Genomic DNA, 84,983 nt, shown 5'->3' with positions numbered 1-84,983 from the left:
CCCCGGGACCGGGCCCGGCCCGTCCCGGGCGGACTCACCCGGCCGCCATGAACGCGGTGTGTCGGTCGTATGGCCCCCCCCGCCGCGCCGTTGTCCCCGCCCCGCCCCCGCCCTATCGTCGAGAACACAGCACGACATCGGCCGTGTGCCCGAGTGGTTGAGGGGCTCGACTGCAAATCGAGTTACGTGGGTTCGATTCCCGCCACGGCCTCCACACACCAGCGCGGGCGTCCTCACCGGACGTCCGCGCATTGGGTTGCCTCTCGGCGAACTCCCGGACATCCTCTGGACACACGCGCCCGCGGGGCGCATGCTCGTGCACGCCATCCGGCCGTCCCGGAATCGTGGTGTGCACCAGGTAAATCCCTAGGGGCGCGGCGATTTTCACAGTCTCGCCACCGAACGGTCTCCCGACCCCCGCACTGAGCGCAATTCCGTCTCATAGGGTCGCGCTGTAGTGCCTGCGACCGCGCGGAATAACGACTCCCGGTCATCGGCCATCTTTTTCGACCGCGTCCCTTTCTCAGTGGGGGAAATGTGCAGCCCGCCGTACCGGCCGCCCGACTGCCGCTCACGACCGGCCAGAGTGAGATCTGGTTCATCGAGCAGCTGGAGCCGCCGGAGAGCACCACCTTCCGGGTCGGTGAGTACCTGGAGATCCAAGGACCGATAGACACCGAGATATTCGAGCGGGCCCTGCGCCGGGCCGTGGCGGAGGCCGAGCCCTACAACGTGCGGGTCGGTGAGGACGACGGGGAGCCCTGGCAGATACTGGACCCAGTGACCGACTGGGAACTGCCGAGGCTGGACCTCACCGGTGAGCACGACCCCTGGGCCACGGCCGAGCGGTGGATGAAGAACGACCTGGCCACGGGGGCGCTCAAGCTGGGCGACTACCCGGCGTTCTCGTTCGCCCTGCTGAAGGTGGAGCCCGAGCGGTTCCTCTGGTACCAGGGCACGCACCACATCGTGTCGGACGCCGGATCGGCGGCCCTGCTGGGCCGGCGGACCGCCGAGGTGTACACCGCGCTCATGACGGGGACCGATCCGGCCGAGGGGGAAACGGCCTTCGGCTCGCTGCGGGCGATGGTCGACCAGGACGCGGAATACCGGGCCTCACCGGATTTCGCCAAAGATCGAGCGTACTGGCTGGAACATTTCGGTGATTCTCCGCGTCCGGCACGGCTTTCCACCCACCCCACCAGGGAACTTTCCACCGTTCTCCGGCAGACCGCCTACCTGACCGAGGCGGAAGCGGTCGAGCTGCGGGCCGCCGCGCGTAAATACGCCACCCACTGGTCGGCTATGATCATCGCGGCGACCGCGTTGTATCTGCATCGATTGACCGGTAAATCTGACATCATTCTGACGCTGCCGATATCGGGCCGTACCGATGCCATCGCCCGCGCCATTCCCGGAATGTTCGCCAATGTCGTGCCGCTGCGCATCCAGGTGCGCACGGATATGCGAATACGGGAGCTGATACGGCAGGTCTCACGGGAAGTCAGGCAGGCCCTTCGCCATCAGCGCTACCGCCGTATCGACCTGGCCCGGGATCTGCGACTCCCGGATGGCGGAAACGGTTTGCTCGGCCCGCACGTCAACATCATGACGTACGACTACGACTTCCACTTCGCCGGTCACCGGGTCAAGGGCCACAACCTCTCCAACGGAACCGTCGAGGACCTCTCGATCATGGGGTACGACCGGTCCGACGGCACCGGTATCCGGATCGACCTCAACGCCAACTCCAACCTCTACACCGAGGACGCCCTCATCGCCCACCGGGAGCGCTATCTCGGCCTGCTGCGCTCCCTCTCCGACACCTCCGACATGGGGCGCACCGTCGGCTCCCTGGAGCTGCTGTCCGCCGAGGAGCGCCGGCGGGTACTGGGCGCGCCGGGCGACACGGCGCGTCCGACCTCCGGCGCCACCCTCCCGGAGCTGCTGGCGGCCCAGGCCGCCCGGACCCCCGGTGCCCAGGCCCTGGTCTGCGACGGCACCGCGGTCACCTACGCCGAGCTGGACCGGGCGGCGAACCGGCTGGCCAAGGTGCTCATCGCGCGTGGCGCCGGGCCCGAGCGCACCGTCGGAGTGGCCCTGCCACGCTCCGCCGACCTGGTCATCGCGCTGATCGCGGTGCTGAAGACGGGGGCGGCGTATCTGCCCCTGGACCTGGACTACCCGGCCGAGCGGCTGGCGTACATGCTCGACGACGCGGCGCCCGCCCTCGTCGTCACCCGTGCCGACAGCGCCGCGGCGCTGCCCGCGCGAAGTGGTGTGCGGCGGCTGCTGATGGACGTCGTGGACACCTCGGGCCCCTGGGACGCCACGAGGGACTCCACACCCAAGGTGGCGATCGACCCCGAGCACCCCGCGTACATCATCTACACCTCGGGCTCCACCGGCCGCCCCAAGGGCGTCCTCGTGCCGCACCGGGCCGTGGCCAACTGCCTGGAGTGGATGCAGGACGCGTACGGCCTCACCACCGGGGACCGGATGCTCCAGAAGACCCCGGCCGGATTCGACGCCTCGGTCTGCGAGTTCTTCTGGCCGCTGCTGAGCGGCGCGACCCTGGTGGTGGCCAGGCCCGGCGGCCACAAGGACCCGGCGTACCTGGTCCGCACGGTGCGCGAGGAGGGCATCACCACGCTCCAGTTCGTGCCGTCGATGCTCCAGGCGTTCCTCGCCGAGCCGGACGCCGCCGACGCGTGCGCGGGCGTGCTGCGGCGGGCCTCCAGCGGCGGTGAGGCGCTGCCGCGGGAGACCGCCGAGCGGTTCCACGAGCGGTTCCCCGGTGTGCCGCTGAACAACCTCTACGGGCCCACCGAGACCACCATCCAGATCGCCCACCACCCCTCGGCGCCCGGCGGCGAGGGACCGGTGCCGATCGGCCGGCCGGTGTGGAACACCCGGATGTACGTCCTCGACACCGCCCTGAAGCCCTGCCCGGCGGGGGTCACCGGCGAGCTGTACGTATCCGGGGCACAGCTGGCCCGCGGCTATCTCAACCGGCCCGCCCTGACCGCCGAGCGGTTCGTCGCCGACCCCTACGGCCCGCCCGGCACCCGGATGTACCGCACCGGCGATCTGGCCCGCAGGCTGCCGGACGGCGACGTCGAGTACGTGGGCCGCACCGACGGCCAGGTCCAGCTGCGCGGCTTCCGCATCGAGCTGGGCGAGGTCGAGGCGGCGCTGCGGGCGCTCCCGCAGGTCGCCGGGGCCGCCGCGGCGGTCCGCGCCGACCGGCCCGGTGACCAGCGGCTGGTCGCCTATGTGACGGCCGCCGGGGACACCCCGCCGGACGCCGCCGCGGCCCGCGAGACGCTGGGCGAGGTGCTGCCCGAGCACATGGTGCCCAGCGCGCTGGTGGTCCTCGACGCCCTTCCGCTGGACGCCAACGGCAAGCTGGACCGCGCCGCGCTGCCCGCGCCCTCCTTCGAGGCCACCACGGGCGGGCGGGCGCCCCGCACCCCGCGCGAGGAGACGCTGTGCGCGCTCTTCGGCGAGGTCCTGGGCGTCGACGGCGTCACCATCGACGACGACTTCTTCCTGCTCGGCGGCCATTCGCTGCTCGCCTCCAAGCTGGCCAGCCAGGCCCGCGCCGCGCTGGCCACCGAACTGTCGATGCGCGACCTCTTCGAGGCGCCCACCGTCGCCCGGCTGGTGGCCCGCCTGGACGCCGCGGGCCCGGCCGGGGCGCACCAGGGCCAGCCGCTGGACATCCTGCTGCCGCTGCGCGGCGAGGGGCCGCGCCCACCGCTGTTCTGCGTCCACCCCGGCGGCGGCCTCGGCTGGTCGTACACCGGACTGCTCCGCCATCTCGCCCCGGACCGGCCGGTGTACGCCCTCCAGGCGCGCGGGCTGACCGAGCCGGACGTCCTCCCGGCGAGCGTCGAGGAGATGGCCGCCGACTATCTGGAGCAGATCCGCACCGTCCAGCCGTCCGGTCCGTACCACCTGCTCGGCTGGTCCTTCGGCGGGCTGATCGCACACGCCATGGCCACCCGGCTCCAGGACCGGGGCGAGGAGGTCGCCGTGCTGGCCGTGGTCGACGCCTACCCCGACAACGCCCAGGCGCTGCCCGGCGCACCGGAGCTCAGCAAGCGCCAGTGGCTGGGGGTGCTGCTCGACGACATCGGGGGCGGCGACATCTTCGCCCCGGGCTGGCTGGAGGCGCACCCGGACGGGGCCGAGGGCACCGCCGATCTGGTGGCCGACCTCTGCCGGGAGACCGGGCTGCCGCCCCGGCTGCTGGCGGGCGAGACCAGCTTCCCGCTGCTGGACATCCTGCTCAACGACCAGGAGCTGATGCGGAAGTTCGCGCCCGAGCGGTTTCACGGCGACATGCTGATGTTCCGGGCCATGGAGGAGATCCCCGGCTACCGGCGCGACGCGCTGCATGTGGCGGACGGCTGGCTGCCCTTCGTGGACGGCGCCCTGGTGGTGCACGGCATCCCCGATCACCACTACCGGATGATGCGGGAGGAATCCCTGGACCGGATCGGCCCGGTGATCGCGGCGGCGCTGGACCGCGCCGGAAGCTGAACGGCCGGGCTCGGTTCCGGGCCGGGGCCGCTCCCTCGGGGCGGCCCCGGCCCGGGGAACACCTCGCCGGGGCCGTAGGCGGGCGGTGGGAGGTGACGGGCCGTCCCGTCCACTGGGACGGCCGGCCGGCGGATTTCGCCGATCGGCCCTCGCCGATCACAATTCAGCCAGGCGACCCATCTCGTTCTCCTGCTCTCCTACGCAGGTGAGCAGGGTGGGCGCCTTCGAATGCGGAGAAGGAGATGAGCTCCCAGCGAGGAGGCAGGTAGTTGGAAGGAAGGCTGGCCATGACAGTGGACGCACGTGACGAGGTGGAGCGGTTCATTCTGGGGGACCGGTTCGCCTGCCTGGCGGGACGGTCCGCCTGGCGCAAGGGTGGCATCACCCATCGTCACTACGACCTGATGGGATCCGATGATTCGGCCCGGCTGATGGCACTCGATCTCGCGGATTTCGTGGACTCGGCCGACTGGAGCCACCGGTCGTTCACGAGCTTCATCGCGACCTTCGAGCGGCCTCGCGGGGTGGATGAGCTGCGGTTCGAGGAGCTGCTGTGGGAACAGCTCCAGCTGCTCCACGAACAGGACTCCCGGTCCTATCGCTGGGCCGAGGGCCGTTCGTCCGATCCGCAGGCCAGGGAGTTCGCCTACAGCGTCGCCGGTCACCCCTTCTTCGTCATCGGTCTGCACGAGACCCACCGCCGCTGGGGCCGCCGTCCTCCCTTCCCGATGCTGGCCTTCAACTCGCATGAGCAGTTCGACCGCATCAAGGCCGCCAAGATGTGGGACCGGCTCGCGGAGAAGATACGCAAACAGGACATCCAGCTCCAGGGCGATATCAACCCCAACCTGCTCGAGTACGAGGAGCTCTCCGAGGCCCGCCGCTACTCCGGCCGCCCGAAGCCGGCCGACTGGCAGTGCCCGTTCACCGCCCGCGAGGGCGAGCGCGAGCCCGCTCTGACGGGTCCGCCCCCGGCCTGAGCGGAGTGTCCGTCACCGGCGGGCGCCCTCCGCCCGCCGCTGACGGACACGGCGACCCGCGGGGCCGTGCCGATGTGCGGCTCCGGCGCGGCCGTGTCGATATGCGGCTCCGCCGCGTGGGACCCGGCCACGACGGCGCCGCGGACGGCCGACGACGCGTCACGGCGCTTCCGGCGGAGCGCTCAGCCCCGGTTGACGACCGCCGCCTGGGGGCGGATCGGGAGGCGGTTGACCGGACGGCCGGTGGCCGCGCGGACCGCCGCCGCCACCGCCGCCGGAGTGGTGACCACCGGCACCGCGCTGGCCGGTTTGGCGCCGAAGGGGGCCACCACGTCCCGTTCCTCGATCAGCTTGACGATGCGGACGTCGGGGACGTCCAGGGCCGTCGGCAGGGCGTAGCCGGTGAGGTCCGGGTGCCGGACCACACCGCGGGAGGTGCGCAGGTTCTCGGTGAGGGCCGCGCCGATGCCCTGCGCGACGCCCGCCTCGATACGGGCCCTGAGCTGACGCGGGTTGAGGATCCGGCCCACGTCCTGGGCCACCGTCACATCGACGACCCTTACGGCGCCGATCTCGATGTCGACGTCCACCACGGTGCGCACCGCGCAGTAGGCGAGCCCCACGAAGGCGTCACCCTGGCCGGTCTCGTCCAGCGGCTCGGTGGGGTGCGGACGGCACTGCGCGGTGGCCCACAGCTCCTTGCCCTCCAGGGCCTCCTCGACGGTGGTGCTGAGCACCCCGTCATACGAGGTGATCTTGCCGTCGGCGATGGCGAGCAGCTCGGTGGACATGCCGAAGGTGTGCGCCAGGGGCTGCAACAGCTGGGTGCGGACCATCTTCGCCGCCCGTTCGACCGCACCGCCCGAGACCCAGGTGTGGCGGCCGCGCGAGGCGGGCCCGGCCGGGGGCTGGTCGGTGTCGATGGGCGCGACATGGACCTCCTCGATGCCGAGGACGTCCTGGACGATCTGGCGGGCCAGGGTGGTGAAGCCCTGGCCGGTCTCCACGGCCGCGCAGATGACGGTGGCCACCGGGCCGGTGACCTTGACGGTGGCGGTGGAGACCTCGTCGGCCCCCTCGGCGCCGAGCATATGGACCATGCCCAGGGCGTAGCCGACCCCGCGCCGCACCGCGACCGGATCGCCCGCGCCCTCCAGACCGCCCGGAAGCAGCCACTCCTCCTCGGGGTCGTCCTTGGGCAGCACGGGCAGCGGTGCGTCCCTCACGGCCTGGAGGAGCTCGGCGACCGGTGCCGGGCAGGTGACGGTCTGCCCGGTGGGCAGCAGATCGCCGGTCGCCACCACATTGCGCATCCGGATCTCGACCGGGTCGAGGCCCAGCTTGGCCGCCAGCTTGTCCATCTGGCCCTCGTACGCGGCGCACACCTGCATCGCGCCCTCACCGCGCACATGGCCGGAGGGCGGGTTGTTGGTACGCACCGCCCAGCCCTCGATGAAGGCGTGCGGGACGACATAGGGGCCGCAGGCGAAGGAGACGGCGGCGGCCAGGGTGTCCGCCGAGGAGTCGGCGTAGGCGCCCGCGTCCAGCAGGATCTGCGCCTCGACCTTGACCAGCCTGCCCTGGGAGTCCGCGTGGTGGCGGTAGCGCAGCAGGGTGGGGTGGCGGTGGGCGTGGCCGAGGAAGGACTCCTCACGGGTCGCGGCCAGCTTCACCGGATGGCCGGTGCGCAGCGCCAGCAGCCCGAGCGGCAGCTGCATCCCGGGGTCCTCGCGCTCGCCCATGGCGCCGGGGACGCCGGTGACGACGACCTTCACCCGCTCCGGCTCCAGGCCGAAGCAGGCGGCGGCCAGGTCGCGGTCGGCGTGCGGATCGGTGGAGGCGGTGTAGATCTCCACGCCACCGTCGGGGCGCGGCACGGCCAGGCCCGCCTCGGCGCCGATGGGCGCCGGGTCCTGGCGGCCGATGCGGTACAGCCCCTCGACGATGACCTCGCCGACCACGTCCGGGTCGCCGAAGGACAGCGGGATATGGCGGACCAGATTGCCGTCGGGGTGCAGCGGCTCGGCGGAGAACGCCTGCTCGGGGTCGGTGACCGGCTCCAGCACCTCGTACTCGACGGCGATGGCGGCGGCCGCGAGACGGGCCGTGTCGGGGTGGTCGGCGGCGACCGCGGCGATGGGCTCGCCGTGGTGGCGGACCAGGTCCTTGGCGAAGACCGGGCGGTCGGCGACCCGGCGGCCGTGGGAGGCGTCGCCGGGCACGTCGTCGTGGGTCACCACGGCCCGTACGCCGGGCATCTCGGTGGCCTGTGTGGTGTCGATGGAGACGATGCGGGCGTGCGGGTGCGGGGAGCGCAGCACGGCGGCCCACAGCAGCCCCTCGGCCCACAGGTCGGCCGCGTACGGGAAGGTGCCCGAGGTCTTGGCCGCCGAGTCGGCGGGCGGCAGGGACACGCCGAGGCCCATGGTGGACGGCGGCTGGACGGGCGTTCCGGCGGCGGGGGTGGCGGTGACGGCCCCCACGCCGTCCGCGATTCCGGTCATGCCGATGCCCTTCCACTGCCGCTTCCGTTGACGCTCCCGTTGCCGGTGAAGCCGTGCGGTCCCGTCTGGTGCGGGATGCGGGCCGGGTCCTGGTGGGCGTCGTGTGCCTCCGCCTCGGCCTCCGCCGCCTCGTCGGCGGCCTCGCGGTCCGCGACGACCTGGTGAACGGCGTCGAGGACCCCGCGGTAGCCGGAGCAGCGGCAGAGGTTGCCGGAGATGGCCCGGCGGGTCTCCTGGTCGGTCGGGGCGTGGTTGCCCTCCAGGAGGTCGTGCACGGTCATCGCGAGGCCGGGCACGCAGAAGCCGCACTGCACCGCCCCGCACGCGGCGAGCGCCCGCTGGACGTCGGAGGGCTGTCCGCCGTTGGCGAGGCCCTCGACGGTGCGGACCTCGCTGCCCGCGGCGGTGGCGGCGGGCACCAGGCAGGAGGCGACGAGCCGTCCGTCGACCAGGACCGAGCAGGCACCGCACTCGCCCTGGGAGCAGCCGTCCTTGGCCCCGGCCAGGCCGAGGCGCTCGCGCAGGACGTAGAGCAGCGACTCGCCGATCCAGACGTCGGTGACGGGGCGGTCGGCGCCGTTGACGTGCAGCACGTACGAGGCGAGCGGATGCTCGCTGTGGGTCGGGTTCTCGTCGACGGCCGGAACGGCCGGGGCGGCCGGGGCGGTGTCGGGGTCCGCAAGGGGCTCGGCGGGGGCGTCAGCGGCCTCCGGGGCGTCCTCGGGGGTTCGGGCCGGGGCGGGCGCCGCGGCGGCGTCAGCGGCCGCCGTGAACTCGCCTTCGGCCGCGGCCTGTTCGGGCTCCACGGGCTCGGGCCCGGCGGCGTCCGGCATCGCCTCGGCGGGAGCTTCGGCGGGGTTCGGAGCGAGGGCGTTCAACGCGACGGCGTTCCGCGCGACGTCGATGTGGCCCGTGCCGTCCTCGGGGCCGGGGTGCGGCGCGTGCCCATGGGCGTCACCCGCGAACCGGTCGCCCGCGAACTCACCGTGCCAGCCCGCCTCCTGGGGCAGCCCGGGCGCCGGGCTGCCGTGCGGCGGGGTCGCCAGCCCGGCGTGCTGACCGTCGACCGCGAACTCGCCCGGGTCCCCAGCGGCCGGATCGCCCGGCCGCTGGTCGGGGCCGCCGGCGGCGGGCCGGCGCTCGGCGGGCGCCGCGCCGCCGTGGGGCGCGCTGCCATGGGGCGGGGTGTGCAGCCCCTGGTGTCCCTCGGTCGCGAACTCGCCCGAGTCCCCGGCGGAGGGGCCCGGCCACGCCGGATCCGCGGCCGGGGACGGTTCGGCACGGTCGGGCATGCGCAGCCGGCGGCGGGCGGGCGGCGGCATGGGCGCGGCCGGTGGCGCGGACGCGGCAGGCGGGGCGGCCGGGCCCGGGTGGCCCTCGACCGCGTACTCCCCCGACTCCTCCGTGCCCTCGTCGGCGGCCGGAACCGACCACTGGCCGCCGTGCCCCTGCTGCTGCCCGGTTTGGTGCGGCTGGGGCTGGTAGGGCTGCGGCTGGTGCTGCCGGGGCATCGCCCCGGCGAAGGGCATCCGCAACTGGGCCGTGGTCTGCGGGTCCTGAGGGCCCTCGGCATGGCCGCCGTACGGAGGCGCGGCCGGGCCGGGGTGGTCGTCGACCCGGTACTCCCCGGTCTCGTCCACAGCTTCGTCGCCCGCGACCGGGATGGTCCACTGGGCGGTGTGCACGGGACCGCCGGTGCCGTCGTCGGACGGGGCGGGCACCGGCCAGTCGTCCACCGGCTCCTCGGCCGCCGGAGCCGGCCAGTGGCCGGTGTGCGCCGGGTGGTGGCCCTGCTGGTCCTCGGCGGGCACCGGCCACTGGCCGGAGCCGTGCTGCGGATCGTGGTGGCCGCCGTAGAGATAGCCGCCGTCGGTGTCCGCGGTGGTCCAGTGCCCGGTCATGCCCTGGTCGTGCGGGACGCCCTGGCCATGCGCGGACGACGGCCACTGGCCGCCCTGGGCCGGCTCGCCGTGCCCCGGGTCCATCGGCGGGGGCGCGTAGCCGGTGCCGGGCGCCGCGAGCGGGTCCCAACGGCCGGACGGGTCGGTCGGGGCGGGGTGGGCGTAGTCGGGCGGCAGCTGGACGAAGGCCGTCGACTCGGCGTCGTACTCCGGGCCGTGCGGCATCGGCTGCCATCCGCTCCCCGGCTCCGGCCGGTGCGGCTGCTGTTCATCACTCACGCGAGTGCCCTCCCCAGTGCTCGGCGGGCCAGGGCTGCCACGGTACGCCTCAGGTGGATCGCGGCGGGCGGCAGGGGGATCGGCTCGCTTCCGTCCTGCGGGGGCAGCGGATCGGGGATGCACGCGGCGGCGACGTACTCGCCGAAAGCGGCGGTGACCTGCGGATCGAGACCGCCGCGGTCGCCGTCCCAGTCGATGAGCGAGGCGACCCAGCGCTCGGCCTCCAAGGGGCGCAGGGGCATCGGCGCGACCGCGCCGACCGCACAGCGCACCCCCCGCCGCGCGGGGTCGAGGACGAGGGCGACGGAGGCGGTGGCCCGGCCGGGCCCGGTGCGCCCGGTGGCCTTGAGGAAGGTCTGCGGGGCGTGCAGCAGCGGAACCCGGACGAATCCGACGAGTTCACCGGGGTTCAGCAGATCGACCCCGGCGAGCAGATGGCTGACCGGGATCTCGCGGCGGGACCCCTCGGGCCCGGCGATGATGACCGTGGCCTCCAGGGCGGCGAGCACCGGCAGCGCGTCGCCGGTGGGCGCCGCGGTGACGATGTTGCCGCCGAGGGTTCCGGCGTTGCGGATCTGCGGCGGTCCGGCGGCCCGCGCGGCCGCGGCCAGCGCTGGGATCAGCGCGGCGAAGTCGGGTCTGCCCATCCGGGCGTGGGTGAGTCCGGCGCCGAGGAGGGCGTGCCCGTCCAGATAGCGCCAGCCGCGGATTTCACTGATCCGGCCGAGGCCGACGAGCGCGGCGGGCCGCAGCAGGCCGGAGTTGACCGCGGCCATCAGATCGGTACCGCCCGCCACGGGCACGGCGGCGGGCATGGCGGCCAGTGCCGCCACGGCCTCGTCGAGCGTGCCCGGCAACGTCACCGTGTGCGCCGCCTGCGGTGCGTGCGTGGTCAACCCAGCTGCCCCTTCCCCGGTATCCCGGCTGTTGCGCCGTACGGTACGTGCTGACAGCCCGGACGTGGCAACTCTGGCACATCTTGCGAGCCCGCCGTCGCGGGGGTCCGTGATCCGTGGATCCGTCCCTGACCTGGGGGATGGTACGGATTTCTGGCGACGTCTCCGTCGGGAGTGGATTGCCACGTTTCAGGGACCCTTGTGCGATTTGGGCTTGCGCCGGTGGGACTACGCTCCCAGGGGCAGAGGGGCGCGGTGCGCACCTTACGGGCGGCTCACACGATCGGGGGCGCCCCCTCGCGCGGGCGTCCGAGAAGGCCGGGGCGGCGCTGCCAGGGGAGCGGCCCGGCGGGCGGGCGGTAGCTCACGCCGAGCGCGTCCAGACGCGCGTAATGTGCCTCCATGCGCCCCTGGAACGCCCCGAAGTCCCGTTCGGGGGACGGTGGCAGCGCCGACCAGACGACCTCGGCGAAGGCGGCGAGCCGGGGGAAGGTCTGGTAGTCCACCCGCCGGCGGTCCTCCATCACCTCGGTCCAGACATTGGCCTGGGCGCCCAGCACCCGGTCCGCGTCGGCGCCGGTGAGCTGCGGTGGAACCGGTTCGAACCGGTAGACGTCCTCCAGGGTGCGGACATAGCCGATCGGAACCGGCTCGTCCGCGCCCGCGGCCTGCCGGTGGTCGAGGTACACCTGCTGCTCGGGGCACATGACCACGTCATGGCCGGCCCGCGCGGCGGCGATCCCGCCCGCGTAGCCGCGCCAGGAGGAGACCGCGGCGCCCTCGGGCAGCGGGGCGCCGGGCGCGCCGCCCTCGAGGATCTCGTCCCAGCCGATCAGCCGGCGGCCGCGCTCGGCGAGCCAGTGGCCGAAGTGGCGGATGAACCAGCTCTGCAACTCGTCCTCGTCGGCGAGGCCCAGCGCGCGGATGCGCTCCTGGGCGGTCGCGGACGCCTTCCACTGGTCCTTGGGGCACTCGTCGCCGCCGATGTGGACGAAGGTGCCGGGGAACAGCTCCAGCACCTCCTCCAGCACCCGTTCGTAGAAGCGGAGCGTGTTGTCGGTGGGGGAGAGTACGTTCGGGTTGACGCCCCAGGTGGTCCAGACTCCGAGGGAGGCGGTGTCGATGACGTCGGTGTTGCCCAGCTCCGGGTACGCGGCGATGGCGGCCTGCGAGTGGCCCGGGATGTCGATCTCGGGGACGACGGTGATATGCCGCTCGGCGGCGTAGGCGACGATCTCGCGGATGTCGTCCTGGGTGTAGAAGCCGCCGTGCGGCCGCTCGTCCCACAGCGGGGACGCCCGGTGGCCCAGCTTGGTGCGCTCGCGCCAGCCGCCGGTCCCGGTCAGCTCCGGATAGCGGCGGATCTCGACGCGCCAGCCCTGGTCGTCGGTGAGATGGAAGTGGAACACATTGAGCTTGTGGGCGGCGAGCAGGTCGAGATAGGCGAGGACGCCGTCCTTGGGCATGAAGTGACGTGCCACGTCCAGCATCAGCCCGCGCCAGGCGAACCTCGGCGCGTCCTCGACCGTCCGCTCCGCCAGGTCCCGGGCGGCCTCCGCGCCCCTCAGCGGGGCGCGCCGGAAGGCGTCGGGGCCCAGCAGCTGACGCAGGGTCTGCGTGCCCCAGTGGACGCCCGCGGCCGTGCCGCCCACGATCTCCACCCGGCCCTCGGCGACCGTGAGCCGGTAGCCCTCGGGCTCCAGCTCGGCGTCGACCCGCAGTGTGACGGTGTCGTGGCCGCCGGGTTCGCCGTCCGGCAGGGCCAGGCCGAGCGCCTGGCCGAGGGTGGTGCGCAGCAGCCGCGCCACCCCCTCGGTGCCGGGGCACGCGGCCAGGGCGGTGTGCCGCGGGTGGATCCGCGCGCCCGCGCGGCCCGGACGGCTCTGGTCATGGCGGGGCGCGGGGATCAGCCCCGCGGCGTCGTATGTCATCTGCTCCCTTGTCCGCCCCGGACCGGCCCCTGGCCGGTCCGGGGTCAGTCCGTGGCCGGTGGCCGGCCGGTGGTCAGTCCTTCACCGCGCCGCCGAGTCCGGAGACCAGCCGGCGCTGTACGAACACGAAGAAGACCAGCACGGGGATGGTCATGACGGTGGACGCCGCCATGATGCCTCCCCAGTCGTTCCCCTCGTCCTTGAAGAAGACCAGCAGCGCCATCGGAAGGGTGGAGTTCTCGGTCGCGCTGATGATGAAGGACTTGGCGAAGAGGAAGTCGTTCCAGGCGGAGATGAAGGAGAAGACGCTCGTCGCGACCAGTCCGGGGAAGACGAGGGGGAAGAGGATCTGCCACAGGAAGCGGGAGCGGCTGGCCCCGTCGAGATAGGCCGCCTCCTCCAGCGCCTCGGGCACCGCCTTGACGAAGCCGCGCAGCATCCAGATGGCGAACGGCAGCGAGAAGGCGATATGCGGCAGGATCAGCGAGCCCAGCGTGTTGAGGCCCACCCCCGGCACCGACTCCCCCAGATCCCGCATCAGGAAGAACATGGGGATGGTCAGCGCCTCGATCGGCACCATCTGGGCGACGAGGAACATCACCAGCAGCGTGGTGCGGAAGCGGAACCGGAAGCGCGCGACCGCCGTCGCCGCCAGGAAGGCGATCAGCGCCGAGGCAATCACCACCACCCCGGCCACGAAGAGGCTGTTGAGGAAGTAGCGCCCGAAGTCCTCCTGCTGGAAGACGCGCCGGAAGGAGTCCAGCGAGGGGGACCCCGTCCACGGCCGGGGCTCGGTGGACTGGATCTCCCCCTCGGGCTTGAAGGCCGAGAGCACCATCCAGTACAGCGGGAAGGCGACCACGGCCGCGACGATCAGGGCGGTGACCTCGGCGGCCAGGCGCCAGGGGCGGCGGATGCGCGGCGAGACGCGCGAAGCGCTCCGCTGGAAGTACCCTGACCTGCCGTCGATCGTCCGCGGCGCTGTCGTGGCTGGTCGCGCAGTTCCCCGCGCCCCTTCGGGGCGCCACCGAACCGCGGCCGACTTCCGCCGATCTGCTGAGTGGCTCACAGTTCTTCTCCCTGGCGTCGCAGCAGCCGCAGATAGACCAGCGTGACGGCCAGCAGGATCAGCAGCATCACCACGCCGATCGCCGAGCCCAGGCTGTACTGCGAGGACGCGAACGCCTTCTGGTACGCGTACACGTTGAGCACCATGTTCTGGCGTGCGATCCCGCCGCCGTCCGTCATGACGTAGATCTGGGTGAAGACCTTGAAGTCCCAGATGATGGACTGGATGGTCACCACGACGAGGATGGGCCGCAGCATCGGCGCCATCACGGTGCGCCAGATCCGCCAGGTGGAGGCGCCGTCGAGGGCGGCGGCCTCCAGCACCTCGCCGGGGATCGCCTTGATGCCCGCGTAGACGGTGACCATCACGAACGGGAACGAGCACCACACGACCTCGAAGAGCACCAGGGCGAAGGCGCTGTAGCGGTCGTAGGTCCAGGAGTAGTTCTCGAACCCGGAGAGCCCGGACCACACCAGGACCTTGTTCACCGGACCGAAGTCGGGGTCGAAGAGGAAGACCCAGACCGTCGAACCGGTGATCGCCGGGGTGGCCCAGGCGCCCAGCGCGGCCAGCATCAGCGCAAGCCGCGGAATGGCCCGTACGCGCGTCAGCAGCACCGCGAGCGCACAGCCGACCGCGAGGGTGGACACCACGCAGACGGCGGCGAACAGCAGCGTGGCCACCACGACGTTCCAGAACTCGCCGTCGCCGAACAGTTCGGCGTAGTTGGCGAACCCCTGGAAGGTGGTCGGCTCACCGCCGCTGACCTGGGCCTGGGTGTACTCCAGGAACGAGATCAGACCGAGCTGGTAGATGGGGTAGACGAGCAGCCCGCCCAGGACGACGAGCGCCGGGGCGAGATAGAGCCAGGGCGTCCAGGCCCCCCGCCGGGTTCCCTTCCCGGCCCGGCCCCCGGCCGGGGAGGCGGGGCCCGGCCGGGACCGGCGGCTCTTGGCGGGGCCCTGCCGGGCGTGCTGCGCGGTGCCGGCACTCACTGCTGGAATGCCTCGTCCATCTTCTTCGCGGCGTCCTTGGTGGCGGTCTCCACGCTCTTACGGCCGCTGACGATCTCCTGGAACATGGTGGGCAGGACGAGCTGCGCGTCGATGGCCGCCCAGCCGGGCGAGGCGGGCACGAACTTGGCGCTGTCGTTGAGGGTCTTCACGAAGGGCTTCACGAAGGAGTCCTTCTGCGCCACGTCGCCCCGCACATCGGTGAAGGTGGGCAGGAAGCCCATGGCGTCGTAGAGTTTGCGCTGGGTCTGCTTCCCGGCGAGCGACTCCAGCAGGTCCACGGCGAGCGTGCGGTGCGAGGTGCTCTTGAGCACCCCGACGTTGTTCCCGCCCGCGAAGGCCGGTGCGATATCGCCCCGCTTCACGCCCGGCAGCGGCACGACCTTGAACTTGCCCTTGACCTTGCCCGCCTCGATGGCATGGCGGTTGAAGTCGCCGCCGATCGCCATGGCCGCCTTGCCCGAGGCGAACGCCTCGACGGTGTCGTTGCCGCCCCACTGGGCGCACTTGGCGGCCGGGCAGTTGTCGTCGCCGAAGAGCGAGGCGTACGCCTTGATGCCCTTCTGGGCGTCGGCGCTGTCGATGGCCGCCTCGTACTCGTTGGAGCCGAACTTGCCCTTCTCGTTGGCGAGATCGCCGCCGTTGGCCCAGATGAAGGGCATCGCGCCGTAGGTGTAGGCGCCGCCGACCGCGAGACCGTACAGATCCGACCGCTCCGAGTGGATCTTCTTCGCGGTCGCAATCAGCTCGTCCTGGGTGGTCGGGGGCTCCAGGTCGAGGTCTTTGAAGACGTCCGTCCGGTAGTACAGCGCCCGGACGCCGACGAAGAGCGGGGCGCCGTAGACCTTGCCGCCGATGGTCAGCGAGTACTTCGCGGTGGGGTCGATGTTGGTGGAGTCGCCCCAGGAGCCGAACGCCTTGCTGATGTCCAGCAGCCCGCCGTCCTTGACATAGCCGGCGGTGTCGGTGTTGCCGAACTCGATGGCGTCGGGGGCGCTCTTGGGGTCGTTGAAAGCCGCCTTGATCTTCTGCGCCCGGGTGTCGATGGGAATGTAGGTCACCTCGACCTCGGTCCCGTCGTGCTTCTTCTCGAAGTCCGCGACCGCGTCGTCGATCACTTTCTTCTTGGGCGCGTTGTTGACCTCCTGAAAGAGCCAGACGCGCAGCTTGCCGCTCTTCTCATCCTCCTTGGAGCTGTTGTCGGAGGTGGAGGGGGCGCATCCGGTCGCGGCCAGCCCCGCCAGGGTCAGGGCCACCACGGGCACCGTGACGCGGGAGGACCACCGGGAGAACACAGAGAGACGGGACGGCTTCATAGGGACCCTTAAACATTTGGCGTTGCAATATATGCAACGCATGTTTCGCTCAGCACAATATGCGTGAGGCTAGGGAACCTTGAGCGACCTCACAAGAGGTCTGAACCACTCCGTAATAAAAGGAACTTCGCGCTAGCGACGCGGCAACTCCTCACCCGGATAGGCGGGTTCAACATACGGCACGGCCTCGACCCGCGCACCCGCCTCCTCCAGGCACTCGACCGCCCGGCCCCAGTCGGGCCAGGTCTTCCGGATGCGCTCCAGGACGCGGTCGCTGGCCACCAGCACCACGTCACAGCCCGGGTCGGCGGCCCAGTCCAGAAGTCTGGGCCGGGTCGGCTGCGCGACCGACATCACGCAGCTGCCGGCGGGCCGGTAGCCCCGCTCGGCGGCCAGCCGCCCGCACTGCTCCAGCTGGGCGTCCCAGTCCTTCTCGAACTGGCAGTAGGCGCTGGCGCCTTCCACTTCGGGCTCGTCGACCTCACGCGCCCCGAACACCAGATAGGCGGCCCGCGCCGCCCCGTTCTCCGTACGCCCGCTCATGGGCCGACCCTACTGGGGTCGGCCGGCGCGCGGCAGGGCGCACAAGCACGGCACGCCCGGCCCGCGACCCCCGGGCGGGGTCGCGGGCCGGGCGTGCCGTCTGTCGCGCGGGGTCTTGCGGCAGAGCTGACGGCCGGCGGGCCGGCTACTTCTTGCCGTCGCCGTCCTTGCCCTTGTCCCCGCCGGCACCCATGCCCTCGAAGATCTCCTTGCACATGGGGCACACCGGGTACTTCTTCGGGTCACGACCCGGCACCCAGACCTTGCCGCAGAGTGCGACGACGGGAGATCCGGAGAGGGCGCTCTCCATGATCTTGTCTTTCTGTACATAGTGGGCATAGCGCTCGTGGTCGCCGTCCCCGTGCGACACCTGAGGTGTCGGCTCAACGAGGGTCCCCGTGCCTGCCCCGCGCTCGGGCTCAAGAGTGCTCATACAGCCCTAGGGTACTCATGCCTAGTTGAGAGAAGGGTCGTCCGGATACGTGGCGACCATCGCCAGCTCGCTGCGCTGGCGGCGCAGCACCGCACGCCACAGCCGCTCGGGGGCCGGCGAGGACACATCGCCCGGCTCGGACTCCACCACGTACCACGCGCCCTCGGCGAGCTCGTCCTCCAGCTGACCGGGCCCCCAGCCCGCGTAACCGGCGAAGATGCGCAAGGACCCGACCGCGGCCGCCAGCAGCTCCGGCGGCGCCTCCAGGTCGACCAGCCCGATGGCCCCGTGCACTCTGCGCCAACCGAGTGGCCCGTCCTCGCTGCGCGCCGAGGACCGGCCCGATTCGCCCGGTACGACGGCCACGCCCAGCGCGGAGTCCAGCGAAACCGGACCCCCTTGGAAGACCACCCCCGGCTCCCCGGCCAGCTCGGCCCACGACTCCAGGATGTCGCCCACCCCCACCGGGGTCGGACGGTTCAGGACCACGCCGAGCGAGCCCTCCTCGTCGTGGTCGAGGAGGAGCACCACCGCACGGTCGAAATTCGGGTCAGCAAGCGCCGGTGTCGCGACAAGCAACCGTCCTGTGAGCGAGGACACCTCGGTCATGGCCACATGATCCCCCATATCGGGTCCGGAGGGGGAGTGGAAGACGAGTCCCATATGAGAGCAGGTCGGGGCGCAAGACAGCAGATGCGGCGCACGTGACTGACGCTTTCCGAGCGAAACGGAACGTGTTGTTACGCATGCCCGCGGGGGCAAAGGGTGCAAGAGCCTTACGGAGGGGGTCTCCAGGGCCATTACTCTTGCCCTTTGGCCCCTGTGCCTTTGGCCCTGCCCGTCTCAGGAACGCGAGACCAGATGACCCGCTCGAACGATGTCCTGCTCGTCCATGGCGGCACCCCGCTCGAAGGCGAGATCCGTGTCCGCGGCGCGAAGAACCTCGTGCCGAAGGCCATGGTGGCCGCCCTCCTCGGCAGCGGGCCCAGCAGGCTGCGCAACGTCCCCGACATCCGCGATGTGCGGGTGGTGCGCGGGCTGCTCCAGCTGCACGGTGTGACGGTGCGCCCCGGTGACGAGCCCGGTGAGCTGGTGCTCGACCCCACGCATGTGGAGAGCGCCAATGTCGCCGACATCGACGCCCACGCCGGCTCCTCGCGGATCCCGATCCTCTTCTGCGGCCCGCTGCTGCACCGCCTCGGCCACGCCTTCATCCCGGGCCTGGGCGGCTGTGACATCGGCGGCCGGCCCATCGACTTCCACTTCGATGTGCTGCGCCAGTTCGGCGCGAAGATCGAGAAGCGGGCGGACGGCCAGTACCTGGAGGCCCCGCACCGGCTGCGCGGCACCAAGATCCGGCTGCCGTACCCGTCGGTGGGCTCCACCGAGCAGGTGCTGCTGACGGCGGTGCTCGCCGAGGGTGTGACGGAACTCTCCAACGCGGCGGTCGAGCCGGAGATCGAAGACCTCATCTGCGTCCTTCAGAAGATGGGCGCCATCATCTCCATGGACACCGACCGCACGATCCGGATCACCGGTGTGGACCGGCTCGACGGCTACAACCACCGCGCCCTCCCGGACCGCCTGGAGGCCGCCTCCTGGGCGAGCGCGGCGCTGGCCACCGAGGGCAGCATCTTCGTACGCGGCGCCCGGCAGCGCGAGATGATGACCTTCCTGAACACCTACCGCAAGGTCGGCGGCGCCTTCGACATCGGTGACGAGGGCATACGGTTCTGGCACCCGGGCGGCAAGCTCAACGCGATCGCCCTGGAGACCGACGTCCACCCCGGCTTCCAGACCGACTGGCAGCAGCCGCTGGTGGTGGCCCTGACCCAGGCGTCGGGCCTGTCCATCGTCCACGAGACGGTCTACGAGTCGCGGCTGGGCTTCACCTCCGCGCTCAACCAGATGGGCGCGCACATCCAGCTCTACCGCGAATGCCTGGGCGGCTCCGCGTGCCGCTTCGGCCAGCGCAACTTCCTGCACTCCGCGGTCGTCTCAGGACCCACCCGGCTCCAGGGCTCCGACCTGGTCATCCCCGACCTCCGTGGCGGCTTCTCCTACCTGATCGCGGCCCTGGCCGCGCAGGGCACCTCGCGGGTCCACGGCATCGACCTGATCAACCGCGGCTACGAGAACTTCATGGAGAAGCTGGTGGAGCTGGGCGCGAAGGTGGAGCTCCCGGCCGGCGGCGACACCGCGTAACCCTCGAGGTCAGGCGGCGCCGCGCAGCGCCCCCTGGACGGGTCCCAGGGCCCGTAGGAGCGGCAAAAGGGGCGGCCACCCTCCCGGGTGGCCGCCCCTCTCGTTCGCGGAGGCTTACTTGCCCTTGGCGGCTTCCTTGAGCTTGGAGCCCGCGGAGACCTTCACGCTGTAGCCGGCCGGGATCTCGATCGGCTCACCGGTCTGCGGGTTGCGCGCGGTGCGAGCGGCACGGTGGGTGCGCTCAAAGGTCAGGAAGCCGGGGATGGTGACCTTCTCGTCGCCCTTAGCGACGACCTCACCAGTCACCTCGGCGAGGGCGGCCAGCACGGCGTCGGCGTCCTTTCGGGTCACCTCGGCGCGCTCGGACAGAGCGGCCACCAGCTCACTGCGGTTCATGTTGTACTCCCGTGTTCATCTTGCCAATAGGCGTGAGATCGAAGCCGATGCTGCCAGGGCCCTCGGACAGTCCCCGGACCCGGGTCTGCTGTTCAGACCCTCGCGCCCGGAACGCATCCTGCCCGCACCTGTGGCGGGAAAGCCAATCCGGAGCCCTGGAGAGTCACACGAAAAGCGCCGTGGCGGTCGTTTTCCTGCCCGCCACCCTATGGCCGCCTTCGGGACCCCACAGCGCGCGACGCGCCGTGCCCGGCTCAGACCGCAGTGGTACTGGTCACAGCGCGGGCCGCGTCCCGCACGGCCCCGGCGACCGCCCCCGCGACCTTGTCGTTGAAGACGCTCGGAATGATGTAGTTGGCATTGAGCTCGTCGTCGTGGACGACGTCCGCGAGCGCACCGGCAGCCGCCAGCATCATCTCGGTGTTCACCGTACGCGACTGCGCGTCCAGCAAACCACGGAAAACGCCCGGGAACACCAGGACGTTGTTGATCTGGTTCGGGAAGTCAGAGCGCCCGGTGGCGACCACCGCGGCGGTCTGGCGGGCGATCGCCGGGTCCACCTCGGGGTCGGGGTTGGCCAGCGCGAAGACGATCGCACCGTCCGCCATGGCGGCCACATCGTCGCCGGAGAGCACGTTCGGGGCCGAGACGCCGATGAACACGTCCGCGCCCCGCACGGCCTCGCGCAGGGTGCCCGTGACGCCCTCCGGGTTGGTGTTGTCGGCGATCCAGCGCAGCGGGGACTCCGGGTCGGCGGAGACCAGGTCCTGGCGCCCGGCGTGCACCACGCCGTGGATGTCGGCGACGACCGCGTGCCGCACGCCCGCGGCGGTCAGCAGCCGCAGGATGGCCGTACCGGCGGCACCCGCGCCGGACATGACGACCCTCACATCCTCGACCTTCTTGTCGACCACCCGCAGCGCGTTGGTGAGGGCTGCGAGCACCACGATGGCGGTGCCGTGCTGGTCGTCGTGGAAGACCGGGATGTCCACGGCCTCGCGCAGCCGCGCCTCGATCTCGAAGCAGCGGGGGGCGGAGATGTCCTCCAGGTTGATCCCCGCGAAGCCGGGGGCGATCGCCTTGACGATCGCGACGATCTCGTCCGAGTCCTGGGTGTCCAGGCAGATCGGCCAGGCGTCGATGCCCGCGAACCGCTTGAAGAGGGCCGCCTTGCCCTCCATCACCGGCAGGGCGGCCTTGGGGCCGATGTTGCCGAGGCCGAGGACCGCGGAGCCGTCCGTGACGACCGCCACACTGTTGCGCTTGATGGTGAGACGGCGGGCGTCCTCGGGGTTTTCCGCGATGGCCTGGCAGACCCGGGCCACACCGGGCGTGTAGACCATGGAGAGGTCGTCACGGTTGCGGATGGGGTGTTTCGACGACATCTCGATCTTGCCACCGAGGTGCATCAGGAACGTACGGTCGGAGACCTTGCCGAGCGAGACACCCTCGATGCCCCGCAGCTTCTCCACGATCTCCTGGGCGTGCGCGGTCGAGGTCGCGGCGATGGTGACGTCGATACGGAGCTTCTCGTGGCCGGAAGCGGTTACGTCAAGGCCCGTTACCGAGCCACCGGAGGACTCCACGGCCGTGGTCAGCTGGCTGACCGCGGTACCGCTCGCGGGCACCTCCAGCCGGACCGTCATCGAGTACGAGACGCTGGGCGCCGTTGCCATGGCCTGCTTCCTCTGCTTTCCCTTGTTCATGCTGTCCGGGCCGCGGGATTGCCGGGCCACGTCCTCAGATGGTTACACCTACCTCTGGGTATGGGGTAACCCGGCCCGACTTTCGGACATATTGTTCTGACATAGCAGAGTGGGGTCAGCCGAGTGGAAAGCCCCACTCCTTCGCGGGAACGCCTGGCGAGGCGGGCCGTGCGCCGCATCCTCCGGCCTAGGCTCTGGCGCGCTACAGCGTCAGAAGACGTCAGAGGAAGAGACAACGAGGAGCGCGGGCATGGCTCAGGGCACCGTGAAATGGTTCAACGCCGAGAAGGGCTACGGCTTCATCGCCCAGGAGGACGGCGGACCGGACGTCTTCGTCCACTACAGCTCGATCGACGGCAGCGGCTACCGCAGCCTGGTCGATGAGCAGCGGGTCGAATTCCAGATCGTGCAGGGCCGCAAGGGCCCGCAAGCGGAAGAGGTCCGCGTCCTCGGCGGCTGACACCGCCCGGCGCGGACCTCTTACGGAAGAGATGAAAGGTGGCACCGACCCGCCATGCTCGCCTCGCGGCAAGTGGTCGCTCGAAGCGACGAAGGTTGGGCCCGGGGGCTTGGATCGAGCCGGTGCCACATCAAGGCTAACAAACAGGCCCGGGAAGGGATTCCCCTCCCGGGGGTGGATTTCGAAGCCCCCTCCGGTCCCCCGGCCGCCGGGGTCTTCCGGCCTCCGTGGCCTTCCGGCCGGGGGCACCTCCCAGCGGTGGCCGGGGGGAGAACCGCGCCTCAGAAGGGGGAGTCCCGCAGCAGGTCCGGGACGCCCTCGCCGTCCGGTTCATCGCGGTTGCCCGACACCACCGTCAGCCGCTGGGTCGCGCGGGTGAGCGCCACGTACAGCACCCGGAGCCCGGCCGGGGACTCGTCGGCGATCTCGGCGGGCGAGACCACGACCGTGGCGTCGTACTCCAGCCCCTTCGCCTCCAGGCTGCCCAGCGCCACCACCCGGTGGCCCAGGCCCGTCAGCCACTGACGGGCCTGTTCGCGCCGGTTCATCGCCACGACGACGCCGACGGTGCCGTCCACCTCGTCCAGCAGCCGGAGCGCCTCCCGGCGCGCGGCCGCGCCGAGGTCGCCGTCGGCGCCCGGGGCGAAGCGCGGCGCCACACCCGTGGAGCGGACCGCCTCGGGGGCCGGGGTGCCGGGCATCGCGAGCGTGAGGACCTTGGTGGCGAGTTCGGCGATCTCCGCCGGGTTGCGGTAGTTGACGGTGAGGGTGAAGCGGCGGCGCGGGCGGCTGCCGAGCGCCTCGTCCCGGGCCTGCCCCGCCTCGTCCGGGTCGGACCAGGAACTCTGGGCGGGGTCGCCGACGACCGTCCAGGTGGCGTGGCGGCCGCGCCGTCCGACCATCCGCCACTGCATGGGGGTGAGGTCCTGCGCCTCGTCGACGATGACATGGGCGTAGTCGGTGCGCTCCCGCTCGGCCCGCTCGGCGCGGGTGCGGCGGGGGGCGACCCGGTCGGCGTAGGTGGTCAGCTCATCCAGGCCGGTCAGCTGGTCCAGCGGATCCGTCTCACGGGGGGCCGCGGGGCGGGCGGGGGTGCCCAGGAGGGTGTTGAGCTCGTCCAGCAGCGCCACGTCGTGGACCGACAGCGGGCCCTGCCCGTCCGGGCCGAGCCGGCCGAGCGACCGGGCCACCTGACGGACCTCGCGGGGGTTGAGCACCCTTCGTGACCAGCGGCTCAGCCGCTTCTCATCGGCCATGGCGGCGAGGACGGAGCGGGGGGTGAGCTCGGGCCACCAGGCGTCGAGGAAGTCCTGGAAGGAATCCTCGGTGGAGATGTCCTCGTCGAAGCCCTCCCGCGCCTCGGCGGCCAGCTCGGGGTCGGTGTAACGCCTGGGCGCGCCGGAACGGGTCCACAGCGCGTCCAGCAGCAGCCGGCGGGCACGCGGGCGCAGCAGATTGACGGGCGCGGTGCCGCCCAGCACGTTCTGGCGGATGGTGCGCAGCTCATCGGCGCCCAGCTCGATCCGGGCGCCGAAGGCGACCACGCGCAAACGCTCGGGTGGGCCGCCGGGTCTCGATCCGGGGCCCGCGCCGGGTCTGGCGCCGTCGCCCGACGGGGTCGCGGCGGGGGCGCCGAGCGCCATATCGAGGGTCAGCTGGCCATGGTCCGACGACGAGGCCGGGGACTCCGACGACGAGGCCGGGGCCGACGAGGGGGCCGGGGTCGATGACGAGGCCGATACGGCGGTGGCTCCCCGGGGCAGCTCCAGCGCGCCACGGGCGGCCTTGCGGAGCACCCGCACCATCCGGGAGGAGCCCTTGACGCGGGCCACCGCCGGGGTGTCGTACGTGGTGGCCTCGGAACCCTCCACCAGCGAGCCCACCGCGCGGATGGCCACCTGGCCCTCCTCGCCGAGCGAGGGCAGCACGCCCTCGGTGTAGGCGACCAGCAGCGGGGTGGGGCTGACCACGAGGATGCCGCCCGCGTAGCGCCGCCGGTCCTGGTAGAGCAGATACGCCGCGCGGTGCAGCGCGACCGCCGTCTTGCCGGTGCCGGGGCCGCCCTCGACCTCGGTGATGGAGGCGGCGGGGGCGCGGATCACCTGGTCCTGTTCGGCCTGGATGGAGGCGACGATGTCGCGCATGGTGTGGCCGCGGGCCTGGCCGAGCGCGGCCATCAGCGCACCGTCGCCGACCACCGGCAGCGCGCCGCCGTCCAGGGTCGCGCTGAGTTCGGGGCGCAGCAGGTCGTCCTCGACGCCGAGCACCCGGCGGCCCTTGCTGCGGATCACCCGGCGGCGGACGACGCGGCCGGGGGCGACCGGGGTGGAGCGGTAGAAGGGGGCGGCGGCGGGCGCCCGCCAGTCGATCACCAGCGGGGCGTAGTCGGCGTCGAGGACGCCGATGCGGCCGATGTGCAACGTTTCGGCGATCTCCGCGCGGTCGCCGTCCGGACCGGTGCGGATGGCGTCGTCGGCGGGCTCGATGGAGGTGTAGGCGCCGTCGGGGCCTCGCTCACCGTCCTTGCCCGGCAGCAGATCGATGCGGCCGAAGAGGAAGTCCTCGAACTCGCTGTTGAGCCGGTTGAGATGGACCCCGGCCCGGAAGACCTGGGCGTCCCGTTCGGCGAGCGCGCCGGGCGTACCGACCTGACCGCGCTTGGCGGCGTCGTCCATGAGGAACTCCGCCTCGTGGATCTTCTCCTCGAGGCGGTGGTACACCCGGTCCAGATGCGCCTGTTCGATCCGGATCTCGCTGTCCCGGATCCCGTCCCCGCGGTCCCGCCGCGGTGCGGTCCGGCCGTCATGCGTGGCGTTCTGCGCGGCCACCCAGGCCCCCTTCTGTGTTCTTAAGGGCAGCCGTCAACCGTACACCTCCGGGGAGGGGGTTTCTCAGAGCCTGACCTCGGCCAGCCGCTGGCCGTCCAGGGTGCGGACCTCGAAACGCTCGATCTCGTCGGTGTTCATGGCGGCGCCGCCCTGGGCGTAGAGCGGCTCCTTGCTCCAGCGGGAGCCGTCCCCGTCCTTGACGCCGTAGCCCGAGGTGGGCACGGCCCAGGTGGTGATGGTCTCCTCATGGCCGTCCTTGCCGATGGCAACCAGGTCGCAGCTGCGCGGCCCCTTGAGGTTGCCCAGCTTGAGGGCGACGGAGGTGCCCCAGCCCTTCTGCTGAAGCGAGACGGACGCGTCCACCTTGGTGACGGGGTCCACCGCGCTGAACTTCCGTCCCTGGTCGAACACCTGCTTGGAGGTGGACGCCACCACCTGGGTCTTGCCGCCGCCGTCGTCGGAGCCCTTGGTGATCGCCGCACCAGCGAGCGGGCCGCCGACGATGAGGACGGCGGCCGCGGCGACGAGGAAGAGCCGCCGTCTGCCGGAGGCTTTACGGCTCGACGAGACATCGTCCAGGAGCCGGTCGAGCAGCTCCGGCCCTGGGCGGGCGGTGACCACCGCCGGATCCGGGAGCGCGGTGCCGTCGGCGGCGGTGGCGTACTCGGCCAGCAGCGGCGGGAGGCCCATCAGCTCGTCGAGCTCGGCGGCGCACCGCTCGCACCCGATGAGGTGATCCTCGAAGCGCGCCGCGTCGGCGGGGTCGAGCACCCCGAGCGCATAGGCGCCGACCGCGGTGTGCTGCTGGTCGTCCGCTGCCGGCATCATGCCGTGACCCCCCGTTCCTCGAGCGAGAGCTTCAGGGAGCGCAGCGCGTAGAAGACCCGGGACCGTACCGTCCCGGCGGGAACGCCCAGCACTTCGGCCGCCTCACTCACCGTCCGTCCCCTGAAGTATGTCTCGACGAGCGCCGCTCTATGTGCGTCGGTGAGGTCATTCAACGCGTCGGAAATGGTCATCTGGCGCAACGCGCGGTCGATGTCGTCCGCGGCGGGCATCGCGTGGAGCGGTGACGCGTCCACTTCGTGGGGGCGTGCGCGACGCTGGCGGTGGCCGTCGATGACGATGCGGCGGGCCACGGTCACCAGCCAGGGCCGCACCGAGCCTCCGGAGCGCCGCAGTTGGTCGGCGTTGCGCCAGGCCCGCAGGAGGGTCTCCTGGACCACGTCCTCGGCTCGGTGCCGGTCGCCCGCGACCAGGCGCAGGACGAAGGCGAGAAGCGGGCCTGCGTGCTCCGCGTAGAGCGCGCGCATGAGCGCGTCGTCCGGTGTCGTCCTCTCGGTCACGAGGGCATCTTTGCGTACGCAAGCCGTCGGGTCGAGGGGGGTACGGGCTGGAAACGCTCGGCGTTCATCGGCCCTCGTGTGATGTACATCCCATTTCCGGACTGAACATCTACCGCCGCGCGACGCGTACTTGAGTCCGAGTAGGCCGACGCCGGGCGGGCGCCGGCCGTCAGGAAGGGCTCCCTCCCCAAATCCGCCCCACAGGCCCCGGTCCCCCCATCCGGGGCCTGTGTCATGTCTGAATCCGATTCATGTTTTGCCGATGCTTGGGTTTAACGCGGCGAGGGCGTTTATCGGCGGCGTACCCGGCCGCGGGTTTACGGGGCGCCGGCGTTACCGGGCGACGTGCCCAGCCGCGGGTCCCACCCGACAGCAGCGCTCACCGGCAACAAACCCAGCCGCGGGCTCACTCAACGGCGGCGCTCACCTGGCGACGTACCCGGCCGCGGATTCCACCCGACAGCAGCGCTCACCCGGCGGCGTACCCGGCCGCGGGCTCACTCCACGGCGGCGTTCACGCGGCGCCGGTGGCGGGCGACGCGCTCGCGGTTTCCGCAGACTTCGCTGGAGCACCAGCGCCGCCGGCGGCCGCGCGAGGTGTCGAGGTAGACCAGCGAGCAGGTCTCCCCCTCGCAGCGCCGCAACTGCCCGCGCGCCACCGGGTCGGTGAGCAACTGCACCGCGTCCCGGGCGATCTGGGCCAGCAGCGCTCCGCAGTCGGGCTTCCCGACGAGGGCGCGTACCAGGGCGCCGTCGGGCGTCCGTACGGCGCGCAGGGCGGGCGGGGCGGTGGCGGCCAGCGCGTTCATCCGCTCCAGATCGGCGCCCGCGGCACGGCCCTCCACCTCGGTGTGGACGATCCGGTGCAGCAGATCCCGGGCCGCCCGGAAGCGGACGAGCCAGCGGTGGTCCACGACGTCGAGAGGGGTACCGCCGGGTACGAGTCCGGCGCCCAGCAGCCAGGCCCTGAGGGGCTCCACCCCGCCGAGCCGCTCGACGGGCGCCTCGCTGAGCCGGCCACCGACCGTGGCCACCAGGTCCAGGCAGATCCGCCCCGAGTCGAACCGCAGGTCGTAGGCCGACGCCGACGCCATGTTCCTGTCACCCCTTGGGGAAGGCCCGATCCGGTCACCTTTCAGAGTGCCCGCCCCGCCTGTCCCCCGGAACCCCTCCGGAACCGAGCCCGGGCAAACGCCCGGCGAACCCTTCACACAGCCGAGTGCCGGAACGAAGCCCCTCCAGCGTTTGAGGGGCAACTCCAGCCCCTCCGGCGTCGACTCCACCCCTCCGGCGCTTGAGCAACGGCGTCCAGGGGAGCCCCGCACCCGAGCCCCTCCAGCGCTTTCCAGCCCCTCCGGCGTTTGAGGAGCGGGGTCCGGGGCGGAGCCCCATGATCCAGCCCCTCCAGCGCCTGAGCAACGGGGTCCGGGGCGCACCCCCATGATCCAGCCCCTCCGGCGATTGAGGAGCGGGGCCGGGGGCGGAGCCCCAGCCGGGGCGGCGGGGCGGAGCCCCGTCTTTCGGGAAGGGGCGGGGTGGGGGCTACCGCCGGAGGCACCCCGCACCCACACACCCCCGCACCCACACACCCACACACCCCCGCACCCAAAGCCCCTACTCCCCCGCATACTTCGTATCGGCCGAAGGATCAAGCGCAAGCCGATACCCCCGCTTGACCACAGTCTGAATGAGCTTCGGCGCCCCAAGCGCCATCCGCAGCCGAGCCATCGCCGTCTCCACCGCATGCTCATCGCGCCCAGCCCCCGGCAACGACCGCAGCAACTCCGAGCGGGCCACGACCCAGCCGGGGCGGCGGGCCAGGGCACGCAGCAGCGCCATCCCGGCGGGCGGCACGGTGCGCAGTTCGCCGTCGACGACCACGGCGTGGCCGCGGATCTCCAGCCGCCGCCCGGCGACGGGCAACGGCCGTACCCGGCCCGGGAGTTCGGCGGTCAGCAACTGGACGAGCGGCCCGAGCCGGAACCGTTCCGGCTGGGAGGTGGGCACGTCGTGGGCCTCCAGCGGCAGCGCGGTGACGGGACCGACACACGCGGGCAGCACATCATGGCGGAGCGCGTCCAGCAGCTCCGCGCGCATCCCGCGCCGTTCGGCCCGGTCCAGCAGGCTCGCGGCGGCGGGCGCGCTGGTGAAGGTGACGGCGTCCAGGGCGCGGGCGACGGTGGCGTCCAGCAGCCGGTCCACGGGCCCGATGTCCTCCGGCGGCATCCAGCGGTAGACCGGCACCCCGACCACCTCAGCCCCCGCGGCGCGCAGCGACTCGACGAAGCCGGGCAGCGGCTCGCCGTGCAGCTGGACGGCGATGCGGTGCCCCTCGACGCCCTCCTCCAGCAGCCGGTCGAGCACCTCGGCCATCGACTCGGACGCGGGGAACCACTCCTCGGTGAGCCCGGCGGCCCGGATCGCCCCGCGCACCTTCGGCCCGCGGGCCAGCAGCCGCACCTCGCGCAGCCGGTCGAGCAGCGCGTCGCCCAGGCCCCAGCCGTCGGCGGCCTCGACCCAGCCGCGGAAGCCGATGGCCGTGGTGGCGACCACGACATCCGGTGCGTTGTCGATCAACTGCTTGGTGGCGGCCAGGAGTTCGGAGTCGTCGGCCAGCGGCACGATCCGCAGCGCGGGCGCGTGCATCACCTCCGCGCCGCGGCGCCGCAGCAGGGCGCCGAGCTCGTCCGCGCGCCGTGCCGCGGTGACCCCCACGGTGAATCCGGCGAGCGGGCCGACGGGCTCCTCGCCACCCGCGGCTCCGGTCTGTTGTCGCTGCATGGCTCTCGTCCCGATCTCCCGGTCTCCCGATTCGCTCGCGTATGGACACCTCCGGTTCCGCATCCTGTCGCCGTCCGGTGACGGTGGCGGTTCACGGAGGTTTCCCAGGTGTAACGCGGTGTACGGCCGAGGGCTTCCCCGCCGACCGTACGCCGACCGCGGGCCCCGGGGACCGTACGCCGACCGTACGCCCCACCGAGACCGTACGGCCGACCTACGCCCCGGGCCCCGCGGCCGCCCTGGGCGCCCTGGACGCCCGCTCGAACCGCTCAGGCGCCAGCTCGAACCGCTCAGACGCCAGCTCGAACCGCTCAGACGCCCGCTCGGACCGCTCAGACGTCCGCGTAGGCGGGTTGCCGCTCGGACCGCGGATCATGCGTGTCCGGACCGGCGGCGGGCGCCGTGGCCGGGCGGTCGCCGCGGAGGTATACGGCCCAGGTGACCGCGGAGCACAGGGCGTAGAAGGCGAGGAAGGAGACGAAGGCGGGGGTGCCGGACTGGGCACTCGCGAACGACTCCCGGAAGGCGAGGTTGATCCCGAGCCCGCCGAGCGCGCCCACCGCCCCGATCAGCCCCATCGCCGCGCCCGACAGCCGCCGCCCGTAGGACGCGGCCGCCGCGCCCGTCAGACCGCGGGCGACGGCCTTCGCCTGGAAGATGCCGGGGATCATCTTGAAGGTGGAGCCGTTGCCGAGCCCGCTGAGGACGAAGAGGGCGATGAAGCCGAGGAGGAAGACGGGCAGCGACTTCTGCGCGGAGGCGTAGACGACCACGAGGGTGGCCACGGCCATGGCGGCGAAGTTCCACAGGGTGATCCGCGCGCCGCCGTGGGTGTCGGCGAGCCGGCCGCCGACGGGGCGGATGAGCGAGCCGAGCAGCGGGCCGATGAAGGTGAGCGAGGCGGCCTGGAGCGGGGTGCGGTCGAACTGGTTCTGGAGCACCAGGCCGAAGGCGAAGCTGTAGCCGATGAACGAGCCGAAGGTGCCGATGTAGAGCAGCGACATGATCCAGGTGTGGGCGTCCCGGGCCGCCTCCCTGGCCGCCCCGGAGTCGTTGCGCACCGGCGCCAGGTTGTCCATGAACAGCGCCGAGAGCACCATCGCCACCACGATCAGCGGGATGTAGACGGCGAGCACCAGCCGCGGCTGGGCCGCCCCCGCGGTGCCGATCACCAGCAGCCCGATCAGCTGGATCACGGGCACACCGATGTTGCCGCCGCCCGCGTTGAGGCCGAGCGCCCAGCCCTTCTTGCGCAGTGGGTAGAAGGAGTTGATGTTGGTCATGGACGAGGCGAAGTTGCCGCCCCCGACCCCGGTGAGCGCCGCGACCACCATGAACGTGGTGTAGGAGGTCCCGGGCTCCATCACCACGGCGGCGACGACGGCGGGTACGAGCAGCAGCCCCGCGCTGATCACCGTCCAGTTGCGGCCGCCGAACCGGGCGACCGCGAAGGTGTACGGCACCCGCAGCACCCCGCCGACCAGAGTGCCCATCGCAACCAGGAAGAACTTCCCGGCCGCGTCGACGCCGTACTCCGGCCCCATGAACAGGACCATCACCGACCACAGACTCCAGATGGAGAACCCGATGTGCTCGGAGAGGATGGAGAAGACCAGATTCCGGGTCGCGATCCGCTCCCCCTTCTCCCTCCAGAAGCTCTCGTCCTCCGGGTCCCACTGCTCGATCCAGCGGCCCCCCTTGCGCACGGCGGTGGTGGTCGGGGCAGTCATCACGCCTCCACAGTTCTCGGTGTCGCTGCCCGACGGTAGGCACGACGCATTACCGCGCTGTGGCGGCAGGTGACACGGACGAAACCTTGCTCTCACCCGGGGGGAGGGGTGGCGGTGAGGGATGTACCGCATGCGGGGGGCGGGGGCTGACGCGCCCGCCTTGTCGCGCATTCCCGGTACGGTACCGGTGCACCGCCCGACCGCCCGCCGGAGGATCGCATGAGCAGCCAGCCGGACCACTCGGACGCGCCCGTCATCCCGCAGCCGCCGATGACGCGGGACGCCTTGCGGGAAGCGGTCAAACGGCTCGACCTCTCGCGCATCGCCGAGTTCGACCGCGACCTGGGCGAGGCGTTCGACCGCGCCGTTCAGACCGCTTCGACCACGCCGATGCGGCTGTTCCTGGAGAAGTGGGCGACCGTCGTCGCGATCGAACGCCACCCCGGGAGGTTCCACGCCATGCGCGAGGCGGAGCGCGTCACCGGCGATCCGCGGGCCACGGAGGAGGAGTTCCGGGCCGCGCAACAGACCATCGCCCGCATCCTCCGCGAAGCGTCCGCCGAGACCGGGGCCGCCGGGTGAACACACGGGGCGAAGCCGTCGAGGACACCGCCGGATGGGCCTGGGAGTACAACCCCGGCGCCGAGTGGGTCGTCGGCGGCATGAAGGACACGGACCGGTGCGCGGTCGAGGTGATCGGCAGCGCTCTGGCCGATCTCGCGGCCCAGGGGCTCGGCCCGGACGGTCTCCTCGATGACGACCCCAAACCCCATCGCCTGCGCACGTACAGCGTCGAGACGATGCTCGTCTGGTACCAGGTGATTCCGCATCGCAAGCGCGTCTGCATCAACCGCGTCAATCTCTGACCACCACGCCCGCCTCGGGGCGTGGCAGCCAGGAGCCCGGTGGGCGGGTGAGCCAGTCGGAGGCGGTGGCGAGTGTGCGGGCCGCCGCGTGGAGGGCGTCCAGGCCGGGGTGGCCGAGGCCCTTGCGCCACAGGATGGAGACCGGTGAGAGCGGAACGGGCTCGGTGAGCGGGCGCAGCACCGTACCGGGGAGGTGGATGAACACCTCGCTGGCCAGCACCGACCAGCGGCGCTTGGTCACCACCCGGATGAACTCCTCGTCCCCCTCGATCTCCGGGAACGGCTCCGCCATCGCGATCCCGCACCCCGCGAAGAGCTGGGCGGCGAGGTCCGTCCACTCGGTGGTGGTGTGGTTGCCCGCCGCCGCGTACAGGGTCTCGCCCGCGAGCGAGGACAGCGGGATCCGCTCGAGCCCGGCCAGCGGGTGGTCCTCGCGCAGGACCACGGCGAGGCGCTCATAGCGGATCAGCCGGTGCTCAAGCCGGGCGAGCACGGCGGGGTCGAGGCCGTGGGCCCGGCCGAAGGAGACGTCGAGACGGCCGGCGAGGAGTTCGGCGGCGGCCCCGGCCAGCCCGCTGTGGAAGCGGGCCACCAGCTCGGTCTCGGGGCCGAGACCGAGCCGCGCCTCCGCCAGCACCTGGCTTCCGGTGCTCACCGGGGCGCTCACATCCACCAGCAGCGGGCGGCGCTCGGCCCCGCTGAAGGCCGCCACCAGATCGTCCTGGGCCTGGAGCACCCGCCGGGCGTACGGGAGCAGCCGCTCGCCCGCGGCCGTGAGGGCGACCTGGCGGGTGGTGCGCACGAAGAGCTCCGCACCCAACTCCCGCTCCAGACGGCGGATATCGCGGCTGAGGGCCTGCTGGGCGACGTAGAGGCGGGCGGCGGCGCGGGTGAAGTGCAGTTCGTCGGCGACGGCGGTGAAGGCGCGCAGCAGCCGCGGTTCGATGTCCCGGTTCACCGCACCATGGTGGCCGACGCCTCCGACACCCGACCAAAATTGACAACAGATATGCGTGAATGGGCCCGGATCAGGTGTTGGACCGGGACCGGGTGCGCCCGGGACCGTGGAGAAATGGTCCTCTTCCTCGCCTCCCGCCCCATCGTCCCCCGCCCCTCCCACACCACCCCACCCCCACCACGCCGCGTCCAGGCCATCGCCAGAGCCCTCCTGACCGTGCCCGTCCTACGCATGAGGGCCCGCGCCCGCCGCGCCGCCCCGGCGCCCCGGCACGACTCCCGGTCGGCGCGGCACTGAGGGGGCCCGGTCCGCGCGGGCCCCCTGCCATCGGCCGCATTCGTCATACAAGCCGCCGCCCACCACGCGGGTCCCCGTATGGCCAGTACGGTGCATACGGACACCGAACAGCCCGGAGGACCGCATGAGCGCACACCCCATGGAGCCGCCTGCGGGGGGCCTCATCCCCCGGCCGGAGCGCACTCCCGAATCGCTGCGCCTCGCGCTCGCCCGCGTAGCGCCCCATCGGCTGGGCGAGATGGAAACCCAGAAGAACGAGGCGTTCGCCCTGGCCGCCGAACACAACAACCTCGGCCCCATCCGCCAATGGCTGACCATCTGGGCCGGCGAGGTGGAGATCGAGCGCCGCCCCGACCTGGCCGCACGACGGCGTAACGCCGAGCACGCGGTGCACGGCCTGGCCAAGGACGACCCGGCCTGGCGGGCCGCCATGGACGAACTCCTGGCCGTGGTGAACGAGGCCCGGGAGGCCACTGCGTGAGCTGGGCATGGGAGTACGACCCCAGCGAAGATGAGGTCGCGGGCGGCGCCCCGCCCGCTCTGCTCGCCGAAGTGGAGAAGAAGGCGGACGAGTTGGTCCGTGCAGCGGCCGCCCTGTACCTGGACGGCACGGCATACCAGGGGCCGTCGCCGCGCGGCGAGAACGTTCTGGTGCCCGGCGGCATGTTCTTCTGCCAGGTGGTTCCCCGGCACGAGCGCGTCTACCTCCTACAGATCACAGCTTGGTGATCAAGCAGCAGCGTGCAGGCGGCGGGAATCGCCCTACGCCGCGTCGGCCTCCGTCAGGAAGGGACTGAGCACGGACAGAAGAGGGCCCGGGCGTTCTTCGGGGAGGTAGTGGCCGCTGTCGTCGATCACGGCGCCGCGCGTTGCCGGGGCGACCTGGCCGAGGCTGTGGAGGGGGGCCGGGCCACCGGCCCGGCCGGAACCGATGGCCAGGGTGGGCATCGGCAGCGGGGTGCGGGCGAGTTCGGCGATGGCGGCGGTGTCGGCGGGGACGTTGCGGTAGTACGCGAAGCCGTTGGCCAGCCGGCCCGGCCTGGTGTAGCCGCGCAGATAGGTGTCGACGTCGGCGGGGCGAATGGCCCCGGTCTCCATGGCGTGGCCGTAGAAGTGCTCCAGCAGGATCCGTTCCCGGCCCTCGGCCAGCCCCTCCGCGAGGCCGGGCGCCGCGAAGAAGCCGAAGTGCCAGAGCCCGGCGCGGGCGATCAGCTCGTTCAGCCCGAAGCCGTGCAGGGGCACGGCGAGCAGGGTGAAGCTGCGGACGTGGGCGGGGTGGGCGGCGGCCCAGGCGTAGCCGATGGGGCCGCCCAGGTCGTGGCCGACGACATGGACCCGGTCCAGGCCCACCTCGGCGCGCCAGGCGTCGAGGAGGTCGGCGGCGATCCGGACGCCGTGGCCGCGCGGGGAAGAGCCCGAGTCGCCCAGGCCCGGCAGGTCCACCGCGAACACCTCGTGGTCGCGGGCGAGCCGGGGGATCACCTTGCGCCAGGCGTACCAGGTCTGCGGCCAGCCGTGGAGCAGTACGACGGGGGTCCCCGAACCCGCCCGCACCCAGTGCAGCCGTACGCCCTCGACGGTCGTCTCGCGGTGCTCGTGTACTTCGTCTGTGCCGTTCGTGTCGTTCATGTCCCGCAGTCGAGCATCGGAGCGGCGGTACTTTCTCCTTCGATATATGAGACGTGAAGGGATTATTCGCGATCAGATATAGGCTTGACCCTTATGGAGCTGCGCCATCTCCGCTATGCGCTCGCCCTCTCCGAGCACGCCCACTTCGGCCGGGCCGCCGCCGCGCTGGGCATCCGGCAGCCGCCGCTGTCCCAGCAGATCAAGGCGCTGGAGACCGAGCTGGGCGTACAGCTCTTCGACCGCACCGGGCACGGGGTGCGGCCCACCGCCGCGGGTGAGGCGTTCCTGGCCCGGGCCCGGCAGGTGCTGGACCACCTCGACCTCGCCGTACGGGACGCGGCCGACGCCGGCCGCGGCGAGACCGGCACGCTCGCCATCGGCTTCCTCGGCACCGCGCTGGCCGCCGTGCTGCCCGAGGTGCTCACCGCCTTCCGGACCCGCCGCTCGCAGGTCCGGCTGGAGCTGCGGGAGCTCCCCAGCGCCCGGCAGGTCGAGGCGCTGCTGGACGGCGGCCTGGACGCCGGGGTCATCTGCGGCCCGCCACCCGCGGCCGCCCGGCGGCGGCTGACCAGCCTTCCGCTGGGCCGGGAGAGCCTGGTGGCCGCGGTGCCGTCCGGCCATCCGCTCACCAGTGCCGCGGCCGTGCCCGTACGGGCGCTGGACAGCGAGCCGCTGATCCTCTCCTCGCGGCAGGCCGAGCCCGCCGCCGCCGATGTGGCGCTCGCCGTGTGCCGGGCCGCCGGGGTGGAGCCGAGGATCGCGCATGAGGCGCACAATCTGCACACCCTGCTGGGGCTGGTCGCCTGTGGGCTGGGGATCGGCATCGGACCGGCGGGGATGCGGCGCTTCCGGCATGTGGGGGTGACCCTGCTGCCGCTGGAACCGGCCGCCGCCGGGCTGGAGTTCCACCTCGCCCACCGCTTCGGGCCGGTGCCGAGCGTTCTGGGCGCCTTCCTCCGCACGGTGCGCCAGGTCCATCGGGGCTGACCGCCTCCCCGCCACGCCTCCGGGTACCCCCACCCGTTTCATCAACGGCATTGACTTACCTCCACCACCCCTCGTATACCTCTCCCCATCGAAGCGCTTCGACGAACGTTGCACGTGCGCCATTCCTTCCAACCCTCTCGGAGGCAGCGGATGTTGACGGCACGGAAACGGACGACACGAACGGTGGCCGTCATAGCGGCCGCGCTCGCAGGAGCCCTGGTCATGGCGGGTTGCGGAGGCGGCGGGGACGAGGCCGGGGACGGCAAGTCGCTCAGGCTGTGGCACTACGAGGCGCCCAACAGCGCCATGGGCATCGCCTGGAAGCAGGCGATCGAGGAGTTCAAGAAGAGCCATCCGGGCGTTACAGTGAAGGTCGAGGAGAAGGGCTTCGAACAGATCCAGAAGACCGCCTCCATGGTCCTCAACTCCGGTGACGCGCCCGATCTGATGGAGTACAACAAGGGCAACGCCACCACCGGGCTGCTCTCCAAACAGGGCCTGCTCACCGACCTCACCCCCGAGGTCACCAAGCGCGGCTGGGACAAGCCGCTCAGCCCCGGGGTGCGCACCACCAGCCGCTATGACGCCCAGGGCGTGATGGGCTCCGGCAACTGGTACGGAATCCCCAACTACGCCGAGTACACGATGGTCTTCTACAACAAGACCCTCTTCGACAAGCACCACATCGAGGTCCCGGCCACCTTCGCCGAATTCACCGCCGCCCTGGAGGCGTTCAAGGACAAGGGCGTCACCCCGCTGGCCAGCGCGGGCGCCGAATACCCCGCCCACCAGTACGTCTACCAGCTCGCCCTCTCCAAGGCCGAGCGCTCCTGGGTGGACGCCTACGAGCGGTACAAGGGCAAGCCGGACTTCCACGACCCCGCCTGGACCTATGGCGCCACCACCTTCGCCGACTGGGTGAAGAAGGGCTATATCGCGAAGAGTTCGAGCGGCGCCAAGGCCGAGGACGCGGGCGCGGCCTTCATCGCGGGGAAGTACCCGATGTTCTTCTCCGGCAGCTGGTGGTTCGGCCGCTTCAAGTCCGAGATGAAGGACCAGTGGGGCACGTTCCGCTTCCCCGGCTCCGAGCTCACCCTCGGCTCCGGCGGCAATCTCTGGGTCGTCCCCAAGGGCGCCAAGAACAAGGAACTCGCCTACGACTTCATCGACATCACGATGAAGAAGGGCATCCAGAACACCCTCGGCAACAACGGCGGAGTGCCCGTGGCCGCCGACCCCTCAGCGATCACCGACCCCAAGTCCAAGAGCCTGATCCAGGACTTCACCGCCTACTCCGAGGGCGACGGCCTGGCCTTCTACCCCGACTGGCCGGTCCCCGGCTTCTACGACACCCTCGTCTCCGAGACCCAGAAGCTGATCACCGGCAGCGCGAAGCCCGATGACTATCTGGACGCGCTGAAGAAGGCGTACGACGCGGGCGCGCCGAAGGGATGAGCTCCCACGGCCACGGCGTGCGAGGGCGGCGCCGCGAGTATCCGTACGCCCTGTTCCTGCTGCCCGGCGCGCTGGCCTTCCTCGCCGTCATCGTCGTCCCGTTCCTGATGAACACGGGGATCAGCCTCACCCACTGGCAGGGCGTGGGCAGCCCGAAGTGGGCCGGGCTCGACAACTACCGCGAGCTGCTGGACGACTCGGCCTTCTGGGAGTCCTTCCGGCACAGCCTGGCCATGGTGGTGGCGATGGCGGTGCTCCCCACCGCCCTCGGCCTGGTGCTGGCCGCCGCGCTCTTCGACTATGTGGCCAAGCACATCGGCACCCGTACGGCGAGCGTGCTGCGCGCCTGCTTCTATCTGCCGCAGGTGCTGCCGATCGCGGTGGCCGGGATCGTCTGGAGCTGGATCCTCGCCCCGGAGAACGGCGCGCTCAACGAGGCGCTGGACGCCGTCGGCCTCGGCTCGCTGCGCCATGACTGGCTGGGCGACCCGGACTTCGCGCTCTACAGCGTGATGGCCGTGATGGTCTGGGTCCAGCTGGGCTTTCCGCTGGTGGTCTTCATGGCGGGGCTCCAGCGCGCCGACCCGTCCCTGCACGAGGCGGCCGAGCTGGACGGGGCCTCGTGGTGGCGGCGGTTCTGGCATGTGACGCTGGTGCAGATCCGCCCGGAGATCTATGTCGTGCTGCTGTGGTGCACCATCGCGGCGCTCAAGGTCTTCGGCGCGGTGTATGTGCTCACCAAGGGCGGGCCCGGTGGGGCCACCAATGTCCCCTCGTACTTCTCCTTCCAGTCCTTCTTCGAGAAGACGCAGGTCGGCTACGGCTCCGCGGTCTCCACCGCCCTCACCGTGATCATCCTGGCGCTGGCCCTGGTGGCATTGCGTCTGCAAACCCGGGCGGAGGACCAGTGAAGGCTCCTGAGCGACACCGCGCCCCGGTCCGCTATCCGGTGCTGGCCGCGCTGATCGTGGCGGCCGTGCTCATGGTGCTGCCGTTCCTCGTGGTGGCCCTCAACGCGGTGAAGTCGCCCGCCGAGTACTCCGCGAACGGCCCGCTGAGCCTGCCCGAGGGAATCCACCTGGACGGGCTGCGGGACTTCTGGCAGCGGGTGGACTTCGGACAGAAGCTCTTCAACTCCGTGCTGATCTCGGGCTCGGTGGCGGTGCTCGCCGCGCTGCTGTCCGTGCTCAACGCGTATGCGATCGGCGTCGGGCGGGTCAGGGGCCGCCCCTGGGTACTGGCCTTCTTCGTCCTGGCCAACATGCTGCCGCAGGAGGCCCTGGTCTACCCCGTCTACTACCTGTCCAAGCAGGTGGGTCTGTATGACACCCGGCTGAGCGTGATCATCGTCTTCACCGTGATCCAGTCGGCCTTCGGCACCTATCTGCTCTCCTCCGTGCTCGGCGCCTTCCCCAAGGAGATCATCGAGGCGGCACGGATCGACGGCGCCAACAAATGGCAGGTGCTGTGGCGGGTGGTGGTGCCGGTCAGCCGTCCCACCATCGGGGTACTGCTGGTCTTCTTCTTCATCTGGACCTGGAACGAGTTCCTGCTGCCCCTGGTGATGCTGATCTCCAACGACAACCAGACGGTCTCGGTGGCGCTCGGTGTCCTCCAGGGCCAGCGGCTGATGGACGCCACCATGACCAACGCGGCCGCCCTGCTGGGGGTGCTCCCCGCGTTCTGCTTCTTCCTGATCTTCCAGCGGACCCTGACCCGTGGCATCGCCATGGGCGCGGTCAAATGACGAGGAGGGCCCCGCATGAAGTTCAGTGACGGCTATTGGAGACTGCGCGAGGGCGTCCGCGCCGCGTACCCCCATGGGGTGCTCGATGTGGAGACCGGCCCCGGCACCCTCACCGTCCACGCCCCCACCCATCCCGTCCACCACCGCGGCGATCTGCTGGGGGGCCCGGCCCTCACCCTGACCTGCACCGCCCCCATGCCCGATGTCATCGCCATCCGGATCACCCACTTCGCGGGCGGGGTCGAACGCGGCCCGTCGTTCGAGATCGCCCGCGAGCAGTACGACGCCGAGGTGAGCTGTGACGACGGAGAGGCCCGGCTCACCTCCGGCGCGCTCTCGGTGCGCTTCGCCCGCACCGGCCCCTGGCGGATGGAGTTCGAGGCCGCCGGGCGCGCGCTCACCAGCAGCGGCGTCAAGGACATGGGCATCATGGAGACCGCCGACGGCGACCACCACCTGCGCGAACGGCTCGCGCTGCGGGTCGGCACCTCCGTCTACGGCCTCGGCGAGCGCTTCGGCCCGCTGGTGAAGAACGGCCAGTCCGTCGACATCTGGAACGCCGACGGCGGCACCGCCACCGAGCAGGCGTACAAGAACATCCCGTTCCTGCTCACCGACGCGGGCTACGGCGTCTTCGTCGACCACCCCGGCCGGGTCTCCTTCGAGGTCGGCTCGGAGGCGGTCTCCCGGATCCAGTTCAGCGCCCGGGACCAGGAGCTCACGTACTACGTCATCCACGGGCCCACCCCCAAGGAGATCCTGCGCCGCTACACCGCGCTCACCGGCCGCCCTGCGCTGCCGCCCGCGTGGTCCTTCGGGCTGTGGCTGTCCACCTCCTTCACCACCTCCTACGACGAGGAGACGGTCACCGGCTTCGTCGACGGCATGGCCCAGCGGGCGCTGCCGCTGTCCGTCTTCCACTTCGACTGCTTCTGGATGCGCGAGTACCAGTGGTGCGACTTCACCTGGGATCCGCGGGTCTTCCCCGATCCGGAGGGCATGCTGCGCCGGCTGCGCGAACGGGGTTTGCGGATCAGCGTCTGGATCAATCCGTACATCGGCCAGCGCTCCCCGCTCTTCGCCGAGGGCAAGGCGGCCGGATATCTGCTGAAGCGGCCGGACGGATCGGTGTGGCAGTGGGACCTGTGGCAGCCGGGCATGGCGCTGGTGGACTTCACCAACCCCGGCGCCCGCGCCTGGTACGCGGCCAAGCTGACCGCGCTGCTCGACATGGGCGTGGACTGCTTCAAGACCGACTTCGGCGAGCGGGTGCCCACCGATGTGGTGTACGCGGACGGCTCCGACCCCGAGCGGATGCACAACTACTACACCCACCTCTACAACCGCACCGTCCACGAGGCGCTCGGCGAACGGCGCGGGGAGCGCGAGGCGGTGGTCTTCGCGCGCTCGGCCACGGCGGGCGGCCAGCGGTTCCCGGTGCACTGGGGCGGCGACTGCGAGTCCACCTACGAGGCGATGGCCGAATCGCTGCGCGGCGGACTCTCGCTGGGTCTCTCCGGCTTCGGCTTCTGGAGCCATGACATCGGCGGCTTCGAGGGCACCCCCGACCCGGCCCTGTTCAAACGGTGGATCGCCTTCGGGCTGCTGTCCTCGCACAGCAGACTGCACGGCTCGTCCTCCTACCGGGTGCCCTGGCTCTTCGACGAGGAGTCGGTCGCGGTGCTGCGCCACTTCACCCGGCTGAAGCTGCGGCTGATGCCGTATCTGTACGAGGCGGCGCGGCAGGCGCACACCGAGGGCATCCCGGTGATGCGCGCCATGGCCCTGGAGTTCCCCGGCGACCCGGGGTGCGCGGGTCTCGACCGGCAGTACATGCTCGGCGGCGATCTGCTGGTCGCCCCGGTCTTCGACGACGAGGGCGAGGTGACGTACTACGTGCCCGAGGGCGTCTGGACGCAGCTGCCCGGCGGGCGGACGGTGCGCGGCCCACGCTGGGTGCGCGAGACCCACGGCTTCCTCAGCGTTCCGCTGCTGGCCCGCCCCGGCGCGGTGATCCCGTTCGGGGCGGCCGACGACCGCCCCGACGCCGACTGGGCGGACGGGATCACGCTACGGGTGTACGAACCGGCGGCGGACCCGGTCACCGTGCGGGTGCCCCGCCCCGACGGCACGACCGCCGCCACCTTCACCGTCGTCCGGGACGGGACGGCGCTGCGCGCCGAGGCCACCGGCACCTCGGCGCCCTGGCGACTGGAGGTGGCCGGCGGCCAGTCCGCCGACGCGGCGGCGGGGACGGCGGTGCTGACGGTGCCGCTGCCCCCGCCGTAAGCAGGTCGGAGGAAGCCCGCTACGGTTCGGGCGGCGCCCCGAAGGGGCGCGGGGCTGTGTCGATGTGCGGCTCCGCCGCGCGGGCGCGACCAGCCACGACGGCGCCGCAGTCGGCCGACGACGCATCGCGGCACTTCCACCGGAGCACTTAGCCGTAGCGGCTGCGGCTCAGCAGCGCCGGGGCTTGACCCAGGAGCACTCGAGTCCGGCGTCGGCCGTGGCGGTCCTGGCGGCCGTGGCGCCCCGTACGGCACGGGGCCGCACCGCCTCCGCATGGCCCTCGCCGGACTTCGCGAGCGTCACCACGATCGCGTCCTCCAGGCTGTTGAGGTGAGGGACGTTGGCATGTTGTTGTTGGACAGCTTCTTGGCTTCCTCCTAATAGGAGGAGGATCCCTACGGCTCGCGCTGTAGGGGTTTCTGCTTCACCGCCGACTGCCCGCTCGGAGTTCTCCGTTGAGGTCTTACACCGGCTCCACAGACAGACACCGCCAGCCCGGCGGCCAGAAGATTATTCGCCGCGTTCACGTCCCGGTCGTGGGTCACGCCGCAGCCGCCGCACGTCCAGGTACGGACGTGCAACGGCATCGCTTCGGCGAGATTGCCGCAGTTCGAGCAAAGCTTGGACGAGGGAAACCAGCGGTCCACCGCGATCACTTCGCGGCCGTACCACTGGGCCTTGTACTCCAGCATCGTGCGAAACTCTCGCCACGCAGCATCGGAGATAGCACAGGCGAGTGCCCCGTTCTTCACCATATTCCGAACGGTCAGGTCCTCGATTACGACCACTTGGTTTTCGCGGACGAGACGAGTGGTGATCTTGTGCAACAGGTCACGCCTGCGGTCGGCGATTCGAGCGTGGACACGGGCGACCGCGCGCCGGGCCTTGGCCCGGTTCACTCCGTCGCCCCTGGCCTTGCGCGCCAGTGCCCGCTGGGCCCTGGCCAGCCGGGCACGGTCCCTGCGCTCATGCCGGGGATTGACGATCTTCTCCCCGGTGGAAAACGTCAGCAGATGGTCCAGCCCCACATCCACACCGATCGCCGCGTCCGTTGCCGGAAGCGGTCCCACTGCCGGGTCCTCGCACAACAGGGATACGAACCATCGGTCCGCGCTGTCGTGCGACACCGTCACTGTCGAGGGCTGGGCCCGTTCGGGCAGATGCCGGGACCACACAATGTTCAGTGGCTCTGACATCTTCGCCAGGGTCAGCTCACCGTCTCGGAACCGGAACGCGGACGTGGTGTACTCGGCACTGTTCCTCGACCGCTTACGGGACTTGAAGCGCGGGTACTTGGCCTGCTTGGCGAAGAAGTTCGTGAACGCCGCCTGGAGGTGCCGCAGGGCTTGCTGGAGCGGAACGGACGACACCTCGTTGAGATACTCCAGTTCCTCGGTCTTCTTCCACGCCGTCAGCATCGCCGACGTGCGGCTGTAGTTGATTCGCTCCCCACGCGCCCACGCCTGGGTGCGGGCGGCAAGGGCCATGTTGTAGACCTTCCGCACGCATCCGAACGTGCGTGACAGCTCCGCCGCCTGCGCATCCGTTGGGTGAAGCGGTACTTGAACGCCCGCTTCACACGAGTAGCCACGGATCACACACGAACATGCCAGTCTGTAACCGCCTCACATGTCCGGATAATCGGACTCCGCTCCCGCCCTGTGCGGCGACCAGCTCAATAACGACGGCCAGCTCCAGGCACGCGCACGACGGTTCACAGGTCTGCTCATGCCACGGGAGGATCCCGCACCCCGTCATTTCGCGACAGAGCGCGCGGGCGGCAACCGAAGCTCCGTATCAACGCGTCTCCTGTGGCGGACAGGGATTCGGACACGACGAGAGGCGGTTCATCGATGGCCGTGCCCGGAGCCGATCTGCTGTGCGCCGCGGTCGGATTGTTGCTCTACGCCTGCGCCTGGCGCGACGCCCGTCTGGTGCGGCGGCTGCGCCGCGAGGGAGTCCGTACGGAGGGGCTGGTGGTCGCCAACATCGTGGACCGCCGAACCCAGAACGGGAACCAGAGCACGACCCAGACGCCGGTCATCCGGTTCCACGACCATCAGGGCTACAAGGTGGAGTTCACGACCGCGATCCAGGGCATCGGCCTGGGGCTGGCGACCGGCCGGAGGGTGGACGTGATGTACCTCCCGGGCGAGTCGCAAAAGGCCCGGGTATGGATGCGACGCCACATACTCGGCCCGGCGGCGTGCCTGACCCTGATCGGCACGATCTTCCTCGGCTTCGGCCTGGTGATCGCCTTCAGCTGAGGATCGCGGTGTGAACGTCAGCCACGCTCGGCCGGTTGCCCGACCGTCAGAGCCAGGCCACCCGGGAGGGCGGCGACGGCCTCGCGGAGGCGGTCGGCCAGTTCCCCGGCGGCGGGCGGCTCGGCACGGCCCGCCCCGTCGGCCTCTTCGGCCCGCGCCACCCAGCCCGCCAGCGCCCCGTGGAGCGCGGCGACCAGCATGTCCACCGCCAGCCGCGGCCGGAGGTCGCCCGGGGCCCCGAGGCCGAACCGGCGGTGCAGGATCTCCAGCGCCCGCTGGGTGGTGGCCTCACAGAACTGCAAACCGTGCGCGCCCATCGAGGGGGTCCGCTCGGCCAGCCGCCGGCTGAGCAGCATCCGCCGGGCCCAGCCCTCGTCGTCCATCCGCTCCAGCGCGGCCAGCAGCGCGTCCCGCCCCAGCTCCACCACCGGCAGCCCGTCCGGCTCCGCGGTCTCCAGCTGCTCCAGGAAGGCCCGCCACAGGTCCTGGTCGGGGGCCATCGCGACGTCTTCCTTGCTGGTGAAGGTGCGGAAGAAGGTGCGCTTGGAGACCTCGACCTCCTCGCACAGCTCATCCAGCGTCACCCCGCCGAAGCCACGCCGGGTGAACAGCTCCAGCGCGGTGTCGATCAGCGCCTGGCGGGTGCGCCGCTTCTTGCGTTCACGCAGTGAGGGGTTGGGAGCGGCGGTCACGGCGAAAAGTGTAGCCCTCACCGGTGACGCCACTTGCACGCGTTTGCCACTCAGTGGCATAACTGAGGTTGTCAGCCTCCATCGGAAAGGCGAACCGCCATGCGCGCCCTGCTCGTCGACCACTCCTCCCCCTCCGGCCTCCGCCTCGGCGCAGCCGCCGACCCCGAACCCGCCCCGCACCAGGCGCTGGTCCGGGTGACCGCCACCTCCCTCAACTACGGCGAGGTCGCCCACCGCACCGAGGCCCCCGACGGCACCGTGCTGGGCTGGGACGCCGCCGGAGTGGTCGAGCGCGCGGCGGCCGACGGCTCCGGACCGGCGGCCGGAACCCCCGTCGTCACCCTGGGCGCGGACGGCGGCTGGGCGGAGCTGCGCGCGGTGGACACCGGAATGCTCGGCCTCCCGCCCGCCGCCGCCGACCCCGGCGCGATCAGCACCATCCCGGTCGCGGGCGCCAGCGCCCTGCGCGCCCTGCGCCGGATCGGCGACACCCTCGGCCGGCGCATCCTGGTCACGGGCGCCACCGGCGGCGTCGGCCGGTACGCCGTACAGCTCGCCCGGCTCGGCGGCGCGCATGTCATCGCCACCACCGGCGACCCCACCGCCCACGGCGACGATCTACGGGCGCTGGGCGCACATGAGGTGATCACGGAGCCGGAGGAGCTCGGCGAACCGGTCCACGGCGTGGTGGACATGGTCGGCGGACCGCAACTGGTGGCGGCGTACGACAAGCTCGCCGCCCACGGCACCCTGGTCTCCGTCGGCCACGTCACGGGCCAGCCCGAGACCTTCCCGTTCGGCGCCCTCTACGGAAACGAAGGCCGCCACAACCGCTCCATCGTCACCTTCTACCTCCTCGACCGCCCCGACATCGGCCCGGACCTGAGCTGGCTCGCACAGCGCGTCGCGGCGGGCGACCTCGACCCCCGCATCGCCTGGCGCGGCGGCTGGGACCGCGCCGAGGAGGCCGTCACCGCCCTACTGAACCGCCGCCTCCACGGCAAGGCGGTCCTGGACATCGGCTGAGGTGTGACAGGGGGCGGCCCCGGTCGTCTGCCACGAAGGAGGCAGACGACCGGGGCCAGGACAGTCCAGCCCCGGACCGTCCATGAGCATCAGGCCATAAGGCGGACGGCGGCCTCATGACCGCTTGAAGCGGTGGGGATCATTGTGCTCGCGGTGACGGGGACACTGGCACGGCGGCCACGCCTGCCCCAACGCGTAGGCGTCGCTCTTCTCTCCGGCGAGGACTGCCACGACCGCTCTCCGCGCGGTAACGATCCCGTTGTGCGCCATGGTGTAGACGCGCAATGTCATCTTCGGCCGCTGGTCCCGATCCGGCTGGTTGCCGATCATCAGTGACCGTCCTCTCCCCCGAGCGGCGCGATGAGCTGGAGCACGCTGCACAGACTCCGCTTCACCGCGCCCAGATGGTAGGCCAGTTCTTCCGGTGCGGCGTCGGTCAGATCGAGGGCTTCAGCACCAGCGAGGGTCTGTCCAGCGACGATCACGACCGCGTGCTCGAGTCCTTCGCGGGTGGGCTTTGCGGCCGCAATACACGCTGGGCACAGGCCCGAGCGCGGCACGGCGTGGTCATGGGGCCCAAAGTCGCCGGGGGTGGCGCACAGCGTGCACGCCCGGGACGGGACGGATGTGGTCCAGCCATCAGCGATCACCGGGCCATCGCCATCCCATGCGGCGCACACACCAACCCCTCCCACGGGCGGCTCTGGCTCCGCTGTCCGTTGGTCACGAGGCAGGGCCGCACCATGTGGGCCCCACGACCGTTCAGCCGTAACGGTGCTTCGAAGATCCACGCGATAACGTGCGCCAAGTCGTCAACCTCCTGGGGGTTGATGGCCACGCCCCCGGACGCTCCCTCCAAGTCGCGTCGCGGGGGTCCTGCATGTGGCCGGTGGTTGTGCTGCTGACCGGGTTTCCCGGCACGACCACTGTGGTGTCCCGCCCGACGAGCAGACAACAGATTCCGCAATGAATCACCCACTCAGCAAAAAACGGCACATGCCAGAGCTAACCCATCAACTGGTACAGCGAAGGGTTGCTGTGTCATGCTGCCCATATCGCCGCGAAACAGGGGCAGTTGCCCCAGAAAGGCAGAACGATGGCGGCACCGCACAGGCCAACAGCACGACGCATCGCACTCGGCCATGAACTCCGCGAGTTACGCAAGCGGGCAAGGCTCAGCATCCAGGACGCAGTGCAAGGATTCTCATTCAGCGATACGAAGCTGCAACGGGTCGAGACCGGGCTTCAGGACCTCCGTAGCGCGAGTGACTTACGCAAGCTGCTCACCCTCTACGGCGTCACCGACGAGGAGGAAGTGGAGAGGCTGGTGGCGGTCCAGCGCGAAGCGTCCAGCCGGGAGTGGTGGACACCTCTCGCCACGGAGCTGACACCAGGCATGCCACGGTTCCTCGGCATCGAGGCGGCAGCACAGGAGATCCGGGCCTACAACCCGACCCTCGTCCTGGGACTGTTGCAGACCGAGGCATACGCCCGCACGCGACACGAGAGTGCCAAGTCCATCGACGAGACCACGACTGAATTCGTGGAGCAGAGCGTCGAGGTGAGGATGAGGCGAAAGGAGGCCCTGACCCGCGACGAAGACCCACTCAGGTTCTGGGCCATCCTCTACGAACCAGCCCTGCGGCACATCGTCGGCGACGCCGAGCTGATGCGCGAGCAGTACGACGAGATCGCCAAACTGGCCACACTGGACAACGTGACCGTGCAGGTACTCCCCCAGACGACGCGCGGGTATCTGTTCGACCACAACTTCAGCATCATGATCCTCGGCGACATCATGCCGACGACCATCCAGGTGGACACCCCATTCGGTACCTCGTCCATCTCCGACAAGCGCCGGGAAGTCGGGCGGTTCTCACGGCAGTTCGAGGCGCTGTCGAGGTCCGCCCTGCCTCCCGAAGACACGCCAAAGTTCCTGCATCAACTATCCGGAGAGATCACCACATGACCACGGACGCTCGCACCCTGATAGCCCGAGACCTCGTCCACGCCAACTGGTTCAAGTCCTCCTACAGCAGCAACGGCACTAACTGCGTGGAGGTCGCCGACCTGTCGACGTCCGCCTACGGCCGGATCGCGATCCGCGACTCCAAGGACCCGGACGGCCCGGCGCTCCTGGTGTCGCCCGACGGTTGGGCGCCCTTCATCACCGCCGTCGCCGATGGAAGGCTGCCCGCCGCCTGACCCGCACACGTAACGACCACGGACGGCGGCCCCTGTGATCACAGGGGCCGCCGTCATCGCGCTCGTCACCAGATCAGGACCGCGACCACGGGGGACGATGCCGGACACAGTTGGGGAGCGATTTGTCACCTCGCCGGTCGAGGTAACAGCGGCCACCTTCCGAAGTGACTGAAATCTACCCTGCGCTCTTGACCGTCTCGCGCCGGTCGACGAGCGTCGGCGTGCAACATGGCGCAACTCTCTGGACTCAGGAGGCAGTCATGGCACTACGTTTCATCGGCATCGACCCGGAGACCGGTGACGGCAACTGCCCTGCCGTTTGGGTCGATGAGACGACCGAGAGTGGACCGGAACTGGTCCTCCAGGGCTGGCTGGCCGACGAGAGGACACGGGCCGAGTGCGCCAAGGACAGCCCTAAGCCCGACACCGAAGCGGTCATCCGGGTTCCTGCCCGCATGGTGCCGCTGATCAGGAAGGCGTGCGATGCCGCAGAACGTTCCCAGCTTCGCTGAGCTGCTGAAGGGTGCGCAGCAATCCGCCGTGCACCTGGAGATGCGCGACGTCTACGACGTCGAGAACGAGCGCGAACCGTTCGCCCGGTGGGCTGCCGGCTTCCGCCTGAACGAGGGGGACCGGTCGTCGTGGTGGCGTCCGTGGCTCGACCTGGTCGCGGAAACGGTGGGGCGCGGCGTCGTGATGCGTCGAGCTCGCATCGTGTCCGAACCGGTGACCGACTACATCAAGTACGAGCACAGCGGTACATTCACGAACGTCGCGGCGGGCGAGCTGGTCCGGTGGCTGCCTCGGGCGAGTGCCTCGGACATTGCCCTGCCCGGCAACGACTTCTGGCTCATCGACCAGCGGGCCGTGCGCTTCAACGTCTTCACTGGCGGCGGTGACGTAGCCGCGCCGCAGTACACCGAGGACCCTCGGGTGGCCAAGCTGTGCAGCGATGCGTTCGAAGCCGTATGGGAGCGGGCCATCCCACACGAGGAATACAAGGTCTGACCCGCCGCAGCACAGGGCACCTGGCTCAATGAACGTCTCGCCGTCGTCCGCCGCCCAAGCGGCCCGCGAAGCCGTCGCCGCCCGTCTGACTGACCTGCGCAAAACGGCAGGACTCAAGGCGTATGAAGTGGCGGCCCTGTGCGGCTGGCACAAGTCGAAGGTGTCCCGGCTGGAGAACGCCGTCACGCTGCCCGAGGACGCCGATATCCGGGCGTACCTGAAGGCGTGCGGCGCACAGGAACATGTGGCCGAGCTGATAGCCCAGACCCGCAACGCCGATCAACTGTATGTGGACTGGAAGCGGTTGCACGGTACGGGCATCCGGCGCATCCACGAGTCCACAGTGCCGCTGTACCAGCGCACGCGTCTGTTCCGGGTCTACTGCTCGAACGTCGTCCCCGGCCTGCTCCAGACGCACGGCTACGCCCAGGCACTCCTGAGCACCATCAGCGACTTCCAGGGCACGCCCAACGACGCCTCAGAGGCCGCGACGGCCCGGCTGGACCGGTCGCGGGTCATCTACGAGGGCGACCACCGGTTCGTACTTCTGGTCGAGGAGACGGTCCTGCGCTATCGCTTCGGCGACGCGGCCGTGATGGCGGGGCAGCTCGGTTCGCTCCTAGAGGTCATGTCGCTGCCTTCCGTGGCCTTCGGCGTCATCCCCTCCACCGTGGCGCGGAGCATGTGGCCGCTCGAAACGTTCATGATCTTCGACGACGACCGAATACAGGTCGAAACGCTGTCGGCGGAGATCAGCATCACCAGCGAAGCAGAGATCGCCATCTATGCGAAAGCATTCTCCGCGCTCCAGCGGCTGGCCGTATTCGGCCACGACGCCCGGGCACTCGTCACGGACGCGATCAACGCCCTCGGGTGAAATCCCGCAACTTCGTAGAACTTCCTTGAGGCCCAACTTCCGCCATCTTTAGTGTCGCTCACATGACGAACACCAACCTAGACAGCACCGCTGTCCCTCCTCCTCTCCGCCTCCAGCTCTCAGAAGACCCGGGAACCCCCGTCGACATGGAGACGGTCACTGCCCCCGCGGCCGTGTCTCCGGTCACCTGCCGACCAAAGACCACCGCTGAGCGACCGAAGCACCGAACGTCCCTGCCTTCGTAAGGAGATGCACGTGGAAACCACGGACCTTGCCCGGCTGGATACCTACTTCGGCCGCATCGTGCAGCGGTTTCAGCTGCCCGACCGGCCCGCTTCGCTCCTGGTCACGCATTTGCTGCCCGAGCGCCCAGCTTTCGTCCGGGCCGTGGCCGGTCTGTCGGACCTGCGTGCCGTACTCCCCAAGCCGAAGTCGATCAGCACCACCGCCCGCCGGGAGGTCGAGCGGTCCTTCCCCTGCGACGCACTGTCCCGGGACCTGTTCGCAGACCCGAATTCCGCCGTGACGTATCTGGAGACGCGAGCGGCGGGCGACGACGTGTTGCTGCTCGACGTGGGCGGCTACTTCGCCCCCGCACTGGAAGCTCTGTACGACCAGTTCTCCGGCCGGATTCTCGGCGTGGTCGAGGACACCGAGAACGGGCACCGCCGGTACGCCGAGATCGACAAGCTGCCGTGCCCCGTCGTGTCCGTGGCCCGCTCACCGCTCAAGAACCCGGAGGACTTCCTCGTCGGCCAGTCCATCGTGTTCTCCACCGAAGCCCTGCTACGGGGCAGAGGCGACATCTTGCACGGCCGCCCCGCCCTGGTCCTCGGATTCGGGAAGCTCGGCTCCAGCATCGCCCGCCTCCTGCACGCCAAGGGCATCCACGTCACCGTGTACGACGTCAGCCCCATCCGGCGCGCCCAGGCCCTCTCCCAGGGCTTCGGCGTCGCCCGCGATCGGGACCACGCCCTCACCCAGGCCGGACTGGTCCTGTGCGCGACCGGTTCCCTGTCGCTGCGCGGCGAGGATTTCCCGCAGCTCCGCAACGGCGTCTACGTCGCCACCGTCACCAGCAGCGAAGACGAACTGGAGCTGGACGGACTGCCGGCCAGCTACACCCGCAGCGCCGCCGGAGAGGGCATCACCCGCTACCTCGCCACCGGCCACTACTTCTATCTGCTCAACAACGGCAACGCCGTCAACTTTCTGCACGGCGCCAGCGTCGGCCCGTTCATCTTCCTCGTACAGGCCGAGATACTGGCCGCCCTCCGCATGCTGGCGCGGGGAGACCTCGCCCCGGGCATATACGAGGTGCCGTCCGAGGACCGTGCCGCCATCGCCGCGACCTGGCTCAACTACTACAACCGCTAGGGGAGACCCATGACCATCACGGCCGACCAGATCCGCGCCGTCATCAGCGACTACACAAGTACCCACCCCGAGGAGAAGACGACCCTCGCACCCGTTCTCGATCTGCTGGATGGCGGCGCCGACCTCACCAGCCGGAAGGAATTCCGGGGCCACGCCACTGCCGGGGCCGTCCTGGTTGACGACGACGGGCAGGCCCTGTTCATCGAGCATCTGGCGCTCGGCAAGTGGCTACTGCCCGGCGGCCATCTGGAGGCCGACGACACCGACCTCATGGGCGCTGCCCTACGGGAGCTGGCGGAGGAGACCGGCATCAGTGCTGGTATCGCCCCGCTCTCACCCGTCCCGGTGCACGTCGACGTACACTCCATCCCGGCCAACGACGCCAAGGGCGAGCCCGACCACCAGCACTTCGACTTCCGCTACCTGTTCCGCACCACTACTGGCAGCGACGTGACCTTGCAGGCCGAGGAGGTCAGCGCCTTCGCGTGGCGGGGCCTGGACACCATCAGCGACGAGCGACTGAGGAACCGCGTTCGCGCCGCCTTGCGCTGACCGGGTCCTTGGCTCTGACAGCCCTCCGCCCTCAGCCTCCGCCTCGGCGAGGCCGCCGACCCCGAACCCACCCCCACCAGGCGCTGGTCCGGGTGACCGCCACCTCCCTCAACTACGGCGAGGTCGCCCACCGGACCGACGCCCCCGACGGCACCGGGCTGGGCTGGGACGCCGCCGGAGCTGAACCCGAACGGCCAATGGGGGTGGCTGGAGGAGAAGACCGGCCTGCCGATGGCCGCCGCCTTCGCCGACCTGCTCGCTCAAGGAGACAACCCCCGATGACGCCCGATACCGCGACTGAACGGCGTGCCCTCGCCGACCGGCTCCAGGAGGCCGGAGTCCTCACCCATCCGCAGTGGCGCGCGGCGGTCGAGGCCGTACCCCGTGAGCTGTTCCTCCAGCCCGGCGTGTTCCTGCCCGCCGACGATGGGCGGTGGCGGCCCGCCACCGCACTCGGCACCGACGCGAAGGAATGATCCGAGATCGCCTACCGCGACGAGTCCTTGGTGACGCAATTGGACGGGCACCTCACCGCGGACCAGGTCGCCGAACCCGTCCCCGGCGTGCCCACGTCGTCGTCCACCACGCCCGTGACGGTCGTCGGCATGCTCGAGGCTCTGGACGTCGAGGACGGTCACACCGCGCTGGAGATCGGCACCGGTACCGGCTACTCCACGGCCCTGATGTGCCACCGGCTCGGAGAGGACAACGTCACCACGATCGAAGTGGACCCTGGCGTGGCCGCCCGTGCGGATGCCGCACTGGAAGCCGCCGGATACTCCACCTGGACCGTGACCGGCGACGGGCTCCTCGGCCACCCCCGCCGCGCGCCCTACGACCGAGTGATCGCCACGTGTGCGGTACGCCGCATCCCCCACACCTGGGTACGCCAGACCGAGCCGGGCGGCACCATCCTCACCACCCTCGCGCCCGGCTTCTGGGCATACGGCACCGGCCTCGCCAAGGTCACCGTGCACGACGACGGCACGGCCGAGGGGCGGATCATCGGAGAGTCGTCGTTCATGCAGGCCCGCTCCCAGGCCGTCGAACCGCTCGCCGGGGACCTCTCGGCCCGCACCGCCTACGCCGACAGCGAGCGCGAGGCGAAGGTGGAGCCGACCCTGCTGGAGGAGTGGATGCCCGCTTTTCTCGCTCAGCTCGCCGCGCCCGGCGCCCAGCTCGTACGCGCAGCCCAGGGCGATGGCACCCAGCGGCTCTACGTCTTCGACGCCGACCGTGAATCCTTCGCCGCGTTCACCGAGAACGGCTCCGGCTGGACCACCCGGCAGGGCGGGCCGGTGGCACTGTGGGACGACATCGAGCGGACACTCATCGCCTGGCAGGACGCCGACCGCCCCGGCATCAGCGCCATGCGGCTCCGCGTCACCCCCAGCTCCCACACGTACTGGATCGACGGCCGGCCCGCACTGCGCTGGGAACACCGGCTCGGCTGAGCACTGATGAGCGCCAAAACACGACGAGGGCCCCGCCTGGTGGCGGGGCCCTCGTCGTACATGGGATGAGTGGAGATGGCGGGAATCGAACCCGCGTCCAACGGTGCGGAATCAGGGCTTCTCCGAGCGCAGTCCGCTGTGCTTTTCTCGGCCCCGGAGATCACGCGGACAAGTCTCCGACGGGCTCAGCCACTGTTTTATTTCCCACCAGACCCCGTGGCCGGGTCTAGTGGTTTAGTTCCCTAGTCGATGCCAGGATCCGGGTCGGGAACATCCCCGGGCTGACACTTCGCAAGTCGCTACTTAGGCAGCGAGGGCGAAGGAATCGCGCTTGGTGTTGGCGATTATTGGTTGCGACATATGGTTAACGAGATCATTGCCGCTTCCTCGGCTCGCTTCCCCTGCTTCGACAGCCGCTGTCGAAACCGATCATCCCCATGTGTATTTTTCAAAGGTGGTGCCGCGCCCTCGTAGGGGCACAGCGCCATCATAGGTGAACAACGCGCGACGGGGCCACATCATTCCCGTCCCCCCGGGGCGCGCCTTCCGGCTGGTCAGGCCCGCTGACGGCGGCGGGCAGCGGAGATGGCGCGCTCGGCCTCGCGGCGGTCCTGCTTCTCCCGCAGGGTCTGGCGCTTGTCGTACTCCTTCTTGCCCTTGGCCAGCGCGACCTCGACCTTGGCCCGGCCGTCCTTGAAGTACAGGGCCAGCGGTACCAGGGTGTGCCCGGTCTCCTGGGTCTTGCCGATCAGCTTGTCGATCTCCGCCCGGTGCAGCAGCAGCTTGCGGCGGCGGCGCGCCGAGTGGTTGGTCCAGGTCCCCTGGCTGTACTCGGGGATGTGCACGTTGTGCAGCCATGCCTCGCCGCCGTCCAGCTGGGCGAAGCCGTCCGCGAGCGAGGCTCGCCCCTGGCGCAGCGACTTCACCTCGGTCCCGGTCAGCACCAGACCGCATTCGTAGGTGTCCAGGATGTGATAGTCGTGCCGCGCCTTCTTGTTCTGCGCGATCAGCTTGCGACCCGTCTCTTTAGCCATAGCCAGGCCATTCTCGCACTAGGACCCGCCCCCGAGGCCACTCAATACCGTGCGTGCCCGCGCCTCCGCCGAGGGGCCGTCGTCGCCCTTGACCGCCAGGTCCGGGTCGATCCCCTCACCATCGACGTTACGCCCGGCCGGGGTGCGGTAGTGACCCACGGTGAGCTCGGCGACCGAGCCGTCCGGCAGTTCGCTCGGCATCTGCACCGAGCCCTTGCCGAAGGTGCGGGAGCCCACGACCACGGCGCGGCCGCGGTCCTGGAGGGCGCCGGTGAGCAGCTCGGCGGCGCTCATGGTGCCGCCGTCGACCAGCACCACCAGCGGGCTGCCGGTGTCGCCACCCGGCCGCGCGTCGAGAACCCGCTGGTCACCACGGACGTCATAGGTGGCGACCAGACCACCGTCGAGAAAGGAGGAGGCGGCGGTGACGGCCTCGGAGACCAGTCCGCCGGAGTTGCCGCGCAGATCGAGCAGGATGCCGTCGCCCCGGGGGGTGGAGCGCACGGCGTGCCGGACGCGCTCTCCGGTGCCCTTGGTGAACGAGTCGACCTTGATCCGGACGGCGCCTGGCCGGTGGTCGTCGCGGTCGCTGAGCCGGTCCACGGTCACCGGGTCCGTGGTCAGCCGGGCCCGGCGGAGCTCTTCGGTCCACTCGTGCGTACCGCGCCGCAGCCCGAGCTCCACCCGGGTGCCCGGGGAGCCGTCGGCCGGGCCGCGCAGCAGGGCCACCACCTCGGTGACGGGCCGACCCGTCACATTCTTGTGATCGACCGTGCGCAGCCGGTCACCGGCCCGGATGCCGGCCTTCTCGGCCGGGCTGCCGGACTCCACGCGCTCCACCGCGATCCGCCCGTGGGCGTCCCGGCGGGCGGAGATCCCGACGCCGACGTAGGCACCGTCGAGGTTCTGGCGGAAGCCCTCGTACTCACGGGCGCTGTAGACCGCGCCCCACCGGTCCCCACTGCGGCTGACCACCTCACGGGCGGCCTTCGAACCGGACTTCCCGTCCTCCTCGGCCTCGGCCGCGGCCGCCTTGACCTGGTCGCTCTCGACCGCGCCGACGTAGGTACGGGCCGGTATGCCGGCGGCCTCGGGGTCCTTGCGCGGTCCGGGCTCGGCGCCCCAGGAACCGACGGCCGCCCCCGTGGCGAGCACGCTGACGAAGACCAATGTCAGGGCGGCCCCGCGGCGAATGCGGCGGGGATGGACGAACAAACACGGGCCCGACATGCCGGTGAGTGTAGGGCACCAACAGGCGCCGTACCGGGCGTTATCCGGTACGGCGCCCTAGGCGAATGTCACACCTTGAGGTACTTGCGCAGCGCGAAGAACGCCGCGAGAGCGGGCATGAGCAGGCCAATCGCCAGCACCAGCGGCAGCTTCGCCAACACCGCGTCCCAGCCGATGAAGTTGATCACATCGATCTTGTCCACCAGCCAGTTGTTGACCAGGAAGTACTGCCCGCTCACCAGCAGTACACAGGCGAAGCCCGCGCCCAGCAGCCCCGCGATGGCGGCCTCCATGATGAACGGCATCTGGATATAGAAGCTGGACGCGCCGACCAATCGCATGATCCCGGTCTCCCGGCGGCGGCTGAACGCCGACACCCGCACCGTGTTGACGATCAGCATCAACGCGACGACCAGCATCAGCGTCATCACGCCGAGCGCCGCGAAGTTCATGCCGTTGAGCAGATTGAACAGGTCGTCGACCAGCGCCTTTTGGTCCTGGACCTCCTGCACCCCGGGCCGGGCGGCGAAGGCCGTGGAGATGACGTCATAGCGCTCGGGGTCCTTCAGCTTGATACGGAAGGACTCCTGCATCTGGTCCGGGGTCAGCGAGTCGGCCAGCGGTGAGTCGCCGAACTGCTCCTTGTAGTGCTTGTACGCCTCCTCACTGGTCTCGAAGTGCACCGACTCGACGATGTTCATCTGCTTGAGCTCGGACTCGATCTCCTGCCTCTGGGCCTCGGTGACGGCTCCCTTGGCGCAGTTCGCCGAGGTCTCCTTGTCGTTCTTGTTGCAGAGGAAGATCGAGACGTTGACCTTGTCGTACCAGTAGCCCTTCATCGTGCTCACCTGCTCGCGCATGAGCAGGGACCCGCCGAACAGGGCGAGCGACAGGGCGACGGAGACGATGACCGCGAAGGTCATCGTGAGATTGCGGCGGAGACCGACGCCGATCTCCGACAGGACGAACTGGGCGCGCATGGCGTCCTTTCAGTGCTGGTAGCCGTAGACGCCGCGGGACTGGTCGCGGACGAGGCGGCCCTTCTCAAGTTCGATCACGCGCTTGCGCATCTGGTCCACGATCTGCTGATCGTGCGTGGCCATGACGACCGTGGTACCGGTCCGGTTGATCCGGTCCAGCAGCTTCATGATGCCGACGGAGGTCTGCGGGTCCAGGTTTCCCGTCGGCTCGTCGGCGATCAGCAGCATCGGACGGTTGACGAACGCGCGGGCGATGGCCACCCGCTGCTGTTCACCACCGGACAGCTCGCCGGGCATACGGTCGTCTTTACCACCGAGCCCCACGAGATCGAGCACCTCGGGAACGGTTTTCCGAATGGCGCCGCGCGGCTTGCCGATCACCTCGAGCGCGAAGGCGACATTCTCCCCGACGGTCTTGTTGGGGAGCAGCCGGAAATCCTGGAAGACGGTCCCCAACTGGCGGCGCATCTGCGGCACCTTCCAGTTGGACAGCCGCGCGAGATCCTTGCCCAGCACATGGACCGCGCCATGGCTGGCGCGCTCCTCCCGGAGCAGCAACCGGAGGAAAGTGGATTTTCCCGACCCCGAGGAGCCCACCAGGAAGACGAACTCGCCCTTCTCGATCTCGAGCGAGACATCCCGAAGTGCGGGACGGTTCTGCTTGGGGTAGGTCTTGGATACGTTGTCGAATCGGATCACTGGAGCACCACGGTCGACCTGGATAGCGGTACGGGCTGCCGAAGCGGCTCCCGTCGGTGAGCGTGACCATACGCGAAGCGCGCATGGGCGCGCAGTCCGCCGTCCGGTGCGCGTGGGTTTCTTCACTGCACTATTGGGGTCAAACGGTTGACAATCCGCCTGTCGTGGCGGCTGAAACGGCCACGAAACCGGTACGGATGCGGCACGGAATCGTGCGGGGCGCGCCGAACCGGGCGGAAGCTGGCACAGTGGAAGGGGAACCAACCCATTTCCCCGAGCGTTGGCCCCATGTCTACTGCGGCACCGCCGCGCGGGAGGAGAAAGCGCATGACGTACGACAGGCTCGTCTGCGCCAACTGCGCGAGCCCCGTCAGCGAGGGCCGCTGCCCGGTCTGCCGGGCCAGCAGGGAGCGCATGCAGCAGGAGGGCATCTTCGGCGGGCTGACCCCGGCGGCGCTGATAGCGCTGCTGGTGGCGCTCATCGCGGTGGCCGTGCTCGCGCATGAGATGGCGATGGCGTAACGGAGCGTTACGACCACCATACGTCGAGTGCGGTGCCCCTGATCACAGAAACCTGATCACACAAAGGCGCCGGACATACGCACAAGGGGCCCGGAGCGCCGAAGCGCTCCGGGCCCCTTACCGTGCGTAGGGCTCGCGATCAGGCCACGTTGTTGCGGTTCACCAGACGCGGCACAAAGCGGAAGCCAATACCGCCGGCGATCATCGTGGCGGCGCCGACCAGCAGGAACGTGGTCTCGGAGGCACCGGTCTCAGCCAGCTGCTCCTTGGCCTTGCCCTGCTCCACCGGCTTGGAGCCGACGTTGTCGGTGCCGGTGTTGTCGTCGCAGTTGGTGCTGTCGACGTCCACCGTGCAGGTGCTGTCGTCGCCACCACCACCGCTGCCGCCACCCTGGCCGGGCGAGCTCGGCTCACCGGTGGGCTCGTCCGTCGGCTCGTCGGTCGGCTCACCGGTCGGCGGCTGAGTGGGCTCGTCCGTCGGCGGCTCGGTCGGCTCGTCCGTCGGCGGCTCGGTCGGCTCGTCCGTCGGCGGCTGGGTGGGCTCGTCCGTGGGCGGCTCGGTCGGCTCGTCGGTCGGCGGCTCGGTGGGCTCGTCGGTCGGCGGCTCGGTGGGCTCCTCGGTGGGCTCCGTCGGGATCGACGTCGGCTCATCGGTCGGCTCGTCGGTCGGCTTGCCGTGACCGTTGCCGATGCCGACGCCGACCTTCAGGCCCTTCTCGTTCGCGTCGGCCGAAACGTTCACACCGCCGATACCGACATCGACACCAACAGCCGATGCGGCGCCGGCGGCGGTGAGCGACGCGCCGGCGGCGATCACCGCGCCGGCCGCTATACGCGCGACGCGCAGCCGCGTCTTCTTCGTCATCTGCCTGCTACCCCCAGTAGCTGTACTCGTCAATGGAGCAGCTATGCACGGGGCAACGGCTCGGGGTGTCTCAGTCTCCGCGGGCCCCTATCCCTCCGAGGCGGTCCGCCGGCCCCCGCTCAACACGCGCCCCAGTCATACGCATGCCGCGCGTCAGCCTTCCCAGTTTTCAGATCACCGTCAAGGCCATTGCATGCGAGATGTCCGCTATGGAAGCGCTTGCCGCATGCATGGGTACAGGACTGTGACCAAAACCGCGGTGTGCGCGGCCGGTTGGGGCGATCGGGAGGCTTACTTCTCCTGCTGCTTACGCCAACGGATCCCCGCTTCGAGGCTGCGCTTATCGTTCCTCTCGCAGGGGATCCGCACGGTTGAGTTACTTCTCCTGCTGCTTGCGCCAGCGGATCCCCGCTTCGAGGAAGCCGTCGAGCTCACCATCGAGCACCGCCTGCGGATTGCCGACCTCGAACTCGGTGCGCAGGTCCTTGACCATCTGGTACGGGTGCAGGACGTACGAACGCATCTGGTTACCCCAGGAATTGCCGCCGTCGCCCTTGAGCGCGTCCATCTTGGCCTGCTCCTCCTGGCGGCGCCGCTCGAGCAGCTTGGCCTGGAGGACGTTCATCGCGGTCGCCTTGTTCTGGATCTGCGAGCGCTCGTTCTGACAGGAGACGACGATGCCGGTGGGGATGTGGGTCAACCGCACCGCGGAGTCCGTGGTGTTGACCCCCTGGCCGCCGGGGCCCGAGGAGCGGTAGACATCGACGCGCAGCTCGGACTCGTCGATCTCGATGTGGTCGGTCTGCTCGACGACCGGCAGCACCTCGACACCCGCGAAGGAGGTCTGGCGGCGGCCCTGGTTGTCGAACGGCGAGATCCGCACCAGGCGGTGGGTGCCCTGCTCGACGGAGAGCGTCCCGTAGGCGTACGGGGTCTGCACGGCGAAGGTGGTCGACTTGATGCCGGCCTCCTCCGCGTACGACGTCTCGTAGATCTCGGTCTTGTAGCCGTGGCGCTCGGCCCAGCGCAGATACATCCGCTGGAGCTGCTCGGCGAAGTCGGCGGCGTCCACCCCGCCCGCCTCTGCGCGGATGTTCACAACCGCCTCACGGGCGTCGTACTCACCGGACAGGAGGGTGCGCACCTCCATCTCGTCGACCGCCTTGCGCACGGCCTCCAGCTCGGCCTCGGCCTCGACGCGCGTGTCCTCGTCGCCCTCGGCGTCGGCGAGCTCGAACAGCACCTCGAGATCGTCGATCCGGCCGCGCAGCTCCTCGGTCCGGCGCAGCTGCCCCTGGAGATAGGAGAGCTTGCTGGTGACCTTCTGCGCGTTCTCCGGGTCGTCCCAGAGAGACGGGGCCGCCGCCTGCTCCTCGAGCACGGCGATGTCGGCCCTCATCCTGTCGAGGTCCAGGACGGCCTCGATCGACCCCATGGTCGAGGAGAGGGACTTCAGCTCTTCGGATACATCGACGACTGCCACGGGACCAGCGTAACCGCTGCGGAAGACTGACCGTCCCCGGTCATGGCGTACCGGGGTCCTGGGAGGCCGAGTGCCCGCCGTCTCTGGGCGGGTCCCCGTCGTCGTCACCGCCCGCCACGAGCCATCCGCCGAGCCCCACCGCGACCAGGGCGGCCACGGTGACCGCGGCCACCTTCAGCCGGCGGCGGCGCAGCGCGCCCGCGACCGCGGGATTACGGGCCGAGCCCGCCCGGCGCTGGCCGTGCACCCGGGGGGCGCGGGCGGTGCCATGGGCGCCGCCCGCGAGCTCGTCCGCGCTGGGCACCCGCATGCTGGTGTGGGTCTCGCGGCTGGAGTCCGGCACCGCGCCGGGGACCAGCGGCACCGCGCCGCGCCGCCGCGGGGTCGTGTGTACCGGGCCGGAGCCGGGCCCGGCGGCGGGGACGGAGACACCGCGGCGCGGGGTCTCGGCCTCCGCGCCCTCGCGCTCAGCCTCCTGCTGCTCATCGGGCTCGTCGATGTCCAGCGGCGGATAGCCGGCCAGACCGGGCAGCACCTCGCGCAGCCGGGTGGCCAGCTCCGAGGCGCGCAGTCGGGAGGCGGGCGCCTTGGCGAGGCACTGGAGGAGCAGCTGCCACAGCTCGTCGGGGATCCCGGGCAGCGGCGCCACGGTCTCGGTCACATGGCGGCGCAGGATCGCGCCCGGGTGGCCACCGCCGAAGGGCGTGAAACCGGCCAGCATCTCGTAGAGGACCGTCGCGAGGGCGTACACATCCACGCTGGCCCGGGGCGGCAGCCCCTCGACGATCTCGGGGGCGAGATAATCCGGGGTGCCGATCACACTGCGCGGGTTCGGCGAGCGGCCCTGGGACGACTGCCGGTCGCGGGCCGGCTGGGCGCGGATCGGGGTCGGCTCGTCGACCAGGCGGGCGATGCCGAAGTCGGTGAGCAGGGCGGGGTGCGCACCGCCGGGGCCGAGCGGGCCCTGCATGTCCAGCAGCACGTTCTCCGGCTTGACGTCGCGGTGGACGACCCCGGCGGCATGGGCGGCGGCCAGCGCGTCGGCGACGTCCACGGCGATCGCGACGGCGGCCTCGGGGGCGAGCCGGCTCTCGCGGTCCAGGCGGGTGCGCAGATCCGTACCGCGGATCAGGTCCATGACCAGCGCGAGGTCATTGCCGTCGACCACCAGGTCGCGCACCCCGACCACCCGGGGGTGGTCGAGGCCGAGCAGTGCGGTGCGCTCCTGCACGAAGCGCTCCACGAGCTCTTGGTCGGAGGAGAGGTCCTCGCGCAGGAGCTTGATGGCGACGGGTCCCTCGGGCCCCTCGCCCAGCCACACCGTGCCGGCGCTGCCGCGCCCCAGGAGCTGATGCGCGGTGTACCGACTGCCGATCTTCCGTGACAAGACTGCTCCGAATCCTCCGACAAGGGGGGCACGTTGGCGACAAAGCTACGCGGCTACTGGCGCGTTGGGTGCACCAGACAACGCCAACTGTCACTTCTGCGGCGGAAAACACCCTTCGGATGTCGACAAATCACCGGAGACGGAGGTACGGAGGCGGCGACCGGCCGGGGAACGGGGCGGGGGCCGGCCGAAGAGCGGGGTCGGCGACCGGCCGGGAAACGGGCCAGGAGGGGGACCGGGAACCGGGACAGGGACCGGGCCCGCGCCGGGGCGGATCAGCTGCTGGGCCCGCCCAGGTCCTCGATCCACTGCCCGACGTCCTTGGCCCAGCCCGAGACCGCGTCCCAGTAGCCCTTGCCCTCGGCGACCCAGTCCTTGAGCGGGGTCAGCTCCCAGACCAGCCAGGAGCCGATGACCAGGACCACGATCACGAACAGACAGCCCTTGAGGCACCCCAGCCCCGGGATCTTCATCCGGTTGGGGTTGGAGCCCCGCTGGCGGGGCTCGCGGCGCGGCTCCGGCTGCTGCGGCGGCGGGGCGTAGCGCTGCGGCTGGGGCTGCTGGGGGTGGTGCGGCGCCGGGGCGTACTGCTGCGGCTGCTGCTGGGCGTACGGCGGCGGCTGCTGGCGGCCCCGCTGGCGCTGGGGCGGCTGCTGGGGCTGCTGCGACTGCTGCGGCTGCTGGTACTGCTGGGGCGCGGGGCGATGGGGGCGGCGGCGCAGCGGGTCCTGGCTGGGGTCGAGGTACTGGACCTGGGTCTGCTCGTTGCGGTCGCGGGCCGCGCGCAGCTGGTTCTGCCAGGGGTGCGGATCGTCCTGGCCCGGACCACCGGGCGGCACGGGCGGCATGGCGCGCGTCGGATCGGCGCCTCCGGCCGGTCCGGAGCCGCTGGGCAGCACCTGGGTGGGGTCGGCGTTCGCCCCGGCGGTCGGCATCACATTGGTGGCCGCGGCCGGGTCGTACGAGGGGGAGCCCGCCGGTGCGTTCGTGGGCAGCACCTGCGTGGGCTCGGCCGAGCCCGCGGGCGCGGTGTCCGGGACCGGGGCGGGCGCCGGGTCCGGGGCGAGCAGCGCGGCCACGCCGAGCGCCTCCTCGGCCTGCGCGGCCGAGGCGTGCACCCCGACACCCGCGGCGACCACGCGCAGCCCACGGGCGAGGTTCTCGGCGCTGGGGCGCTCCTCGGGCCGCTTGCGCAGACAGCGCTCTATCACCGTCCACAGCGGCTCGGGCACGGTCGAGGGGCGGCGCGGCTCCTCGCTGAGGTGGCGGTGGAGCACCTCGAGTGCGGTGTTGCCGGCGAACGGCGGACGGCCGGTGACCAGCTCGTAGAGCATGATGCCCGCGCCGTAGATGTCCACCGCGGAGGTCTGCGGACGGCCCTCGGCGGACTCCGGCGCCACATAGGCGGGGGTGCCGACGAACTCCTGGGTGCGGGTGAGGCCGGGCGAGTCGGCGAGGCGCGCGATGCCGAAGTCGGTCAGCATCGGGTGCATCTCCTGGCCCTCGCCGGTGCCCGCGAGCAGCACGTTGGCGGGCTTCAGATCGCGGTGCACCACGCCGTCGGCGTGGCTGGCGGCGAGCGCGTCGGCGATCTGCGCGGTGAGGAGGGAGGCGGCGACGGGGGTGAACGGGCCGTTGCTGCGCAGGTAGTTGTGCAGATCCGGGCCGTCGATCAGGTCCATGACCAGGGCCAGCAGATCGCCCTCGACCACCAGGTCACGGGTGCGGACGATATTGGGGTGGGTGAGCCGGAGCAGCACCGAGCGCTCGCGGAGAAAGCGCATCACGATGTCCGCGTCGTTCGCGAGCTCCTCCTTGAGGACCTTGATCGCGACGGTCTCGCCGGGCTGCCCGGCCACGGCGGCCTCGGCCCCCGCCGGCGTGGTCTGGCGGGCTCGCCAGACGGTGCCCGTGGCTCCGCGCCCGAGCGGCTCCTCGAGCAGGTATTTGCTGCCTACCGGCCGCACGTCATGCGCTCCCTGATCGTGGTCTTACATCGGTGGACTGCGATGGTCTGCTGGATGGTCTGCTGTTGGTCGCTGCCTTTTGGTACTCGTCCGCCCCACTGTAATGGCGACGCACGGCGAGCCCTATCCGATCACCACACGAGGGCTCGGGCAGGGGGTCGAACACGGGATCGGACACGGGTTCCGGACAACCGGCCCCGGCGGACCCGGACACCGGTCCGGACACGGACCCGGACACCGGTCCGGACACCGCTCCGGCGCGGGGGAAGACGTGTGATCCGGGCAGATGGTTGCCACCGGCGGTCCGGGGCGCTCGATCGCCGCTCAATGGCCGCTCCATCGGGCGCCCCCGAGCGTCTCAAGGGTGGCCGTTCCGGTCGCAATCAGCCACTTTCGGCCGACTAGCCGACCAATCAAGATCATGTAACGGCGGGCGGCGGGCGAAGTGTCGGTGGCAGGTGCGAGGATGCAGACAGCACGGAAGCGCCGAGCGCCGGGAGGCTCACGCTCCGTGACTCGTACGACCCCGTACGGACCTGTACGTGCCGAAGGGCCTGGGGGTGGTGGTGGGGGTCGGCACCCCTGCCCGGCCCCCCGGACAGAAGGGACCGTTGACGGCGATGCAGATTCGGCTGACCGTCCTCGGGCCGCGCAGCGCCCACCCGGGCCGTTCCGGCCACCATCCTGCGCCCGCGTCCGGGCCGCATGCCCTCATGGGCGCGGTGGACGTCGTGGTCACGGCACCCCCCGGCACGGCCCTCGCCGCGGTGGCCGGCGGCCTCGCCGACGTGGTCGCCGCGGCCGGTTACGAGGCGGGGGGCGGCAGCGGCGGCGCGGTGGTGCTGTACGCGGGGGGCGAGCGGCTGGATCCACAGCGCTGCGCGCTCGGCGAGCCGCCGCTGGTGGACGGCGCGGTGCTCTCCCTGCACGGCCCGGCCGACCCCGACTCCGGCCACTACCCCGGCTACCCCGGCCTCCCCGAGACCGCCGTGGCCGACGCCACGGTCCATCTGGACGTGGTCGCGGGGCCAGACGCGGGCGGCGTCCACCTGCTGCACGGCGGCCAGGTCCGCATCGGCCGCTCCGCCGACGCGGACGTCCCCCTGGACGACCCCGACGTCTCCCGGCTGCACTGCGCGGTCACGGTCGCCGAGGACGGCCGCGTGACCATCGCCGACCTCGGCTCGACCAACGGCACCGCGGCCGACGGCGTCCCCGTCGGCCCCCAGCCGGTGCCCCTGGAGCCGGGGGTGCTGCTGCGGATCGGCGAGTCCGCGCTGCGGCTGCGCGTCCCGTCCGCCGCCATGTCCGCGCTCCCGTCGGCCCCCGCTCGCCTTCCGGTCCACCCGGACGGAGAGGGCCACCTCCGCGTGACCCCGGCCGGGGACCACCCCACCCACGCGGAGGGCACCTGGACGGGCGCCCCCCAGTCCCCGCCCACCCACACGGCCCAGGGCACCTGGACACCCCCCGCCCGCCACCCCGGCACGGGCTGGACGCGCGTCGCCCAGCCGGGTGAGGAGTCTCACCCCGCGCCCGGGGCGCGCAGAGCGCCCGGGACGTACGACGAAGGCTCGGGCACCGGCGCCCATGCCCACCCGGGCGACGACGGCCGCCACCCCGACGAGGGAGCCGCCACGGGGACGCGCGGCGGCGCGGACGGTCGCGGGTCCGGTCACGGAGGCGGTGCGAGCGGGACGTACAGCGGCACGGCTGGGACGCACGGCGGCGCGGGCGGTCGCGGGTCCGGTCATGACGGCGGTGCGAGCGGGACGCCTGGGACGCGCGGCGGTGCGAGCGGTCGTGGGTCTCGCCACGAGGACCGGGACGGACAGGCCGACCGTTGGCCGACCGGCGGCCCGGGGAGCCCCGCCGGCTCGCCTTACGGCACCGAAGGCGCCAGCGGCCGCGACGGGCGCCCGCGCGGCGAAGCACCCGGCGGCGCGACCGGCGCACACGGCGGCGCGGGCGCCAGCGGCCACCGCCCGCAGGGGCCCCACTACGAAGACCGAGGCGGACAGACCGACCACTGGCCGACAGGCGGCCGGAACCCCGGCGGCCCGGGAAGCCCCGGCAGCACGCCATACGGCACCGAAGACACCAGTGGCCGCAGCGAGCGGCCATACGGCCAAGCACACGACGACACGGGCACAAGCGGCCACCGCCCGCAGGGGCCCCGCCACGAGGGCCAAGGCGGACAGGCCAACCACAGGGCGACAGGCGGCTCGGGAAGCCCCGGCGGCTCGGCCTACGGCGCCGAAGACCCCGCCCGCCACAGCGAGCGACCGTACGGGGAAGGGCACGGCGGCACGGGCGGACGCGACCACGACCCGCAGGGGGCCTCGGCCCCGGGCGGCCAGCCGTACGACGATCCGTCCACCACTCCCACCCGGCGCGGTGAGCGCGCCCCCCGGGCCGGAGCCGCCGGACACGGCCCGGCGGGGCAGCCCGCGCGGGCCGACCAGGATCAGTCGGGCACCGGCCCCGGCGGGCAGCCGGGGCAATGGGCCCGGCCGACCGGCAGTCGGCACCCGGACACCGCCCCGCACCACCGGCCCACATCCCGTGGTGCCTCCGGCAACCCGGTGGGCCCCAGTGGCGGCCCTTACTGCGGTACGGGCGCGGACCCCGGCCGACAGGGCGAGGGCGAGGCGGCCTACGGCGACGCCCCGCGCGGCGGTCATTCGTACGGCCAAGGGCGCGGCCAGGAGAGCCCGCGGGGGACCTCCACCGGCGGTCAGCCTGCCGACGCGGACTACGACCGGTCGCCTTACGGCGGCCCGGCCGCCGTCCCCGACCAGCGCGCCCCCTCCCCCGGCGGCCGACCGGGCGCCGGGCCGCGCGGCGGCCGCGGCTCGGCCGACCCCGGCTACGCGACGGGCCATGGCGCGGCTCCCGCCGACTTCGACCCACGCGGCGGGCGTCCGCAGGACGGAAGCGCGGGATACGGCGGCGCCGAGCAGCGCAACGACGGCAAAGGAGCGGCGGCTAGCGGCGCCGAGCAGCGCCGCGGCGGCAAGGGCACGGGCGCTGGCGGCGCCGGGCAGCGCGGCGGTAAGGGCGCGGCGGCTGGTGGCGCCGGGCTGCGGGGGGCGGCGGATAGTACGCATGCCGGGGGGTATGCGCTGGACGCGCCGGGGGCGCAGGCGCGGCGGCGGGGGATAGGGGCCTGGGTACGGCAGTTGGCCGGGGGGAAGTCGGCCGAGCGGGCCGGGGCGAGACAGGACCAGGGCGCGGCGGCGCGGGCGGCCGCGGAGGCGGAGGCTTCGCAGCGGCGGTGGCCGGATCCGGCCACCGTGCTGATGACGGCGCTGGGGCCGGGCTCCCGGCTGTGGGAGCGGGCCCAGGGCCATCCGGACGCGCTTACCGTGCGGCTAGGCTCGGCCGACCAGCTGACGGCGGAGGGCGCGCCGCTGCCCGCCGCGCCCGTGACCGTCGATCTGCGGCGGTGCGGATCGCTGGGGCTGGCGGGGCCGCGGGCGCGGGTGGCGGGGCTCGCCCGGTCCGTCGTGGCGCAGTTGGCGGCCCTGCACTCACCGGCCGCGCTGGAGATCGTGCTGATCAGTGGCGAGGAGCGGCTGGCGGAGTGGTCGTGGCTCGGCTGGCTGCCGCAGCTCCAGCCGTTGCGCGGGCAGGATTGCCGGCTGCTGCTCGCGTATGACCTGGAGCAGGCCACGGCCCGTACGGAGGAGCTGACCCGGCGGCTGGAGGCCGGGCCGCTGGGCCCCGGCTGGGCGAGCGCCTCCCCGGCCGCCGCGGCGTCCGCGGCGGCTCGCCACTTCGGGCCGTACACGGTGGTGATCGTGGACGGCGCCCCCGGTCAGCCCGCGCTGCACGACACGCTCGCCCGGCTGGCGGTGAGCGGCCCGGCGGCCGGAATCCATCTGCTCTGTCTGGCCGAGGCGCCCGCCGCGTCGCCCACGTCCCCGCTGCCGATGAGCTATGAGGCCGCGTGCTCCGCGTCCGCGGCCTTCGCGGCGTGCGGGGTGGCGGCCGTGCTGAGCGGCGATGTGGCCACGGGGCTCCAGGTCGTCCAGAGGGACGGGGCGGCGTCCGGCACCACCGCGGTCACCGGGGTCACCGGGGTCACCGCGGTCACCGCGGTCACCGGGGTCACCGGGGTCACCGGGGCGACCGACGCCACCACGACCGTGACCGTGGACGCGGTGTCGGCGGCGTGGGCCGAGCGGTTCGCGCGGGCGCTCGCGCCCCTGCGCCCGGCCGCCTCCGCGCAGGACGGCGCGTTCGGCGGTTCCGGCGGCCCGCCCACCGTCCCGCTGCCCGACTCGGCGCGGCTGCTGGACGAGTTGGGCCTGGCGCGGGCCACCCCCGCGTCGCTGATGGCCCGTTGGGCGGTCGCGGCGGACGAGGCCCCGCCGGGCGGCCGGGCGCTGGCGGTGCTCGGCGCCGGGCCGCGCGGCCCGCTCGCGGTCGATCTGGCCGCCGACGGTCCGCACGCGGTGATCGACGGCTCGGCGGGCACCGGTAAGACGGAGCTGCTGCGTTCGTTCGCCGCGTCGCTCGCGGCCGCCGAACGGCCGGACCGGCTCGAGCTCATTCTCGTCGACGGGGCCGGAGCCGGGGCGGGCGAGGGGCTCCAGGTGTGCACGGACCTGCCGCATGTCTCGACGCATCTGGCGGCCACCGACCCCGTGCGGATGCGGGAGTTCGCGCAGGCGCTCAGCTCGGAGCTCAAGCGCCGCGCCGAGCTGCTGGAGGGGCAGGACTTCACCGACTGGCACACCCGGCCCCACCGCGGCGGTGGCGAGGGCGGCGGGGCCGCCCAGCCGAGCGGCGCCCCGGGCGCACCCGCCTCCGGTACGGCCGGTGCGACCGCGACCGGTGCGGCCGGTGCGGCCGGTGCGACCAGTACGGCCGGTGCGGCCGGTGCCGCCCGCGTGGTCGCGCCCCGCCCACCCGGCGATATCGACCCGCCGCCAAGCGACACCCTCCACACGCTCAATCTGCGCGCCCAGCGCACCGCGAGCCCGGCGGCCGTCCGCCCCCGCTCGCTCCTCCCCCGTCTCGTCGTGCTCGTCGACGACTTCGACGCGCTGGTGGCCCCGGCCCTCGGCAGTCCCGGCCGCCCGGCGGCCGGTTCGGTCGTCCGCGCCCTGGAGGCGATCGCCCGTGACGGCGCAAGCCTCGGGGTGCATCTGGTCGTGGCGTCCGGCCGCCCGGACCGTACGGCGGACACGGTGGCCGTCGAGCGGGCCGAGCTGCGGATCACCCTGGACCCGCGCCCGTTGAACGCCACGGGTTCCGCGGCATCCGCGGCTCCCGCACACCCCACACGCCCCGCACACCCCGGCGAGCCCGAAAGGCCCGGCACATCCCCCGGCATATCGACACGCTCGGTCACATCCGCCTCGACCACCGCAGCCGCCCCGGGCGGCGAACCGACTCCGGGCCGCGGGCGGCTGCTGCGCCCGGATGATGTAGTCGAGACTCCGTTTCAGGCGGGCCGGGTGACCGGACGGATACCGCGCACCGCGACACAGCGGCCCACCGTCGTACCGCTCGAATGGCGGCGCATGGGCGATCCGCCCACCCGCCGGCCGCTGCGCGAGCTGGGCAACGGCCCCACCGACCTGGCACTTCTCGCCAGTGCGCTCCAGCGCGCCGCGCAGTCGGCGGACGCGCCCTCCGCACCCGCCCTGATCTGACCGTCACCGACCGCCCTCGACCGACCCTGCCCGTTACCGGCGGTTCGCCGCCCGTTCCCCGCCCGTTTCTCAACGATCACATCGTTCCTGACCGGCTTTCAGAACTGTTTCTGCCCATCCTCCCGTGTGCCCCACCTGCCCCGGTCTCGGATGATCGTTCATCACGGCCCGATCACGATCCGTGAGTGAACGCCGGACACAGTGTTGCCACGTTCGGTGACGGGGCGTAGGACTACTCGCACGGGACACGGGCCGCACGGGGGCGGTCAGCATCGGAGGGAACACGGGGAATGCACGTACCGCTTCCTATGAAGCGTTCGACACGAACCGCGGTAGCCCTGCTGGCGGCGGGAGGGCTCATGCTCACCGCCGCGGGCTGCGGCGGTGACGACCAGGACACGGTGAGCGGCGGCCCCCCGCCGAACACCGTGAAACTACCGAATCTCAAAGGGCAAAAACTCCAGGTCACCGCGGTCTGGACGGGCACCGAGCAGGAGAACTTCACCAAGGTGCTCAAGGAGTTCGAGAAACGCACGGGGGCCAAGGTCTCCTTCGTACCCAGCGGCGACGACATGGCCGGCTTCGTCGGCTCGAAGATCGCGGGCGGCGCTCCGCCGGATGTCGCGATGGTCGGACAGGTCGGCGTCATGCGCGAGTTCGCGCAGAAGGGCTGGGCCAAACCGCTGAACGCCGACGCCAGTGCCGAGTTGGCCAAGAACTTCGCCAAGGGCTGGCAGGACCTCGGCTCGTACCAGGGCAAGCCCTACGGGGTGTATTTCAAGGCGAGCAACAAATCCCTGCTCTGGTACAACACTTCCGCGTTCGACTACGCGGGCGCCAAGGTGCCGAAGACGTGGAAGGAGTTCCTGGAGCAGGCCCAGCTGATCTCCGACTCCGGCACCGACGCGGTCGCGATCGGCGGCCAGGACGGCTGGACGCTCACCGACTGGTTCGAGAACGTCTATCTCTCCCAGGCGGGCCCGGAGAAGTACGACCAGCTCGCCCAGCACAAGATCAAGTGGACCGATCCCTCGGTGAAGAAGGCGCTCGAGACGCTCGCCGATCTGTGGGGCAGCAAGGGCCTGGTCGCGGGCGGCCGGGGCGGTGCGCTCCAGACCGCGTTCCCGGACTCCGTCACCAAGGCGTTCGGCAACAAGGCGGAGCCGGACGCGGGCATGGTCTTCGAGGCCGACTTCGTCGCCGCCAACGTGGCCGACGCGGGCGCCGAGCTCGACCAGGACGCGAAGGTGTTCCCGTTCCCCGCGGTGGGCGACAAGGAGCCGGTGGTGACCGGCGGCGACGTCGGCGTGGCGCTGAAGAACAGCAAGGCCGCGCAGGCGCTGCTCACCTTCCTCGCCTCGCCCGACGCCGGGACCATCTGGGCCCAGTCCGGCGGGTTCATCTCGGCGAACAAGAACGTCAAGCTCAGCGCCTATCCCAATGCTTCCATGCGCAAGATCGCACAGGCGCTGATCGCGGCGGGCAATGACTTCCGGTTCGACATGTCCGACCAGGCTCCCGCCTCCTTCGGTGGCAAGCCGGCCCAGGGCGAATGGAAAGCGCTCCAGGACTTCCTCAAGAACCCGAGGAATGTCGAAGGCATCCAGCGCCAGTTGGAAGCGGATGCCGCCAAGGCGTACAAGAACTGACGACTCGACCGGGAGAACCACATCATGTCGACCGCGACAGCGGACGGCGCGGCCACGCCTGGCCGGGCATCGTCCGCCCCACCGGCCAAACGGCCGGGCGCGAAGAAGCAGAAGAGCCTCATGGGCACCCGGCCCTGGCTGGTGGCGGTGTTTCTGCTGCCCGCCCTGGTGCTGCTCGGGGCGCTCGTCGTCTATCCGATCGGCTACTCCGTCTACCGGAGCTTCTTCGACGCCTCGGGCAACGGCTTCGTCGGCCTGGACAACTACCAGGAGATGTTCTCCGACGACGCCACCAAGACGGCGATCAAGAACAACATCATCTGGCTGATCCTGGCCCCGACCGTCTCCACCGCCCTGGGCCTGATCTTCGCCGTGCTCACCGAACGGGTGCGCTGGGCCACCGCCTTCAAACTGATCGTCTTCATGCCGATGGCGATCTCGATGCTGGCGGCGGGCATCATCTTCCGGCTGGTCTACGAGCAGGACCCGGACAAGGGCGTGGCCAACGCCATGTGGGTGAGCGTGCACGACTCCTTCAGCGAGTCGCCGCCGTTCCCCGGCGCCCATCCGCGCCCCACCGCCGGGCTGGACGAGTCCTCGAACGGCTCGTTCACCACCAAGGACACCGTCCGCGCCGGTGACCCCGCCTCGATTCCGCTGGTCGCGGCCAAGCGCGGTGACATCAGCGGGGCGCAGGACGCCACGGCCGCCGGGCCCGAGTCCGGGAAGGTGACCGGCACCGTCTGGTTCGACTTCACCAAGGGCGGCGGTGGCGAGCAGGGCGCCATCGACAAGGGCGAGAAGGCCATGGCCGACGTCAAGATCGAGGCGGTCAAGGACGGCAAGGTCGTCGCCCGGACGACATCGGCGGCGGACGGTACGTACACCCTGCCCGCCAAGGCCGAGGGCGCCCAACTACGGCTGCCCGCCTGGAACTTCTCCGAGCCGTACAACGGCGTGGACTGGCTCGGCCCGTCCATCGTCACCCCGGCCATCATCGGCTCGTACGTCTGGATCTGGGCCGGTTTCGCGATGGTGCTGATCGCGGCGGGGCTCGCGGGGGTGCCGCGTGAGCTGATGGAGGCCGCGCGGATGGACGGCGCCAACGAGTGGCAGGTCTTCCGGCGGATCACGGTGCCGATGCTGGCACCGGTGCTCTCGGTCGTCGTCGTCACACTGATGATCAACGTGATGAAGATCTTCGACCTGGTCTACATCATCGCGCCGGGCCCCTCGCAGGACGACGCCAATGTGCTGGCGCTCCAGCTCTTCCAGTCGTCCTTCGGCACCGATGTCAACCAGGGCCTCGGCAGCGCCATCGCCGTGCTGCTGCTGTTGCTGGTGCTGCCCGTCATGATCATCAACATCCGCCGGATCCGAAGGGAGAGCCGCCGATGACCAGCGCGGACACGGTCGTACAGGCGAAGCAGTCCCCGGTCGCGCGGATCGCCGCCCGGGCCGGCGGCGGGGCACTGCGGGTCGTCCTCATCCTGATCGGCCTGCTGTGGCTGATGCCGACCGCCGGACTGCTGCTGTCCTCGCTGCGCGACCCGGCGCAGGTGGACCTCTCGGGGTGGTGGAAGGTCTTCACCGACCCCGGACAGCTCACCTTCAGCGGCTACGACAATCTGCTGAGCAACCAGCAGATCACCGACTCCCTCTGGACCACGCTCGCGATCACCGTCCCGGCCACTCTGCTGGTCGTGGTGATCGGCGCACTGGCCGGCTACGCCTTCGCCTGGATGGAGTTCCCCGGCCGCGACTGGTGGTTCCTCGTCGTGGTCGGCCTGCTGGTGGTCCCGGTCCAGGTCGCGCTGATCCCGGTGGCCAAGCTCTTCGGCGAGGTCGGCATCTTCCAGACCACCACGGGCGTGGTGCTCTTCCACACCGCCTTCGGTCTGCCCTTCGCCATCTTCCTGCTGCGGAACTTCTTCGCGGAGATCCCCCGTGAGCTCCTGGAGGCGGCCCGCCTGGACGGCGCGGGCGAGCTGCGGCTCTTCGTGCGCGTGGTGATGCCCCTGGGCGGCCCGGCCATCGCCTCGCTGGGCATCTTCCAGTTCCTGTGGGTCTGGAACGACATGCTGGTCGCCCTGATCTTCGCGGACAGCGGCAACCCGCCGATCACGGTCGCGCTCCAGCAGCAGGTCCGGCAGTTCGGCAACAACATCGACATCCTCGGCCCCGGCGCCTTCGTCTCGATGCTGATCCCGCTGGCGGTCTTCTTCGCCTTCCAGCGCCAGTTCGTGGCGGGCGTCATGGCGGGCGCGGTGAAGTAAACGCACCCCGCGACGGCAGGCGGCCCGGCACCCCTTCAGAGGGCGCCGGGCCGCCCCTTTTCACCTCACGGCGCGCCGCACTCCGCCCACACCGTCTTACCGACGGGGATACGAGGCGTCGTCCCCCAGCGGATGGCCAGCAGATCTACCAGGAGGAGCCCACGGCCCGATTCGTCATCGGCCGTCAGCGCCGATGGAATGGCCGGGAGGTGGTCCTCGCGAGCGTCCGACACCTCGATGCGGATCGTCCGCGTGGCGGCTACGCAGGCGAGGCGGAGGCGGAAGTCCCGCCCGGGTACGCGGCCGTGCCGTACGGCGTTCGAGGCCAGCTCCGCCACCAGCAGGGCCACCGTGCAGGACGCGTCCGACGCGGGCGGATAACCCCACTCCTCCATACGCCGCACCGCGAGCCGCCGCGCGAGACGCGCCCCGCGCGGCATGGCGGGGAACTGCTGGGTGAGCTCCCGGAGTTCGGGCTCGGGGTCCGGCGCCGTGGTCGTCTTCAGCACGGTGTTGTCCATTTCCGTCCGATCGATTGTCCGTACGATTCGCACCGTGTGCGCATCGTGACGTTCCGTGCCCAAGGATCGCGGTGCGGGTCTACGCTCGAAAGGCCATGACGCCTTACCTTTCAGGTCGTAAGGAACGGAAGTGATGTTTTGGTCAAAGAAGTTGATCCCCGCTCATCGATGGCGGCCCTCTTCGGATCCCGGGTCCGCAGACTCCGTACGGCCGCCGGTCTGACCCAGGCCGAGCTGGGCGAGCGGACGCATGTGGTCAGCACCCGGATCACCCAGATCGAGCGCGCCTCCGGGGCGAAACCGACGTTCGAGCTGGCGCGGACGCTCGACACGGTGCTCGGGGCGGACAGCCTGCTCGTGGACATGTGGCCGTACGTCTACCGGGAGGCGTTCCCGGACTGGTCGCGGGCGTTCATGGCCTACGCGGAGCGGGCAGTGTCCATTCGTGAGTACGCCGCGCAAGTAGTGCCCGGCCTGTTGCAGACGAAGGACTACGCACGAGCCGTACTGAGCCTCGACCCCCTGCTCAGCGGCGAGCAGCAGTTGGAAGAACGCGTCACCGCTCGCCTCGGACGGCAGGACCGACTCCGTTCACCGGACCGGCCGGAGTTATGGGTGGTCCTGGACGAGGCGGTTTTACGACGCCCGATCGGTAGCCACTCGGTCATGCGAGCCCAGTTGTACCGGTTGCTGGAGGCAGCCGCCAAACCGGGCATCACCGTGCAGGTGCTGCCGTTCGACCAGGGCGGGCACGAGGCAATGGGCGGGTCCCTCACCCTGCTGACCCTGCCGGGCGACGACGAAGTCGCCTACAAAGAAGGTGCTGACTTCGGTCAACTCGTCGAGGAACCACGGGATGTGAAGCACTACGCGCTGTCCTACGATCGGCTGCGGGCGGTGTCTCTGCCCCCGCTCATGTCACTCGACATGATCCGATCCGTGATGGAGGGCAACCACCGTGGAGCGAGTGTCCCGTCCCGATCTGAACGGCGCCGCGTGGCGCAAGAGCAGCTACAGCAATCAGGCGGGTGGCAACTGCGTGGAGGTGGCCGACGGCATACCCGGCGTCGCCGCCGTCCGTGACAGCAAGCGCACCGATGGACCGGTGCTGGTCGTCGCGGCGGCCTCCTGGACCGCGTTCATACGCGACCTGAAGACCGGCCACCGCCCCTGAGCCAGCCAGTAACCGGTCGGCGTCGTCATTCCGGCCCCGCCGGACCCTCGTACGCGGCGGTCCGGCGGGCGTACACACGACGTAAACCAGCCTTACGCGGAGTGTAACCGCATAGTATCGTTTCCATGATGGCGGGAAGCAACAGGGAGTCGATCTATGGATTTCGATATTGACGTCACCTCGGACGACATGTGGGAACTCGAAAGGCTGCTGGAGTCACGAGGTAAGGGCGGAGGCAAGTGGGATTGATCTATGGGGGACTCCTCCGTGTCAGGCATTGAAGGTCGAGGACAATCAGCGGATGACTTGCCGCTCTTACGGGAGCGGGTACTCCGCGACGCGGACGAGGCGTTGCCGACAGTCCTGGATTGGACCGAGCAGCATGAACACTGGCCGGTGCGAGCCGCCTGCCTGAAGCTGCTCAGCGAGCACTATATCGGCGACCCGCGCGCCGTGTCGGCGATCAAGAGGGCAACGCACGATCCGGTTGACTGGGTTGCCTTCACCGCCATCCAACTGGCGGAACAGCACCGGCTGCTCCCCGTCGTCCAAGATCTTATCAGGATTACGGGCTGGCCGAGCAATTTCACCAATCCGAATGCCCAGGGAAAACCGGTCGGGTGCGGTGCGGCATTCACGAAGAGGGCACTGAGAAACATTCTGGGGTCAAGTGACCACCGGGAATTACGCAATATCGAGGATGCGGTATTCGCGGGGCACCGACGCCTTCTCGATTCCATGTGGCGCCCTCGAATCAACGATGATGCCGTAAGGGTGCCTGCCGGGCCATTTCGCATGGGCGGCCTCCCGCGCCCCGACAACGTATTCAAGATGGACGAGAGTGACAGCGTCCTCCACGAAATCGATCTGCCGGAGTTCTACATCGATCGTCTCGCGGTGACGAACACCCGGTACGCGGAATTCCTGGATGATGTGTCCGGGAGTGCCGAGTTCGACCATCCGGACCAGGATCCGGGCAAGGACCACACACCTGCCCACTGGCACGACCGCAGGTTCAATCGTCCGGACCTGCCGGTCGTCGGCATCGACTGGTACGACGCCTGGGCCTTCGCGCGCTGGGCCGGGGGAGCGCTGCCGAGCGAGAGCCAATGGGAAAAGACGGCCCGGGGCACCGACGAGCGGGTCTATCCGTGGGGGAACGACTTTCTCCCGGACCAGTGCAACTATGTCGAGCGAGCGTTCGGGCGCACGGTGTCGGACGCGCGTGAACTCGAAGAGACGCTCGTGACGGCCAACACCGAGAGCATTCCCCAGGAGCCGCTGCTCAGTGCCGACAGCTTTCCGGAAGGAGCCAGCCCGTACGGCGCTGTCCAGATGTCCGGCAACATTTGGGAGTTGACGCGCACCAACTTCTTCACCAGGGAGGACATGGACCCGTTCTTCAGGGGGCGCAGGCCGTTCGAATTCATGCACCGGAAGGATGCCTTCCACGTCCTGCGGGGCGGCGCGTGGAGCTCTCCGCCACCATGCTTGGCGACCTTCTACCGGGGGAAGGACCTCATCACCGACAGGCACAACGAGGTTGGGTTCCGATGTGTCTATCCGGTGCGATGAAGGCCGCGATGAATGTGCAGAAGCTGCCGGGAGTGCGCAATGAGCAATAAGGAAGAGGAGAACAGCGAGAAGGCCCGTGGTCTCACCCGATCGGAGATGTCCGGCAGCGCGAGAGATCTCATCCAAGCACGGAACATCAGCGGTGGGGTGCATTTCCACGGAGCCGCACCGGACCAGGGTTTCGCTCCCCGCCAACTTCCCTGGGACGTGTACGGCTTTGTGAATCGGCAGCACGAGCTCGAACGGCTCGACGCGTTGATTGCCGCGGACCGGGAAAAGCCCACGGGCGGGAGCGTCTACGTCATCGTGGGGAAACCGGGCGTCGGCAAGACATCGCTCGCGGTGCGCTGGGCCCACCGGGCACAGGACCGGTTTCCCGACGGACAGCTCTATGTGAACCTCCGCGGCTACGACCCTGGTGAGCCAGTGGCACCCGAGCAAGCGCTCGAAGGGTTCTTGAGCGCGCTCGGCGTCCCTCCGGCGGCCATTCCGGTTGATGCGGAGAACCGGAGTAATCTCTATCGTTCATTGGTCGCGGACAGGCACATGCTCATCGTGCTCGACAACGCCGCGACCGCCTCACAGGTGCGCCCCCTACTCCCCGGCGGGGCCCACACCGTGGTAGTGATCACGACGCGCACCATGTTGTCCGGCCTGGTCGCCCTTGTCGGTGCACGGCGGATAACCGTAGAAGTGCTTCCGGAGACGGAGGCCGTGCAGCTCCTGCGATCGACGATGTCCGAGTACCGCTCAGAGGACGCCAGCGAGGAGCTTTCCGAGCTGGCATCGTTGTGCGCGGGCCTTCCGCTTGCCTTGCGGATAGCGGCGGAACGGGCCTCAGCCCGGCCTCGGATGCCCTTGTCGGCTCTGCTAGAAGACCTGCGCGACAAATATTCGCTGTGGTTCGCGCTGTCCACGGAAGACGGCGACGAGCAGGAGGCCGTGCGTTCGGTCTTCGCCTGGTCATTCAGGGGTTTACCACAGGAGGCGGCCTGGGCATTCCGGATGCTGGGTGTCCTCCCCACGCCCAACTTCTCCCTGCGGTGCGTTGCCGCGCTCGTCGCGCTCCCTGTCAACAGGACCCGGTACCTCCTCGATGTCCTCGTCGGCGCCCATCTTGTGGAGCAGCCCACTCACGAGCGGTACCAGCTCCACGACCTGCTGCGCGCATACGCCATGGAAGAGGTGATCCGGGAGGAGTCACCGGAAAGCCGGCTCGCGGCCCTCAGGCGCGTGCTGACGTGGTATCTGCACACCGCTTCTTCCACGTCCAGCGCATCCGTCGGATTCAGTCGGCCACCGCCGCTGTCGGACCCGGGCGAGGTCACCCACGCGCTGGTATCGCTCGCCGAGCACGAGGACGCGTTGCGCTGGTTCAAGGAGGAGTGGAGGAACCTCAGTCTCGTCATCCGGCACGCAAACCACTCCGGATTGGACGAGCTGACCTGGAAGCTCTCCATCGCCCGGCATCGGTTCGGTGACTACTTCAGCCTGAGTGAGGACATGCTCGAGCTGACCGCGATGGCTCTCAACAGCGCGCGGGGCCTGGACCGGTTCGGTGAGGCGGAGGTGCTGCACCACCGCGCCGTGATCCTTGAGTACGGGTTTTACCGGCTCGATGAGGCACGCACCTGCTACGAACTCGCGGCATCGATCTTCGAGGAGATCGACGACAAGGCCGGGCTGGCTTCGGTGCTCACCTACTTCGCCAGGTATCACCTGCGTCGGCACCAGTTCGAAGAAGGCCGTCCCCTCCTCCGCAGAGCCATCACAATCTTCGAGGACATCGGTGACTCGGAGCGCCGGACCGCGGTCCTGCAACACCTCGCAGACGCGCATCTGGGGCTCGGTGAGTACGATGCCGCCCTCAACATCGCGCTGTCGACCCTCGCACAGGCCCGGACCCTGAACAGCCCGGCGAGGGAGAGCAGCGCGCTGCGCATCGCGGCTGCCGCGCACCTGGGATCGGGCCGCGTCGACGACGCCTTGGCGGCTGCCGAGGATGCCGTCGAGAGAGCCCGTGCGGCATCGAACATCTATTGCGAGGGGCAAGCCCTGCTGGGGGCGCTCGGGCCGGCACAGTATGTGTCGCGCAGGTACCGAGATGCCCTCATCTCGTTCCACCGGGCCGCCACCCTCTATCGCGACGGGGTGCACGAGATGGAAGCCGAGTCGTTGAGCCACACCGGGAGCACCTACCGCGAAATGGGGAGGCCTGAGCAAGCTGTCGCCTTCCATCGTCAAGCCATCTCGATCTGCCGGACACTGGGTGACCAATGGCGGTTGGCGATATCCCTGGACGAGTATGCGACGACGCTGGCCGCGCTCGGCAGCGCGGAAGAAGCTCACGGGAACCGGCTCGAGGCAGCCCGGCTTTTCAGTGAGTTCAACGACGCCGAATCCACAGTGCGGGCAGAGCGCATCCGCAGTGCGCTTGACACCGGCTGACCAAGCTTTCGGTTCCCATATAACGGTACATCGCACAAGAATTCGAGGTAAAGGACAGTGCCCGAGATCCGTTCAGCAGAACAGCGCAAAGCTGACGCCCTGCACCGCTTCGAGAAGGACATCGACCTCTGGGTGGCGTCAGCCGACGCGAACGCTGCCCCGACACTGGTCCCACTGTCGTTCAGCTGGGACGGGGAGGGTTTCCTGGTGGCGACAGCGAGGTCGAATCCAACCGCGCGCAACATCGTGGAACACGGAACGGTGCGCGTCATGCTCGGGCACAGCCGTGACGTCGTGCTGATCGCGGCCACCGCACACCATGTGTCCGGCAGCGAGCTGCGCGACTCATGGCACGCCAAGTACGTCAAAAAGCAGGGCTGGGACCCTCGTGAAATGGAGAAGTACGAGTTCTACCGGCTCGTGCCGAGAACCGTCGAGACGTGGCGACAGCTGAACGAGCACGCGGACCGGTTCATCATGCGCGACGGGAAGTGGCTCATCTGAAGCTTGTCCTTCCGGAGAAGGCGACGACGGTCCGGCGCCGGCCGTCGCGACGGGACCGCTCATCAGGCGTCGCGCCGCTCCGCGGCCCGCTGTGACTCCTCGACGACGCGGTCAGCAGCGCCACGCGTCTTTCGAGTGCGTTCCGGCCGGCCGTGGTGAGCGCGAGCCATGTTCGATGGCGTTTGCCCACGTAGCCCTTCAGATCACCGCCACGGCGACCATCACCAGTGGGGCCAGCCGTATGAAGCGCGGGGAGATTTCGTCCCTGCGCACGCGGGTGGGCCGGCCCAGGAGGGCGCCGCCCCGGGGGTTCCGCAGCATCACCACGTACACCAAGGAGAGTGCGGCGATCGCCATGGAGATCCAGGAGCGCACGTCGTCGCTGACGAAGTCGGGTGCCGCCATTTGAACGAAGATCGCGACGCCGAACACGACGCTGACCCAGCGGGACTCCCGCTCCGAGGCACGGGCTTGGTCGCGGCGCCGCTCGATGTCGCGCAGGGCGCGGGCGGCCTCGGCGGACGGGGAGATGGGGTACCTCCAGGTGGTGCTGAGAGGCCGGACGTTGGGCCGAACGGGGGTCTTTTCGGGGGTGCCCCGCCATGGCGCCGTCTCATTCGGTGGGCGTTCAGATGATGGTGTGAGAAACCATCCGTGCCGCGTCGACCGATGGGATGCGCCGTGCCCCGGTTCAGCGTCATCGTGCCCGCATACAAGGTCCAGCCGTACCTGAGTGACTGTCTGCGGTCCGTGCTGGAGCAGGACTTCGCGGACCTCGAGCTGATCGCGGTCGATGACCACTCCCCGGACGCCTGTGGCGCGATCATCGATGAGGCCGCCGAGCGGGATCCGCGGGTGCGGGCCGTGCACCTGGCGGATAACGCGGGGCTCGGGCGGGCCCGGAACGCCGGGATCCGGCGGGCCACCGGGGACTATCTGGTGTTTCTCGACGGCGATGACACCCTCGCCCCCGGTTCGCTGCGCGCCATCGCCGACCGGCTGGTGCGGACCGGCGAGCCGCAGGTGCTGGTCTTCGACTACGCGCGGGTGGACTGGACGGGTGAGGCGGTGCGGAACGTCCGGGCCGAGTTGCTCCGGGAGGGGGACCCCGAGGGCGTCCGGCAGGTCTTCCGGCTCGACCAGCGGCCGGAGCTGTTGCGGCTGCTGATGGTCGCCTGGAACAAGGCGTACCGCCGGGACTTCGTCCGCGCGCAGGGCTTCGCCTTTCCGCCCGGCTTCTACGAGGACACCCCCTGGACCTTCCCGGTGCTGTTCACCGCGGAGTCCATCGCCGTCCTGGACCGGGTGTGCGTCCACTACCGGCAGCGGCGGCGCGGCGGGATCCTGCGCACCACCAGCCGTCACCACCTCGATGTGTTCGACCAGTACGACCGGGTGTTCCGGTTTCTGGACGCCCGGCCCGAGCTGGCCCACTGGCGCCCTGCCCTGTTCCAGCGGATGCTCGACCACCTCGGCGTGATCGCCTCCGCGCCGGACCGGCTGCCGGTGGCGGCCCGGGGCGAGTTCTTCCGCCGGGCGGGCGCGCACCACCGCCGCTACCGGCCGTACGGGGCGGCCACCCCGCCGGGCCGCGCCCGGTGGCGGTGTCTGCTGCTGCGGCTGGGCGCCCGGCGGGCGTTCCAGCTGCTGCGCGGCGCCGATCGGGTGCGGCGGGGCGCCCTCGCCCTGGCCTTGGTGGGGTACGCCCGGCTGCGCGCGATCGCGTTGTGGCTGCACTATCGGATGCAGCTGTGCCGGCCCCTCGATCCCCGGCTCGCCGTGTTCGCCGCGTACTGGCACCGGGGCTACGCCTGCCATCCCGCGGCCATCGAGGCGAAGGTCCGCGAGCTGGCGCCGGGGCTGCGCACGGCCTGGATCACCACGCCCGAGTACGCGCACACCCTGCCGCCCGGGGTGCGCCTGCTGCACCCCGGCTCGGCCGCGTACTGGACCGCGCTGGCCCGCGCCCGTTTCCTCGTCAACAACGTCAACTTCACGCCCCGGATGCGGAAGCGGCCCGGTCAGATCCATCTCCAGACCCACCACGGCACCCCGCTCAAGCACATGGGCCTGGATCTGCGGGACCGCCCGGCCGCGGCCCGCGGTATGGACTTCGGCGAACTGCTGGAGCGGGTGGACCGCTGGGACTACAGCCTCTCCGCCAACCGCCACACCACCCTGGTCTGGGAGCGGGTCTACCCCTCCGGCTACACGACGCTGCCCTACGGCTCCCCACGCGACGACGTCTTCCAGCACGCCACCGAGGACGATGTGGCCCGGCTGCGCGCCCGGTTCGGCATCCCCGCCGGCAGCGTCGCCGTGCTGTATGCCCCGACCCACCGCGACTACCAGCGCCGCTCCGTGCCGCGGCTGGACGCGGAGCGGGTGGCCCGCGCGCTGGGCCCCGGGTTCACCCTGCTGGTCAGGCCGCACTACTTCCACGCGCCGGGCGTGGGCGGAGGCGAGGCCGGGATCGGGAACATGGTGAGTTCCGGCGGGCGGGTGCTCGATGTCTCGGGGCACGGGCGGGTGGAGGAGCTGTGCCTCGCGGCCGACGCGCTGCTGACGGACTACTCGTCCATCATGTTCGACTACGCCAACCTCGACCGCCCCATCGTCATCCACGCCGACGACTGGGACGCCTACCGCGCCGCCCGCGGCACCTACTTCGACATCACCGCCGCCCCGCCCGGCCCGGTCTCCCGCACCGAGGACGAGCTGATCGCCCTCTTCGCCACGGGCGCCTGGTGCGGTCCGCGCTCGGCCGCGCTGCGCGCCGCGTTCCGGGCCCGCTTCTGTCCGTACGACGACGGGCGGGCGGCCGAACGCGTGGTGCGCCGGGTCTTCCTCGGCGAGCGCCATGAACTGCTGCCGCCGGTCGTCCCGCTCGCCGAGCGCCGCCCCGCCCCCGCGGCCGTCCGCACCGCTGCGGCCCCCGTCCGCACCACCGCGGTGCCCATCCGCACCGCTCCGGGCCCCGTCCGCACCGCTCCCTCACCGGTGCGCGCCTCACCCGCCACCTCGCCTGCCACCTCACCCGCCGCCGCACCCGCGTACGCCCCACCTCCCGCCCCACCGGCATGCCCCGCCGCCGACCCCGCCGTCCCACTCCCCCATCGGAGCCGCCCCCACTAGCCCCAGCTCCCGAGCCACGGGCCACCGCGCCCGTTCCCGACGTCCCGACGTCCCGACGCCTCGACCCAGGACGCACGATGCCCCTCACCGCACCGCCCGCCGCCCCCCGCCCCTGGCTCGCCGACCCGCCGCCGCTGGTGCGCGGATACCGGCGTACGGTCCCGCTGCCGCTGCGCCGTGCGGTCGTGGCCGTGACCGGTCCCGGGTTGCGCAGGTGGGCCATGCGGAGCGTGGGCGGGCTGTCGGCGGCCACCGGCGCGCTGCGGCTGCGGCGGGCCCGGCGGCGGCTGCGTCGCGCGGGGCTGCTGGCGGGGGCCGACCGGATGGTGATCGCGGGTCGGCGCGGCGCCCATGTGGTGACCCTGGTCCCCTCCCCCACCCCGCTGTTCGCGCGCGCCGAGAATCTGCGGCTGGTGTGCGAGGCCCTGGACCGGGCGCGGATCGACCACTTCGTGATCCGCTGCTACAGCAATGTGGCCTCGGCCGTGGGCGTCCGGGCCGATCAGCGGGCGGAGGTGGTCCGGGCGCTGTCCGCGCTGTGCGCCGAGGAGGCCGGCTATGTCTCGCAGCCCCCGCGGCGTGGCCGGGCGGCGGGCCAGCCCCGGTTCGGGGGTACGCGACGGGCCTGGCGGCCGCTGGCCGCCGCCCCCGTGGTGCGCTTCACCCGCTTTCACGCCGGGCCGGGCGGACGGCTGGTCCTGGGCCCGGCGCACGGCTGCGACATCGAGTTCTGGGAGCCGGGCGGACAGGCCGGGGAACGGGTGCTGATCTCGCCGCGCTTCAACCGCACCACCGGGTCGGTGCCGCTCGTGGGCGAGCCGGTGCGCGCCCCCGACCAGTTGTTCACCCGGCTCGCCCCGACCATCGGCTGGCAGCCGGGGCCGCTGGTGCGCACCCGCCCGGAGTTCCTCACCCGGCTGCCGGACGAGGTCCGCTTCCCCATCGACGTCGTCTACACCTGGGTCGACGGCTCCGATCCGCAGTGGCAGCGGCGCCGGGCGGCCCTCGCGGGCGAGGGCTATCACGCCCAGGCCGCCAACGCCGCCCGCTACGCCAACCGGGACGAGCTGCGCTACTCCCTGCGCTCGCTGTACATGTACGCCCCCTGGGTGCGCCATATCTATTTGGTGACCGACCGTCAGGTGCCCGACTGGCTCGCCGTCTCGCATCCGGGGATCACCGTCGTGGACCACCACGACATCTTCGACGACGCCGATGTGCTGCCCACCTTCAACTCGCACGCCATCGAGACCCGGCTGCACCACATCGACGGGCTCGCCGAGCACTTCCTCTACTTCAACGACGATGTCTTCCTGGGCTCGCCGGTCACCCCGCAGGACTTCTTCCTGGCCAACGGCGTCTCCAAGTTCTTCCCGTCCCGCGCGCTGATCCCGCTGACCCCCGTGGGCCCCGGCGACGTCCCCGTGTCGGCGGCGGGCAAGAACAACCGGACGCTGCTGGAGGAGCGGTTCGGCTCGGCCATCACCCAGAAGATGAAGCACACCCCGCACGCCCTGCGCACCAGCGTCCTCGCCGAGATCGAGAAGGAGTTCCCCGACGCGGTCCGCGCGACCATGGCCAGCCGGGTGCGGTCCACGTCGGACATCTCCGTACCGTCCTCGCTCCACCACTACTACGCGTTCCTGACCGGACGCGCGGTCCCCGCCCATCTGCGCTACGACTACTTCGACCTGGCCCAGCCCACCATCCGCACCCGGCTGGCCAAGCTGCTGCGGGCCCGCCACTGCCAGGCGTTCTGCCTCAACGACACGGTCTCCTCCGAGCACGACCTCGAGGACCAACTGGCGTTGGTCCGCCCCTTCCTCGACGCCTACTTCCCCCTCCCCAGCCCGCTGGAGCGGGCCGTCACCCGACAGGAGACGCCGCAGCCATGCCCCTCGCCATCACCCTTCCCCTGAACCCGGACGTCCTCGATGCGGGCGGGCCGTATCCGCGGGCGCTCAATGTGCTCAGCCGCAAACAGACCGCCGTACAGCGGCAGTTGCGGCGCGCCGGGCTCGCGGGCTACGAGCCGACCACCCAGGCCACCCTGCTGGCCCTGGCCCAGCAGGCGCCCGAGGGCAGCGCGGTGTACGACATCGGCGCGCATATCGGGCTGTACTCGGCGCTGATCAGCGCGGTGTACGGGAACGGCGGGCCGCGGGCCATCGCGTTCGAGCCGACGCCGGAGACGGCCGCGCTGTGCCGCCGGATCCGGGAGTGCAACCGCCTCGGCTTCGAGGTGCAGCAGACCGCGCTGGCCGATGAACCGGGCACCGCCGAGCTGTACTTCTCCCTGAAGTCGGAGTCCTCCAACTCGCTCAACCCGGCCCACCGCCGGCACACCGAGTCGGTCGAGGTGCCGGTCACGACGGTCGACGCCTTCACCGAGGAGCGCGCCCTCACCCCGCATCTGATCAAGATCGATGTGGAGACCCTCGAGGCCGCGGTGTTGCGCGGGTCGTACGACACGATCCGCCGCCACCGGCCCTGGATCGTCTGCGAACTCCTGCCCGGCGCCGATCACAACGCGCTGCGGACCGCCCTGGCGCCGCTGACCGCCATGGACTACGGCCTCCACCCGATCACCCCGGAGGCGCCCTGGCACCGCTACGACGAGACCACCTACCGGTCCGCGGTGAGCGGCCAGTGCCGCGACTGGCTGCTGGCCCCGCGCCCGCTGACCCCCGCGTTCCACCGGGTGGTGCGGCGGTGGCTGATCGCGATCCTGGCGTGCGACGAGACGACCAATATCATCACCACCGACAAGGCGTCCTTCCCCTACGGCTGGAACGCGCCCTACCGTTCGCCGCGCGGTGCGGCACGGGTCCCCCGTACGAGGCTGCTGCGGCTGGCGGGCGCGGCCGCCCTCGCCCGCCGCGCCGTCGTCCCGGCCCGACGATCCCCGGGTGCGCATGCCGCGGGGAGCGGCTCACTGCGGGGGTGAGGCGGGGGGTTGGGTCAGCAGTGGCCCCGGGGGCTTGGGTCAGGGGTGGCTCCCGGGGGCTTGGGTCAGCGGTGACGGCCGCAGCTTGGGTCAGCGGTGACGGCCGGGGCTCGGGTGAGCGGTGGGTCCCGGGGGCTTGGGTCAGCGGTGACGGCCGGGGCTCGGGTGAGCGGTGGGTCCCGGGGGCTTGGGTCAGCGGTGACGGCCGGGGCTCGGGTGAGCGGTGGGTCCCGGGGGCTTGGGTCAGCGGTGGCTCCCGGGGCTTTCGGTCGGCGGTGACCCGCGGGCCCTCGGGAGGCGGGGCGGGTCCGGGGGGGGCGCGGGCCCGGGCCCTGCCCCCCGGCGGGGGGGGGGGGGGGGGGTTTCCCCC

Annotated in this window: 69 protein-coding genes, 1 tRNA gene, 1 other RNA gene and 3 pseudogenes; 38 read left to right on the top strand and 36 right to left on the bottom strand. The window is 70.9% G+C overall.

Annotated elements, in window-relative coordinates; all coding sequences use genetic code 11:
• The first annotated feature begins 139 nt into the window (after positions 1–139).
• The 3 genes from NQU54_RS35840 to gntA all read left to right on the top strand — a co-directional run bounded on the left by NQU54_RS35840 (position 140) and on the right by gntA (position 5,528).
• Positions 140–214: transfer RNA gene (locus NQU54_RS35840), tRNA-Cys, on the top strand.
• 323 nt (positions 215–537) lie between these two features.
• Positions 538–4,548, top strand: a complete 4,011-nt coding sequence (locus tag NQU54_RS35835) for a non-ribosomal peptide synthetase (RefSeq protein WP_257634659.1) — start codon at positions 538–540, stop codon at positions 4,546–4,548.
• A gap of 287 nt (positions 4,549–4,835) precedes the next feature.
• The gene (gntA, locus tag NQU54_RS35830) at positions 4,836–5,528 is read left to right on the top strand and encodes a guanitoxin biosynthesis heme-dependent pre-guanitoxin N-hydroxylase GntA (RefSeq protein WP_257634658.1); all 693 of its coding nucleotides are present in this window, start codon (positions 4,836–4,838) and stop codon (positions 5,526–5,528) included.
• Positions 5,529–5,710: 182 nt separating this feature from the next.
• Here the strand turns inward: gntA and NQU54_RS35825 are convergent, their stop codons facing one another.
• The 10 genes from NQU54_RS35825 to NQU54_RS35780 form a co-directional block, all read right to left on the bottom strand.
• The gene (locus tag NQU54_RS35825; RefSeq protein WP_257634657.1) at positions 5,711–8,032 is read right to left on the bottom strand and encodes a xanthine dehydrogenase family protein molybdopterin-binding subunit; all 2,322 of its coding nucleotides are present in this window, start codon (positions 8,030–8,032) and stop codon (positions 5,711–5,713) included.
• Positions 8,029–10,212 carry a 2Fe-2S iron-sulfur cluster-binding protein gene (locus NQU54_RS35820; RefSeq protein ID WP_257634656.1) on the bottom strand — a complete coding sequence of 728 codons (2,184 nt, stop codon included), beginning with the start codon at positions 10,210–10,212 and terminating at the stop codon, positions 8,029–8,031. Before NQU54_RS35820 ends, NQU54_RS35825 begins: the two co-directional genes overlap by 4 nt.
• Positions 10,209–11,108 carry an FAD binding domain-containing protein gene (locus tag NQU54_RS35815; protein ID WP_069863626.1) on the bottom strand — a complete coding sequence of 300 codons (900 nt, stop codon included), beginning with the start codon at positions 11,106–11,108 and terminating at the stop codon, positions 10,209–10,211. Before NQU54_RS35815 ends, NQU54_RS35820 begins: the two co-directional genes overlap by 4 nt.
• Positions 11,109–11,383: 275 nt before the next feature.
• Positions 11,384–13,039, bottom strand: a complete 1,656-nt coding sequence (locus tag NQU54_RS35810; RefSeq protein ID WP_257634655.1) for a beta-N-acetylhexosaminidase — start codon at positions 13,037–13,039, stop codon at positions 11,384–11,386.
• Positions 13,040–13,112: 73 nt separating this feature from the next.
• Positions 13,113–14,009, bottom strand: coding sequence for a carbohydrate ABC transporter permease (locus NQU54_RS35805; RefSeq protein WP_069864170.1), 897 nt, complete (start codon positions 14,007–14,009; stop codon positions 13,113–13,115).
• A 95-nt stretch (positions 14,010–14,104) separates the two neighbouring features.
• Positions 14,105–15,103: a carbohydrate ABC transporter permease gene (locus tag NQU54_RS35800; RefSeq protein ID WP_257634654.1), complete on the bottom strand. Its 999-nt coding sequence runs from the start codon at positions 15,101–15,103 to the stop codon at positions 14,105–14,107.
• On the bottom strand, positions 15,100–16,437 hold the full coding sequence (locus NQU54_RS35795; protein ID WP_257634653.1) for an extracellular solute-binding protein: 1,338 nt from the start codon (positions 16,435–16,437) through the stop codon (positions 15,100–15,102). Before NQU54_RS35795 ends, NQU54_RS35800 begins: the two co-directional genes overlap by 4 nt.
• Before the next feature lie 132 nt (positions 16,438–16,569).
• On the bottom strand, positions 16,570–16,980 hold the full coding sequence (locus NQU54_RS35790) for a hypothetical protein (RefSeq protein ID WP_069863611.1): 411 nt from the start codon (positions 16,978–16,980) through the stop codon (positions 16,570–16,572).
• Between the two features lie 145 nt (positions 16,981–17,125).
• Positions 17,126–17,413: a DUF3039 domain-containing protein gene (locus tag NQU54_RS35785; RefSeq protein WP_075200572.1), complete on the bottom strand. Its 288-nt coding sequence runs from the start codon at positions 17,411–17,413 to the stop codon at positions 17,126–17,128.
• Positions 17,414–17,434: 21 nt separating this feature from the next.
• The gene (locus NQU54_RS35780; protein ID WP_069864168.1) at positions 17,435–18,022 is read right to left on the bottom strand and encodes a YqgE/AlgH family protein; all 588 of its coding nucleotides are present in this window, start codon (positions 18,020–18,022) and stop codon (positions 17,435–17,437) included.
• Between the two features lie 252 nt (positions 18,023–18,274).
• On the opposite strand from NQU54_RS35780, the gene murA reads away from it, so the two are divergent.
• Positions 18,275–19,618 (top strand): UDP-N-acetylglucosamine 1-carboxyvinyltransferase, encoded by a 1,344-nt coding sequence (gene murA, locus NQU54_RS35775; RefSeq protein WP_069863604.1) that lies wholly within the window; start codon positions 18,275–18,277, stop codon positions 19,616–19,618.
• Between the two features lie 114 nt (positions 19,619–19,732).
• Here the strand turns inward: murA and NQU54_RS35770 are convergent, their stop codons facing one another.
• Both NQU54_RS35770 and NQU54_RS35765 read right to left on the bottom strand, forming a co-directional pair.
• Complete coding sequence (locus NQU54_RS35770; protein ID WP_009717479.1) at positions 19,733–20,014, bottom strand: HU family DNA-binding protein; 282 nt, start codon at positions 20,012–20,014, stop codon at positions 19,733–19,735.
• Positions 20,015–20,268: 254 nt separating this feature from the next.
• Positions 20,269–21,690: an NAD-dependent malic enzyme gene (locus tag NQU54_RS35765; protein WP_147967594.1), complete on the bottom strand. Its 1,422-nt coding sequence runs from the start codon at positions 21,688–21,690 to the stop codon at positions 20,269–20,271.
• A 280-nt stretch (positions 21,691–21,970) separates the two neighbouring features.
• Between NQU54_RS35765 and NQU54_RS35760 the strand changes: the two genes are divergently transcribed.
• Positions 21,971–22,180 carry a cold-shock protein gene (locus tag NQU54_RS35760; protein WP_020870916.1) on the top strand — a complete coding sequence of 70 codons (210 nt, stop codon included), beginning with the start codon at positions 21,971–21,973 and terminating at the stop codon, positions 22,178–22,180.
• 281 nt (positions 22,181–22,461) lie between these two features.
• On the opposite strand, the gene NQU54_RS35755 is transcribed toward NQU54_RS35760, so the two are convergent.
• The 6 genes from NQU54_RS35755 to NQU54_RS35730 all read right to left on the bottom strand — a co-directional run bounded on the left by NQU54_RS35755 (position 22,462) and on the right by NQU54_RS35730 (position 30,865).
• Positions 22,462–25,008 (bottom strand): HelD family protein, encoded by a 2,547-nt coding sequence (locus tag NQU54_RS35755; RefSeq protein ID WP_372506155.1) that lies wholly within the window; start codon positions 25,006–25,008, stop codon positions 22,462–22,464.
• 63 nt (positions 25,009–25,071) lie between these two features.
• Positions 25,072–25,836 carry an anti-sigma factor family protein gene (locus NQU54_RS35750; protein WP_093705972.1) on the bottom strand — a complete coding sequence of 255 codons (765 nt, stop codon included), beginning with the start codon at positions 25,834–25,836 and terminating at the stop codon, positions 25,072–25,074.
• Positions 25,833–26,354, bottom strand: a complete 522-nt coding sequence (locus NQU54_RS35745; RefSeq protein ID WP_308408522.1) for a sigma-70 family RNA polymerase sigma factor — start codon at positions 26,352–26,354, stop codon at positions 25,833–25,835. The genes NQU54_RS35750 and NQU54_RS35745 overlap by 4 nt, the downstream gene beginning before the upstream one ends.
• Positions 26,355–26,851: 497 nt before the next feature.
• Entirely contained in the window at positions 26,852–27,448 is a 597-nt protein-coding gene (locus NQU54_RS35740; protein ID WP_069863587.1) for a CGNR zinc finger domain-containing protein, read from the bottom strand.
• A gap of 520 nt (positions 27,449–27,968) precedes the next feature.
• The gene (locus NQU54_RS35735) at positions 27,969–29,135 is read right to left on the bottom strand and encodes a uroporphyrinogen-III synthase (protein WP_257634652.1); all 1,167 of its coding nucleotides are present in this window, start codon (positions 29,133–29,135) and stop codon (positions 27,969–27,971) included.
• A gap of 332 nt (positions 29,136–29,467) precedes the next feature.
• On the bottom strand, positions 29,468–30,865 hold the full coding sequence (locus tag NQU54_RS35730) for a nitrate/nitrite transporter (protein ID WP_257634651.1): 1,398 nt from the start codon (positions 30,863–30,865) through the stop codon (positions 29,468–29,470).
• Between the two features lie 219 nt (positions 30,866–31,084).
• Between NQU54_RS35730 and NQU54_RS35725 the strand changes: the two genes are divergently transcribed.
• Together NQU54_RS35725 and NQU54_RS35720 are read left to right on the top strand one after the other, a co-directional pair.
• Positions 31,085–31,447, top strand: coding sequence for a DUF6247 family protein (locus NQU54_RS35725; RefSeq protein WP_257634650.1), 363 nt, complete (start codon positions 31,085–31,087; stop codon positions 31,445–31,447).
• Entirely contained in the window at positions 31,444–31,731 is a 288-nt protein-coding gene (locus tag NQU54_RS35720; RefSeq protein ID WP_257634649.1) for a hypothetical protein, read from the top strand. Before NQU54_RS35725 ends, NQU54_RS35720 begins: the two co-directional genes overlap by 4 nt.
• On the opposite strand, the gene NQU54_RS35715 is transcribed toward NQU54_RS35720, so the two are convergent.
• Positions 31,721–32,689 (bottom strand): LysR family transcriptional regulator, encoded by a 969-nt coding sequence (locus NQU54_RS35715; protein WP_257634648.1) that lies wholly within the window; start codon positions 32,687–32,689, stop codon positions 31,721–31,723. The genes NQU54_RS35720 and NQU54_RS35715 overlap by 11 nt on opposite strands.
• A 421-nt stretch (positions 32,690–33,110) precedes the next feature.
• Between NQU54_RS35715 and NQU54_RS35710 the strand changes: the two genes are divergently transcribed.
• Entirely contained in the window at positions 33,111–33,467 is a 357-nt protein-coding gene (locus tag NQU54_RS35710; protein ID WP_257634647.1) for a hypothetical protein, read from the top strand.
• Positions 33,464–33,715 (top strand): hypothetical protein, encoded by a 252-nt coding sequence (locus tag NQU54_RS35705; RefSeq protein ID WP_257634646.1) that lies wholly within the window; start codon positions 33,464–33,466, stop codon positions 33,713–33,715. The genes NQU54_RS35710 and NQU54_RS35705 overlap by 4 nt, the downstream gene beginning before the upstream one ends.
• Positions 33,716–33,748: 33 nt before the next feature.
• Here the strand turns inward: NQU54_RS35705 and NQU54_RS35700 are convergent, their stop codons facing one another.
• Positions 33,749–34,615: an alpha/beta fold hydrolase gene (locus tag NQU54_RS35700; RefSeq protein WP_257634645.1), complete on the bottom strand. Its 867-nt coding sequence runs from the start codon at positions 34,613–34,615 to the stop codon at positions 33,749–33,751.
• 93 nt (positions 34,616–34,708) lie between these two features.
• Between NQU54_RS35700 and NQU54_RS35695 the strand changes: the two genes are divergently transcribed.
• The 5 genes from NQU54_RS35695 (at position 34,709) to yicI (ending at position 41,093) form a co-directional block, all read left to right on the top strand.
• Positions 34,709–35,602: a LysR family transcriptional regulator gene (locus tag NQU54_RS35695; protein WP_257634660.1), complete on the top strand. Its 894-nt coding sequence runs from the start codon at positions 34,709–34,711 to the stop codon at positions 35,600–35,602.
• A gap of 150 nt (positions 35,603–35,752) precedes the next feature.
• On the top strand, positions 35,753–37,057 hold the full coding sequence (locus NQU54_RS35690) for an extracellular solute-binding protein (RefSeq protein WP_257634644.1): 1,305 nt from the start codon (positions 35,753–35,755) through the stop codon (positions 37,055–37,057).
• Positions 37,054–37,968 carry a carbohydrate ABC transporter permease gene (locus NQU54_RS35685; protein WP_257634643.1) on the top strand — a complete coding sequence of 305 codons (915 nt, stop codon included), beginning with the start codon at positions 37,054–37,056 and terminating at the stop codon, positions 37,966–37,968. Before NQU54_RS35690 ends, NQU54_RS35685 begins: the two co-directional genes overlap by 4 nt.
• A 71-nt stretch (positions 37,969–38,039) precedes the next feature.
• Positions 38,040–38,804: a carbohydrate ABC transporter permease gene (locus NQU54_RS35680; RefSeq protein WP_069864164.1), complete on the top strand. Its 765-nt coding sequence runs from the start codon at positions 38,040–38,042 to the stop codon at positions 38,802–38,804.
• A gap of 15 nt (positions 38,805–38,819) precedes the next feature.
• Positions 38,820–41,093: an alpha-xylosidase gene (gene yicI, locus NQU54_RS35675; protein ID WP_257634642.1), complete on the top strand. Its 2,274-nt coding sequence runs from the start codon at positions 38,820–38,822 to the stop codon at positions 41,091–41,093.
• A 168-nt stretch (positions 41,094–41,261) separates the two neighbouring features.
• Here yicI and NQU54_RS35670 read toward each other — a convergent pair whose 3' ends face one another.
• Both NQU54_RS35670 and NQU54_RS35665 read right to left on the bottom strand, forming a co-directional pair.
• Complete coding sequence (locus NQU54_RS35670; protein ID WP_257634641.1) at positions 41,262–41,399, bottom strand: hypothetical protein; 138 nt, start codon at positions 41,397–41,399, stop codon at positions 41,262–41,264.
• Positions 41,400–41,488: 89 nt separating this feature from the next.
• Positions 41,489–42,684, bottom strand: a pseudogene (locus NQU54_RS35665) (RNA-guided endonuclease InsQ/TnpB family protein).
• Between the two features lie 262 nt (positions 42,685–42,946).
• Here NQU54_RS35665 and NQU54_RS35660 point away from each other — a divergent pair.
• Positions 42,947–43,360: a DUF3592 domain-containing protein gene (locus tag NQU54_RS35660; protein WP_257634640.1), complete on the top strand. Its 414-nt coding sequence runs from the start codon at positions 42,947–42,949 to the stop codon at positions 43,358–43,360.
• A 17-nt stretch (positions 43,361–43,377) separates the two neighbouring features.
• Here NQU54_RS35660 and NQU54_RS35655 read toward each other — a convergent pair whose 3' ends face one another.
• A complete protein-coding gene (locus NQU54_RS35655; protein WP_257634639.1) occupies positions 43,378–44,052 on the bottom strand; it encodes a TetR/AcrR family transcriptional regulator in 675 nt (224 codons plus the stop codon).
• Positions 44,053–44,151: 99 nt separating this feature from the next.
• On the opposite strand from NQU54_RS35655, the gene NQU54_RS35650 reads away from it, so the two are divergent.
• Complete coding sequence (locus NQU54_RS35650) at positions 44,152–45,078, top strand: zinc-binding dehydrogenase (protein WP_257634638.1); 927 nt, start codon at positions 44,152–44,154, stop codon at positions 45,076–45,078.
• 114 nt (positions 45,079–45,192) lie between these two features.
• On the opposite strand, the gene NQU54_RS35645 is transcribed toward NQU54_RS35650, so the two are convergent.
• Together NQU54_RS35645 and NQU54_RS35640 are read right to left on the bottom strand one after the other, a co-directional pair.
• A complete protein-coding gene (locus NQU54_RS35645; protein ID WP_257634637.1) occupies positions 45,193–45,408 on the bottom strand; it encodes a hypothetical protein in 216 nt (71 codons plus the stop codon).
• Entirely contained in the window at positions 45,408–45,563 is a 156-nt protein-coding gene (locus NQU54_RS35640; protein ID WP_257634636.1) for a hypothetical protein, read from the bottom strand. Before NQU54_RS35640 ends, NQU54_RS35645 begins: the two co-directional genes overlap by 1 nt.
• 611 nt (positions 45,564–46,174) lie before the next feature.
• Between NQU54_RS35640 and NQU54_RS35635 the strand changes: the two genes are divergently transcribed.
• From NQU54_RS35635 to tgmC, 9 genes and pseudogenes are all read left to right on the top strand, one after another.
• Complete coding sequence (locus NQU54_RS35635) at positions 46,175–47,047, top strand: helix-turn-helix domain-containing protein (protein WP_257634635.1); 873 nt, start codon at positions 46,175–46,177, stop codon at positions 47,045–47,047.
• Positions 47,044–47,283: a DUF397 domain-containing protein gene (locus NQU54_RS35630; protein ID WP_257634634.1), complete on the top strand. Its 240-nt coding sequence runs from the start codon at positions 47,044–47,046 to the stop codon at positions 47,281–47,283. The genes NQU54_RS35635 and NQU54_RS35630 overlap by 4 nt, the downstream gene beginning before the upstream one ends.
• Positions 47,284–47,543: 260 nt before the next feature.
• Complete coding sequence (locus NQU54_RS35625; RefSeq protein ID WP_257634633.1) at positions 47,544–47,795, top strand: hypothetical protein; 252 nt, start codon at positions 47,544–47,546, stop codon at positions 47,793–47,795.
• Positions 47,767–48,291: a DUF6879 family protein gene (locus tag NQU54_RS35620; RefSeq protein WP_257634632.1), complete on the top strand. Its 525-nt coding sequence runs from the start codon at positions 47,767–47,769 to the stop codon at positions 48,289–48,291. The genes NQU54_RS35625 and NQU54_RS35620 overlap by 29 nt, the downstream gene beginning before the upstream one ends.
• A 28-nt stretch (positions 48,292–48,319) precedes the next feature.
• The gene (locus tag NQU54_RS35615) at positions 48,320–49,168 is read left to right on the top strand and encodes a helix-turn-helix domain-containing protein (RefSeq protein ID WP_257634631.1); all 849 of its coding nucleotides are present in this window, start codon (positions 48,320–48,322) and stop codon (positions 49,166–49,168) included.
• Between the two features lie 255 nt (positions 49,169–49,423).
• The gene (locus NQU54_RS35610; protein WP_257634630.1) at positions 49,424–50,545 is read left to right on the top strand and encodes an adenosylhomocysteinase; all 1,122 of its coding nucleotides are present in this window, start codon (positions 49,424–49,426) and stop codon (positions 50,543–50,545) included.
• A 9-nt stretch (positions 50,546–50,554) separates the two neighbouring features.
• On the top strand, positions 50,555–51,097 hold the full coding sequence (locus NQU54_RS35605) for an NUDIX hydrolase (RefSeq protein ID WP_257634629.1): 543 nt from the start codon (positions 50,555–50,557) through the stop codon (positions 51,095–51,097).
• Positions 51,098–51,274: 177 nt separating this feature from the next.
• Positions 51,275–51,379 (top strand): annotated as a pseudogene (locus tag NQU54_RS35595) (ATP-grasp ribosomal peptide maturase); the annotation flags it as partial.
• Positions 51,376–52,551, top strand: a pseudogene (gene tgmC / locus NQU54_RS35590) (ATP-grasp peptide maturase system methyltransferase). The pseudogenes NQU54_RS35595 and tgmC, both read left to right, overlap by 4 nt.
• 67 nt (positions 52,552–52,618) lie before the next feature.
• Here tgmC and ssrA read toward each other — a convergent pair.
• The 5 genes from ssrA to ftsE all read right to left on the bottom strand — a co-directional run bounded on the left by ssrA (position 52,619) and on the right by ftsE (position 56,494).
• Positions 52,619–52,988: a transfer-messenger RNA gene (gene ssrA, locus NQU54_RS35585) on the bottom strand.
• Between the two features lie 117 nt (positions 52,989–53,105).
• Complete coding sequence (gene smpB / locus NQU54_RS35580; RefSeq protein ID WP_079257863.1) at positions 53,106–53,585, bottom strand: SsrA-binding protein SmpB; 480 nt, start codon at positions 53,583–53,585, stop codon at positions 53,106–53,108.
• A gap of 18 nt (positions 53,586–53,603) precedes the next feature.
• Positions 53,604–54,815: a S41 family peptidase gene (locus NQU54_RS35575; protein WP_257634628.1), complete on the bottom strand. Its 1,212-nt coding sequence runs from the start codon at positions 54,813–54,815 to the stop codon at positions 53,604–53,606.
• Between the two features lie 68 nt (positions 54,816–54,883).
• On the bottom strand, positions 54,884–55,795 hold the full coding sequence (gene ftsX, locus NQU54_RS35570; protein ID WP_069863511.1) for a permease-like cell division protein FtsX: 912 nt from the start codon (positions 55,793–55,795) through the stop codon (positions 54,884–54,886).
• A gap of 9 nt (positions 55,796–55,804) precedes the next feature.
• Positions 55,805–56,494, bottom strand: coding sequence for a cell division ATP-binding protein FtsE (gene ftsE / locus NQU54_RS35565; protein WP_069863504.1), 690 nt, complete (start codon positions 56,492–56,494; stop codon positions 55,805–55,807).
• A 327-nt stretch (positions 56,495–56,821) separates the two neighbouring features.
• Here ftsE and NQU54_RS35560 point away from each other — a divergent pair, with 327 nt between their 5' ends.
• Positions 56,822–57,016, top strand: a complete 195-nt coding sequence (locus NQU54_RS35560; protein ID WP_257634627.1) for a hypothetical protein — start codon at positions 56,822–56,824, stop codon at positions 57,014–57,016.
• Between the two features lie 139 nt (positions 57,017–57,155).
• Here the strand turns inward: NQU54_RS35560 and NQU54_RS35555 are convergent, their stop codons facing one another.
• The 4 genes from NQU54_RS35555 to NQU54_RS35540 form a co-directional block, all read right to left on the bottom strand.
• Complete coding sequence (locus NQU54_RS35555; protein ID WP_257634626.1) at positions 57,156–57,881, bottom strand: LPXTG cell wall anchor domain-containing protein; 726 nt, start codon at positions 57,879–57,881, stop codon at positions 57,156–57,158.
• A gap of 376 nt (positions 57,882–58,257) precedes the next feature.
• Complete coding sequence (prfB, locus tag NQU54_RS35550) at positions 58,258–59,364, bottom strand: peptide chain release factor 2 (protein ID WP_257634625.1); 1,107 nt, start codon at positions 59,362–59,364, stop codon at positions 58,258–58,260.
• 40 nt (positions 59,365–59,404) lie between these two features.
• A complete protein-coding gene (locus NQU54_RS35545) occupies positions 59,405–60,751 on the bottom strand; it encodes a serine/threonine-protein kinase (RefSeq protein ID WP_257634624.1) in 1,347 nt (448 codons plus the stop codon).
• A gap of 275 nt (positions 60,752–61,026) precedes the next feature.
• Positions 61,027–62,718: a serine/threonine-protein kinase gene (locus tag NQU54_RS35540; protein WP_257634623.1), complete on the bottom strand. Its 1,692-nt coding sequence runs from the start codon at positions 62,716–62,718 to the stop codon at positions 61,027–61,029.
• A gap of 542 nt (positions 62,719–63,260) precedes the next feature.
• Here NQU54_RS35540 and NQU54_RS35535 point away from each other — a divergent pair.
• The 4 genes from NQU54_RS35535 to NQU54_RS35520 all read left to right on the top strand — a co-directional run bounded on the left by NQU54_RS35535 (position 63,261) and on the right by NQU54_RS35520 (position 72,309).
• Entirely contained in the window at positions 63,261–68,384 is a 5,124-nt protein-coding gene (locus NQU54_RS35535) for an FtsK/SpoIIIE domain-containing protein (RefSeq protein ID WP_257634622.1), read from the top strand.
• A gap of 290 nt (positions 68,385–68,674) precedes the next feature.
• Positions 68,675–70,033 (top strand): ABC transporter substrate-binding protein, encoded by a 1,359-nt coding sequence (locus NQU54_RS35530; RefSeq protein ID WP_257634621.1) that lies wholly within the window; start codon positions 68,675–68,677, stop codon positions 70,031–70,033.
• A 24-nt stretch (positions 70,034–70,057) separates the two neighbouring features.
• Positions 70,058–71,431, top strand: a complete 1,374-nt coding sequence (locus NQU54_RS35525; RefSeq protein WP_257634620.1) for a carbohydrate ABC transporter permease — start codon at positions 70,058–70,060, stop codon at positions 71,429–71,431.
• Positions 71,428–72,309: a carbohydrate ABC transporter permease gene (locus tag NQU54_RS35520; RefSeq protein ID WP_257634619.1), complete on the top strand. Its 882-nt coding sequence runs from the start codon at positions 71,428–71,430 to the stop codon at positions 72,307–72,309. Before NQU54_RS35525 ends, NQU54_RS35520 begins: the two co-directional genes overlap by 4 nt.
• Positions 72,310–72,374: 65 nt before the next feature.
• Here NQU54_RS35520 and NQU54_RS35515 read toward each other — a convergent pair whose 3' ends face one another.
• Positions 72,375–72,830: an ATP-binding protein gene (locus NQU54_RS35515; RefSeq protein WP_257634618.1), complete on the bottom strand. Its 456-nt coding sequence runs from the start codon at positions 72,828–72,830 to the stop codon at positions 72,375–72,377.
• A gap of 168 nt (positions 72,831–72,998) precedes the next feature.
• Between NQU54_RS35515 and NQU54_RS35510 the strand changes: the two genes are divergently transcribed.
• The 5 genes from NQU54_RS35510 (at position 72,999) to NQU54_RS35490 (ending at position 78,531) form a co-directional block, all read left to right on the top strand.
• Positions 72,999–73,913: a helix-turn-helix domain-containing protein gene (locus tag NQU54_RS35510; protein WP_257634617.1), complete on the top strand. Its 915-nt coding sequence runs from the start codon at positions 72,999–73,001 to the stop codon at positions 73,911–73,913.
• Positions 73,876–74,004 carry a DUF397 domain-containing protein gene (locus NQU54_RS35505; protein WP_257634616.1) on the top strand — a complete coding sequence of 43 codons (129 nt, stop codon included), beginning with the start codon at positions 73,876–73,878 and terminating at the stop codon, positions 74,002–74,004. The genes NQU54_RS35510 and NQU54_RS35505 overlap by 38 nt, the downstream gene beginning before the upstream one ends.
• Positions 74,005–74,271: 267 nt before the next feature.
• The gene (locus NQU54_RS35500) at positions 74,272–75,579 is read left to right on the top strand and encodes an SUMF1/EgtB/PvdO family nonheme iron enzyme (RefSeq protein ID WP_257634615.1); all 1,308 of its coding nucleotides are present in this window, start codon (positions 74,272–74,274) and stop codon (positions 75,577–75,579) included.
• 39 nt (positions 75,580–75,618) lie between these two features.
• Positions 75,619–78,027, top strand: coding sequence for an ATP-binding protein (locus tag NQU54_RS35495; RefSeq protein ID WP_257634614.1), 2,409 nt, complete (start codon positions 75,619–75,621; stop codon positions 78,025–78,027).
• 57 nt (positions 78,028–78,084) lie between these two features.
• On the top strand, positions 78,085–78,531 hold the full coding sequence (locus tag NQU54_RS35490; protein WP_257634613.1) for a pyridoxamine 5'-phosphate oxidase family protein: 447 nt from the start codon (positions 78,085–78,087) through the stop codon (positions 78,529–78,531).
• A gap of 198 nt (positions 78,532–78,729) precedes the next feature.
• On the opposite strand, the gene NQU54_RS35485 is transcribed toward NQU54_RS35490, so the two are convergent.
• Positions 78,730–78,936, bottom strand: a complete 207-nt coding sequence (locus NQU54_RS35485) for a hypothetical protein (RefSeq protein WP_257634612.1) — start codon at positions 78,934–78,936, stop codon at positions 78,730–78,732.
• A gap of 276 nt (positions 78,937–79,212) precedes the next feature.
• Here NQU54_RS35485 and NQU54_RS35480 point away from each other — a divergent pair, with 276 nt between their 5' ends.
• The 3 genes from NQU54_RS35480 (at position 79,213) to NQU54_RS35470 (ending at position 84,613) form a co-directional block, all read left to right on the top strand.
• Entirely contained in the window at positions 79,213–81,666 is a 2,454-nt protein-coding gene (locus NQU54_RS35480; RefSeq protein WP_257634611.1) for a bifunctional glycosyltransferase/CDP-glycerol:glycerophosphate glycerophosphotransferase, read from the top strand.
• A gap of 77 nt (positions 81,667–81,743) precedes the next feature.
• Positions 81,744–83,585, top strand: coding sequence for a stealth family protein (locus NQU54_RS35475; RefSeq protein ID WP_257634610.1), 1,842 nt, complete (start codon positions 81,744–81,746; stop codon positions 83,583–83,585).
• The gene (locus tag NQU54_RS35470; RefSeq protein WP_257634609.1) at positions 83,558–84,613 is read left to right on the top strand and encodes an FkbM family methyltransferase; all 1,056 of its coding nucleotides are present in this window, start codon (positions 83,558–83,560) and stop codon (positions 84,611–84,613) included. Before NQU54_RS35475 ends, NQU54_RS35470 begins: the two co-directional genes overlap by 28 nt.
• Positions 84,614–84,983 lie beyond the last annotated feature (370 nt).

Origin of the sequence: Streptomyces malaysiensis subsp. samsunensis, assembly GCF_024519315.1 — a bacterium.
GTDB classification, from domain to species: Bacteria; Actinomycetota; Actinomycetes; order Streptomycetales; family Streptomycetaceae; genus Streptomyces; species Streptomyces malaysiensis.
The sequence above is the reverse complement of the archived record's forward strand: the minus strand, read 5'-3'. Positions and strand labels throughout refer to the sequence as shown.

What these genes read in the sequence shown, in the direction of transcription:
- gntA (WP_257634658.1), top strand. Translation starts at nt 4,836, where the DNA reads ATGACAGTGGACGCACGTGACGAGGTGGAGCGGTTCATTCTGGGGGAC.
- NQU54_RS35825 (WP_257634657.1), bottom strand. Translation starts at nt 8,032, where the DNA reads ATGACCGGAATCGCGGACGGCGTGGGGGCCGTCACCGCCACCCCCGCC.
- NQU54_RS35810 (WP_257634655.1), bottom strand. Translation starts at nt 13,039, where the DNA reads ATGACATACGACGCCGCGGGGCTGATCCCCGCGCCCCGCCATGACCAG.
- NQU54_RS35795 (WP_257634653.1), bottom strand. Translation starts at nt 16,437, where the DNA reads ATGAAGCCGTCCCGTCTCTCTGTGTTCTCCCGGTGGTCCTCCCGCGTC.
- NQU54_RS35790 (WP_069863611.1), bottom strand. Translation starts at nt 16,980, where the DNA reads ATGAGCGGGCGTACGGAGAACGGGGCGGCGCGGGCCGCCTATCTGGTG.
- NQU54_RS35785 (WP_075200572.1), bottom strand. Translation starts at nt 17,413, where the DNA reads ATGAGCACTCTTGAGCCCGAGCGCGGGGCAGGCACGGGGACCCTCGTT.
- NQU54_RS35780 (WP_069864168.1), bottom strand. Translation starts at nt 18,022, where the DNA reads ATGACCGAGGTGTCCTCGCTCACAGGACGGTTGCTTGTCGCGACACCG.
- murA (WP_069863604.1), top strand. Translation starts at nt 18,275, where the DNA reads ATGACCCGCTCGAACGATGTCCTGCTCGTCCATGGCGGCACCCCGCTC.
- NQU54_RS35770 (WP_009717479.1), bottom strand. Translation starts at nt 20,014, where the DNA reads ATGAACCGCAGTGAGCTGGTGGCCGCTCTGTCCGAGCGCGCCGAGGTG.
- NQU54_RS35765 (WP_147967594.1), bottom strand. Translation starts at nt 21,690, where the DNA reads ATGGCAACGGCGCCCAGCGTCTCGTACTCGATGACGGTCCGGCTGGAG.
- NQU54_RS35760 (WP_020870916.1), top strand. Translation starts at nt 21,971, where the DNA reads ATGGCTCAGGGCACCGTGAAATGGTTCAACGCCGAGAAGGGCTACGGC.
- NQU54_RS35750 (WP_093705972.1), bottom strand. Translation starts at nt 25,836, where the DNA reads ATGATGCCGGCAGCGGACGACCAGCAGCACACCGCGGTCGGCGCCTAT.
- NQU54_RS35740 (WP_069863587.1), bottom strand. Translation starts at nt 27,448, where the DNA reads ATGGCGTCGGCGTCGGCCTACGACCTGCGGTTCGACTCGGGGCGGATC.
- NQU54_RS35735 (WP_257634652.1), bottom strand. Translation starts at nt 29,135, where the DNA reads ATGCAGCGACAACAGACCGGAGCCGCGGGTGGCGAGGAGCCCGTCGGC.
- NQU54_RS35730 (WP_257634651.1), bottom strand. Translation starts at nt 30,865, where the DNA reads ATGACTGCCCCGACCACCACCGCCGTGCGCAAGGGGGGCCGCTGGATC.
- NQU54_RS35725 (WP_257634650.1), top strand. Translation starts at nt 31,085, where the DNA reads ATGAGCAGCCAGCCGGACCACTCGGACGCGCCCGTCATCCCGCAGCCG.
- NQU54_RS35710 (WP_257634647.1), top strand. Translation starts at nt 33,111, where the DNA reads ATGAGCGCACACCCCATGGAGCCGCCTGCGGGGGGCCTCATCCCCCGG.
- NQU54_RS35700 (WP_257634645.1), bottom strand. Translation starts at nt 34,615, where the DNA reads ATGAACGACACGAACGGCACAGACGAAGTACACGAGCACCGCGAGACG.
- NQU54_RS35695 (WP_257634660.1), top strand. Translation starts at nt 34,709, where the DNA reads ATGGAGCTGCGCCATCTCCGCTATGCGCTCGCCCTCTCCGAGCACGCC.
- NQU54_RS35690 (WP_257634644.1), top strand. Translation starts at nt 35,753, where the DNA reads ATGTTGACGGCACGGAAACGGACGACACGAACGGTGGCCGTCATAGCG.
- NQU54_RS35685 (WP_257634643.1), top strand. Translation starts at nt 37,054, where the DNA reads ATGAGCTCCCACGGCCACGGCGTGCGAGGGCGGCGCCGCGAGTATCCG.
- NQU54_RS35680 (WP_069864164.1), top strand. Translation starts at nt 38,040, where the DNA reads ATGGTGCTGCCGTTCCTCGTGGTGGCCCTCAACGCGGTGAAGTCGCCC.
- yicI (WP_257634642.1), top strand. Translation starts at nt 38,820, where the DNA reads ATGAAGTTCAGTGACGGCTATTGGAGACTGCGCGAGGGCGTCCGCGCC.
- NQU54_RS35660 (WP_257634640.1), top strand. Translation starts at nt 42,947, where the DNA reads ATGGCCGTGCCCGGAGCCGATCTGCTGTGCGCCGCGGTCGGATTGTTG.
- NQU54_RS35650 (WP_257634638.1), top strand. Translation starts at nt 44,152, where the DNA reads ATGCGCGCCCTGCTCGTCGACCACTCCTCCCCCTCCGGCCTCCGCCTC.
- NQU54_RS35645 (WP_257634637.1), bottom strand. Translation starts at nt 45,408, where the DNA reads ATGATCGGCAACCAGCCGGATCGGGACCAGCGGCCGAAGATGACATTG.
- NQU54_RS35635 (WP_257634635.1), top strand. Translation starts at nt 46,175, where the DNA reads ATGGCGGCACCGCACAGGCCAACAGCACGACGCATCGCACTCGGCCAT.
- NQU54_RS35630 (WP_257634634.1), top strand. Translation starts at nt 47,044, where the DNA reads ATGACCACGGACGCTCGCACCCTGATAGCCCGAGACCTCGTCCACGCC.
- NQU54_RS35625 (WP_257634633.1), top strand. Translation starts at nt 47,544, where the DNA reads ATGGCACTACGTTTCATCGGCATCGACCCGGAGACCGGTGACGGCAAC.
- NQU54_RS35620 (WP_257634632.1), top strand. Translation starts at nt 47,767, where the DNA reads ATGCCGCAGAACGTTCCCAGCTTCGCTGAGCTGCTGAAGGGTGCGCAG.
- NQU54_RS35615 (WP_257634631.1), top strand. Translation starts at nt 48,320, where the DNA reads ATGAACGTCTCGCCGTCGTCCGCCGCCCAAGCGGCCCGCGAAGCCGTC.
- NQU54_RS35605 (WP_257634629.1), top strand. Translation starts at nt 50,555, where the DNA reads ATGACCATCACGGCCGACCAGATCCGCGCCGTCATCAGCGACTACACA.
- smpB (WP_079257863.1), bottom strand. Translation starts at nt 53,585, where the DNA reads ATGGCTAAAGAGACGGGTCGCAAGCTGATCGCGCAGAACAAGAAGGCG.
- NQU54_RS35575 (WP_257634628.1), bottom strand. Translation starts at nt 54,815, where the DNA reads ATGTCGGGCCCGTGTTTGTTCGTCCATCCCCGCCGCATTCGCCGCGGG.
- ftsX (WP_069863511.1), bottom strand. Translation starts at nt 55,795, where the DNA reads ATGCGCGCCCAGTTCGTCCTGTCGGAGATCGGCGTCGGTCTCCGCCGC.
- NQU54_RS35560 (WP_257634627.1), top strand. Translation starts at nt 56,822, where the DNA reads ATGACGTACGACAGGCTCGTCTGCGCCAACTGCGCGAGCCCCGTCAGC.
- NQU54_RS35555 (WP_257634626.1), bottom strand. Translation starts at nt 57,881, where the DNA reads ATGACGAAGAAGACGCGGCTGCGCGTCGCGCGTATAGCGGCCGGCGCG.
- NQU54_RS35530 (WP_257634621.1), top strand. Translation starts at nt 68,675, where the DNA reads ATGCACGTACCGCTTCCTATGAAGCGTTCGACACGAACCGCGGTAGCC.
- NQU54_RS35525 (WP_257634620.1), top strand. Translation starts at nt 70,058, where the DNA reads ATGTCGACCGCGACAGCGGACGGCGCGGCCACGCCTGGCCGGGCATCG.
- NQU54_RS35520 (WP_257634619.1), top strand. Translation starts at nt 71,428, where the DNA reads ATGACCAGCGCGGACACGGTCGTACAGGCGAAGCAGTCCCCGGTCGCG.
- NQU54_RS35515 (WP_257634618.1), bottom strand. Translation starts at nt 72,830, where the DNA reads ATGGACAACACCGTGCTGAAGACGACCACGGCGCCGGACCCCGAGCCC.
- NQU54_RS35510 (WP_257634617.1), top strand. Translation starts at nt 72,999, where the DNA reads ATGGCGGCCCTCTTCGGATCCCGGGTCCGCAGACTCCGTACGGCCGCC.
- NQU54_RS35495 (WP_257634614.1), top strand. Translation starts at nt 75,619, where the DNA reads ATGAGCAATAAGGAAGAGGAGAACAGCGAGAAGGCCCGTGGTCTCACC.
- NQU54_RS35485 (WP_257634612.1), bottom strand. Translation starts at nt 78,936, where the DNA reads ATGGCGGCACCCGACTTCGTCAGCGACGACGTGCGCTCCTGGATCTCC.
- NQU54_RS35475 (WP_257634610.1), top strand. Translation starts at nt 81,744, where the DNA reads ATGCCCCTCACCGCACCGCCCGCCGCCCCCCGCCCCTGGCTCGCCGAC.
- NQU54_RS35470 (WP_257634609.1), top strand. Translation starts at nt 83,558, where the DNA reads ATGCCCCTCGCCATCACCCTTCCCCTGAACCCGGACGTCCTCGATGCG.